Source organism: Pseudogemmobacter sp. W21_MBD1_M6, from assembly GCF_052119585.1.
Classification (GTDB): Bacteria; Pseudomonadota; Alphaproteobacteria; order Rhodobacterales; family Rhodobacteraceae; genus JBGQOJ01.
On the sequence record NZ_JBGQOJ010000002.1, the window covers coordinates 227,895 to 312,135 of the forward strand.

Below are 84,241 nucleotides of genomic sequence, written 5' to 3' on the forward strand. Positions count from 1 at the left end.
CCGACATCGGCCTTGTAGATCCCAGAATGATCGACGATCAGCGCGTTGGTGATCACCGTGTCCACGGCGCCGCCCGCACGGCTGACCTGCGATTGCCCCATGCCGTCGCGGATCACCTTGCCGCCGCCGAATTTCACCTCTTCGCCATAGGTGGTCAGATCCCGCTCCACCTCGATGACCAAATCGGTATCGGCCAACCTGACCCGGTCGCCGGTGGTGGGGCCGAACATATCGGCATAGGTGGCACGGGATATTCTGGCGGGCATGTCTGGCTCCTATTTGATCGTCATTCCGCGTTTCGAAAGGCGTTTCGCATTGGCGGTCGTTTTCTTGCGCAGCGGTTTCATCGCTGCCATCATCACCTGATCCGGGCGCTGGCCTTTGGATGCGGCCTCGATCGCGCTTGCGGCGGCTTCAGCGAAAGCCGGGCCTTTCTCGCTCACCATCCGGCTGTTCTCTGTCGGCAGAACCGACCAAAATCCGGCCATTCCCATCAGGCGATAGGCCACGACCTCTTGGGTTTCAGCGACAAGATGCCAAGCCTCCAGTCCGGTCTGCAACAAATCAAGTGGTTTTGGAAACTGCGACATAGTCCGATACTCCTCATACTCACAAACACTCCAACCTGTCCTTAAACGCTCCCCATGACAGCAGCATTAAAACCGTACACCTTTCGCGCCCCGCCAAACGGCACCAGTTGCACGTCGCGGGTCTGGCCGGGTTCGAACCGCACGGCGGTGCCTGCGGCAATATCCAGCCGCATACCGCGCGCGGCGATCCGGTCGAACGACAGCCCGGCGTTGGTCTCGGCAAAATGGTAGTGGGATCCGACCTGAATAGGCCGGTCTCCGGTATTCGCCACGCTCAGGGTCACGGCCCCGGCGCCCGCGTTCAGAACAATATCGCCCGCCATGGGCATGACTTCACCGGGTATCATGCGTTTAACCCCTTCTTTGTTCTACAAATATCCATTCCACCCTCTGTCGGCCCGCTCACCGGATCGGGTGATGCACTGTCACCAACTTTGTCCCGTCCGGAAACGTTGCCTCGACTTGCACATCCGGGATCATCGACGCGATTCCCGCCATACATTGCTCTGCCGTGATGACATGCGCGCCCGCCTCCATCAGATCGGCAACCGAGCGGCCGTCGCGTGCCCCCTCGACCACATAATCGGTGATCAGCGCGATCGCCTCCGGATGGTTCAACTTCACCCCGCGTGCCAGCCGTCCGCGGGCCACCATGGCCGCCAGGCTGATCAGCAGTTTGTCTTTTTCGCGGGGGGTCAGGTTCATTTCAATCCTCAGATTTGCCAGACACGGGGCAGGGGAGCACCGCGCAGGGCGGTCAGCACACGGACAAGCCCTTGTTTCAGCCGTTGCGCATCGGCGCTTGCAAACCGCGCGACGCATTTTCCGTCAAAGGCGGACGCCGCCGCCTCGATCCCCTCCATGGGGAAAATATCCCGCAGAAGGCTTTGCGCATCCTCGCATTTCGCATCCGCATCGACCAGGATCAACGTCGCAAAAGCCTGCGCGCGGTCCAGGCACGCCCGACGCCCCGCAAGCGCGTGCGCATTTATCCGCACAGGGTCGATCAGTACAGGCGCGCCGTCCCGCAGGATCCGCCGCGTGTCGTGAAAGGTGAAACCGCTCATCTGCTCGTCCATGGCGCTGCGGCCCAGAACCACGCTTTCCACCATCAAGAACCGGGCATCCCGCGCCAGTTCCACCGTGGTCGTGCGGCGCAGCGCCGATCCGTTGAACAGGATGGTTTCCTGCGGCAGCCAGTCCAGCGACGCGCCAGCTCCAAGGGTCAACGACACCGTCATCGACGCCACACCGTCCAGCACCGCATAGGCACGTTCGGCGGTCTGGGTCGTGCCGACCGCATGGCACCCGGCGTCAAGGGACAGGCGATGCGCCATCCGGTCACCGCCGGTCAAACCGCCGGACGTATTCAGAAAGACGACCTCCGGTGCCGGATCATAGACCTTGGGCAGGAACGCCTTGGCCGATCCTGTCTGGAACAACCGGCGCAACGCTGTGCGCGCGTTCTTCTGGCACAGTTCGACCTCGGCGCACCCATGGGTGCGTTCCAGAACCGGGCGAAGAGGCGCTGTATCCAACATCCGTGCAGATTATCCGTTCCACCGCTGCGGTCATCAGCGCGTCTGTGTTTCAGGCAGGGCACCAGTGCGAAGATGCAAGGATGCACATAAAATAGGCGCACATGATTAATGACAGGGCGGTTTGTAAATCGCGGATGTTCGGCGGGAAACGCTTTTTGTCGCGATTACGTCCTCATGCCATTTTGATAGGTTCCAAAACGGAGTTGAGGTGTTTGTTTCCGGTGATCGCCATCATGGATGGTTGGCCACTGTTCCGACATATAAGATTCGCATAATCAGTATTATGTAAATATTTTGCGTCACGCAGCGAAGGACATCGCGAGAACTAAGCCTAATAATGACCTGTTATCGCTAAACAATTGCAACTTCCAGAAACGGCTTGCCCGCTAAAATCCGCTCCACCCCGAGATCGGACAGATCCAGTGTCTGATACGCGCCTGTCAGGATGATCTCTGCCAGACCGCGCCCGACGGCTGGTGCCTGTTGCAACCCGTGACCGCTGAAGCCGTTCATCAGGAACAGATTTGGAAAATTCGGATGCGGCCCCAGAATCGCGTTCTGGTCCAATGTGTTATACGCATAGTGTCCGACCCACATGCTGCGCACGCGGGCTTCGTCAAATCCGGGCACGCGGTGATAGATCAGCGGCCAGATGATATCCTCAAAGGCGCTGTGATCCGGCTCGAAGTCGTCCGGTGCCACGGCTGCATCGTGGTCCGGCACGATGGCGCAGATCCAGCAACCATGTTCCGGCCGCATGTAAAACCCTGACGGGTCAACCATCAACGGCGCATCGGCATGTCGGGCGTTCGGCGCTTCGACCATGAAAACCGTTCTTTTTCTTGGCTCTACGGGCAGTTCCTCGCCTACCATCCGCAAGATATCGGCGGCATTGGGGCCTGCCGCATTCACCACCACACCCGCAGACACCGTGCCGCCATGCGCCAGCGTCACGCCCGTCACGCGGCCCGAATGTGTGGTTACTCCGGTGACCGTGTCGTCGATATTTTCGACGCCACCCGCGCGGGCGGCGGCACGAAAGCCCTGCATCAGGCCCATATTATCGAACCAGCCTTCGTCCCTTGTGCCGAATGACCCCAGAACCACATCTTCGACCGACAACCACGCAAATCGTTGCGCCAGTGCATCCGGGTCCATCAATACTGTGCCGGCCCCATGGGCGCACTGCATTTCCGCGGCATCACGCATCACCGATGCGCCTTGGGGGCTGCATGTCAGGAAAAGATAGCCGTTCTCGCGCAGGCCAAGTGAGTGAACATCGCGACCTAATCCTATGTTTTCTTTGAAATTTCTGATAAAGTCGACACCAAATCTGGAAATCTCGACATTGACCGGATTGGTGAATTGCTGCCGGATCGAGGCGACAGACAAGGCGGTCGAACTACGGGCATAGCTGCGGTCCTTTTCGACGACCAGAATGCGCAAAGGCCTGTCGGCCAGCCGCGTCAGCCAAAAGGCAACCGAGCTGCCCATCACCGCGCCGCCGATGACAATCACATCATATCCGGATTTCATTCCACCTGCCCCGCTCGTTCAGGACTTTTGTAGCATCCTGCCAAGCCACGGCAAGCCTCGACATCAGGGTCGGCATACCGCTAAAGTGGAGTTCTGTGGTGCAGTACTATCGGGCGTGGTCATGGTGATAATTTTTGCGTGCGTGGGGTTGGTTGATCCTGCGCCGATGAGACGTTATGGATTGACCGGCTTATTCATCTTTTCGTGGTCACGGATGAACTTTTGGATCGAGGAACGCAATGCTTCGCCATTTCGAGACCCTACTGGACAGTCGGACAATCGAAGATATCTGGACATGCCATACCGCCAAGATGGCTGAATACGGCTTTGACCGCCTGCTTTATGGTTACACCCGCGCAAGAACCAATAAATCTTTCGGTGACCCGCAGGACATGATGGTCCTGACCAATCACGACCCCACCTATGCCGATCGTTTTATGAACGACGGCCTATATAACCACGCGCCAATGGTGCAATGGGCCACGGAAAATACCGGCGCTTGCAGCTGGGGCTGGATCGAACAGCAGGCCCGCGCCGGCAATCTAAGCCCCAGCGAGTTGAAAGTGATCGAATACAACCGGTCGATGGACGTTACCGCCGGTTACTCCGTCAGCTTTCTTGACGTTTCCGTCCGCGCCAAAGGCGCTATTGCCCTGACTGCGGCAAAAGGCATTGCGCAAGCCGAAGTCGACGACATGTGGGCGTCTTGTGGTCGTGAAATTATCATTATGAATAAAATAGTCCACCTGAAACTGATCAACCTGCCCTATGCCTCTGCCCGTCGACCGTTGACGAAACGCCAACGCGAGGCGCTTGAATGGGTCGGTGATGGCAAGACGACGCAGGATATTGCCCAAATTATGGGCCTGACCCCCGCCACCGTCGAAAAACATCTGCGCCTCGCACGAGAATCGCTGGATGTAGAGACAACGGCCCAGGCGGTGCTTAAGGCCTCGTTTCATAATCAGATTTACGTACTCGAACTTTGATCTCAGGTCTTGACCAATTGGTCAGGTAAGGAATCCCTTACTTTCTTTACCTTAGGGAAACTGCGACCTTATATATGTTCCGTGAGTGGTGGCGTTAGCCTAGGAACACCGGATTGTGACGCCTTTGTATTATAAGGAAAAGCAGTTCGACCGGGCAACCGGACGCCGGGTCTGCGGGGTGTATAGGTCACCTTTGCGCTGGCACCTTAAGTGGTGTTCCAGTCCTCATCCCCAATCTGGTTTTGGGACTCCACAAAAGGGAACGGTGCAGACCTTGCGGGCTGCACCGTTTTTTTTCTATCATCGTGATTGTTTTGGCAATCTTAGCCTTGGGCGACTTTTGCAACTTCCGCTGCGAAATCTTCCACAACCTTGTCGATGCCTTCGCCCACTTCCAGACGCGCAAAGCCGATGATTTCGACACCTGCATCCGCGGCGGCCTGGCCGACGGTGATGTCAGGGTTGATCACGAACTTCTGCCCCAGAAGGGTTACTTCCTCGAAGAACTTCGCCATACGGCCAACGATCATCTTCTCGATCACGGCCTCGGGCTTGCCGCTTTCGCGCGCCTGCTCGGTCAGGATGTTCTTTTCACGCTCGACCAGCGCGGGGTCGATATCGGCTTCGGACAGCGACGCGGGGTTGGACGCCGCGATGTGCATTGCGATCTGCTTGCCGATGCCGTTGTCGGCACCTTTCATCGCGACCAGAACGCCGATCTTGCCCATGCCGTCAGCGGCAGCGTTGTGCACATAGGCGGCAACGCTGTCACCTTCCAGCGCGCTCATGCGGCGAACCGACATGTTCTCGCCAACGGTGGCAACTTTTGCGACAACGGTGTCGGCGACGGACATGCCGCCCATGTCGGCTGCGTTCAGCGCGTCAATGTCGGACACACCCAAAGCGGCCGCCGCAATCCCTGCAACCATCGACTGGAATTCAGCGTTTTTCGCGACAAAGTCGGTTTCGGAGTTCACTTCGACCGCAACGGCCTTGCCATCCTTGACGGCAACGGCAACAAGGCCCTCGGCTGCGGTGCGGCCGGACTTCTTGGCGGCTTTTGCCAGACCCTTGGTGCGCAACCAGTCAACTGCGGCTTCGATATCGCCATCAGTTTCGATCAGCGCTTTTTTAGCGTCCATCATGCCTGCGCCGGTGCTGTCGCGCAGGTCTTTTACCATAGCTGCGGTGATTGCCATCTTGGCTCTCCTCGAATGGAATTTAAACGTGTCGGGCGCAGCCGTAACTGCGCCCTGTATCATATCCGTGACAAAGGCTTATGCCTCTGCTTCGGCCTCGGCGATTGCCTCTTCTGCGGGGGCATCGACCATTGCGCCGATGTCAACGCCAGCGGCGCCCATCTGTGCGGTCATGCCGTCCAGTGCCGCACGGGACACCAGATCGCAATACAGGCCGATGGCGCGGGCTGCGTCGTCATTGCCGGGAATCAGGTAATCAATACCGTCTGGCGAAGAGTTGGAGTCAACGATTGCGATAACCGGAATGCCCAGCTTTTTCGCTTCGAGGATCGCAAGATCTTCCTTGTTCACGTCGATGATGAACAGCAGGTCGGGAACGCCGCCCATTTCGCGGATGCCGCCAAGGGATGCCTGCAGTTTTGTCTGCTCGCGCTCCATCGACAGACGCTCGCGCTTGGTCAGGCCGGATGCGCCTTCGCCAAGCTGCTCGTCCAGGTTTTTCAGGCGCGCGATCGACTGGGAAACAGTTTTCCAGTTGGTCAGCGTGCCACCCAGCCAGCGGTGGTTCATGTAGTATTGCGCACATTTTTCGGCGGCGTCGGCGACGGGGCGCTGTGCCTGACGCTTGGTGCCGACGAACAGAACCCGGCCGCCCTTGGCAACCGTGTCGCGCACAGCCTGCAACGCGCGGTCCAGCATAGGAACGGTCTGCGTCAGGTCGAGAATGTGAATACCGTTGCGGTCGCCGTAGATATACGGTGCCATACGGGGGTTCCAGCGCTGTGTCTGGTGACCAAAGTGTACGCCAGCTTCAAGCAGCTGACGCATGGAGAATTCTGGAAGCGCCATTTCGGTGTCCTTTCCGGTTTGCGCCACGACGGGGACAAGGGCAGTTGCCCAACCGGCGGACCTCATGGGATGTCTCCCCACATAGGCCCAAACCCCGTCTGCGGATTTAAAGTAGCCGGCACATAGCCCAAGTCCCTGCCCTGCGCAAGCCCCAAGCGGTTATCGCGTCAGGCTGCCTGTGCCGTATCGACCGCCTGACGCAGCAGCCCGCCAAGGGCCGTGATCCGCCGGCGCAGGCGCCAGGGACGGTCCGCGATCGCCAGACCTATGACATCAGACAGAGCCGACCGCTTTTTCAAATCTCTCGCAAGGTTATGGCCATGGTCAGGAAAGATATAGTGGTGGATATTCGGACCTTCGGGGAACTGGGTCGCATGGATCAGTTCATCTTCGGACCCGCCGTGCAGAATGACATAGGAGGTTCCCGCCTGCCGAAGGTTTTCCACACGGTTGAATCGCATCACCTCAATGCGTTTGCGATGATACATCCAGCGGGTTTCCTGCGGCACGATGCGTGGATCGACGGAAAACTGCGGCACAAAGGCAATCACACGGTCGAACTGCGTCAGCCTGGACAGGTGCAGGGCCATTGTGCCGCCCATACTATTGCCAAGCGCCGTGACAGTTTCCGCGCCGATCTGACGGGCTGTCGCTTCGATATAACGCACCAGAAGTTCGGCCAGCCCATCGCGGTTCAGCCAACTGCGCCTGATATCCGTTACAAAAAGAACGTGGTTTTCGCCATTGTTGCTGGCGGCCCCCGGAAATTCCGCAGGCTGAACCTCTTTTCGAGAGTTTCCCACCCCGGAAAAACTGACAACCATATGCCGTGATGTTCCGGGCATATATCGAAGCATAAGCGCCCCGTCTTCGTAAAGGGTGTGTATATCAGTCATGGAACCGGTTCGAATTGTTACTGTTTTTACTTAGATTGCGCCAGAACGTGGCAACAATAAGGCCCCGCTTTCTGAAAAGCATTGCGCAAATCACTTTCTACCCGGTCTTCTCGGTGCAAATACTCGCTTTTCCACCGTTCCGCCCAACGCACCGCTTGCAGTGGCGCGCGGGCTTCGCCACAACGCCTACATGATACCGAAACCAGACATCCTTTGCATCGGCTCTGTCCTGTGGGACGTGATCGGCCGGTCTTCGACCCCGATGCGTGTCGGGTCAGACGTGCCGGGCCGCATCACACGCCTGCCGGGCGGCGTGGCGATGAACATTGCCATGACCCTGCGCCGCTTCGGTCTGACGCCCGCGCTTCTGACCGCCATGGGCCGCGACGCCGAGGGGCTGGACCTGCTGGCAACCTGTCGGCGGATGGGGATGATCACCGACCATATTTATCTGTCCGACGATCTGCCTACTGACCGCTATATGGCAGTCGAAGGCGCCAACGGGTTGATCGCCGCGATTGCCGACGCCCATAGCCTCGAGGCGGCAGGCGCCAAAATTCTGCGTCCGCTGGCGGATGGCCGTCTGGGCACCGCCGCCCTGCCCTATGCCGGACAGGTCGCGCTGGATGGCAACCTGACCACCGCGCTGCTGGACGAGATCGCAAAAAGCCCGCTGTTCGCCGCCGCCGATCTGCGCGTGGCCCCTGCCTCGCCGGGCAAGGCGGAACGGCTGTTGCCGCTGATGGGCCATCCCCGCGCCACGCTTTATGTCAACCTCGAAGAGGCCGGCATCCTGTGCCAGACACAGTTCGACACGTCGATCAAGGCCGCCGCCGGTCTTCTGGCTCGTGGGGCCGCCCGCGTGCTTGTGACCGACGGCGGCAATCCCGCAACCGAAGGCACCGATGCCGACCTGATCACCGCCACCCCGCCCCCTGTGCTTGTGACCCGCGTTACCGGTGCAGGCGACACCTTCATGGCTGCCCATATCGTCGCCGAGGCACAGGGGGCCGACCGCGCCGCCGCCCTTGACCGTGCCTTGCAGGCCGCCGCCACCTATGTTTCCGGAGAACCCGATCAATGACCGCCCTGCCCGATTTTCCAATGATCTTTTCCCCCGAAGTGGCCCGCGCCCGCGCAGACGGCACGCCCATAGTGGCGCTTGAAAGCACGATCATCACCCACGGCATGCCCTATCCGCAAAACGTCGAGGCCGCCGCCCTCGTCGAGGCAGAGGTCCGCGCCCATGGGGCCACCCCCGCCACCATCGCCGTGCTCGACGGGACCCTGCACATCGGCCTGACGGATGCGCAACTGGCCCAGTTGGGGCAGGCAAGCCATGTCGCCAAACTGTCGCGCGCCGACCTGCCCGCCTGCATCGCCACGGGCGGCACCGGCGCCACAACGGTTGCCGCAACCATGATCGCGGCGCATCTGGCGGGCATCCACGTCTTTGCAACGGGCGGCATCGGCGGCGTTCACCGCGGCGCGGAACTGACCTTCGACATTTCCGCCGACCTGCGTGAACTGTCGGAAACTGCCGTCACCGTCGTGGCGGCAGGGGCCAAGGCAATCCTCGATCTGCCCAAAACACTCGAGGTTCTGGAAACTCTCGGCGTGCCGGTCATCACCTATGGCCAAAGCGATTTTCCCGCCTTCTGGAGCCGCGCCTCGGGCTTGCCTTCGCCCTTGCGGATGGATGACGCGGCCAGCATTGCCCGCGCCCACATAACACGCGTCCGCATGGGCCTTCCGGGTGGCCAACTCATCGCCAACCCGATCCCCGTGGCGGATGAAATCGACTATGCCATCCTGTCGCCGATGATCGAAATCGCCCTGGCCGAGGCCGAGGCGCAAAAGATCAGCGCAAAAGACGTGACGCCCTTTCTGCTTGACCGGATACTGGAGCTGACGATGGGCCGCTCGCTGACCTCGAACATCGCGCTTGTGCTGAACAATGCGCGCCTTGCCTGCGAAATCGCCCGTGAAATGGGCAGACAGATGTCGAAAAGCTGATCTGGCCCGCCACGCCGTGTTGTAGTGCCCTTCACCACCGCCTACATTCGCCCAAGATCAAGGAAGCGCGCATAGATGCAAGACCTATTCGAAAAACCCCACGTCGAGCGGCGCAAGGCGCGTCCCTTCGCGCGCCTCCGGTCGAACTTTCTGACCGGATTAGTCGTCGTGGCCCCGATCGGCCTGACCCTTTGGCTGATCTACAGCGTCACAGGATGGATCGACAGTTGGGTTCTGCCCTTTGTGCCAAATCGCTTCCGGCCCGAACTATACATCGGCATCAACCTGCGTGGCGTCGGCGTCATCATCTTCCTGATCTTCACCGTGCTTATCGGCTGGCTGGCCAAGGGCCTTCTGGGGCGCTCGCTGTTGCGCTGGGGCGAAAACCTTGTGGACCGGATGCCAGTCGTCCGCTCTGTCTACAACGGGTTGAAACAGATCGCGGAAACGGTTTTTGCCCAGAACGAGTCATCGTTCGAAAAGGCGTGTCTGGTGGAATACCCCCGCAAGGGCATCTGGGCCATCGGCTTTGTCTCGACCAACGCCAAGGGCGAGATCGCGCGCAAGACACCGGGCCAGGGCACGCTGGTCAGCATCTTCCTGCCCACAACCCCCAACCCGACTTCGGGGTTTCTGCTGTTCGTGCCGGAATCCGATGTCACCTATCTGGACATGAAGGTCGAGGATGCGGCAAAGCTGATCATCTCGGCAGGGCTTGTCTATCCCAATCCCAAAGATCCGGCGGTGCCTGCCGCCGGAACATCCGCCGCACAGTCCTGACCTGTTCAGATGATCACAGCGGCAGCCACCGGCTTTTTCACGGCATTCTCGCTGATCCTCGCGATCGGCGCGCAGAACGCCTTTGTGTTACGGCAAGGGGTGTTGCGAAAACACGTGGGCTGGCTGTGTCTGCTGTGCGCGGGGTCCGATGCGCTGCTGATCAGTGCGGGCATCCTGGGGTTCGGCGCGGTCACGGCCCTATACCCCGCCTTGCCCGCGATCATGGGCGTGTCGGGGGCCGCGTTCTTGTTCGTCTACGGCGCGATGCGCCTGAGGGCGGCCTGGCGCGGCGACTATGCGCTGGTGCTGGCGGGCCAGTCCGGCAGCCTGCGGGCGACGCTGGTCACCGCCTTCGCCTTCACCTGGCTGAACCCGCATGTCTACCTGGATACGCTTGGCCTGATCGGGGCCGTCTCGACGCGGTTCGAACCTGCGGCGGACAAGATCGCCTTCGGTATCGCCGCCGTTTCCGCCTCGTTCGTGTTCTTCTACAGCCTCGGCTTCGGCGCCCGCCTTCTGGCACCTGCCATGCAAAGCGCAAAGGCGTGGCGCGTCCTTGATCTGGGGATCGGGGCGGTGATGTGGGGGCTGGCAGCCGGATTGTTGCGCAACGCGGTCAGTTGAACGCCGCCGCCAGATCAACCGTGCCATTGCGCCCAAGATCGTCCCGATGATGCTGCAAGAACCTCTCTGCCGCCGCATAACCCGCCTCGCGCAGGCGGTGTAGCAGATAGGGGTTCGGCGTCATCTTCGTCGTTGCCGACAGCTCGTTCATCAGGGCATCATCCGCGATCATATGCACCAGAACGTCCTTCATTGTCCCCGCGCGCAATGCACCCGCCCCCAACAACCGCTTGACGAAATTGATCGCCCGCAACTCGCGTAACAAGGACGAGTTGAAGCTGATCTCGTTCACGCGGTTCTGGATCTCGGCCGGTGTTGTCGGAACCTCGTTGCGAACCAGAGGATTGATGTTCACAATCACCAGATCGTCGGAAAACTGCGGCTCGAACAGCGGAAACAGCGCCGGATTGCCGGAATAGCCGCCATCCCAGAACGCCTCGATCTTGCCTGTCGCGGGGTCCATGAACTCGACCGCCTGAAACACCGTCGGCAGGCAGGTCGTCGCCAACAGGACATCCGCCGAAATCTCTGCCCCCGAAAACACCCGGATCTTGCCGCTGCGCACGTTTGTGGCCGACACGAACAACGCAGGCCCACCGGCGGCGCAGACATGTTCGAATTCGAACCGCTCGGCGATCTTCGCCAAAGGGTTCCGGTAGGCGGGACCAAAGGAATAGGGGCTCATCACCGTGCTGACCGTGTCGGCAATAGAGAACGGCCCCGCGCGTTCCATCATCTGCGCTGCCATCGCCGGGCCGGGACCGAACAGTGCCATCCAGCCAGACATCCGCATATCGCTGACCGCCCCCATCTGGCCCCAAAGCCAGGCAAGGTTCTCTTTCGCGGCCACCCGTCCCCCCTTGACCATCCCCGCCTTCAGCGCGGCACCGTTCAGCGCCCCCGCCGACGTGCCGGAAATCGCGCCGATCTCGATGTCGTCGTCATCAAGCAACCGGTCCAGAACGCCCCAGGTGAACGCTCCGTGGGCACCACCGCCCTGAAGGGCAAGGTTGATCCGCTTTACCATCTACTTGGTCCAAATATCCTCGCCGAAGGCATTGAAATCACAAGGCGGTCCATCCGCCATCCACGCTGATCGTCGTGCCGGTGATCTGGGTTGCCGCGTCGGAACACAGGAAGACCGCCGTGCCGCCCAGTTGCTCGACCGTGGCAAATTCCTTTGACGGTTGGCGCGCCAGCATGACCTCGCGGATCACCGTCTCGCGGTCCATGTCGTATTCCTTCATCGTGTCGGGGATCTGCGCCTCGACCAAGGGGGTCAGCACATAGCCCGGACAGATGGCGTTGCAGGTGATCGGTGCCGTGGCGGTTTCCAGCGCCACGGTCTTGGTCAGGCCGACGATCCCGTGCTTGGCCGCGACATAGGCCGATTTGTAAGGCGAGGCGGTCAGCCCATGCGCCGAGGCGATGTTGATGATCCGCCCCCAATCCCGTGCCCGCATTCCGGGCAGCGCGGCTGCGGTGGTATGAAACGCCGAGGACAGGTTGATCGCGATGATCGCGTCCCATTTGGCGGCGGGGAATTCCTCGATCGGGGCGACAAACTGGATGCCGGCGTTGTTCACCAGAATATCGCAGGTGCCCGCCTTTTCGATCAGGGCGCGGCAGTCGTCGCCCTTCGACATATCCGCCTGAATATAGCGCACGGTCACGCCGTGTTCCCTGGCCATATCCGCCGCCAGCGCATGATCGGCCTCGGTATCGGTGAAAGAGTTCAGCACGATGTTCGCACCCGCCTTCGCCAGTTCGTGCGCGACCCCCAGGCCGATGCCAGAGTTCGACCCGGTGATAACGGCGGTTTTTCCTGCAAGCGACATAGCGACACTCCTGATCCAGACAATTGCGTTGTGGTCACTATAGATGCTGCAAGTGCAAAGGAAACATCAAAGCGGGCGACATACCCCGGATGTGAAGCGGCACCGCGGCGCAGTCTGTGGGCAATATGCAAGACAATCTGCGGGCAAAAAAAAAACGCCAGCACGAAGCTGGCGTTAAGTTATTGAGGCAGGTTTCATACAGGCAAGAAACCTATCGAGCAGTGCCCTCTTTATAAGCAATCTGCCGCCGCTGGCCAAGCTAAAAGTTTGAAAAGGCTGGAAAGGCCCGTTACTACTAAACGCCAACGTATAAAGGGGTCACAGGGATTGTCGCCGCAATGAGATCAAAATTATTACAGACCATCCGCATGGCAAGCGCCGCAATCCTGCTGGTTTTTGGGGGGGGATTCGCATCTGCCGAACCGTCGCATGGCATAGCTATGTATGGTGACCCCGCGCTGCCACCTGATTTTGTGTCATTGCCTTATGTCAATCCAGAGGCACCAAAGGGCGGGCGCATCGTTTTCGGCGAGGGCGGCGGGTTTGATTCACTCAATCCGCACATCCTGAAAGGCCGCGCGCCCTACGGTGTGCAGTCCTATGTTTTCGAAACTTTGATGGGCCGGAACTGGGACGAACCCTTTACGCTTTACGGTCTTTTGGCAGAATCGGTTGAAACCGGACCGAATCGGGACTGGGTGGAATTCACCCTGCGCCCCGAGGCAAAGTTCTCGGATGGCTCTGCCGTGACGGCCGAGGACGTGCTTTGGTCCTACGAGACATTGGGCACCAAGGGGCACCCGCGCTATCTGGGCACCTGGGCCAAGGTCGCGAAAGCCGAGATCACCGGCGCGCGCAAGATCCGCTTTACCTTCAACGTCGCCGACCGCGAGCTTGCGCTGTTGATGGGAATGCGCCCGATCCTGAAAAAGGCCCAATGGGAGGGCAAGGATTTCGCGGCATCGACGCTGGATGTGCCGATCGGGTCCGCGCCCTATGTGATTTCCGATTTCAAGGTCGACCGTTATGTCACGCTGAAACGCAACCCCGACTACTGGGGCAAGGATCTGCCCTTCATGCGCGGTCAGGCCAATCTCGACGAAATCCGATATGACTTCTACTCTGACGGCGGGGTGATTTTCGAGGCCTTCAAAGGCGGCGAGATCACGACCTACCGCGAAGGCAACGCGGGTAAATGGGACAGCGCCTATGACTTTCCCGCCATCGGGTCCGGCGATATCGTCAAGTCGATCATCCCGCACCAGCGCCCGTCCGGGATCAGCGGTCTGGTGATGAACACCCGCCGTGCCCTGTTCAAGGATTGGCGCGTGCGCGAGGCGATGATTCAGGCGTTCAACTTCGAATTCATCAACCAGACCCTGAACGGCGGAACCGAACCACGGATCACATCCTACTTCTCGAACTCGGTTCTGGGCATGGACCACGGCCCCGCCGAGGGCCGCGAGGCAGAGCTGCTGGCGCCGTTCTACGCCGATATCCCCCCCGGCGCGATCGAGGGCTATGCCCTGCCCGTCTCGGATGGCACCGAACGCAACCGCGCCAACATCGGCCGCGCGATGAACCTGATGGCAGAGGCAGGATGGACCGTGCAGGAGGGCGTGATGAGGGACGCGAACGGCACCGCGTTCAGCTTTGAAATCCTGCTGGCACAAGGCTCTAGCGAGCAACAGTCGATCGCCGACATCTATGCCTCGGCGCTGAAACGCCTTGGGATCACGGTCAACATCAATGTCATCGACCCCGCGCAGTTCAAAGAGCGCACCAATGCCTATGACTTCGACATGACGAACTACACCCGCTCGATGTCGCTTAGCCCCGGAAACGAGCAGATGCTGTATTGGGGCAAGGACGGCGTCACCGAACCCGGCACCCGCAACTGGATGGGCATGGACAATCCCGCAGTCGAGGCGATGGTGACTGCCATGTTGACCTCGGACACACGAGAGGACTTCATCGCCGCGACCAAGGCGCTGGACCGTGTGCTGACCTCGGGGCGGTATGTCATCCCCACATGGTATTCGGCATTTTCACGGATTGCCCACGCCAGACAGTTGAAATATCCGTCGCGTATTGCAATGTACGGCGACTGGATCGGTTTCCAGCCCGATGTCTGGTGGTACGAGGAATAAACGCAGATGCTACGTATTATGGTTATGACTTCGCTGTTGGCGCTTGGCGCCTGCAACACGATTGCCGGCGCCGGAGAGGATGTATCCGGCGGCGCGCGCCGCGTTCAAAGCTGGTTCTGACACCGCTGACCCTGACGGCATCGCCCTGATCCGCCCTTGCAAAAAGGGCGGGTCGGTCTTTGACCGGGCACAGGTCAGGCCAGCGACGTGACCCACATGATCATCGCGTCCTCTTCCGAGATCGAGATGACGTTATGCCCCATCGTGGCGTCATAATAGGCGCTGTCGCCGCGCTTCATCTCGACCGGCTCGTAGAATTCCGTGTAAAGTCTGATCGCGCCGGTCAGAACATACAGGAATTCCTCGCCGTCGTGCCGCACCCATCCGTCGAACTCTGCCACATCGCGGGCCCGGATGCGGGCGCGGTAGGGCAACATCTGCTTTTTGGTCAGACCGTTCGCCAATAACTCGTGCTCGTAGGTTACCGTGGCGTGGCGGCTGCCCTCACCCGATTTCGTCACCGACATCCGCCCGTTGACCTGCGCCCGGGACGGGGGCGTGAACAGCTGTGGCACAGAGATTTGCAGCCCTTCCGCCAGCTTTTTCAACGCCTCGTAGGTGGGCGACATCTGGCCGTTCTCGATCTTGGACAGCGTCGATCGCGCCAGCCCCGCCTGATTTGCCGCCTGTTCCAGCGTCCAGTCCCGCGCCTTGCGCAACTCGCGGACACGCGCCCCAAGGTTCAGGGGCTGGGCATGAACCTCTTCACCGCTTTCGCGGGCAAGGCGGATAAGGCTGGTTGGGTCAGGGTCGCTCATGGCGCATGATATAGTCGCAATACAGCCCCCCTTGCAACTGCCGTGCGCGCCGCGTAGCACCGCGTTTATGGTCTCCGAATTCAATACCGGCGCACCCGCGCCCTGCCCCGTGCCGTTCAACATGGCGCAATATGTGCTTGGCGCTGCCGCAGACAATCCCCACAAGATCGCCTTGTCGGTCATCGGCACCGACGGGGACGAACACTGGACCTACGCAGAGCTGGAACAGGCGGTTCGCAGCACCGCTGCGGGCTTTCTGGACCTTGGTCTGACCGCAGGCGAACGCGTGCTGATGCGCCTTGGCAATACCGTCGATTTTCCGATCGTGTTTCTGGCTGCTATCGCCGTCGATCTGGTGCCGGTTCCGACCTCGTCGCAACTGACGCGTTTCGAGGTGAACAAGATCGCGGCGGACCTGTCGCCGTCGCTGATCGTGGCGGGGCGCAGCGCGGCGTTGCCCGAAGCCCCCGATTGCCCCGTGCTCGACATCGCAGCCCTGCACGAATTGCGCGCGAATGTCCCCGCCGATTACGTCGCGGGCGACCCCGACAGGCTGGGTTATATCATCTACACCTCTGGCACCTCGGGCATTCCGCGCGCCGTTATGCATGCCCATCGCGCGGTTTGGGCGCGTCGGATGATGTGGGACGGCTGGTATGGCCTGACGCCCGATGACCGCATGCTGCACGCGGGTGCCTTCAACTGGACCTATACGCTGGGCACCGGCCTGATGGACCCGTGGACCATCGGCGCGACCGCCCTGATCCCCGCAGACGGTGTCACAGCAGCCGAACTTCCCCATCTTCTGCGCCGCGAGAATGCGACGATTTTCGCTGCTGCCCCAGGTGTTTACAGGCAGTTGCTAAAGTCACACCTCAAGGTGAACCTGCCGACCCTGCGGCACGGGCTTTCTGCTGGCGAAAAGCTGCCGGAGGCAACGCGCACCGCATGGGAAACCGCCACCGGAACCCTGGTGTTCGAGGCCTACGGCATGTCCGAATGCTCTACCTTCATCTCTGGCAGCCCGTCGCGCCCCGCTATTGGTGCGGCATCCGGCTATCCGCAGGCAGGGCGCCGGATCGCGGTCGTCGATGACGTCGGACACCCCGTTCCGCTGGATGCCGCAGGAACGCTGGCGATCCACGCCTCTGATCCGGGTTTGATGCTGGGCTATCTGGGTGCCTGCGCCGAAACCCGCGCGAAATTCAAAGGCGACTGGTTCCTGACCGGCGACACCGGATCAATGGCCGCAGACGGGGCAATCACCTATCTGGGGCGCGTCGACGATATGATGAACGCGGGCGGCTTCCGCGTCTCTCCGGTCGAGGTGGAGGCGGTGATGACAACCCACCCCCGCATCGCGGAATGCGCCGCAGTCGAGGTGAAGATAAAGACGGATGTCACTGTAATCGCACTATTTTATGTCTCTGAGATCGACATCCCGGATCCCGACCTACTCGGATTTTCCGAAACCCGTCTGGCGCGATATAAAACGCCGCGCCTGTTTATTCGCGTTAATGCCCTGCCCAAAGGGGCTAACAACAAACTTTTGCGCCGCGCGTTGCGGCAAACATACGAGGCACGGCATGGTCAAGCTTGACATCATTTCCGACCCGATCTGCCCTTGGTGCTATATCGGCAAGACCTATCTGGACCGCGCATTGGCGAACCACCCCGACCACCCGTTCGTCATCGAATGGCATCCGTTCCAGTTGAACCCGGAAATGCCCGCGGGTGGCATGGACCGGCGCGACTATCTGGAGCATAAGTTCGGGGGCCGCGATGGCGCGGTCAGGGTCTACGGCCAGATCGCAAAAACGGCCGAGGATGCGGGAATCGAGATCGACTTTGCCGCGATCAAGCGCACCCCGAACACCATCGACGCGCACCGCCTGATCCATTGGGCCGGCATCGAGGGGCGGCAGACGGCCGTCGTCTCGAAACTGTTCGACGCCTATTTCAAGCAGGGCCTCGACATCGGCGACAAGGACATCCTTGCCGATATCGCAGACAGCGCCGAAATGGACGCCGCCGTGTTCCGCAAACTGCTTGCCAGCGACGCGGACCTTGCGGATCTGCGCGCCCGCGATGCGCATTCGCGCCAGATGGGCGTCACCGGCGTGCCGACCTTTGTCGTGGCGCAGCAGCACGCGCTGAGCGGCGCGCAACCGCCAGAGCTTTGGGAAAAGGTCATCACCGAAATCATGGCGCAGGACGCCAGCGCGTGATCGCGCCGACCAAACGGCTGGGCCAATCAGAGTTCATCGCGCTGATCGCGATGCTGTTCGCGACCATCGCGTTTTCGATCGACGCCATGTTGCCCGCGCTGCCCCAGATCGGGCAGGAACTGACCCCACAGGACGTCAACCGCGCGCAGCTGATCGTGACCAGCTTTGTCTTCGGCATGGGCTTTGGCACGCTCTTCGCCGGGCCGATATCGGATGCTCTGGGGCGCAAGCGGGTGATCCTTGGCGGTGCGGCGCTTTATATTCTGGGGGCGGCGCTGGCATCTATGGCGCAGTCGCTTGAACTGCTGCTGCTGGCGCGCCTGCTTCAGGGGCTTGGGGCTGCGGGGCCGCGCGTGGCGGCGTTGGCCGTGGTGCGTGACCTTTACGAAGGGCGCGACATGGCGCGGATCATGTCGTTCGTGATGATGGTCTTCACGCTTGTCCCCGCCATTGCGCCCAGCCTTGGTGCGCTGATCATCGCGGGCTTCGGCTGGCGGTCGATCTTTGCCGCCTTCATCCTGTTCGCAACGCTTTCCGGGCTGTGGCTTGCCGTCCGCCAACCCGAAACCCTGCCCCCCAAAGATCGCAGGCCGATGGCCTTTGCAACGCTCTGGGCCGCAGCCAAAGAGGTGATGACAAACCGGCTGGTCGTTCTGACAACCCTTGTGCAGACGCTGTGCTACGGGGCGCTGTTCGCGGTGATCTCCTCGACGCAGCAGATCTTCGACATCACCTTCGACAAGGCTGACAGCTTTCCGGTCTGGTTCGCGGTGATCGCGATTCTTGCGGGGTCTGCCAGCCTCGTCAACGCGCGGGTCGTGGTGCGGCTGGGGATGCGGTATATGGTCAAGGTCGCCCTGCTCGGGCAGATTGTCATCGCCAGCCTTATGGTTATGGCAGAGACATCGGGCCTGCTGACCGGCGACGCGTTCTTCGCGGCCTATGTGTTCTGGACGGTATCGGTGTTCTTTATGACGGGCCTGACCCTGGGCAACCTGAATGCTTTGGCGATGGAGCCGATGGGCCATATCGCGGGCATGACCGCCAGTATCGTGGGCGCGGTTTCTACCATGCTTGCGGTCGGCATCGCGGCGCCGGTCGGCATGGCGTTCGACGGCACCCCCTTGCCGATCGTGACCGGTGTGCTGATCTGCGCGGTGGTGGGCTGGATCATCATGATCATCACCGGAGAGCGGCAAACCTGACACAGGCCCGTCAGGCGCTGTTCTGGCTTCTCTGAATATCCTCGGCGTAGCCACATCCGACGTTTGCGCCGGGGACAGATCAGAACCGGTCTTTGCGGGCTCTGATCTCGGCGAAAACCTCGGCGTCGGTCGCGTCCGTCAGTCCCAGCCGCGCCCTTATCAAGGGGGACGACGCCCGCAGGAACGGATTGGTCGCACGTTCGTGCCCGATGGTGCTTGGCACGGTCGGCAGGCCCTTTGCCCGCAGCGCCTTGACCTCGGCGATGCGGGCGACCAGATCGGGATTGTCCGGTTCGATCGTTTCTGCAAATGCCGCATTGACCAACGTATATTCATGGCTGCCGTAAACCGCCGTGTCGGGCGGCAGGATCGCCAGTTTGGACAGGCTGTGCCACATCATATCCGGCGTCCCCTCGAACACGCGGCCACAGCCCAGCGTGAACAGCGTATCGCCCGTGAACACCGCATTCTGCGCTGGAAAATAGTAGTTCACCATATCGGTCGTATGCCCCGGTGTGGCGATCACCCGCACGCCCTGCCCGGCAAAATCGAATGTATCGCCGTCCCAGACGCGGACGTCGATGCCTGCGATCGTCTTGGACATCTCGCGCGGGCCGATCACGGTGCAGCCTGTTTCGGCCTTGATGTCGGCCAGCCCCGCGGTGTGGTCGCCGTGGTGGTGGGTGATCAGGATATGGGTTAACGGCCAGCCGGTCGATGCCAGCGCGGCCCGCGCCGCCTCTGCATCGCCCGCGTCGATCATCGCGGTTTCACCGGTGTCGGGGGCATGGATCAGCATGCCGTAGTTGTCTGAGCCATACGGGAACAAATGGATCTGGAAACGGGTCATGGCGCGGCCTTTCGGGTCAGGTGTCGATTTTTTCGCTCGCACTCATGAAACCATGGGACAGGGCGGCGAAAAATGCAGAATGGCGTCTCAGGCGCAGAATGCGCTGTTCTTCATCGGCGGGCAAGGACTGCACGACGCGGCCCACCATTTCGGATGTGCGCATGGCGCGTTCGCTTATCACGCGCAGCATGTTGGCGTAGGGGTTATCCCCGATCTGGTAATAGTCCTGCCGGTCGCCGGGTTTTGCCACGCGGTCGACGATGCCCTTGTCCAGTAGCAGCCGCGCATTCGCGCTGATGCTGCCCCGGCTGACCTGCAATTGGGTGGCAAGATCGCTGAACGAATAGGGCGTTCCGTCAAACACCAGCAGGCCGATCATCCGGCCCCCGATGCGCGGAAAACCGTCGGCCTGCATCACCAGCCCCATCTGCTCGATGAAGTCCGTTCTGATGTCTGAAAGATCCTGTGTCATGTATTTCCTACCATGAATCGCTTGGTATTTATGCAGCATCCATTATGTTCAGTCAATACTGAACGAAGTGATTGACCTGCGTTTCAATCCGAGATAGGCCTCGCCCCATATTCTTGCGACGGCTCTGCCCCGGCCAGAATTCCCCTCCTCAGAGGATTGCAAAATGTTCACCCGTTCTTTCGTTCTTCCGGCCCTGCTGGCCGCTGCGGTTTTTGCCGGTCCGGTTTGCGCCCAAGAGGCCGCACTGGCCGCGACTCCGCGCATTCCGACCGTAACTGTCGCCCCCGTCGCCAAGGCAGAGGTGATTGGCCAGATCCCCGTTTCCGGCACTTTGGTTCCCCGGAACGAGGTTCTGGTCTACCCGCAGGTCAGCGGTTTTGACATCCAAAGCATCTATGTCGAGGTCGGTGACACAGTAAAACAGGGCGATCTGCTGATCGAATTGAACAGCAGCACCCTTGCCGCGCAGCTGGCGCAGGCCGATGCCTCGCTGAACAGCGCCGAGGCCGCCGTGCGCCAGGCACAAAGCCAGATTGAATCTGCGCAGGCCGCCCTGACCCAGGCAGAGGCCACACTGGAGCGCAGCCAGAGCCTGCGCGCCTCGGGCAACCTTAGCCAGGCCAGCCTTGACCAATCCGTTGCCTCGGCGTTGACCGCGCGTGCAGGCTTCGCCAGCGCCACCGACGGGCTTGCCGTGGCTTCGGCGCAGGTGGAACAGGCCAAGGCACAACGCAAGATCGCGGCACTTAATCTGGATCACGCAAAGATCACCGCTCAGGTCGCGGGCCTTGTGTCCGACCGTCAGGCCCAGATCGGCGCCATCGCGGCCTCGGGGGGCGATCCGATGCTGAAGCTGATCGCGAACGGAGAGATCGAGGTCGAGGCTGAGGTGATCGAAACCGCCCTTGTGCAGATCAGCGTGGGCGACCCTGTCGACCTGACGATTGCCGGACTGGGACAGGTCAGCGGCACCGTTCGCCTGATCGAGCCCACCGTTGATCCCGTCAACCGGTTGGGCCTGATCCGCATCACGACCCCGGCCTCGACCGCCCTGCGCGCGGGCATGTTCGCCAGCGGCAATATCATCACCGACCGGCGCCTCGCGCTGACCGTGCCCAGCACGGCCGTGCAGACAGATGCGGGCGGCACCTTCGTCATGGTCGTCAGGGACGGGGTGATTTCCAGACAGGCCGTGGCCGTCGGCCTTTTGTGGCAGGACAGCCGCGAGGTTCTGTCGGGCGTCACCGAGGGCGACACCGTGATCGCCAAGGCAGGCGCGTTCTTTCGTGACGGCGATCAGGTCATCGCGATTCCGGCAGGAGACGTGAAATGAACATGTCCACCTGGGCTATCCGAACGCCGGTCCCGACCCTTGCCCTGTTTCTGGTCCTGTGCATCATCGGCATGGTCAGCTTTTTCGGGCTGCCCGTCACCCAGTTCCCCAACATCGACGTGCCGATCATCAAGGTCAGCGTCAACCAGTCCGGCGCGGCCCCGTCCGAAATCGCCAGCCAGATCGTCAAACCGATCGAAAGCGCGGTGTTCGACATAACCGGGGTAAAGCACGTGACGGCTGTCGCGTCTGATTCATCGGCGGTCCTGACCATCGAATTCGCGCTGGAAACCAACACCGACCGCGCCCTGAACGATGTCAAGGATGCGGTGGCCGGTGTGCGCGGTGACCTGCCCGACTCCATTACAGAACCTGTTATCACCCGCGTCGATGTCACCGGCGCCGCGATCCTGACCTATGCGGTCACCGACCCGACCCGCAGCATCGAGGAATTGTCCTACTTCGTCGATGACGTGGTTGCCCGCGACCTGCAAACCGTCAAGGGGGTGGGCAGCGTTGTCCGCCTTGGCGGGGCCGACCGTGAAATCAAGGTCGAGCTTGAACCGGACCGCCTTCTGGCGCTCGGGCTGACCCCCGATGACGTGAACAGCCAGCTGCGGGCCAAGAACATCGACCTTGGCGGCGGGCGCGGCAATCTGGCGGGGCAGGAATTTTCGATCCGCGCCCTTGGCAGTGCCGACACGGTCGCGCAACTGGCGGCCACGCCGCTGACCCTGCCCTCTGGCCGCACCGTGCGTCTGGACCAGATCGGCGCCGTGCAGGACGGCCCCGCCGAGGCCCGCGCCTTCGCCATGGTCGACGGCCAGCCGGTGGTGTCCTTCGGTGTGTTCCGCGCCACCGGGGCCAGCGATCTGGACGCCGCCAACAACTCGAAGACGCGGCTGGCAAAGATCAACGCCGAATACCCCAATGCGGACTTCACGCTGGTCGATGACGCGACCGTCTATACCGAAGGCAATTATCGCAGCGCGATGGACACGCTCTACGAGGGTGCGATCCTTGCGATTATCGTGGTGTTCATCTTTCTAAAAAACTGGCGCGCCACGCTGATCACCGCTGTGGCGCTGCCCTTGTCGATCATCCCGACGTTCTTCGTCATGAACTACCTCGGGTTTTCCCTGAACACGATCAGCCTGTTGGGCATCACCCTTGTGACGGGTATTCTGGTGGACGACGCGATTGTCGAGATAGAAAATATAGTGCGCCATATCCAGATGGGGAAACCCGCCTTCGAGGCCTCGGAGGAGGCCGCGACAGAGATCGGCACGACCGTCATCGCGATCAGTGCCACCATCGTCGCGGTTTTCGCCCCTGTCAGCTTCATGAGCGGGATCGCCGGCCAGTACTTCAAGCAATTCGGCCTGACCGTCGCGGTGGCCGTCCTGTTCTCGCTGCTGGTCGCGCGCCTGATTACCCCGATGATGGCCGCCTATTTCCTGAAAAACAATGCCGGCCATGCCGAACCGACGGACGGCATCGTCATGCGCAGCTACATCCGCATCCTGCGCTGGACGCTGAAACACCGCGCGATCACCCTTTTGGGCGGGCTTGCGATATTCGGCATCTCGATCTTTTCCGCCACGCTTTTGCCAAGCGAATTCATTCCCGAAGCCGATACTGGCCGCGCGACTGTCTCGCTTGAACTGCCCCCCGGATCGACGCTGGACGACACCCGCGCCGTCTCGCGTGCGCTGTCCGACCGGCTGCATGGCATCCCCGAAGTCACGAATATTTTCGTCGACGGTGGCTCGGGCAGCATATCAAAGGCCAATCTTCTGGTGAATTTTGGGCAAAAGGCCGACCGCGACAGATCCTCATTTGCGATCAAGGACGATATAACCGCGCTTTTGCGCGATGTCCCTGACGTGCGGGTCTACCTGATAAAGGATAACGGCCAGCGCGACATCGAGATCAGCGTTCTGGGTGATACCGAACCCGCCGCCGCACTGGCCGCCGTCACCCTTGCCGACGAAATGAACGGGCTGGCCATGATCGTCAATGCCTCCTCCTCGGCGGCCCTGACCCGTCCCGAAATCCAGATCACGCCCAAACCGGAACTTGCGGCTGAAATGGGTGTCACCGCTGCGGTGCTCGCCTCGACGATCCGCATCGCGACCATTGGCGACACGGATGCCAATCTGGCCAAGTTCAACACCGGAGAGCGGCAGATCCCGATCACCGTGCGCGTCAAGGAAAGCATCCGCAACGACCTGTTCAAACTTCAGGGTCTGCGCCTGCCCAGCACCACAGGTAAGCCCGTCCCGCTTGGCGTGGTGACCGACATCGCGCTGTCCTCGGGCCCCAGCACGATCGAACGCTACGACCGTCAGTATCGCACCACGGTCGAGGCCGATCTGGCCTCGGGCGCCTTGCTGGGCCCGGCCACAAAACAAATAGAGGCGCTGCCCTCGGCCTCCGATATGCCGGAAGGCACCTCTATCCAGAACGCCGGCGACGCCGAGGTCATGGCCGAGGTGTTCACCAGCTTCGGCCTTGCGATGGGCGCGGGCATTCTGCTGGTCTATGTCGTGCTTGTGCTTCTGTTCTCCAGCTTTATCACGCCGGTGACGATCCTGATGTCCCTGCCTCTGGCCATCGGCGGCGCGATCTTTGCGCTTTACCTGATGAATTACGCGATCGGCCTGTCGGTTGTGATCGGGTTCCTGATGCTGATGGGCATCGTCACCAAGAACGCGATCATGCTGGTGGAATTCGCGATCACGTCGATGGCGACTGGCGTGCACAAGAACGACGCCATGCTGGACGCGGGCCACAAACGCGCAAGACCCATCGTGATGACCACCATCGCGATGACCGCCGGTATGGTGCCAAGCGCGCTTGCGATCGGCACAGGCGGCGAGTTCCGCTCGCCCATGGCGGTGGCGGTGATCGGCGGGCTGTTGCTGTCAACGCTGCTGTCGCTGTTGTTCGTGCCGTCGCTGTTCAGCGTCGTTCAAGGGCTGAAAACACGGATGCGCGATGCGATGGTCCGCGTGCTTGGGGCCAATCAGCCCGATCCAAAGGCAGGCTAGCGCAAGGATTGCGGGGCCGGGGCCACATTATCCGGTTCTTTTTGGCTTAAATATCCTCGCGCGAAGCGCAAAAAAAAAGCCCCCGCGCAAGCGGGGGCGGCATTGCGAAAAAATACGCAGACCGCGTCGGCCCTCGGATCAGCCCAATGCGTATCCGGCACCGCGCACCGTGCGCACCGGATCGTCGCCGCCATGCTGGCACAGGGCCTTGCGCAGGCGACCGATGTGCACATCCACGGTCCGCGTATCCACATAGATATCGCGGCCCCAAACCCGGTCCAGCAGCGCCTCGCGGCTCCATACCCTGCCGGGTTTCTCCATAAAGGTCGTCAGCAGACGGAACTCGGTCGGCCCAAGCTTCAGCGGCTTTTCCTGACGCGTTACCTTGTGGGTCTCGCTGTCCAGCAGGATATCGTCGAAGGTCAGAACCTGCCCAAGTGCGGCAGGTCGCGTGCGGCGCAACTGGGTGCGCACCCGCGCCATCAGTTCGGCCACGGAATAGGGTTTTACCACGTAGTCGTCCGCGCCGGTTTCCAGGCCACGCACGCGGTCTCCCTCTTCCGATCGGGCGGTCAGCATGATGATCGGCACATTGCGCGTCTCGGCGCGGGATTTGATCCGGCGGCACACCTCGATGCCCGAGACATTCGGCAACATCCAGTCCAGCACAACCAGATCCGGCACCAGCTCTTCGACCAGCAACAATGCCTCTTCGCCGTTCTCGGCCCGCGCCACCACAAAGCCTTCGGCCTCCAGGTTGTACGCCAGCACTTCGCGCTGCGCCGCTTCGTCTTCGACCAGCAGAACTGTCGGCTTATCCGCAGACATTACTTCGCCCCGTTGGTTTGATCAGAGCCCATCGAATAAGGGGTGCGGTCGCCTTTCGGGCGGCTGTCGTCCGGCATCTCTCCGGTGACCAGATAGATCACCTGCTCGGCCATGCTGGTGGCGTGGTCGCCCATCCGTTCGATATTCTTGGCAATGAAATGCAAGTGCATGCAGGGGGTGATGTTGCGGGGATCTTCCATCATATGGGTCAGGAATTCGCGGAACAGCGCGTTATACATCTGGTCCACATCCTGATCGCGCTGGCGTACATCCTCGGCCAGCACTTCGTCGCGCCGGATATAGGCGTTCAGCACGTCGGTCAGCATCAGCTCGACCTCGCGCGCCATCCGGCGGATCGCGCCGGACGATCCGGCGACGGGCGGCATCTGCACCAGAACAGAGGTCCGCTTTGCAAGGTTCTTCGCGTAATCGCCCATCCGCTCCAGATTGGCGCTGATCTTGATCACGGTCAGAACCGTGCGCAGGTCGCCCGCGGTGGGAGAGCGTAGCGCGATCACGCGGGCGGCTTCCTCGTTGATCCGCTCTTCCAGTTTGTCGATCAGCTTGTCATTGGCGCGCACCTGTTCGGCCAGTTCGGTATCGCGGGTTTCCAGCGATTTGGCCGCGTCCTGTATGGCCGCCTCGACCATGCCGCCCATTTTCATGATCAGGGCGGTAATTCCCTCCAGATCACGGTCGAATGCGGATGCGATATGTGCTTTGTCAGCCATGTGAATGCCCCCTAGCCGATCCGGCCAGTGATGTAGCTTTCCGTACGCGGATCGCTTGGATTGGTGAAAATCTGGCCGGTCTCGCCGAATTCGACAAGGTTGCCCAGATGGAAGAACGCGGTCTTCTGGCTGACCCGCGCGGCCTGCTGCATCGAGTGGGTAACGATCACCACCGAAAAGTTGGCGCGCAGCTCGTCTATCAGTTCCTCGACCTGCGCTGTCGCGATCGGATCAAGCGCCGAGCATGGCTCGTCCATCAACAAAACCTCGGGGGCGGTGGCCACCGCGCGTGCAATGCACAACCGCTGTTGCTGGCCACCGGACAGGCCTGTTCCGGGCGCGTTCAGGCGGTCCTTGACCTCGTTCCAGATCGCCGCACGGCGCAGCGAGCTTTCGACGATCTCGTCCAGTTCTGCCTTGTTGCGGGCCATGCCGTGGATGCGGGGGCCGTAGGCCACATTGTCATAGATCGACTTCGGGAAGGGGTTCGGCTTTTGGAACACCATGCCCACCTTGGCGCGCAACTGCACCGGATCGACCTTGGGGTCATAGATGTTCTCGTTGTCCAACAGGATCTGGCCCTCGACACGGCAGATGTCGATCGTGTCGTTCATCCGGTTCAGGCAGCGCAAAAAGGTGGATTTGCCGCAGCCCGATGGCCCGATAAAGGCGGTGACGGTCTTGTCAGCGATTTCGACGTTCACGTCCTTGATGGCGTGGTTGTCGCCATAATAGACCTGCACGTCTTTTGCCGAGATCTTTACCTCGTTCAATTCCACAGCCCTCTCCACAAATCTCATGTCATTCATTGTTCTATTCCTATTACCAGCGGCGTTCGAACCGGCGGCGCAGCATCACCGCGATCAGGTTCATTGCCACAAGAAAGGCCAACAGGACGATGATCGCACCCGAGGCCCGTTCTACAAAAGCGGGGTCAGCACGTTGCGTCCAGTTGTAAACCTGAACCGGCAGCGCCGAGGCAGGGTCGAAAAAGCCCTCTGGCGGCGCGCCGGGGAATTCCCGGACGAAGGCCACCATGCCAATCAGCAGCAAGGGAGCGGTTTCGCCAAGCGCCTGCGCCAGACCGATGATCGTGCCGGTCAGGATGCCCGGTGCGGCAAGCGGCAGCACATGATGGAACACCGACTGCATCTTCGATGCCCCGACCCCAAGTGCGGCATCGCGGATGCTGGGCGGGACCGCCTTCAGGCTGGCACGGGTCGAGATGATGATGGTCGGCAGCGTCATCAGCGTCAGCACCAGACCGCCCACAATTGGCGCCGACTGCGGCAGACCGGCAAAGTTGATAAAGATTGCCAGACCAAGGATGCCGAATACAATCGACGGCACCGCCGCAAGGTTAGAGATATTCACCTCGATCACATCGGTCAGCCGGTTCTTCGGCGCGAATTCCTCCAGATAGATCGAGGCCGCGACGCCGATCGGCAGGGCCAGGCACAACACCACGATCATCATGTAAAGCGACCCAAGAATAGCCACGCCCAGCCCCGCCGCCTCTGGCCGTTGGTCAGAGGCATCGCCGCCGGTGATGAAGGCCCAGTTGAACCGTTTCTCGATGATCCCGGCATCGCGCAACGTATCGACAAGCGCCAGTTGCGCCGGTGTGACATTGCTGTCCAGCGAGGCACTTTCCTGCGACACGCGCCCCTTCAGGTAGCCGTCGATGCGACCGTTCGCCAGAAATTCAAAGTCACGCGTGGTGCCGATGATATCGGGGTTGGCCAGCACAAAGTCACGCAGCTGCGCGGGCGCATCCTTGGAAATGATCGCGCCAAGGTCTTTCTTGCCCAAGTTACTGACATCGATCCCGCGCTCGCTCATGGCGGTGGCAAAGGCCCGATCTATGATCGGCGCATAGCCGAACGTGGTGACCTTTTTCATCACCTCGATGTCGCGGGTGCCGGACTTGTCCAGCTTCGCCTCGGTCAGGGTGACGGGCAGCTTCACAAAGGTCTGGCTGAACGCGCCGTGACCGTTGATGAAAATCGTGGTCAAAAGCACGATCAGCGATGCGATCCCAAGCATGACAGCAACCATGCCGTAATACTCGAACCGCTTTTCGGCGGCATTACGTTTCGCGGTGCGCGCGTCCTGCACCAAAAGCGAGGACTTCTTCGCCGGTGTGTAGCCGGCGTTTCCTGCGGTGGCGTCGGTCATTCGTACTGCTCCCGGTATTTCCGCACGATATAAAGTGCGAGGACATTGAGCCCCAAAGTAATAACAAACAGCGACAGCCCCAACGCAAAGGCAACCAGCGTTTCGGGTGCCGCGAAATCGGTATCGCCGGTCAGCTGGCTGACGATCTTGACGGTGACGGTTGTCATCGCCTCGAAGGGGTTCAGCGACAGCTTTGCTGCGGCCCCTGCCCCCAGAACCACAATCATCGTTTCGCCGATGGCGCGCGATGCGGCCAGCAGGATGGCCCCCACGATACCGGGCAAAGCCGCCGGAATGACGACCTGACGGATGGTTTCGGATTTCGTGGCGCCCAGCCCGAAAGAGCCATCGCGCATGGACTGCGGCACCGCGTTGATGATGTCGTCCGACAGCGAGGACACGAACGGGATCAACATGATGCCCATGACCAGACCGGCGGTCATCACAGAACTGGAGCTTTCGCCAAGCCCCATGGGCTGCGCAAAATAGTCGCGCAACATCGGGCCCACGGTGACCAGCGCGAACAGACCGTAGACGATGGTCGGAATGCCCGCCAGGATCTCGATCAGGGGTTTGGCGATGCTGCGGATACGCGGTGTCGCGTATTCCGACATGTAGATGGCCGCGAACAGGCCGATCGGCACCGCCACCACAAGGGCGATCAGGCTGATATACATCGTGCCCCACAACAGCGGCAGAATGGCCAGATCACTGTCGCCGCGAAAGTTGGGCGCCCAGGTGCTGCCGAAAAAGAATTCCATCGCGGGATATTGGCTGAAGAAATTGCGCGACTCGAACAGCATCGACAGGATGATGCCAAGCGTCGTCATGATCGCGATGCTGGAGGCAAAGATCAGCAGGTACAGAATGCCCCGCTCGACCACATTGCGGGCGCGGTAGTCGGCGTGGATACGCGACAGCGACAGGGCGAACCCGCCAAGCGCGGCAAGCAAAACCGCCACGGACATGGCAATAGATCCGGCACGCGACAGCGATCGGTAGCTTTGCGCCGCCCGCAGAACCTCTGGCCGAACGTCCGACCCAAGCGCCACGCCCACCGCACCAAGCCGCGCGCGGATGCCGCTTTCGCCGGCCACCAGATCAGTGGCCTCGGCGTTGGTCATCGCGCCAATGGCAACGGCCACGTCGATGCCATCGGCCAGACGACGCACGTCGCTCATGACCAGACCACGGGTGCTGTCGGCGGAAATGGCAGTGTCGGGGATCATCGAAACAACGCGGCTCTCGATCCACATCGGTTGCACAAGCAACCAAAGGGCCGCGATGGCAAAGGCCGGTGTCACGGTGAACATCGCGACGTCAGAGCCGTAATAAATCGGCAGGGAATGCAGTTTGCGTGCGTCCCCACCCGCAGAGCGAAGCGCGCGTTTGCGCCCCGTGACATATCCCAGACCGCCAAGGCCAAGAACGATCAGTGCAAGCCAGAAAAAGGGCATATCTGCTCCGGTTAAATGTGTCGTAGGGGCACGCGGTATTTTCGAAAGGTAAAGGGCAGCGCCTGGCGCTGCCCTTCGATTTTAGCCAGAGATTACATCGTGCCTTCGGATGCAACCAGTGCCTGTGTCTCTGCCAGCGCAGGATCGGACACCAGACCGTACTGGGCAAGAGGACCATCAGAGCCAGCCATGTCGTCGGACACGAAGAACACTGCATACTCTTTCAGGCCGGGGATCACGCCGATGTGGGCTTTCTTCACGTAGAAGTACAGCGGGCGGGACACGGGGTATTCGCCGGTCGAGATCGACTCTGTCGAGGGAACAATGCCGGACATCGTTGCAACTTGCAGCTTGTCTGTGTTGTTCTCGTAGAAGGCCAGACCGAAGACGCCGATGCCGTTCTTGTTGCTTTCGATACGGGCCAGCGTTTCGGTGTAGTCACCGTCGATGTCGACAGAACGACCATCGGTGCGCAGTGCGATACACGCCTTTGCAGCGGCTTTCTTGTCGCCCTTGGCAGCGGTCAGAACCTCAAGCGCGCCAGTCGCCTCACAGCCTTTTTCCAGAACGTTCACTTCGAACACTTCGCGTGTGCCGTGCTTGGTGCCGGGCACGAAAGCCTGGATTTCCTGAGCGGGCAGCGCGGGGTTCACTTCGTTCCACATGGTGTAGGGGTTCGCAACAACGGCGCCGTCGACAACAACCTCGGCCGCCAGTGCCTTGTACCAGTCTTCGGGGGTGAAGGCGAAAGAGTTGCCCGCGATGTCAGAGGCGAAAACGATGCCGTCATAACCGATGCGGACTTCCATGATGTCGGTCACGCCGTTTGCGGCGCAAGCTTCGATCTCGCTGTCCTTGATTTTGCGCGACGAGTTCGCAACGTCGACAAAGTTTTCGCCAACGCCTTCGCAGAATTTCTTGAGGCCGGCCGAAGAGCCGCCGGATTCGACAACAGGTGTCGGGAAGTCAAAGTTTTCGCCGAATGCCTCGGCCACGATGGTAGAGTAAGGCAGCACAGTGGAAGACCCTGCAACCTGCACCTGATCACGGGCGGTCGCGGCGGTTGCTGAAACGGCAGCGATCGCCAGGACAGAGGCGGTCAGTTTCATGAAGGACATTGGATAGCTCCTGTTAAGTGTCAACGACCATCCGGTCAGATGATCCTAGGCGCCGTCCTAAAGGCGCTGCACTATGGTTTTGTGACAGTTTCGTAACGTTTTTATGACAGATGCCAAAATCCTGCCAGAAAAACCTTATAGGGCGCCCAATATTTTCCCCTAAGCCATTGGCAGAACGATGGAAAAGCAGCTTCCCTGCCCGACCGTGCTTTCGATCCTGAAACGCCCCCTGTGACGGTTCACGCTGTGTTTGACGATGGCAAGACCCAGCCCGGTGCCCCCCATTTCCCGCGAACGGTGTCCGTCAACCCGGTAGAACCGCTCTGTGAGTCGCGGCAGATGCACCGGATCTATGCCCGGGCCGCGATCTATCACGTCAATTCTGACCCCCGGACCGCGCAACGACGGATCAGCCGGGTCTTTGGTGATCGACACGATGACATCGCCGCCGCAGCCACCGTATTTTATGGCGTTCTCGATCAGGTTGGAAAACACCTGCAACATCTGGTCGGAATCCGCCTGAAGCGTGACCGGTCCCGGCTCTCCAGCCAGCACCACCGCGATTCCCTGTTTGTCTGCCACCGGTTTCAGCGACAAAGCCGCAGACGCCGCCAAGGCCCGCACGTCGATGGTCGATGTCGGGCGCATCCGTTCTTCGCCCTCGACGCGGCTGAGTTGCAGCAGATCGCGGACCAGACGGTTCATCCGGTCGGCCTCGCGCGCCATGATGTCAAGAAACCGCTCTCGTGCCGCCGGATCATCCCGTGCGGCGCCGCGCAGGGTCTCGATAAAGCCGATCAGCGCAGTCAGGGGCGTCCGCAATTCATGGCTGACATTGGCCACGAAATCGCGGCGCATCTGCCCCGCCTCCTCCAGATGTGTCACATCTTCGAAGCACAGCAAAACGCCCATCCGCCCGGCCTCGGCCACTGGAGAGCAGGTGACATGAAACGTCGTTTCGCGCCGCGCCTCTGTCCCCAGATATTTCACCTGCCGCGGCGTGCCGTCGCGCAGAACCCCCTCGATCGCGTCCAGCGTGGTCGGCTGGCGCAACACCGTCACATAATGCCGCCCGACGCTATCACCGCCGAATTTGCGGGCCGCCAGACTGTTCGCGGCGCGGATACGCTCGTCCGGTCCGATCAGAATCATCGGCAACGGCACGCCTGCCATAACGCTCTCCAGGTTGTCGGGGGTCATCGGCGCCTCTGTGTGGGGTGTGGAATTTCGGGCATAATCGTTCATTTCTATTTTTTGTTTGTAACAGCCATTGCAGTGAATTGCCAAAAGCAGCAATGGCCCTATAGTTTACCTAACGTCAATCTTTTGCGACGGACAGCGCGGTCGGTAAAAAGGACGTATGCAGCGGTGGCGCGGTAAATTCTGGCCACCAGAAGGCGGTGCAGGCCTGGCAGGGATGACGAACGATGAACGAAAGACCGAATGGCAAACAGTCGCTGCTGGTTGTAGGAAACCTGTCAGACTGGATCGCCTCTGGCAAAGACCTGCCCCGCGACGGCGATATCGTGTTTTCTGATTTCGCCGATCTGTCCGAGGCGTTCTTGATAAAAATACGGCCCGAACTGGTGCTGTCACAGCTTCTTGCAACCGGATTCGATGCGGTGGATCTGGCACACCGGCTGTGTGATCTGGGGTATGTCGGTCGATATGTCGCCCTGACCGGGCCGCTGGTGCATGCCGACCTGATCAAGGCCGAGGTCGACAGATCCTGTCCCAATCTTGAGTTCGATATCATCGAAATCGGGGCGGCCAGCGACGTTCGCACACTTTAGACTGCGGCCTTGATCCGGCGGCACTAACGCCAAGACTGTTGATTTAAATCAATAGCTTGTCAGATGATCTTCAACCCGTTTGCGAACCGTTTCGCGTTCTTCTGGTAACCGACGGCGGATTGCACCAGTCTGGCCTGCGCCTCTGCATCCAGAAGGCGCACAACCTTACCCGGCGCACCCATCACAAGCGACCCGTCGGGGATCACCTTGTTCTCGGTAATCAACGCCCCCGCGCCGATCAGACAGCCCTTGCCGATGACAGCGCCGTTCAGCACAATCGCCCCCATCCCGATCAGTGTTCCGTCGCCGATGGTGCAGCCGTGCAGCATCACCTTATGCCCGATGGTGCAATTCTCGCCTATGATCAGCGGCGATCCCATGTCGGTGTGCAGCACGCAGTTTTCCTGAATATTGCTGCCGCGCCCCAAATGGATCACCTCGTTATCGCCGCGCAACGTGCTGCCGAACCAGACAGATGACTGATCCTCCAGCACAACCTTGCCGATCAGATTGGCGTCTGGCGCGACCCATGCGTCGCCAAGGGTCGGTGCAATTCCATCCAGTTCATAAATCATGTGCGGTCCTCGAATTCCTTGTTCAGCCGGCGTACCGTTTCCACCAGATCGGGCTGCTGCGATATTCGCATCCGTTCGGCGCTGACAATTGTTTTCAGTTTATTTTCAGTCTCTTCCAGGTCGTCGTTCACCAAAACAAAATCATATTCCGGCCAATGGCTGATCTCGTCCCGGCTTTTTTGCATCCGCTTCGCTATGACCTCGGCGCTGTCTTGCGCGCGCGAAATCAGGCGGCGTTCCAGTTCGGGAATCGACGGCGGCAGGATGAAAATCGACAGCACATGCTTGCCCAGAACAGAGTTCCGCACCTGTTGCCCGCCCTGCCAGTCTATGTCGAACAACACGTCACGCCCGGCAGTGATCGCCTCTTCCACGGGACCGCGCGGCGAGCCGTAGAAATTGCCGAACACCTCGGCATGTTCCAGCATGTCGCCGGCCTCGATCATTGTCTCGAAGGCCTCGCGCGTGCGGAAATAATAGTCGGTCCCGTCCAGCTCTCCGGGGCGGGGCGTGCGCGTGGTGGCAGAAACGGAAAACCGGATCGTCGGGTCCCAAAGCATCAGGCGCTTGGCCAATGTGGATTTGCCCGCACCCGAAGGCGAGGAAAGGATAATCAACAGGCCACGGCGTTTCTGCATTGATCTCACTCTATGTTTTGGACTTGTTCGCGCATCTGGTCGATCACCGCCTTAAGGTCAAGGCCGATGCGCGTCAGATCGGTCGACTGCGCCTTGGCGCACAGCGTATTGGCCTCGCGGTTGAATTCCTGTGTCAGAAAATCAAGCTTACGCCCGATCGGGCCTTTCGCCGACATCAAATCTCGCCCCGCCTTGATATGCGCGCCCAACCGGTCGATTTCCTCTGTCACATCGGCCTTGACCGCCAGCATCGCCAGTTCCTGTGCCACGCGGGCGGGATCGGCCCCGTCAGAATGCCCCAGAACCCGCGCCAGATTGGTCCGCAGGGCGTCGGCCACCTGCGGCTTGCGCGCCTCTGCGGCACGGGCGGCATCGGCGGTCAACTGCTCGATCAGCGCCATCTGGTCCAGCAGAACCTGATGCAATGCGGCCCCTTCGGCGGCGCGCATCGTGTTGAAGTCGGACAGCAAAACCGGCAGATCCACCAAAAGCGCGGCCAGCAACGGGCCTGTGTCCTCGTCCTCGGTGACGGTGGTGTCCAGCACGCCGCGAATGGAAAGCACCTCGGCGGCAGAGGTGCCGGACAACGAGACATGCGCGGTGTGCGCCGCCTGCTCGATCTCGGCCAGCGCCTCCATCACGCGGGCAAGCTGTGCGGCGTTCACACGCATAGGCACCTGCGCATCGTCGCGCTGGACGCGCAGGGCAAGGCTGATGTTTCCGCGGGCCGCAGCAGCGGTGACGGCGCTGCGCACGGCGGTCTCCAGCCCGTCGATCCACTCGGGGAGGCGCAGCCGCAGGTCCAGCCCCTTGCCATTCACGCTGCGCATATCCCAACCCCAGCTATAGGCCCCCGTCTGACCCTTGCGCGCGGCAAAGCCGGTCATCGAGTTCATGTTTTGCACATCCAGGTTAACCATCTGCTAATTTTCCCCGCTGAAATCGCGTCGATCCGTGTCATATTAACGGAAAGGTAATCTTTGTGGACATAGAGTTAACAGAGGGTTGTCCGCCCCACAACAAAGCCGGTGTTGTGCCATGACGAGTAAGGAGAGTTCCGTGAAGGACAATTCTAATCATTTGAAGAACGTAATTTCGCTGTCACGGGTCCAGTCCGACCAGCGTTTTCCGGTTATTTCAGCCGTAGAGGCCTATTGGACCGCGTTGCGCGGTGGGCGATCCGTTCCGTTCCGGTTCGACATCGACCCACGAGGCATCGAACACGCACTGGAATACACGTTCATGCTGGAACGCATCGCGCCCGGCATCGCGCGCCTTCGCTTTGCGGGGTCTCACCTGAATGACCTGATGGGGATGGAGGTGCGCGGAATGCCCCTGTCCGCGCTGTTCGCAGGTGGTGCCAGAGCCGCGATCACCGATACGCTGGAACAGGTCTTTTCGACCCCCGCAATTGCCGACCTGACGCTTCGCTATGCCGGACGGTTCGGTGTGTCGCCGCTGGATGCGCGGATGGTGATTCTGCCGTTGCAAAGTGCCGATGGCCAGATCGACCGCGCCATGGGGTGTCTGGTCAGCAACGGCACTATCCCCAGCGGGGCCTGCCGGTTTGACATCACCGACACACGGACAACGCAGCTGCCGCCGCACATTTCGGCAGCCCCGCGGCCCCGCATGGCCTTTGCCGAGGCACAGGCACCATTTGCCCCACAGCGTTCCGCACGGATAGCAAAAGGGCCGAACACAACGCGTCCGGCCCTTCGTTTGCTAACATTCGACGACTAAATCGAAGCCGCCTGTGCGGTCTCGCGGCGGCCCGACAGCTCGCCCGCCACCAGAAACGCCAGTTCCAACGCCTGACTTGCATTCAGACGCGGGTCACAGGCGGTGTGATAGCGATCCGACAGATCCTCGTCCGTGACCGCGCGAACACCGCCGGTGCATTCGGTCACATCCTTGCCGGTCATCTCGAAATGAACGCCGCCGGGGTATGTGCCCTCTGCCGCGTGAACCGCAAAGAATTCGCGGACTTCGCGCAGCACGCTTTCAAAGGGCCGCGTTTTATAGCCGGATGTGGATTTGATGGTGTTGCCGTGCATCGGGTCGCAGCACCAGACAACCTTCATCCCCTCCTCCTCGACGACGCGGATCAGCTTTGGCAGGTGGTCACCCACTTTGCCCGCGCCGAAACGTGCGATCAGGGTCAGGCGGCCCGCTTCGTTTTCGGGGTTCAGTGTGGCGATCAGCTGCTTCAGGTCGTCGGTGGAAATCGACGGGCCGCATTTCAGGCCGATCGGGTTCTGGACACCTTTGCAGAACTCGACATGCGCACCGCCGGGCTGACGGGTGCGGTCGCCGATCCACAGCATGTGACCAGAGCCGGCAACCGGCAGGCCAGAGGTGGAATCGATCCGGCACAGCGCCTCTTCATACTCCAGCAGCAAGGCCTCATGGCTGGTGTAGAAATCAACGGTGCCCAATTGATGGCTGCTGTCAGAATTGATGCCCGCAGCGGTCATAAAGTCCAGCGCATCCTGAATCCGGTTGGACAACTCGCGGTATTTCTCGGCCTTGTCGGCCTCGGCAAAGCCGGTTGTCCAGCTGTGCACGCGGTGGATATCGGCGAAACCGCCCTGCGAGAACGCCCGCAGCAGGTTCAACGAGGCCGCCGATTGTGTGTAGGCCTGCAACATCTTCTGCGGGTTCGGGATGCGGGATTCCGGTGTAAAGTCCAGCTCGTTGATGATGTCACCGCGGTAGCTGGGCAATTCAACGCCGCCGATGACTTCTGTCGGTGCCGAACGCGGCTTGGCGAACTGCCCCGCCATACGGCCCACCTTGACCACGGGCACTTTGGCCCCATAGGTCAGCACGACCGCCATCTGCAACATCACCTTGAATGTGTCGCGGATGTTGTCTGCGGTGAATTCCTCGAAGCTTTCGGCGCAATCGCCGCCCTGCAACAAAAAGCCCTGCCCGTTGGCAACCTGGCCCAGTTCGCGTTTCAGCTTGCGTGCTTCGCCGGCAAAGACAAGCGGCGGATACTTTGCAAGCTGTGCCTCGACCGCATTCAGCGCGGGCACATCCAGATAGTCAGGCATTTGCACACGCGGTTTCGCGCGCCAGTCCGACTTGCTCCAGGCCTTGGTCATTGTCTTTTCTCCAACAGGTTAGCGGTATCAGGCCCGTATATAGTCAAGCCAAACGGATATTGCCAACGCCCATTTTGACCACTTGCATGTCGCGAATAATCAATTCCGGGCCTTGTGGGGCGGTCATAAAACTGTTTCCGTTGGTTAGCTTGAAAAAAGGATGCTTGCGCAATGCAGGTGAGTCGGCAACAAAAAGACAGATCAACCAGCGAAACAAAGCCCAAGCGCTTTGTCTTTTTGCTGTTGAACAAGTTCACCATGCTGTCATTTGCCGGTGCGATCGAGCCGCTGCGCATTGCCAACCGGATTTACGGTCAAAAGATCTATGACTGGAAACTTGTGGCGGAAAACGCGGAAAGCGGCGTTTGCTCCAACGGGTCCAGGTTCGGAATTGATATGGGACTGGAAGAGATGTCGCGCGACGATATAATTCTGGTCTGTGGCGGCGTCGATGTGCAATCCGCCACCACAAAGCCGATCCTGAACTGGCTGCGCCGCGAAGCCCGGCGCGGGGCGACGATCGGCGGGCTGTGCACGGGGGCCTACACGCTGGCCAAGGCGGGTCTGCTGGAAGGCAAGCGCGCGACGATCCACTGGGAAAACCAGGACAGCTTTCTTGAGGAATTCCCCGAGGTGGAGCTGACAAAATCGGTGTTTGTCGTTGACGGGTCACGATATTCAACCGCAGGGGGCACCTCGTCGATCGACCTGATGCTGAAGATCATTGCCGATGACCACGGCGAGGATCTGGCCAATACGGTTGCCGACCAGTTGATCTATTCATCGATACGCACGGATCAGGATACCCAGCGCCTGTCGATTCCGACCCGCATCGGCGTGCGCCACCCAAAGCTGAGCCAGGTGATCCAGATGATGGAAAACAACATCGAGGAACCGATCAGCCCTGCGAAACTGGCCAAGGATGTCGGCATGTCCACCCGGCAGCTGGAGCGTCTGTTCCGCCGCTATCTGAACCGCAGCCCGAAGCGGTATTACATGGAACTGCGCCTGTCCAAGGCGCGCAACCTGCTGATGCAAACCGATATGAGCGTGATCAACGTGGCCCTTGCCTGCGGATTCGCCTCGCCCTCGCATTTCTCGAAATGCTACCGCTCGCATTACGATACGACCCCCTACCGTGAACGCGGTGCGCATGCCGGCCGGCTGTCGATCTAGGCAAGAATCGCGGATCGGCGCGGCCCGCCCTGCGGGTTGTGGCGGATTGGCACGGCTGGCTTGACGCAACGTTACACATTGACCGGCCTTAAATGCAGCCGGAATTTTGTTCCGGTGCCCGCCTTACGTGCCGCACAATCGCCCATTTTAAGACATTTATTCGGGGCAATTGACTACAATACCAAGAAAAACCATGTAAATACCCTGATTTCACGCCCTTGACCCCGCATTTGGCGTTAAAACCGGGCACAGATGTCGGCTTGCCCCCTATCGGCGCGCTTTTCTTTTGTAAAATCGGTATCTAATCTGCACTCTGGATTATCTGTCCAACTTGGGAGACGACAATGAAAAAACTACTCATGGCGACCGCTGCAACCGCATTGATGTGCGCTGGTGCGGCCTCGGCCGAGACGATTAAAATCGGTGTGATCCTCGGTTTCACCGGCCCGCTTGAATCCATCACCCCCGCAATGGGTGCCGGCGCAGAGCTGGCGATGAAAGAAGTCAACGATTCGGGCATGCTTCTCGACGGGTCCACCGTCGAATCGATCCGTGGCGATTCCACTTGCGTCGATGCTGCGGCGGCAACTGCGGCGGCAACGCGCCTTGTGACCTCTGACAAGATCAACGCGATCATGGGTGCCGACTGTTCCGGCGTGACCGGCGCGATCCTTGCCAATGTTGCGGTGCCTAATGGTATCGTGATGGTGTCGCCCTCCGCCACCTCGCCCGGTCTGTCCACCGCCGAGGATAACGGCCTGTTCTTCCGCACCGCGCCCTCCGATGCCCGCCAGGGTGTTGTGATGACCGACATCCTGACAGAGCGTGGCGTGAAAACCGTGGCCCTGACCTATACCAACAACGACTACGGCAAGGGACTTGCTGACGCGTTCCAGGCCGCATTCGAATCCGCAGGCGGCACCGTGACCATTTCCGCCGCGCACGAAGACGGCAAGGCAGACTATTCCGCAGAAGTTGGCGCGCTGGCCTCTGCCGGCGGTGATCTTCTGGTTGTGGCCGGTTACGTAGATCAGGGCGGGTCCGGCATTATCCGTTCGGCGCTGGACAGCGGTGCGTTTGACAAATTCTATGTGCCTGATGGCATGGTCGGCGAAAAGCTGAACGAAAAGTTCGGTGCCGAGATGAACGGATCCTTCGGCGCCCTCCCCGGCACCGACAGCCCCGGTGCCGGAACCTTTGGCGCGTTGGCAACAGCCGCCGGTTTTGACGGCACCAGCGCCTTCGCCCCGGAATCCTATGATGCGGCTGCGTTGATCATGCTGGCCATGCAGGCCGCAAAATCCTCGAAATCCGCTGATTTCGCGGGCAAGGTCATGGATGTTGCCAACGCCCCCGGCGAGAAGATCTTTCCGGGCGAACTGGCCAAAGGTCTGGAGTTGATCGCGGCGGGCACCGACATCGACTATGTCGGCGCATCGGCTGTCGAACTGATCGGACCGGGCGAATCCGCTGGCAACTACCGCGAGATCGAGTTCAAGGACGGCAAATACGAAACGGTAAAGTTCCGCTGAACCTTGCCAGAGTGACAATGAACGGCCCGGGGCATTTCCCGGGCCGTTCCCATAAAAACAAGACGTGACATTTGGGGGTCCGATGATAATCGTCGAAGACTTGCACAAACATTTCGGGGGGTTCCACGCTGTGGACGGGGCCTCGCTTAAGATCGACGAAGGGTCGATTACCGGCTTGATCGGCCCTAACGGCGCAGGAAAGACTACTCTTTTCAATGTGATCGCAGGCGTTCTTAAGCCAACGTCAGGACGCGTGACGATGCGGGGCGAGGACATCACGGGCCTGCCCCCGCACGAGCTGTTTCACAAGGGCCTGCTGCGCACCTTCCAGATCGCCCATGAATTCGGGTCGATGACTGTCCGCGAGAACCTGATGATGGTGCCCGCTGCCCAATCCGGCGAAACCCTGTGGAATGCCTGGTTCCACCGAAAACGGATCGAGCAGGAAGAGGCCACCTTGTTGAAGAAGGCCGACGAAGTCCTTGAATTTCTTACAATAGATCACCTCAAGACCGAGAAAGCGGGCAACCTGTCCGGCGGCCAGAAAAAGCTGTTGGAACTGGGGCGCACGATGATGGTCGATGCGAAAATCGTGTTTCTTGACGAGGTCGGCGCCGGTGTGAACCGGACGCTGTTGCACACGATCGGCGATGCGATCATCCGACTCAACAAGGAACGCGGCTATACCTTTGTCGTGATCGAACATGACATGGATTTTATTGAGCGTCTTTGTGATCCGGTGATTTGCATGGCCGAGGGCAAGGTTCTGGCCGAAGGATCATTGGCCGAGATCAAGGCGAACGAGCATGTGATCGAGGCCTATCTTGGTACCGGGCTGAAAAACAAAGCCAAGGCGGGGGCAAACGCATGAGCTTCCTGATCGGCGAGAATATGACCGGCGGTTACGGCACTGGCGCGGACATTCTGCACGACTGCACCGTTGCGGTGGACAAGGGCGAAATCGCGGTGATCGTCGGCCCCAATGGCGCAGGAAAATCCACCGCGATGAAGGCCGTGTTCGGCATGCTGAACCTGCGGTCGGGGCATGTCATTCTGGACGGCGAGGATATCACCGCCCTGTCGCCGCAAGACCGTGTCGCCAAGGGTATGGGGTTTGTGCCGCAGACGCACAATATATTCACCTCGATGACCGTCGAAGAAAACCTGGAGATGGGGGCCTTTATCCGGCGCGACGATTTCAGCGATACGATGGCGCAGGTCTATGACCTGTTTCCGATCCTGAAGGAAAAGCGTTATCAGGCCGCTGGCGAGCTGTCGGGCGGGCAGCGCCAGCAGGTTGCCGTGGGACGTGCGCTGATGACCAAACCAAAGGTTCTTATGCTGGACGAGCCCACAGCCGGCGTTTCCCCGATTGTGATGGACGAGCTGTTCGACCGCATTATCGAGGTCGCCCGCGCCGGTGTCACGATTCTGATGGTGGAACAGAACGCGCGGCAAGCACTTGAAATTGCTGATAAAGGCTATGTTCTGGTCCAAGGCGCCAACCGTTTCACGGACACCGGACAAGTGCTGTTGCACGACCCCGAAGTTCGCAAATCCTTTTTGGGAGGCTAGACCATGCGTTTCGCTTTTATCGCTATTCTTGTGTGGCTTCCGTTGCCTGCTGTGGCCGACATGCAATTCTCTTGCGACCTTGTCGGGCTGGAAAAATCCCTATCCCTGACGGCAAGCGACAGCGACCGTCAGGTCATCGCCGGAAAGCCCAACCTGTCGATCGACGGCGATGGATTTACCACGATGCTGGCCGTGCCCGAGGGGGACGGGTCAAGCGGCGCGGTCGCGTTGAACCTGATGGGCAAGCTGTCCGGTAATGGCCCAAAGGCCGCCCGCCTGCAAATTTCCGCCGACAATTCCGCCCGCCTGACCTATCCCGGCCCGAAAAAATCCGTGGTCGAATTCATCGGCACCTGCCCCGGCGCCGCCGATTGGGCACGCAAGGCAGCCGGATCATGACCGGACGATACCACCCCACTGAAAGGCCCTGTTCATGGATCTACTGAACGCTGTTGTCGCGCTATCGAATTACGTGCTGATCCCCGGTATCGCCTACGGCAGCCAGCTTGCCATCGGGGCACTGGGCGTCACGCTGATTTACGGCATTCTGCGCTTTTCCAACTTTGCCCATGGCGACACGATGGCCTTTGGCACCATGGTCACAATCTTTGTGACATGGGGGCTACAGGCGGCGGGCGTCTCGCTCGGGCCGCTTCCGACGGCCTTGCTGGCGCTGCCATTCGGCATCGCGGCCACGGGCCTGATGCTGCTTGCGACCGACCGGATGGTCTATCGGTTCTATCGCAAGAAAAAGGCCGCACCGGTGATATTGGTGATCGTGTCGATGGGCGTGATGTTCATCATGAACGGCCTTGTCCGGTTCTTTATCGGCCCCGGTGAACAGCAGTTCGCCGACGGCGAGCGCTTCATCATCTCGGCCCGCACCTTTCGCGAGATGACCGGCCTGGCAGAGCCTTTGGTGATCCGCACCACGCAGGGCATTACCGTGGTCACTGCGATTATCGTCGTGGCCGCGCTGTTCTGGTTCCTGAACCGGACGCGCACCGGAAAATCCATGCGCGCCTTTTCCGACAACGAGGATCTGGCGCTGCTGTCGGGCATCAATCCCGAACGCGTCGTGACCGTGGTCTGGCTGTTGGCTGCTGCATTGGCGACCATTGCGGGCGTGTTATACGGGCTGGACAAGTCGTTCAAACCGTTCACTTATTTCCAACTCCTTCTGCCCATATTCGCCTCTGCCATCGTCGGTGGTCTTGGCAATCCATTGGGCGCGATCGCGGGCGGGTTCGTCATCGCATTTTCCGAGGTGACCGTCACCTACGCCTTTAAAAAGGTGCTGGGATACCTCGCACCCGCCGGATGGGAGCCGGACGCATTGGTGCAGTTGATGTCCACCGACTATAAGTTCGCGGTCTCTTTCGCGATCCTGATTATCGTTTTGCTGTTCAAACCGACCGGCCTGTTCAAGGGGCAATCCGTATGACCCATACCGTGAAAAACCTTGGCCTGTTCGCCGCACTTGCGGTGCTTCTGGCGATCACCGGGGTCGTGCAAAGCTGGGATCTGTCGTTGCAGATCCTGAACATGGGGCTGATCTCGGCGATCATGGCCTTGGGGGTGAACCTGCAATGGGGCTTTGCGGGCCTGTTCAACATCGGGATCATGGGCTTTGTCGCCCTGGGCGGTCTGGCGACGGTGATCGTGTCGATGCCTCCCACTACCGAAGCATGGCGCGCGGGGGGGGCTGGCGTTGTTCTGTCACTGATCCTCGGGGCGATGACGATTGTCGCGGCGGCGCTGGTCTGGCAACGGATGCACGCGGGCATGGCGCGCACGATTGCCCTGCTGGTCATCCTGATTGGCGGCTTCTTCCTGTTCCGCTATTTCTTTGACGGATCGGTCAACGCGGTTGAGGCGGTCAACCCCGCCAGCACCGGATACCTTGGCGGGCTTGGCTTGCCGGTCCTGCTGGCATGGCCCGTCGGCGGGGTTCTGGCGGCGGGAGCGGCCTGGGTGATCGGGAAAACCGCGCTTGGCCTGCGGTCTGATTACCTTGCAATTGCAACGCTGGGCATCGCCGAGATCATCCTTGCCGTGCTGAAGAACGAGGACTGGCTGGCGCGCGGCGTGAAGAACGTCATCGGCCTGCCCCGCCCTGTGGCCTATGAAATCGAATTGCAAAACAGTTCCGCCTTTGTGCAGGGTGCCGCCAATCTGGGGATTGATCCGGTCACCGCCTCGACCCTGTTCGTCAAACTGCAATATGCGGGGCTTTTCACTGTGGTGCTTCTGGGGCTGCTGTGGATGGCGCAAATGGCGCTGAAATCGCCTTGGGGCCGGATGATGCGCGCGATCCGCGATAACGAGGTCGCCGCCGAGGCGATGGGCAAGGATGTGACCCGCCGACATTTGCAGATCTTCATCCTTGGCTCTGCCGTTTGCGGGATCGCGGGCGCGATGATGACAACGCTTGACGGCCAATTGACGCCGGGCACCTATCAGCCGCTGCGGTTCACCTTTCTGATCTGGGTGATGGTGATTGTCGGCGGGTCCGGCAACAACTGGGGCGCGGTTCTGGGGGGCATGTTGATCTGGTTCCTCTGGGTGCAGGTCGAACCGATCGCCGGTTTGCTGATGGGGCTGATCACCGATCCGATGGCAGACGGCTGGTTGAAAACCCACCTGATCGAAAGCGTGGCGCATATGCGGCTGCTGACCATGGGGGTCATCTTGTTGCTGGTTTTGCGGTTCAGTCCCAAGGGTCTGATCCCCGAAGACTAGGTAACACGCCTTTCGCGACATATAATGTCGCCAATCGGCTGGCCACTGGCCAGCCGTTTTTTATGGTGAGGAGATGAAACCCACAGGTGGACCCCTATGAAAACCCATACAAAGGTCGCCGTCATCGGCGGCGGCGTCGTCGGATGTAGCGTTCTTTATCACCTGACCAAGCTGGGCTGGTCCGATGTCATGCTGATCGAGCGGTCGGAACTGACCTCGGGGTCGACATGGCACGCGGCGGGCGGGTTTCACACGCTGAACGGCGACACAAACATGGCCGCCCTTCAGGGCTATACAATCCGGCTCTACCGCGAACTGGAAGAAATCACAGGCATGTCCTGCGGGCTGCACCATGTCGGTGGTGTGACCCTGGCAGACACGCCCGAACGCTGGGACATGCTGAAGGCGGAGCGCGCAAAGCACCGGTTCATGGGGCTGGACACCGAATTGCTGTCGCCGGCGGAAATCAAGAAAATCGCGCCGATCACCAATGTTTCAGGCGTATTGGGCGGGCTTTACGATCCGCTTGACGGGCATCTTGACCCCTCTGGCACCACGCATGCCTATGCCAAGGCGGCCAGGATGGGCGGCGCCGAAATCGTGCTGCGCACCCCCGTTCTGGAAACAAACCCCCTGCCCGACGGCAGCTGGCAAATCGTGACCGAACAGGGCACGATCATCGCCGAGCATATCGTGAACGCGGCCGGGCTTTGGGCCCGCGAGGTCGGGATGATGGCGGGCGTCTATCTGCCGCTGCACCCGATGGAGCACCAGTATCTGGTCACCGACGACATCCCCGAAATATTCGAGCGCGGCACGGAACACCCCCACGTCATGGACCCCGGCGGCGAAAGCTATTTGCGGCAGGAGGGGCGCGGGTTGTGCATCGGGTTCTACGAGCAAGCCTGCGAGCCTTGGGCCGTCGACGGCACGCCCTGGACCTTTGGCCATGAACTCTTGGCGGACAAGCTGGAAAAAGTCGCGGAGTCCGTTGAGTTCGCCTATAAACGCTTCCCCGTTCTGGAAACCGCAGGCGTCAAGACCGTCATCAACGGTCCCTTCACCTTTGCGCCCGACGGCAACCCGCTGGTCGGCCCTGTGCCGGGCTTGCGCAACTATTGGTCGGCGTGCGGTGTCATGGCGGGGTTCAGTCAGGGCGGCGGCGTCGGTCTGACGCTGGCGCAATGGATGATCCACGGCGAACCCGAACGCGATGTTTTCGCAATGGATGTGGCCCGTTTCGGGCGCTGGATCACGCCGGGCTATACCCTGCCCAAGGTGATCGAGAACTATCAGAACCGCTTTTCCGTCAGCTATCCCAATCAGGAGTTGCCCGCCGCGCGGCCGTTCCGCACGACCCCGATGTATGACATCTGGGCGCAGCACCGCGCCGTGTTCGGCCAGCAATACGGGCTGGAGGTGCCTAATTATTTCGCGCTGAAAGACGAACCTTTGTATGAAACGCCGTCTTTCCGCCGGTCCAACGCCTGGGAGGCAACGCGGCAGGAAGTGATGGCGGTGCGCAGTGGCGTCGGCATCAACGAAGTGCAGAATTTCGGCAAATACCTTGTGCGCGGGGCCGGTGCACGCGATTGGCTGGACATCATCATGGCTGGCGCGATCCCGAAACAGGGCCGCCTGTCACTGACCCCTATGCTGGCACCGTCCGGTCGGTTGATCGGCGACTTCACCGTGTCCTGTCTGGCAGAGGATCTGTTCCAGTTGACCGCCAGCTACGGCGCGCAGGACTATCATCTGCGCTGGTTCGAGCAACACAAGGCCGCGGGCGTTACGGTTGAAAACGTCTCTGACAGCCGCACGGGCTTCCAGATCGCGGGGCCAAATGCGCGGGATCTGCTGGCAAAAGTCACCCGCGCCGATGTCTCGAACGAGGCGTTCAGGTTCATGGACGTGCGTCAGATCACCATCGGCATGTGCCGCGCATGGGTGCAACGGGTCAGCTATACCGGCGATCTGGGCTACGAGATCTACGTGGGCGCGATGGAACAGCGCAGCCTTTGGAACACTCTGTCAGAGGCGGGGCAGGAATTCGGGCTGCGCCCCTTCGGGATGCGCGCGATGATGAGCCTGCGGCTGGACAAGTTCTTTGGCAGCTGGCTGAACGAATTCTCGCCCGATTACACCGCAGCAGAGACCGGACTCGATCGTTTCATCCGCTTTAACAAACCTGCGCAATTCATTGGAAAGGCGGCAGTTCTTGCCGAGAAATCGAATGGCGCCAAGCGGAAGCTCTGTGCCTTTGTCGTCGATGCGCTGGACGCCGATGTTCACAGCTATGAACCGATCTGGATCGACGGCACCGTGCAGGGCTTTTGCACCTCTGGCGGTTATTCCCATTACGCTGAAAAATCTGTGGCCCTTGGGCTGATCCCGACAGATCAGGCGGTCGAGGGGCTGAAGGTGCAGATCGAGATATTAGGAGAGATGCGCGACGCCGTTCTTGTCACCACACCGCTTTTTGATGCGGACGGCGCCCGAATGCGCGGCTAGACTGCCGGCATGGACACTATCGCGATCCTGATTTTAGCCGCAGGGGCGTCTCGCCGTATGCGAGGGGCCGACAAACTGTTGCAAGAGGTGCGTGGCCTGCCGCTGTTGCGCGACCGTGCGGTTACCGCTTTGGCCACAGGATGCAAGGTCTGGTTAACGCTTCCGGTGCGCGCGTTGAAACGGCGCGCGGTTCTGGCGGACCTACCCGTGGACCTTGTCGAGGTGGCCGATGCGGGCGACGGCATGGCAGCGTCCCTGCGCGCCGGCATGTCCGCCTTACCCGAGACGACAGAGGGTGTCGTAGTTCTTTTGTCGGATATGCCGGACATAACATCTGACGATATAGTAAATGTTATCAATGCATTACGGCGCGATACGAATGCGCATATATGGCGGGGAACCAGTGTGGACGGCATCGCGGGCCATCCGGTTCTTTTTCCGCGCTGGTGTTTTCCCGCGCTTCTGGCTGTCACCGGTGATCAAGGTGCGCGCGATGTGCTACGCGCAAACGCCGACCGCGTGGCCACCATCGCATTGCCCGACCAACACGCCCTGACCGATCTGGACACGCCAGAGGCCTGGGCAAAATGGCGTGCCGCCGCAGATTAGATCACCAACCGAACCTCGTGCGATTTCAACGATGTCCGTGCGGATTGATAGGCACTGCGCCCCTCCCGCGAGGCCAAGTTCGGGAAAATCGTCAACAACTCCCGGCGTTGGCCTGCATCCATTCCTTCCAGCGTTTTGTCGCCCGGTTGAAAGCTTTCTGTCCAGCACCCGTCGGCACTGATGATTTGGTGAGAATCGAACATCACATGGATATATGTAACCCCCAGCGTGGTCAGCGCATCGACGCCTGCGACATGGGTCAAATGTTTGGCGGCGGCCAACACCTCGTCTTCGCCCATCCAAAGCTGCGTCCGCTCGTTCGCAACCAGCATCCTGTGCTGTGGCGACACCCGCATTTCGCGCAGGGGCAACCCGTTGCCCAGGGCGCCCGCGCTGATCCGGATCGGGTTCAGCTCCGGGTGTCTGACCAGATCTGCCGCGCCCAGATCACGCTGGCCAACCCAGCGCACCGGTTGGAACCCATGGTCGCGGGTCAGCACGCGGTCCCCCGGCTGCAATGTCTCGACGGCAACCTCTCCCTTGAAGGTCTTGATGATCGTGCCGGGCGTAAAACAGGGAACGGCAGTGACCGTTTCAATGTTGGTATAGGTCAGCACGTCGCCATTTTTAAAGGTGATGGTGCCGTTTTCGGAATTCTCCGGGTCCTGAACATGCGAGGCCACGTCGTAGGCGAACAGACTGTCATTATCGGTGCCACCTTCGCCACCATCAACCGTGTCATTGCCAAGGCCGTAGATCGTATCGTCGTCGTCGCCGCCAAACAGCGTATCAGCACCGATCCCCCCCGTCAGAGTGTCATTACCGGCACCAGCAAAAACGATATCATCGCCCGCGCCCGACAAGACGGTATCGTTGCCGTCACCAGCATAAATGATGTCTTCGTCAGGGTCGGATCCCGCAACGATATTATCACCCGCATCAACCATGTCGCCGTCGGTATCGCCGGTATAGGTGGCGTCGATGGCGTCATCGGCAGCGGTGCCAAAGACAATTCCGTCAGAAAATGGAATGCCCATTGCGTTCAGAACAAAGGGATTATCGACAAAGCCCGCATCAACGTCGACCAGCGTTATGCTGACGCCGTTCGGAAATGTCAGCAAGGTATCGCCGCCAACGCCCGTCACCGTCACATCGTGGACATTGACCGGGCGGCTGTTGTCCGCACTTAGAATTCCCGCAACATTCAGGGTGTCGATGCCCGCAAAGGTGCCGTTGCCATTGTCTGTCGGGACATCAAAGTTGTAGACGGTATCGTTGCCGTCACCGTTTTGCAGCACCATGACGTCGGCTGCGCCATCTGTCCCGCCGGCACCGTTGTCGCCCAGATTGATGACATCGTCACCGCCCCCCGCGTCGATTGTGTCGGCACCTGCACCAGCCCAAAGAGTGTCTGCGCCGCTGCCAAGAGTAACGATGTCGTCGCCGCCGCCAGCGTCGATGACAACGGACGATGTCAGGACAGAGGCGTCGAGAACATCCGTGTTGCCGGTTGCATACAGACCTTCGATCTCTGTAAAGGTGCCTGTCGCGCCTGCGTTGTCATAAGCGTAACTGCCCGCTTCATTTCCGTTAAAGGTAACCGTAATGCCATCTGTGGTTTGCCAGTTGGAAAAATTGAGCACGTCGAAGTCAACGCCGCCCTCGCCACCTTGAATAGTGTCAGTCTGATGATCTTCGGTAAGCAGGAAGATATCCTGTCCGTCCCCACCGTAAAGGTAATCGTCACCGACCCCGCCCGAGATGGTATCATTGTCCGCGCCGCCGTAAAGCTGGTCGTCGCCGCCCATACCGTCAAGGTAGTCGTTCCCTGCCCCGCCGTAAAAAATGTTGGTATAATCAGCACCTTGCCCGTCATACCCGATCAGCGTGTCATCAAAGTCAGAGCCGATCAGGCCGTCGATCCCGGCTTGCGTGTCATTCGCCGCATCGCCACCGGTCAAAGTGTTGGTCGACAGGTTCACCTGCACCGCAGAGCTGGACGCGCTGTAATCAATGGTGTCCTGTCCGGCGCCCCCGTACATCGCGTCGGCCCCGACACTGCCCACAAGGACGTCATTGCCATCGCCGCCGATCAGGGTGTCATTGCCCGTGCCGCCCTTCAGCGTGTCATTTCCTGCGCCGGTGTTGATCGTCACATCTGCGGTGCTGGACGTGGCATCTGCCAGATCGCCCTGCGCCGTGTAGATGATGTCTTCAATCTGGCTGAAGGTCACCGTGTCCGACGATGTCGTTCCGGTCAGCGTCCCGCTTTCAGGGTTTGTGCCATAGACGACCGAAATTCCTTCGGTCAGAGTCGACGCATTGATCACGTCGAAATCTGAATTGTCTACGTTTTCGCCACCTTGAATGACGTCGTTTCCGAACGCGCCTGTCAGGTTGATCGTGTCGCTGCCGGTGCCGCCAAAAATGTTGTCTGCGCTGGTGCCGCCATCTATCGTATCTCTGCCGGCCCCGCCATAGATCGCGTCTGTGCCAGTTGCCCCGCCATAGATGATGTCGTTGCCGGCATCGCCGAACAGCGTGTCGTTCCCGGTGCCGCCGTCGATCGTGTCGTCGCCGCCGGGCGCATCGAAATAGATGTCAGTTACGCTGACCAGACCGTCGTCGCCCGTTGTGCCCCGGTCTTCGTATCGGATGACGATCTTGCCGACCGGCCCCGCAATATTGACCAACATAGAGGCCTGGGCATCCGCATCCGTATAAGCCACACCTGTGGCCTGCCCGGTTTCATTGCCCGCCACGCCATCGGTGTTCGACTGCGCCAGCGCACTGCCGAATGTGATGCTGACCGGAATTGGGTTCCCGTTGATATCATAGGCAAAGACCGACACCGTATCCGAGAACAGCGTGCCGTTCGCGTCGATGTCGTTGACCCGGAAGGCGACGTTACTGACTGCGGTCGAGAAATCCAGCTGAATCTGGCTGGCCGCATCGTCACCGCCGAAAAGCATGCCGCTGTAAGGATTTACGGCATCCGATCCGGTGTCGATATTGGCAACGTAGTTCTGCGCCGCGTTGTAGATCGGTGCGGTATCGGTGCCGCCAAACCCATTTGGATGGCCTGCGGGGTTGGCATTGTATGAATAGGTAACATTGACGCCGCCGACGGCTTGAACCTGTGTGGCCGACAGCGGATCACCCGCATCAATACCCGCACCGCCGCCGCCGTTCGGATCGCTGATCGTCTGCCATTTGAAGGCCACGCGCGGGTCCTGATCGCCGTGAATCGTGTCGTCGCCCGCATCGCCATTCAGAATGTCATTGCCCGCGCCGCCATCTATGGTGTCGTTGCCGTCCCCTCCGTTGATGGTGTCATTACCCGCGCCACCATAAACGGTGTCATTGCCGCCCTGCGACATGACCGTATCATTCCCGTCGCCGGCCTTGATGATATTGGCGTTGTTGTTGATGGTGTCGCCGTCATGGTCGCCGGTGTAACCCGTCGTCATCACCTCTCCCGATGATGTGCCGGTAACGGTGCCATCGGCTGCGGGAACAGCGCTGGCTTTGGTCGAGGTGAACCCGGACGCGGGCGGATTGTTGGGAACAAAGTAAACATTGTTCGCGGCATCAAGGTAATATGAACCGGGCTCTGTCGCGGTTTGCGTCAAGATCACAAGATAGGGATAATTGTAGGTCCAACTGCCTGAACCAAGCAGCTTTGTCGGAGAGAATTCGCTCGAACCGGTCGAAATCGGATCATTTGAATTCAGAACGTTATTACCAAGAAAAACTAAATAACCAGTAGCCATTGTCCGACCTTCATACTCAAAACGACCTGGGGCCGCACCACTGCGACGCAAGCGACCACCGCCCCGTTTGCAGTGCTTCACAAGCCCAGGCTGAGGAAATCATCGTTGACTTTAGAGCAGACAAAATTGATCAAATCATGAAAATACCAAGGACAAATGCGTCTATTTCTCGGTTAAATTATGGCGATTTTTTCTGCCGGATAGGCACCGGAAGCCGGGCCGCCATACTTGGTCCCGGTCAAAACGCTTGTGGCGTCAGCGCCGGCAGGTTTTTCAGACGGTAAGATATCATGCAAAAAGGGGACAGTGTCCTGCCCCCTTTTCATTCGTGCCGCGCAGCCGGATGTGCCCACGCGGCACAGCTGCATATTATTTTACAAGAAGCTGCGCCTCGTGCTTTTTCAATGTCTTCCGGGCCGAAGTATAGGCGTCGATCCCTGCTTCGGTTTTCAGTTCCGGGAACAGTTCCAGAATTTCGGACCGCTGCGCGTTTCCGATGCCCTTCAGCGTGTAGTCGCCGGGCTGGAAACTTTCCGTCCACGCCCCGTTCGACAGCACAACCTCGTGCTGCTCGAACATGAAGTGCAGATAGGTCGTGCCCATCGTGTCGACCTCGTGGATTCCACGATTGTTGACCAGATGCTTGGCTGCCGCCAGAACCTCGCGTTCTTCGAAATAAAGCGCGGTCTTATCGTTGGCCATCAGCACACGGTGGTTCGGAGACACCAGCATATCGCGTTCTGGCAGACCGTTACCAAGTGCCCCCTTCTGGATCAGGATCGGCTTAAGATGGGGGTTCGAGGCTAGTGCCTTCCAGTCCATCTTTTTCGCACCCAGCCAGCGGATTTCCTGAATGCCGTTATCGCGGGTGATGATCTTGTCGCCAACCTGCAACTCCTCGACCAAACGCTCGCCACGCGGGGTTGCGATTGCGGTGCCGGGGGTGAAACAGGGAATGACATTCTCAATGTTTTCGAAGGTCATCGAGCCGGTCACGCCACCAGCCCCATCGCGGAACTCGACGATGCCGTTCTCGGGGTTGACGCTGTCGTAGATGATGTGCAGCGGCCCGGATCCGGTTAGATCAAGCGTGTCATAGTCGTCACCGCCCTCGCCACCGTCCACTGTATCGCCAGCATTGCCACCCAGGAACGTGTCGCGACCATCGCCACCGGACAGGGCATCGATACCGGCGCCACCGGTCAGCGTATCGTTGCCACGATCCCCGTTGATCACGTCGTCGCCCTCGTCGCCGCTCAGGCTATCGTCGCCGTCGCCGCCATATATCGTGTCATTGTCGATGCCACCAAAAACAGTGTCGTCATCATTCCCGCCATAGATCAGGTCGTCATCATCCTTGCCGTAGATGGTGTCGTTGCCGTCGCCGCCGTTGATCACATCCTTGCCGTTGGTTGGCACAAGATCGGTCGCATCGGGAATGTTCAGCGCATCAGGAAAGCTCGGGTCGAGACCGCCATAGATGGTGTCATCGCCCAGGCCGCCCTCGATCGCATCCGATCCTTCGCCGCCGATGATATAATCGTCGCCGTCTCCACCCTCGATCGTATCGGCGTCAACGCCCGCGTCAATCCGGTCGCCGCCGTTGCCGCCATAGATGATATCGGCATCGTCGCCGGTGGTGATGGTGTCGTTGCCATCACCGCCATAGACCGTATCCTTGTCATCATTGACGTCGGTATCTGCGGGGTAAAGACCGGGATACCCAAGATCGGGACGCTGAAGACCCGAGGACGTGTCGATCACATCATCCCCGACCCCGCCATAGGCCGTATCCGCGCCTTCACCGCCAAGGATGATGTCGTTGCCATTGTCACCATTAAGGATGTCGTCGCCTTCGGCGCCATCCAGGGTGTCCGCCCCTCCGCCGCCACTAAGCGTATCGTTGTCGTTGCCGCCGTTCAGGATGTCGGCGTCGGATCCGCCCAGCAAGGTATCCTCGCCCTCGTCGCCGTTCAGCGTGTCGCCGTCCTGACCCGCGTCCAGATAGTCATTGCCCAGACCGCCGTTCAGCAAATCGCTTCCGTTGCCGCCCGACAGATAGTCATCGCCGTCGCCACCACTCAAAACATCGTTGCCGTCTTCGCCATAGACTGTGTCATCCCCATCGCCTGCGAGAACCGTGTCATTTCCATCGCCTGCTTCAACAATATCGTCGTTCCCGATCTCTCCGGGAAGAAGCGCGTCGTTCGCGTCAATGCGGTCGCCCTCTGGGTCGCCGAGATAGTCGATATCGATCAGGTCGTCGCCAACGCTGCCCTCGACGATACCGTCCAGAAGCGGCGCGGAAACCGTGACCAGCACCTCGCCAGTGTCATTGCCGCCGTTGCCGTCCGTGATATCGTAGGAGATGCTATCAACCCCTGCGAACCCGGCGTCCGGCGTGTATTTCAACGTGCCATCGGCATTGAGCATGACCGTGCCATGCAGCGCGGTCGGCGTGCCGGTGATGGATATTGTATCGCCATCAACATCGGTGTCGTTGCCCAAGACATCAATGACAACAGGTGTCGCATTGGGTGTCGTCGCGGTGTCGTCCACCGCAACCGGATCATCGTTGACGGCGCCCACTGTGACCGTGACAGCCCCTGTGTCGCTGCCGCCCATGCCGTCATCGACGGTATAGGAGATCGTGTCGGTGCCGTTAAAGTCGGCATCCGGCGTGTATTCCAGCGTGCCATCGGCATTGACCATGACCGTGCCATGCAGCGCGGTCGGCGTGCCGGTGACCGTCAGCGTATCGCCGTCGATGTCGGTGTCGTTGCCAAGCACGTCGATCGTGACGGGCGTATCCTCGTCCGTTGTCGCGGTGTCGTCCACTGCGACGGGGGCGGTGTTTTCTGGCAGGATGATATTCTCGATCTCGGCGAAGGACATCGTGCCCGTCACATTCCCCGAGCCATTCAGAAACTCGACTGTCCCCGAGGTGGAATCGCCATCGGCGTCGGTCGTCTGGTTGACGATGCGCAGTGGGCCCTGCCCCGTAAGGTCCAGTATGTCATAATCGTTTCCACCGGTGCCGCCGTCCACAGTATCGCCCGCGTTGCCGCCGAAAAATGTGTCGGCGTCGTCGTTGCCGGACAATGTGTCCGCGCCTTCGCCGCCGGTGATCTGGTCGTCGCCGACGTTGCCGAAGATTATATCATCACCGTCACCGCCAAGCAGAACGTCGTTTCCGCCCTCCGCCTCGATCAGGTCACTTGGAATTGTGGTGAAGGCGACGTCACTGACCCAGACCTGCTGGTCGGTGACAGAGCCGTTGGCATAATCGATGACGATGCGCGCGACTGGACCGTCGATGTGGACCAGAACGGACCCCGCCGCCTGCGACACATCTGTTCCGGTGGTGCCGGTGGCGGTGTTGCCGTTCAGCGCGACTGTGCCGGAACTGGTCAGCGTCACGTCGACCTCGTTGCCATCGGCATCGAAGGCGTGAACCGACACGATATCGGTGTGCTGGTCGCCCGCAGTACCCACGTCGATGTCGTTGATGCGGAATGTCACATCGCGCACAAGGTCGCTGAACTGCGGATCGGTGGCGTCAAAGGTCAGCGTGGTGGACGAGGTGCTGTCAATGCCGCCCTCGCCGCCCAGACCGTAAAGCGCGATGCCCGAGGTGCCGTCGATGCCATCGCCTGCGGCCACATACTGGGTGTCGAGCGTCTTGGTGATCGTCGCGCCGCTGTCCTGCGCGGTGAAACCGACCGTTACAGAGATGCCGCCGGCATCCACAACAGTGCTGTTGCCGACAGAGCCCGCATTGGCCCAGTCCAGCACCTTGGTCTCGCCCACAGGCGCGGCCTGGTCGCCATAGATGGTGTCATTGCCCGTGCCGCCGTAGACGGTGTCGTTGCCGCCCTCGCCGTAGATCATGTCGTCGCCGTCGCCACCCAGCAGCGTGTCGTCACCCGGCAGGTTGCCTGCCACGTCGCCCAGCGGCGCGTCGAAATAGACGTCGGTGATGTTGATGCCCGAATTGTCATACCCGACTTGTTGGTGGATGATTTCCAGCCGCGCGACAGGGCCTGCGATATTCACAAGGATCGAGTGGTTCGGATCGGTATCCGGGCCGCTGCCATAGGTGCTGACAGCGGTTTCATTGCCGCCCACGCCGTCAAGGTTCGACAGGCCGATGTAGGCCCCGCCGGACAGGCTGACGGGAATAAGGTTGCCGGATGCGTCATACGCCTTGATCGAGACCTTCGAGTCAAAGTCGATGTCGTTCACGCGGAACGACACGTCCTCGACGGGCGCCGAGAAGTCCAGCTTGTAGGTCGCGGCCTCGTGGTTCGCGTTCAGTTCGGACGACAAAGAGCTGTAGGCGTTGACCGGCTGGCCGTCATCGGTGATCGAGTGAACCTTTTGCTGGCTGGTGGCAAAGGTGCTTTCGGGTGTGTTTGTCTTGCCGGTGACCGAGAACGTCACATTGACGTTGCCAGTGTCCTGCGTGAAGCCGCCGTTCAGCGTGTCATAGTTGTCGATTGCGCCGCTGCTGTTCGGGTCAGGGGCCTTGTCCCACTCGAAGCTTTCGCGCACGGTTCCCGTGGCAGCGTCCGCATTGCCCAGGGAACTGTCGCCAAAGATCACATCATTGCCTGCGCCGCCTTCGACGGTATCGTTGCCGCCGCCCGCAAAAACCGTGTCATTGCCGGCCCCTGCCAGCACTGTGTCGGTCCCGGCCCCCGCATCGACGATATCGTCATTGCCTGTTTCGCCGGGCAGGATCGCGTCATTATGGTCGATCCGGTCGCCATCCGGGTCGCCTGTGTAATCAAAGTCGATCAGGTCGTCACCGGCGGTGCCTTCAACGATACCGTCCAGCGTCTGCACCGGATCACAGGTGACCGGACCGATCTTGATGCACGCGCTGCCGAACAGCTGGAACGGTGGGTCGTAGGATATATTGATGCTGGAAACCGGGCCGGACACCGACGCCACAACGCACCCGCTTTCGGCGCTGAACGTGCAGGGCACTTCGTTGCCGGACGCATCCAGGGCGGTGATTTTCAGGTATTTGCCCGCGCCGCAGTCGTTCAGGCCGATATCATACAGCTTGAACGACAGGTCCTTGACCGCTTCGTCATAGTCGAGTTGGCAATACGTCGCGTTGCCCGAGCTGGACAGGTTCAGGTACCCGTTCGTATCCACATGCGAGGACGTGCCACTGCCGGACCCCGTCACAATGTTGCAGCCCAAGTCGTTCCCGCCGCTGTAAAGCGTGTTGCTGGTGTTGAAAAGTGCTTGCGCCCAATCAAGAATAAATCCGGTCATTACAAGACACTCCGGTAAAATGTGGTTATTGCACGCGGCGATGCGGGTGCTAAAAATTCAGTTGAAAGAGAACTTGGGGGGGGCGGCAGCGTTACAAGGCCAAAAGCCAGTGTGCCAAGTGTACCGGGCTGTCCTGCACATTGGGCCACCGCAACGGTCGAAATAGCAAAAAACGCCAATTCCAAACAGATCATCAGAACAGCTTCCCCCTCAGGTCGCTCGTTTCACACAGGGCCCATGCGAAAAGCGATACTCTGACCAGAGCGGACTCGCACAAAATCACACAGTCATAAGGGGATTGATCGACAGGACGAACGGGTCCTGCGGCAAAGATCCTGTGGGCACCAAAGCAGCCCAAAGGTTCCGTTGCGCATATGTATCCACACTGCGCAAAACGCAGTTAAAGGTCGGACACACACGCATCAGTCCCGCATTGGCAGAATGCGGATTACGTGCGGCCGCCCCCGTGGCCAGATATATCGCCCCCCAGATGGGCTTGGATTTGTTTTATCAGAGGAACAAATATCAGGAAGCGAAAAGTGTCTAAATTATGCCGTATTCTGACCCGTTATCATCACCAATGCGTCAAACGCCCCTGCCGCAACGCAACCCTGAATTGCAGACTGTTTCCATAATGGCGCGACGGGGAATTCAACGTAATCTTTCCCTCTTGTTGTGTATTCGCTGCGGAATTTCAGCATATTCCACGTCGCGCGGCGCAATTTAACATGCCTGGCTGGACAAAAAACATGCAATGTCAGGCGGTATCGTCGCGAATTCGGCACCAATCATTTTTGTGAAATTGTCGAAAATAGGGCAGGATTTTCAGAAGATGTATTAAGCCCCAACTGTCTCGAATTTCTGCACAATCATTGATTAACAGTCCGATTGTTGATCATTCCCGCAGCGATAATCCATAAAAGTCATAGAATCATTTCCATACACCCTTCTGTTAAGGTGCCTGTTGATTCGGATAATCCGGTTTGGGACGGCCCGCAGCGCACCTGACTGCGGCTGTTTCGCGCTGGCTGCCGACCTTGCCCGCCGTCTGCACGCCAGGAGCTTTGGCGTGGAGTTGCCGCTCAAGCCCTGTTGGAGAGGTTTGGTACCCGAGGCCGGACTCGAACCGGCACGCCTTGCGGCGGGGGATTTTGAATCCCCTGCGTCTACCATTCCGCCACTCGGGCATCCATTGTCTTACGCGCCGAACGGTACCTTCCCCGCCAAACCCCGTAAAAACCGGAAGCGCCGAAATCACTGGTAGAAAATATGCGTGATTCCGAACTTGAGCGATCTCGTAACGAAGTCTCTGCGAAAGGTAAAGCGGGATACGCGCAACACCGATGACTTTGACCAGCGCCCCCGCAGTGCCGCCAATGCCCCCCTACAGACGCTTCGTGCCGAAGGTGTCGCAGGCCGTCATCTGACCGCTATTGTAGCCCGTCGCAAACCAGCGCTGGCGCTGTTCCGATGTGCCATGGGTGAAGGTGTGCGGGCTGACGCGCTGACCTGCGTTGCGCTGCAATGTATCGTCGCCGATCTGCTTGGCTGCGTTCATCGCCTCGGCCAGATCGCCCTGTTCTATCGTGCCGAACTTCGTTTCTGCGTGGCGGGCCCATATCCCGGAATAGCAATCCGCCTGAAGTTCTATCCTGACTGAAATCGCGTTGCTGTCAGCCTCGGTTGACTGTTGACGCACGCGGTTCGCCTGCCCCAGAATACCCAGTTCGTCCTGCACGCCGTGCGCGACCTCATGCGCCACGACATAGGCGGCGGCAAAATCGCCCTTGGCCCCCAACTGCCGCGACAGCGTGGCGAAAAAATCGGTGTCGAGGTAGACCTTCTTGTCGCCGGGGCAATAAAACGGGCCTGTGGCGGCACTTGCCCCACCACAGGCCGATTGCGTAGCACCCTTGAACAGCACCAGAACCGGCGCGTCATAGGGTTGCCCCACCTGAATGCGGAACAGCTCCGCCCAGATTTCCTCGGTGTCGGCCAGCGTGACAGACACGAATTCGCCCGCCTGACGGTCGGCCTCTGTCAGTTCACCGCCACCGGATCGCCCGCCGGTCAAGGCCGGATCGTTCAACAAGGGGGTCACATCAATCCCCAGGAAATAGCCGATCACCAGAACCGCAACCAGTCCGACGCCGCCAATGCCGCCAGCCTTGCCCGCGCCCATGCTGCGCCGGTCCTCTATGTTCCTGCTTCCGCGCCGCCCCTGCCACTTCATCCCAGTCCCCCCTTTACAACACAAACATTCTAACGCGGCACATCTGGATATTTCCAGCAGAACCTGCTTAACCAGCGGTCCAGACCGTCATGTATGGTCCGAACCACGGGAACAGATGGATGATACGGCGGCTTTACAACTGGACACTTCTTATGGCGCTCAGCCGGAACGCCCTTTGGGTGCTGGCGCTGGTGTCTTTCGCGGAAAGCTCGTTCTTTCCCATTCCGCCCGACATTCTGATGATTCCAATGATCCTTGCCCGCCCGTTCAGGGCCTGGCTGATCGCGGGCGTGGCGCTTGTTGCCTCTGTTCTGGGGGGTGCATTCGGCTATCTGATCGGCGCGACCCTGTTCGACACCGTTGGGCAACCCCTGCTGGAATTCTACGGCAAGGCGGACGCGGCGCAGGTGTTCAACCAGACATTCAACGATTGGGGCGCATGGGCGGTCCTGATCGCGGGCGTTACCCCGTTTCCCTACAAGGTCATCACGATCATGTCGGGCTGGACCGGCCTTTCGTTTCCTGTGTTCATGGGCGCCAGCCTGATCGCCCGCGGCTTGCGGTTCTTTATCGTCGCGGCGCTGCTGTGGAAATACGGCGCGCCGATCCGTGACTTTGTAGAACGACGGCTGGCGCTGCTGTTCACCCTGTTCATTGCCATCCTTTTGGGCGGGTTTATTGCGGTGAAATACCTATGACAAAACGACAGTATATCCTTCTGGCGACATTCGGTTCTGTCGCGCTTCTGGCGGGGGCCTTTGCGTTCCAGTATCTGGGCGGCCTTGCCCCCTGCAAGCTGTGCCTCTGGCAGCGGTATCCCCATGCGGTCGCTATTCTGGCAGGTGCCCTGGCTTTGTCCCTGCGCTGGCCCGGTTTCATCGTCCTCGGGGCGCTGTCGGCCTTGGCGACTGCGGGTCTGGGGCTGTATCACACCGGGGTCGAGAATGGCTGGTGGGAAGGCCCGACCACCTGCTCATCCGGCCCGGTCAGCGATCTGACCCCGGCAGAGCTGATGGACCAGATCCTTGCCGCGCCGCTGGTGCGTTGCGACGACATCGCCTGGCAATTCCTGAACCTGTCGATGGCATCCTGGAACGCGATCCTGTCGCTCGGCCTTGTGGCGCTTTGGGTGGTTGCGTTGCGCGCCCGCTAGCGCAGCTTGGCCTTGCGGGTGGACAACAACAGGTTCGTCTCGCTGCGCGTCACCCCCTCGATCCGCCGGATCGCGAATAACGCGCGGTCCAGCGCCTCCAGCGTGTCGGTGCTGATTTCCAGAACCAGATCCCACGCGCCATTGGTGGAATGCACCGCCTGAACTTCGGGCAGTCCCGTCAGACGGTGCACAACCTTGTCGGTGCCGCGCCCCTCGATTTCCAGCATCATCAAGCCGCGCACAGGGGCCTGCGCGACATCCTCTTTCAACAGAACCGTAAAACCCACAATGTCGCCCCGTGCGGTCATCCGCTCGATCCGCGTGCGCGCCGTGGCCCGGCTCAGCCCGAGGCTCAGCGCCAGATCGGACATCGACGCCCGCGCATCGCGCCGCAGGGCCGCCACAAGTTTCAGATCGGTATCGTCCATTTTGCGCACCCCGACTGCCGAATTGATCAATATGCACCCGTTTTGCACAAAATGCACACTTAACGCCACCCCGATTTGCGCGATATCAAGCGGGAACTGTAAAGGATCCCCCTTATGAACAAGCGGAACTGTATTCTTGTCGGCGCACCTGTGGACAGCGGCAAACGCCGCCGTGGCTGTCAGATGGGGCCGGATGCCTATCGCACCGCCGGACTGGCCGAGGCGCTGACCGGACTGGGCCACAGCGCCAGCGACATCGGTAATGTCGTCCCTGCCGCGCCGCGCCCCGTCACGCCGCGCAATCCGCAGGTTCATGCGCTGGCGGAAACCATCGCCTGGACAGAGGCCCTGTCAAACGCCGCGCAATCCGCCGCCAAAGACGGCTTTCCGATTTTCATGGGCGGGGACCATTCCCTGTCGCTTGGCACCGTTTCGGGCATGGCCGCCCATGCGGCGCAGCAAAACCGCCCGCTGTTCGTGCTGTGGCTGGACGCGCACAGCGATTACCACACGCCGGTGACCAGCGGGTCGGGCAATCTGCACGGCACCCCCGTCGCCTATGTCACAGGGCACGCGGGGTTCGAGGATTTCCCGCCGCTGTCGTCTGTCGTTCCCACCAAAAACGTCTGCATGATCGGCATCAGGTCCGTTGACCCCGAAGAGCATGCCGCCCTGCTGAAGGGCGAAGTGACCATTGTCGACATGCGCGCAATCGACGAGCATGGCATCGCGAAACCGCTGGCCGCCTTCCTTGACCAAGTCGCGGCGGCGAACGGTATGCTGCATGTCTCGCTGGATGTCGATTTCCTTGACCCCTCGGTCGCACCCGCGGTCGGCACCACCGTGCCGGGCGGTGCCACCGTGCGCGAGGGCCATCTGGTGATGGAACTGTTGCACGACAGCGGCCTTGTTACCTCGCTTGATCTGGTCGAGCTGAACCCGCATCTGGATGATCGCGGCCGCACCGCCAACGTCATGGTCGACCTGACCGCCTCGCTGATGGGGCGCAAGGTGTTCGACCGCCCGACAAGGAGCCTGACCACATGACCGCCCCCCTGTCCCACAAAGCCCGCGTTCCCTTTATCAGCGTCGACAACATGATGAAGCTGGTCCTGAAAACCGGCATAGAGCCAATGCTGCGTGACCTTGCGGGCTATATCGAGGATGATTTCCGGCGCTGGCCCGAATTTGACAAGACCCCGCGCGTGGCCAGTCATTCCGACGTCGGCGTGATCGAACTGATGCCGACGGCGGACCGCGATCTGTATGGGTTCAAATATGTGAACGGCCACCCGAAGAACATGAAGGAAGGCTTGCAAACCGTTACCGCATTTGGACTTTTGGCCAATGTGCACAACGGCTATCCGGTGCTTTTGTCGGAAATGACCATCCTGACCGCCCTGCGCACGGCGGCCACGTCGGCGATGGCGGGCATATATCTGGCACCAAAGGGGTCAACCACGATGGCCATCATCGGCAACGGTGCCCAATCGGAATTCCAGGCGCTGGCGTTCAAGGCAATCTGCGGCATATCCAATATCCGGCTTTATGATATCGACCCGACCGCCACGGCAAAATGCGCAGCCAATTTAGAGGGTTACGGTCTGACCATCACCCCCTGCCACAGCGCCGAAGAGGCCCTGATCGGGGCGCAGATCATCACCACGGTGACCGCAGACAAGCAAAACGCAACGATCCTGACCGACAACATGGTCGGTAGCGGCGTGCACATCAATGGCGTCGGCGGCGATTGCCCCGGCAAGACGGAACTGCACCGCGACATCCTGCTGCGCGCCGGCATTTTCGTCGAATACCCGCCGCAAACACGGATCGAGGGCGAGATCCAGCAGCTTGCGGCGGATCACCCTGTGACGGAGCTGTGGGAGGTGATCACCGGCGCGGCGCAAGGGCGGCGAAATGACCGCCAGATCACCCTGTTCGATAGCGTCGGTTTCGCGATCGAGGACTTCTCCGCCTTGCGCTATGTCCGCGACAGGATCGAGGGAACGACGCTTTTTCAGGACCTCGACCTGCTGGCCGACCCGGATGATCCACGCGATTTGTTCGGGATGCTGCTGCGAGCGGATGCCGCCCTGTAACCGGTCAGTGCCGGGCAAAAACACCCCTGCCGACCGTTGCAATCCGTGGCAACCACCGGCAGGAGTATTTGGACCGAGAAGAATGGCCAGAAATCGCCTAATTCTTGTGATTTACTTGGCTTTAGTATCAACAACTTAGACCTGATCCCCAGAGCATGACCCTGTTTGCCGCACAGCGCCATTGCACCCTATATCCATGATCCGTTATAACTATGACAACAATATGTAGACGTGACAGAGAAGAACGGCGGACAACGTGAACGACACTCCGGAAACTCCTGAAAACGAAGAAGAAAAAGGCCCCCAGCGCATGGCGCATGACGGGCCCAGCATCTCGATCACCGACGAGATGAAATCTTCCTATCTTGATTACGCAATGAGCGTGATCGTCAGTCGTGCCATTCCCGACCTGCGCGACGGGTTGAAGCCGGTCCACCGGCGCATCCTTTATGCGATGCACGAGACCGGAAACACCCATGACAAGTCCTACCGCAAGTCGGCGCGCCCTGTTGGCGACGTGATGGGTAAGTATCACCCGCACGGCGACAGCGCGATCTACGACGCGCTGGTTCGGATGGCGCAAAGCTTTTCCATGTCGCTGCCGCTGCTGGACGGTCAGGGCAACTTCGGTTCGATGGATGGTGATAACGCCGCCGCTATGCGCTACACCGAAGTGCGGATGGACAAGCCCGCCGCCTTTTTGCTGGCCGATATCGAAAAGGATACGGTCAATTTTCAGGACAACTATGACGGCAAGGACCGCGAGCCTTCGGTTCTGCCCGCGCGGTTCCCCAACATGCTGGTCAATGGCGCGGGCGGTATCGCCGTTGGCATGGCCACCAATATTCCGCCGCACAATCTGGGCGAAGTGATCGACGCGACGCTGGCATTGATCGAACAGCCCGATCTGACGTCGGAGGACCTGATCGCCTACGTTCCCGCCCCGGATTTTCCGACCGGCGGCATCATCCTTGGCCGCAGTGGCGCGCGCAAAGCCTATCTTGAGGGGCGCGGCAGCGTGGTGATCCGTGCGAAAACCCGCATCGAGGAAATCCGCAAGGACCGCTGGGCGATCATCATGGAAGAGATCCCCTATCAGGTGAACAAAGCCACGATGATCGAAAAGATCGCAGAACTGGCCCGCGACAAAAAGATCGAGGGCATCGCCCATGTGCAGGACGAATCCGACCGGGTCGGCGTGCGCGTGGTGGTCGAGCTGAAGCGCGACGCGACCGCCGAGGTCGTGCTGAACCAGTTGTTCCGCTTTACCCCGATGCAAACCTCGTTCGGCTGCAACATGCTTGCGCTGAACGGCGGGCGGCCAGAGCAGCTGACGCTGCGCAAGTTCCTGACCGCGTTTCTGGATTTCCGCGAAGAGGTCGTGGCGCGGCGCACCGCATTCGATCTGCGAAAGGCGCGCGAGCGTAGCCATATCCTGTGTGGTCTGGCGGTCGCCGTGTCGAACGTCGACGAGGTTGTCAAAACGATCCGCTCCTCTGCCGACGCGGCAGAGGCCCGCACGCGGCTGATGACCCGTCGCTGGCCCGCAGGCGATATCATCGAGTACATCAAGCTGATCGACGATCCGACCCATCCGGTGAATGAGGACGGCACATATAACCTGTCCGAAACGCAGGCCCGCGCAATCCTTGACCTGCGTCTGCAGCGCCTGACCGCCATGGGTGTCAAGGAAATCACCGACGAGCTGCAAACCCTTGCCGCCGCGATCCGCGATTACCTGGAAATTCTGGGCAGCCGCGTGCGGATCATGGAAATCATCTCGAACGAGCTGAAAGAGGTCCGCGCGCAGTTTGCCGTGCCGCGCCGCACAGAGATCGTCGACTGGTCCGGCGACATGGACGACGAAGACCTGATCGAGAAAGAAGACATGGTCGTGACCGTCACGTCCGGCGGATATATCAAGCGCACGCCTTTGATCGACTTCCGCGCGCAACGGCGTGGCGGCAAGGGCCTGTCTTCGATGGCAACCAAAGAAGACGACGTGGTGACGACGCTGTTCGTGGCAAATACCCACACCCAGCTTTTGTTCTTCACGACCGACGGCATGGTGTACAAGCTGAAGACATGGCGCCTGCCGCAGGGCAGCCGCACGACACGCGGCAAGGCAATCGTCAACATCCTGCCGATTCCGCCGGGCGTTTCCATCGCGGCGATCATGCCCGTCGATGCGCCAGAGGATGACTGGGACAACCTGCAGATCATGTTTGCCACAAGTGCCGGCGACGTGCGTCGGAACCAGCTGTCGGACTTCACCAACGTCATGCGCAACGGCAAGATCGCAATGGATCTGCCCGAGGGCGTGCTTTTGGTGAATGCCCGGATCTGTGACGAAAACGACGACATCATGCTTGTCACCAATTCGGGACGCGCGATCCGCTTCCCCTCGACCGCCGTGCGCGTGTTCAAGGGCCGAAAATCGACCGGTGTCCGCGGGATTCGCCTTCTGGGCGAGGACACGGTGGTGTCGATGTCGGTGATCCGCCACTTCGACGCAACATCCGAAGAGCGCGCAGCATACCTGAAGATGCGGCGTGCGATGGCTGGTCTGGCCGACGATGCCGAGGGTGGAGATGACGACGAAGCTGTCGAGAACGCCACGATCAGCACAGAACGCTATGCCGAAATGTCCGCCTTCGAGGAGCTGATCCTGACAATCACCGCCAAAGGCGCGGGCAAGCTGTCGTCCAGCCACGACTACCCTGTGCGCGGGCGCGGCGGCATGGGTGTTGCAGCAATGGACAAGGCCATGCGTGGCGGCGACCTTGTGGCCTGTTTCCCCGTTGAAATGGAAGATCAGATCATGCTTGCAACATCGACCGGGCAATCAATCCGGTGCCCTGTTGCCGGCATCTCTTTCCGGTCACGCGGTGCGGGTGGTGTGAAAGTCTTTGATACCGCCAAGAAAGAGGAAGTCGTTTCTGTGGCCTGGATCGCGGATCAGGGCGACGAGGACACTGGCGAAGAGGGTGTCGTGGAATAACATTCCGGGACACCAAGTAAAAAGCCGCCAAAGCAGATGCTTATGGCGGCTTTTTAATGTGATGTCGCATCCCGTGACTGCGACCCGAAGCCTTCGGCGAGGATATTTTCGCCAAGAAGATATGCTAGAGTCTTCTTGGTTCAAATATCCCCGCGCGGAGCGCGAAACGGCACGAAGTGCCAAAAGGAATGCGCCCGGAACGGGCGCTCCGCCGGATCAACGGGCCTTGAACAAACTGCCCAAAATGCCACGGACAATGCGGCGGCCTGTCGTGCCTGTCAGCTCTTTCAGCACGGTCTTGCCCATTTGTTCGCCAAAGCTGGGGGTCGATGCGGTTCTGCTGCGCGTGGTGGTTTTTGTGCTGCCGCCGTCATAGCGGCGCGCGGATCTGAACTCGCGCTCGTCTTCCTTCAGCTTTGCTTCGGCCGCGTCCGCCTCTTCGGCGGCTTTTGCGGCCGCTTCGGACCGTTTCGACAGGATCTCGAACGCACTTTCGCGGTCCAGAAGGGTTTCGTATTTTCCGGCAACAGGGGATGCGGCGCGCACCGCGCGACGGACATCGTCCGAGATCGGGCCAAGCTGGCTGCCGGGTGGGCGGATCAATGTGCGCTCGACCATGCCCGGAACCCCTTTTTTCTCGAGCATCGACGTCACGGCCTCGCCCACCCCAACTTCGCGGATCGCGTCCTCGGTCGAAAACCGCGGATTGTCGCGGTAGGTTTGCGCGGCAAGGCGCAGTTGTTTCTGGTCTTTTGCGGTAAAGGCCCGTAGCGCGTGTTGCACGCGGTTTCCCAACTGCCCCAGAATATCCTCTGGCACGTCATCGGGGTTCTGGGTGACAAAGTAGATGCCAACGCCCTTTGACCGGATCAGGCGCGCGACCTGCTCGACCTTGTCGACCAGGGGTTTTGGCGCTCCGTCGAACAAAAGATGCGCCTCGTCGAAGAAGAACACCAGCTTGGGCTTGTCCAGATCGCCGACCTCTGGCAGCTCTTCGAACAGCTCTGACAGCATCCATAGCAGAAAGGTGGAATAAAGCTTGGGCGCCGACATCAGCTGGTCGGCGGCAAGGATATTGATCCGCCCGCGCCCGTCCGGGTCGACCTGCATCATATCCGCAAGGTCCAGCGCGGGTTCGCCGAACAGCTTTGCGCCGCCCTGATTTTCCAGCACAAGAAGCCGGCGCTGGATTGTGCCTATCGATGCGGATGACACATTGCCATACCGCAGGGTCAATGTGTCGGCGTTCTCGCCGACCCAGACCAGAAGCGCCTGAAGATCACGCAGGTCAAGCAGGGGAAGTCCCTCCTCGTCGGAAACGCGGAAGGCAATGTTCAGCACGCCCTCTTGCGCCTCGGACAATTCCAGAAGGCGGGCCAGCAGCAATGGCCCCATGTCCGAAACCGTTGTGCGCACCGGATGGCCGGACACGCCGAACAGATCCCAGAACGTCACTGGAAATGCGCTGTAGGTGTAATCGGAAAAGCCGATCTTTTCGGCGCGGAGTGCAAAAGCCTCGTGCAGCTTCTGGTCCGCCCGGCCAGAGGCGGCAAGGCCGGACAAATCGCCTTTGACGTCTGACAGAAACACCGGCACACCCGCAGCGGAAAATTCTTCTGCCATAATCTGCAATGTAACCGATTTGCCGGTGCCCGTCGCGCCTGCGATCAACCCGTGTCGGTTGGCATAGCCGAGCAACAGGCATTGAGGTTCGGCATAGGCCTCGCCGCCGCCACCAATGAAAATACGATCGGACACAGGCACACTCCTTCTCGGAAAACATTCAGCGTCAAAATACAGTCTTAACTTCTATGTGCCAGCATTGATCTGTCGAAAGCGGAAAACTTCCATCGCTTTCGCCTTCCTCCCTGTCTGACTTGCCGCGCCCCAGTGGCGCGGCCTTTTTATCAAAAGGACAACCATCCCGAGGAAAAGGCGCATATTTTTAGTGTTGACGGATGTGATCCTTCGTCATAGCTTTCGGTGCAATAAGTCGGCCAAGTCCGACAGGGAGACTAAATTGGAAAAAGGGTCCGGCGACGGATCCTTTTTTTATGTCTGGCGGAAATCCGCCTTTCGGCGTGGCAGATGACAGCGTTTCCCGCCTGACAGCGACCTGCACCCGTGCTAGACACCCAGTTGAAATCATCGGCAAATACAACGGAATACCAATGACACACCTGTTCAAAAGCCTTTCCATTCTTGCATTGATTGCCTGCGCGGCACCTGCATTCTCGCAGGAAACGACCCCTGCTGCCGGGGCGACCACCACAGAGCCCAGCACAGAGACCCCCACCGTTGAGGCGCCCGCTGTTGCGGACCCTCTGGCGCCAAACCTTGGTGAAGAGGTTGCCGCCGCGGATGCGCCGGGCACGACCTACACCAAAGCCGCCTTTGATGACTGGGATCTGCGCTGTATCCGCGTGGCCGAGGGCAAAGAACCCTGCCAGCTCTATCAGCTTCTGAAAGACCCGCAGGGCAATGCGGTTGCGGAAATCACCCTGTTCGGTCTGCCAGAAGGCAACGAGGCCGTTGCGGGTGCCACGATCATCACGCCGCTTGAAACCCTTCTGACCCAGCAGATCACGCTGTCCGTCGACGCCGGCGCGGGCAAGCGTTATCCGTTTTCATGGTGCAGCCAGATCGGATGTTTCGCCCGCATTGGCCTGACCAGCGGCGATATCGCGTCGTTCAAGAAGGGGGCTTCGGCCAAGCTGGTGATCGTTCCGGTTGCCGCTGCCGACCAGAAGGTCGAGCTGGGCGTGTCGCTGAAGGGGTTTACCGCCGGATATGACGCCGTGCTGGCCGAAGGCGCCAACTAAGTCAAACCAGATTACTTACGGTAATAACGCCACCCCTTCAGGGTGGCGTTATTTATTTTAAACCAGTAACTTACGCCAGTGTCTTCAGAACTTTTTCAAGGCCAGAACAGCGTTCAGTCCGCCAAAGGCGAAGGCGTTGGTCAACACCACATCCACCTTTGCATCCCGCGCCACATTCGGCACCACGTCCAGGGCGCATTCCGGGTCCGGTTCTTCGTAGCCGATGGTGGGCGCAATAACCCCGTCGCGCAGGGCCATGATGCACGCCAACAGCTCTACCGCGCCGGTGCCGCCGATCAGATGCCCGTGCATGGATTTTGTCGAGGATATCATCAGCCGGTCGGCGTGATGGCCGAACACATCGGCCACAGCGGCGCATTCGGTTTTGTCGTTGGCCGCCGTGCCGGTGCCGTGGGCGTTGATATACCCCACCTGATCGCGGTTGATCCCCGCATCCGACATCGCGCCGGCGATGGCGCGCGCAGCGCCCTGTTTGGACGGCATTACGATATCCGACGCATCGGATGTCATGGCAAAGCCGATCACCTCTGCCAGAATATCGGCGCCACGGGCGATGGCGTGGTCGTAGTCCTCGAACACGAAAATCGCCGCGCCCTCTCCCTGGACCATGCCGTTGCGGTTGGCCGAAAACGGGCGGCAGGCGTCCCTGGACATGACGCGCAACCCTTCCCATGCCTTGACTCCGCCAAAGCACAGCATGGATTCCGACCCGCCCGTCACCATCACGCGGGCCATGCCCATACGGACCATGTTGAACGCCTGCCCCATGGCGTGATTGGACGAGGCACAGGCCGTCGCCACGGTATAGCTGGGCCCCTTGAGATTGTATTCCATGCTGACGTGGCTGGCCGCCGCATTGTTCATCAATTTGGGCACAACAAAGGGATGAACCCGGTTCTTTCCCTCTTCGTAGACGGTGCGGTAGTTTTCATCCCATGTGTTCACGCCACCGCCCGCAGTGCCCAACACAACGCCGGATTTGATCGCAAGCTCGCCATTGAAGGTCAGGCCGGATTGCCCGATCGCCTCTTTCGCGGCCAGCAAAGTGAACTGGGTGAACCGGTCGTAAAGCGAGATTTGCTGACGGTTGAAATGGGTTTCCGCCTCGTATCCACGCACCTGCCCCGCGATGCGGATCGACAGGCGTTCGACATCGCGGATGTCCAGCGTGCCGATGCCGCAACGGCCTTCGCGCATCGCTTCCATTGTGGTGGCGACCGAATGGCCAAGCGCATTTATCGTGCCCGAACCGGTGATGACAACGCGCTTCATGCGCCGGAAACCAGCCCTTCGACCGCCTTTACGATCGAGGCGACAGATGAAATGTCGAACCCGCTTTCGGATGGATCATTGGCGTTGAATGGCACTGTGATATCAAAGGCTTCTTCGATGGCAAAGATGGATTCCACCAGCCCCAGACTGTCGATCCCGAGATCCTCCAATGTGGCGGCCATCGTGACGTCGCCGATGTCCAGAACGGCCTGCTCGGCAATAATCTCGATCACCTTGTCCTTGACGTTCATTGGTCCCTATTCCCTTGCGCAAAGCGTGGTCGCATTTAGTCACTATGATCCGATTTTGAAACTGTTTTTTGAAGTTCTGCGACACTTCGGAACAATCGTGGCAAACGCCGCAGATTTTTCATCGCTTCGACATGGGTTTCCATCTTCATCGCGGGGCTGCCCAGCAAAACCCGTCCCGCAGGGGCATTGCTGAAAATCTTGGTCGCACCGCCCGCAATCACATCGTCGCCGACAAAAATATTGTCGCTGACGCCGCATTGCCCGCCCAGAACAACGCGGTTTCCGATCCGGCTGGACCCTGCGATACCGACCTGACCGCACAGCAGGCAATCCTCGCCGACCTGCACATTGTGTCCGATGTGCACAAGGTTATCAAGCTTGGTGCCGCGCCCGATACGGGTTGCGCGGATGGTGCCGCGATCAATGGTGCCATTCGCGCCGATCTCGACATCGTCGCCGATTTCGACCCCACCCAGCGAATGAATGCGCGTCCAGCTTTGCGCCTGCACATCCCCCTGATGCCCAAGGCTTTCGCGCGCCTTTTCGACACCGGATTTTTCCGGTGTGACAAAGGAAAACCCGTCCGCGCCGACAACCGCCCCGGGTTGCGCGATAAAGCGATCGCCGATCAGAACCCGCGCGCCGATCCGCACGCCTTGCAGCAGCAGCGCATCGTCACCGATCCGCGCCTGTTCCGCGATGCTGACATGGCTTGCGATGCGGGCATTCGCGCCAATCTGCGCGTCGCGGCCAATCACCACAAAGGGGCCGATCGCCGCACCGATGCCGATTTTGGCGGTCGGATGAATAATCGCCATAGGGTGGATTCCGGCCTCCAGTTCGGGGCCGGGGTCCAGCAGTCTGGTCAGGCCGGACATGGCGTAGCGCGGGCGCGGCACGAAAATCGCCGCCTCCAGCCCAAGGGCCTGCCAATCGGCCCCGTCCCACAGGATGGCCGCACGGGCCTGACCCTGCGCCAGACCGCCCGCATATTTCGGGTCCATCGCCAGCGCCAGATCATCCGGCCCGGCGGTTGCGGGCTCTGCCGCGCGGCTGACTGTCACATCGACGGCGCCAAAGGCTGTCGCCCCAAGCGCCGCCGCAATATCCTTGATCGTGTGGCCCATGACCTACCCCTGTTCTATGGGGCTGGATTTAACCCTGAATAGCCCGCAGCGCTACCCCGGCCTTGGCCAGTGCCGCGAATATCGCAGCGTCACGCCCGTAAATGTCGCGGCGATAGTTCATCTGGCCTTTCGGGCTGGTCCAAGCCGTCCGGTAATCAATGTGAACCGGCAGCGGTGGGTCAAGTGCCACAACGGATTCTACGCCGGTTTTCAGATGCGACTTGAAAAGGCCCTGCGGATCACTGGTTTGTTGCGACAGCAGCGCATAGGCAAAATCAAAGGGATCGGCAAGCCGCACGCAGCCATGGCTGAACGCCCGCACTTCCCGCCCGAACAGATTCTTTGACGGGGTGTCATGCAGATAGATGTTGTATTTGTTCGGGAACATGAACTTCACCAGACCCAGCGCGTTGCCATCGCTTGGCGGCTGTTTCAGGTTAAAGGGAAATGTCTTTGCCGAATATTGCGCAAAATTCACCGCGCCACGGCTGACCACCCGACCCTGCCCGTCGACGACTTTCAGGTGGCTGACCGCATTCGGGTTTTTTTGCAGCAGTGGCAGGTATTCCTTAATGGTGATCGAGCGCGGAACATTCCAGCTTGGGTTGATCACCATGAATTCCATCACGTCCGAAAATTCGGGCGTGCGCGTGTCAGAGGCGTTCTTGCCCACCACGCTGCGGGTCTGGAACTCAACCTTGCCGTTGTTGACGATTTTGGCGGTGAAATCGGTGATGTTCACCAGAACATGGCGCTTGCCCAAGGGCTGGTTCATCCAGCGCTCGCGCTCCATCGCGACGATGACCGACTGAAGGCGGGCCTCGAGTGGCGTGTTGATTTCCACCATCGTCCCCTCGCCCGCGACGCCGTCGGGATTCAGGCCGTTGTCCAGTTGGAACTGCTGAACCGCCCCTTGTATCGCCGCATCGTAGGTCTGGGTGGCGCTGCGTCGCAGATAGCCCATGGCGCCCAAACGGTCACGCAAGGCCACGACGGGCTGGCCCGACTGGCCCGGTTTCAGCGCCTTCGCCCCGACAGAGGCCCCGAAGCCACCCTTTGTCAGCAGGCGCTCCATCGTCATTTTCTCTTTCATCAACCGCAGGTATTCGGGCGACGCCGGCGGCAGGGACCGGATGAAACCGGCAGGAGAGCTTTTGACCAAGGCCGCCAGTGTTTGCGCGCGGTCGCGCAGCGGCACGATGCGGACGATGCCGCTATCCACCTTGGACGGTGCCAGAACGCCGGTCTGCACGTCTGTCGCATATTGCAGGAACTGGCGGCTCAACTCGACCTCCAGAAGACCCATGTCGCGGTTCGATGTCGCGGATTTGACCCGCGCCATGATTTGGGCCGGATCGTAGCGTTTGGCCGGAAGACCGTGATCGTCCGCCTTCGCCGCTGCGGCAATGAATGCTTTGAGCCGAGAGCTGTTTTTGCCAGCGCCCGTCCATATGCCATTGTAATCGTTTGCTTTATAAAATGCGGCCAAGGCCGGATCTTTTGCAGCCGCTTCCGCCACGGCCTGTTTGAATGCGGTGACCTGGGCGCTGGCAGGCGCTGCGGTCAGGGTCAGCGCCATTATCACCGCAAGAACTGCGGAAAGGATCGGCACGGCCCGAAAAATCTTGGTCGAAAACGTCATTATTTCCCCCGAAAACAAGGTAAATTCACCACTGTGTTGCCGAAAGACAATCAGTGAAAGGTCATCACAAGTCCACCTGCATTTACCTTGATTTTCCGCCTGTTGCCCAATCGCTTCAATCTGTTCACGAAACATGTTCCGTTCCTCGCGTTCCATCACATTAAGCAGATTCTCGCCGATTTTCCTTGAGTTGGAACAGGACCGCCAATCTGGCCTTGGTTCGCGAATCAACATGTGCAATAAAGTTCCAACATTTGGGGATAAAGTCGGAAAAGCCGCAAAAGCGGCATCGGGCAGAATGACGGGACAGGCGCCTAGCAATGACAACTACGACATCAACTGGCTTTTCCAGACGAGCGCTTTTGGGCGCATTCGCAGCAACCGCCGTTATGGCAGCTCCAAGCTTTTCCAGGGCCGCTGGCTTTTTGCGCGGTGCAGGCGACATCCGGCGCATCAAGATGTATTCGGGCCGGACCGGTGAAAACCTTGATATGATCTACTGGGTTGACGGCGATTATGTTCGCGAGGCCCTGACCGAGATCAACCACTTCATGCGCGACTGGCGTCGGGACGAAGCGGTAAAAATGGACCCCCGCACGATTGACATCATGGCCGCCTCGCACAGCCTTCTTGGTATCAAAGAGCCCTACCTGCTCTTGTCCGGCTACCGGTCTCCGGCGACGAATGCGATGTTGCGCAGCAAGTCCAAGGGCGTTGCTCGGAATTCGTTGCACATGGTGGGCCAGGCTGCCGACCTGCGCCTCGCGTCGCGTTCTGTCAATCAAATGGCCAAGGCGGCGGCGTCCTGTTCCGCAGGTGGCGTTGGCCGCTATCCGCGCTCGAACTTCGTCCACATGGACTGCGGACCGATCCGCACCTGGGGCGGCTAACAGCCCGCACCCCGAAGTCGGCATTCGCCGTCATGCCAAAGGAATTGTAAAGCTGAACCGGCTTCCTTTTCCAACCTCACTTGTCACTTCGACGGTGCCCCCGTGAAGGGCCACGAGTTGCTTCACCACAGCAAGGCCCAATCCTGTTCCCCCCACTTTGCGGGTCGACGAGGCGTCGACCTGATGGAACTCGTTAAAAATCATATCCAGTTGATTTTCCGCAATTCCACAGCCGGTATCCTGCACAAAAAATTCAAGGACACTCCCGTCTTTCTGTGTCCAGATGCGAACACTTCCGCTTTCGGTAAATTTAAGAGCATTGCCAACAAGATTAAGCAGAATTTGCGTCAGACGGGTCGGGTCTGCCGCAACGATGTCGCAGCCAGCCTGATAGGTGAACTCTATCTGCCTTGCATTGGCGGTATCTTTGAACTGCTGATAGACCGATTTGACAATTGTCTCTGCCAAAACCGGCTGTGTCTCTAACTTCAGACTGCCGGATTCTGCTTTGGAAAAGTCCAGCATCTGGTTGATCAAATTCAAAAGGTGATCGCCGGATTGTTTCATTTTTCCACCCTGCCGCATGACAAGAGAAAGGACTTTCTCCAGCTCCCGGCTGAATTCATCGGCGGTCAGGGGCCTTGTTGCAAGCGCCGCGTTCAGCCCCTTCATTAGCGGTGACTTATCGGCATTTGCCAGCATCTGCGCATGCCCCAGGATAACAGTCAGCGGCGTCCGCAACTCGTGGCTGAGGACACTGATGAAGTCGGACTTTGCCCGGTTTGCAAGAACCGCCGCCTCTTTCGCGTTTCGCAGTTCGGTAATATCCACCCGAAAGCCTACCGTGCTTCCATCCGGCGTTTTCCGTTCTGAAACCCGGACCCAACGACCATCATCCAGTTGCTGTTCGGTGTCAGTATTCGCGGATTTATGTATCGCAAGCCGCTGGGAAATCCAGTCTTCCTCCTGCCCGGCGGCAACAGGATACTGCCCCCGCTTCACCCCTTCGCGAATAACCGTTTCAAAGGGCGTGCCCGGCCGGAACAGATCCTTGGTAAGGTGATAGAACTGGCGATATTTGGTATTGCTCAAGACATAGCGGTCATCCGGACCGTAGATGGCAAAGCCGTCATCGACCGCCTCGATCGCACTTGCCAGACGTTGCTCTGCCTGCCGTTTCTTTTTCAGAAGATGCACCGAGTACAGCGCCAGTGACAGCACCAATGCGGCGACAGAATAGTAGAGAACCAGGAATGCAACGTAGTTTTCGCCGTGAATGGGCCATCCCCCCTTGGGGATCGCCGCGATTTTCCATTTTACACTTGGCAGGGTAACATCGACCATCACGGCGTCGGATTCAAGAATTTCGGGCGTGCCAAAGAACACCTCTGCGATTTCGCCGTTCTGCGTGCGCAACAAGGCAACATCGAACGGCAAATTCGCGTCCAGCAGGCCAACATTGCGATAAAACCTCTCGGCACCGATAACGATCGACGCGATCCCCCAGAACTCGCCTTTTTCCACATGCAGTGCAGGCATGTGAATTGGCGTTCGACTGATGAACCCCTGACCGCCCTGAACCAGGGTTACGGGACCGGCAACAATTGTTTTATCAAGCATAAAAGCAAGGTTCACCCCATCCAGTTGCACAGCGGAGGTCGCGTAATCAAATCCTATGACCGATTTGTTTTCCTCGAAGGGATAGACATATTCGACGATATTGTTCCGTGCGACGGCCAGATTCAGAATTTCCGGATCACTGGCGGTCAGCCGTCTGGCAAGAGTGTTGTAGCGGTCCTGCGAAAGCTCCGGTTCCGCCTCGAAAGTCGCGACCAGTCCGCGGGCGACCAAAGACTTGCTGACCAGATTGCCTTCGATGCGGGCGCGCAGGGTGTTCAACTGTTCGACAATAGAGAGTCGGACGCCAAGCCTCGCATCCTCGGCATAGCGGCGCTCAAGCCCGATGCCCAGTGCGGTCAATACGATGAAGCCCGCGAGAATAACAATATAAGGCAGCCGTTTGAGCAGCTGATCGAGATACGACAGAATTTCCACCTTGCCCGGCAAACGACTTACCCTTCCCCATTCGGCCAACGCACTTTCGTTCAAGAGCGCCACCTATCATGTGCAATTATAATTAATCCACATGCGTTTCACAATCTAAGGTAGTGAGCCGTGCCGTGCAGGTGGGAATTTGGCATCAGTATGGATCGAATGCAGTTCATCCACACCATACAACGACGGGTCGGCGAATTCCGCCGTATTTACCACCAACGGAACCTGCGACCAATCGTTAGTCGTTACCGGCTGACAAAAGAAAGGTGATCGCCTTTGCTACGGCGGCTTAAACGGGCACCAATCGGATTTCAGCACGATGCACAGCGCAGACAAGCGTGTCGAATGATCCGCAATCATTTCTAACATAAAGAGAAAATGGTGCGCCTAACGCGAGAGGACTTGAACTCTCTCTTTGAAGCACTTGAGGCATGGGAACTCCATCTCACGCAACTAGACCTTTATGGTCGGGAGCGTCGATATGAAAAATCCCACGAATGATTTCAATACTTTAGCTAATCAGAAAATCATCAAGGCTCCCGCGCCGTTTTCGCTGCGACTGAGCTTTGATGAACGGGGCATCCTGGAACATGATGCTGCGGGGAAAGCGCTCGGCGCTTACATCCGTGATCGTCTCTTTGGCGATGACGTGACGCCTCGCACGACGCGGGGGAAGTTTCCGGTCAAGGATCAGGCCGCCCTCGGGCGCGTGCTCGGCGCGCTCGGGTATTCGCGTCTCTCGGCCAATCTCAACCGTAACCGCGCCATTGGCACCGCCTGCCTGAGGCTGGGGCGATGATCTAAGAGACGTCGCTAATGACGTCATTACTGACGTCTCTTATGCGGGGCCTGTGATGCGTGGCGAAATTCTTGGGGCGGAGCGGCGGCGCTTTTGGCGAGACGAGGACAAGCTCGAGATTGTCATGTCGGTTGGGATCGACGGGGCAACGGTGACACAGGTGGCGCAGCGCCACGAGATCACGCGGCAGCAGATTTATGCTTGGCGGCATGACCTCAAGAAGAAGGGTCTGTGGTCGCCCGACACCGGAGCGCTATTCTTTCCGTTGGACATGCCAGTCGCAGCGGGGGTTCCAGCAGTGCAGCCCCCGGTCGCTGAGGCACCGCCGCCGGTTGCTGTTGAATTACGCCTGCGCGGCGGGCGCAGCTTGCATTTTGAAAGCACGATCGATCCGACGGCGCTAACGTCCCTGATCCGTGCGGTGGAAGCAGCATGATCGGTCCTGGGACTGGTGTGCGTGTGTATCTGGCCTGCGGGGTGACCGATATGCGCAAGGGGATTGCGGGTCTGGCGGCGTTGGCCCAGGATGTGCTGCGGCAAAAGTCCGCCTGTGGGGCGGTGTTTGCGTTTCGGGGTCGTCGGGGTGACCGGCTGAAGTTGCTCTATTGGGATGGGCAAGGGTTTTGCCTCTACTACAAGGTGCTTGAGCGAGGCCGTTTCCCGTGGCCAAATGCCCAGGATGGGGCACTGCGTCTGACCTCGGCGCAACTGGCGATGCTGTGGGAAGGGATCGACTGGCGGCGTCCGGATTGGGGTGCTCCGCCCGCTCGGGTGGGGTGATTTGTTGCTGTTTTTTGCGTTATTTATATGGTTCTTCGACCTGATTTTTGGTAATCAGGCGCATGTTGAAACCCGCCGAAAACCTATCTGACGATCCCGCCGTTCTAAAGGCAATGATCGCGATATTGCAGGCAGAAAACGCCAAGATATCTGCCACGCTGCGGGTTCATGACCAACTGGTGCAGGCGCTTCGCCTGCGGATCGCCAAGTTGCAGAAACTGGCTTTTGGCAAATCCTCGGAAAAGATCGAACGCGAGATCGAGCAGCTGGAGCTGGCGCTCGAAGATCTGCTGGTGGCGGTGGCCGAAGACGATGAAGCGATCATCGACGAAGGGCCGGATGAGCCATCACCGGAAGCTGCCGATACGTCCGCTTTGCGTCGCCGGCCACGTGTCTCGGATGCGACCCCGCGCGAGCGCCGTGAACTTGATCCCGGCACTTGCTGCCCCGACTGTGGCGGTGATCTGCGCGCCGCGACCTTGGGCGCGCCTTCTGCACGACGGGTGAGGATGTCAGTGAACTTCTCTATATGATCGCCGCCCAGATGAAGGTGATCTGTCACCCGGCAGTCGATTGCTTGCAATCGATGAGAGGGCAGATCGCCCGCATCAAGAAATCCTGCCGCCGCTGCGAGCGGATGGTGCAGGAACCGGCCCCCAGCCGCCCGATCCCGGGCAGCATGGCTGGCCCGAACCTGCTGGCGCATGTGTTGGTCTCGAAGTTCGACGATCATTTGCCTCTCTATCGCCAGCACGAGATCTTCGCGCGCATGGGGGCTGATATCCCCGAAAGCACGCTTGTGGGCTGGTGTGGCCGCGCCATGAAGACTCTGTCGCCGTTGATCGAGCGCATCGAGTCGGACATCATGGGCAGCGACCAGCTGCATGCGGATGATACGCCGATCCGGGTGCTGGATCGCTCTTTGCGCGACAAGGGGCTGGGCAAAGGTGTCAAACAAGGCCGGATCTGGGCCTATGTGCGCGATCAACGCCCCTGGGCGGGGGCATCGCCACCGGGTGCTGTCTATCGCTTTGCGCCAGACTGGAAAGAAGAGCACGTTCTTGGCCACCTGGCCGATGCGCGCGGCATCCTGCAAGCGGACGGTTACAAAGGCTATGCCAAGCTTTACGCGCCTGGTTCCGATGGCACAGCCCGTCTGCGGAAGGCCGCCTGTTGGGCGCATCTGCGGCGCGACTTCCACGACTTCTGGACCTCGACCAAATCCGAGATCGCCCGCGAGGCGCTCGACCGGATCGGCGAGTTCTACGACATCGAGCGCGACATCACCGGTCAGCCCGCTGACGTGCGTCATGCGACGCGCCAAAAGCTTACCCAGCCCAAGGTGACGGCCTTCTTTGCCTGGTTTGGACAACAGCTCCTGCGTATCCCCGGCAAGAGCGATCTGGCCAAGGCCTTCCGCTATGGGCTCGCGCGGCAGGAGGCCTTCAACCTGTTCCTGACCGACGGACGCGTGGCCATCGACAACAACCCGGCAGAACGCGCCCTGCGCCCGATTGGCATAGGACGGAAAAACTGGCTCTTCGCGGGCGCCGATACCGGTGCGGAAACCTTGGCGCGGGCGATGACGGTCATTGAAACTGCCAAGCTGAACGGTCTCGATCCGCTGGCCTATCTGGCTGACATCCTCGATTGCATTCACGATCACAAGATCAACAGGCTGGATGAATTGCTGCCTTGGAATTGGGCGCCGAGGCAGGTGCAAGCTATGCCGGTGGGGCCTGTTCTTCCTGCGTGTTCGGGATGATCCACGGCATGATCTGAAGATAGATCAGCATGCCGAACAGTTCGATCAGTGACTGCAAAACGATTACGACTGTTGCCATCTGCCACTCGGCCGACAACGCCAAAGCCAGTGGCAGAACCACGAATGAGTTGCGGGTTCCCAGACTGAAGACGAGCGCGCGGCCCGCGCGCGGTTGCAACCGGAAAATCTTTGTAAGGATAATGCCAATGATCACGGCAGCGACAAGAAAGGCAATAAACACCCCGGCAACCTGACCGAATACGGGCAAAGCATTGAACACACTTTGCACCTGCGACGCTGCGATAAGGAAAACGACCAGCCCCAAAAGCGGCACGGGACACCAGCCAATCCGATCAAGAACCACGCTCCTGTCAGACTGCTTTGCGACCCAGCGTTCCAGCAGCGCTGCTGCAAGCAGGGGAAAGAGGATCAGCGTCACGAACACGGTCAAGATTGTTCCGGCCACGAATATCTCCGTGAAACTGCGCCCGATGAAAAGCCACAGATAGACCGGCAGTAAAGCAATCTGGACCAGTAGGTTGATGGGGGTAATCGCTATCGCGCGTCCGGTATCGCCGCCACTGAGGTGCGTGAAGGTAATATACCAGTCGGTGCAGGGAACCAGCAGCACAAGCAAAACGCCCAGTTTAATTGCAGGGTCGACAGGGACAAACGCCAGCAGGCCCCACACGACAAGTGGTATTGCAATGAAATTGCCTGCCAGCACGGCGCTGATGAATTGACGGTCTCGAAACGCCGCCGCCAGATGGATCAGTGGCACCTGCGTGAACGTGGCGAAGAGCAGAAGGCCCAACGTGGGCCACAAAAGCCACTCCAGAGCTGCCGCCTGGTTCGCGAAAAAGGTGCCAAACAGCAAACCGATGCAGACGGCCCCGAGGTAAATCCATACCTGATGTTGTTCGAGAGCAGCTTTGCCCAAAATGCACCTACCAATCCCATGCGGATATTCCACATATCGCACACAGAGGCAAAAGCCTCTGCCGGACGATCAACTGTCGAAATTATATCGACCGGCTAACTGGCTGGGCACCGTCCCGACATTCAAGCCGCAAAGGCGCGGTATCAATGGTGTGCTTACAATCTATGATGCTTTCAAGAGTGTCTTTTTGCAGCGCCACCGACATCAAACTCCGAAACTCGTTCATATTTTTTTGCGTGGTGTGTCGACCTTCAAACTCTGCCCCGGTGGCAAAAGCCTGAGCGCCTGAAAAACACACGGCAGCCAGCACTGCGTTATAGTCCTTGCTTGCTGAATCTCCCACCACAGCATTTTCGTTGTAGCTCTCCAGCAGCATTTCGATTTGCGTTTTGAGGTTGGAGTCCTGAATAACAAGGCTGGCACCATTCACCGCGTTTTGCCAAAGTGTATTTCTGTTGCTGTCCAGAGCTGTTTTTAACCCATTCTTCGCTAGAGATAGCAGACTGCCTAGCTTCTGAACGCTTGTGTGCTCTCCGCACTCACCAGCTTTCACCTCGACAAACCAGATTTCTCTTGTGGTCTCATGATGCAAAACCAGATCAAAACCCTTTTTGATAGAGTCTTCTTCCATGTTGAAGTATGGTGATGCTGCGCGAAATTTGCTTTCAAAGTGCAAGAAGAGCACATGCGTTAGAAGTTCGCCTATCATACCCTTTTGTGTGTCGGCGGATTTGGTATCGAATTTCTCAAAGAAAGCTGTGAGGGTCATTTTGTAGGAGTAGAGAACCGACTTTCTCGATGCCTTTGCTGCTCCGTGGCAAATCTCGGACAGGCGCATGCGGATGACTTGCTTCAACTCATCGGATATATCTTCAATTGTGAAACATAATGAGTCCGTTTCACTCTTTTCGAATTCAATGCCTTTCAACATAAAGCTTCTACATTTCCTCAAAACAGATTTGACATCAGGCGTGCATGTTTACTTAATCTGCTGATTTTTTTAGGTATTATCAGGTTCGCCCAAGACCTACTCCAATGCAACTAAAAAGATAATAAATGATCACTCATACACTTTATGACGCGCCTTACAGGTCGGGCTGTCGTAAACCGTGCCAGCCTGTGGCGGTCACGGCCATACGGCGTCCATCCCTTGCGCATAGTTGTTTGCCAGCCCTGAGGGGCTGAACCTTTTTTCATGAATGGGGTCTGCGACCCCGTCTTCCGTCAAGACCACGCTCTTCGCATGCGCTTCGGGCGCAGCCAGCGGTTTCCCCGTCCTTCAGCGCCCCTCCCTTCGGTCGGTTCTTGTGCAGGGCGGGTGATCCCCCTCCGCTGTCTGCGGTCTTGACGTTCTCCCCCCGCTCATTGGCGTGCGCCTAGCTCGGTTGCATGTGCAACCGACTATCCAATGAAGGGAAAAAGACAATGAAACAGGATATTTACCAGAAAGAAACAGACAAGATCATCGCCGATCTGGAGCAAGGCGAACTGACATGGCTGAAGCCGTGGAGTGCAGCAAACACCGAAGGGCGGATCATAAAGCCCCTACGTCACAACGGCATGCCCTACAGCGGAATCAACGTGCTGGTGCTTTGGGGCGCAGCGATGGAAGGCGGGTACATTTTCCCGTTCTGGATGACCTTCAAGCAAGCGAAGGAATTCGGGGCGCATGTCCGCAAGGGCGAGCGCGGCAATTTGGTCGTTTATGCCAACACCATCACCAAGACCGAAGAGCAGGACGACGGCAGCGCGGAAGAGCGGATCGAGCATGCAGAAGAATTCTTTGCGGCGACCCGTGCGGACATCCGCAGCGGCGGAAACAGGGCTTACTATAGCGGCGGCAGTGATCACGTGCAGATGCCGCACTTTGAGAGCTTCCGCAGCCCCGAAGCCTACTATGCAACGCTTGCGCACGAGCTGACTCACTGGACGAAGCACGAGAAGCGCCTTGATCGTGAATTTGGGCGCAAGTCTTGGGGCGATGAAGGCTATGCCCGCGAAGAGCTGGTTGCCGAGCTTGGCGCGGCGTTCCTTTGTGCTGATCTGGCTTTGACGCCTGAGCCTGGCACCGACCACGCCGCCTATATCCAGAGCTGGTTAAACGTTCTGAAGAACGACAAGCGCGCGATCTTCAGCGCCGCAGCCCATGCCCAGAAGGCAGCGGATTTTCTGCATGGTTTTCAACAGCAACCCCAACAGCAGGAAGGAGTCGCCGCGTAAGCGGCGGCTTTTCCTTTAGCCGATAGCAAAAAATTCGCGCCCGCATTAGCGGGCGCGGAAAAATTTGCGCATCAAATGCTACGCAAATTAAAGGAATATGAGTATCAGACGATATGCACGTTAAGCTGGTTCACCAATTCCCCGATTCTCTATTTTCACGCTTCGAACAACTCTTGATAAATCGCTTCGACTTGCCCAACCTCATCTTGCGAGAGCGGCGCGAACTCTTTGTCTCGTGCTCTCTTGGACAGCAAGCCACCATTTTTCTTGAGAAAGCTGAATAGTAAATCCACGGTTGACGCGGGCATCTCGATCATCGCCTCCACGCGCGATTTGAATCGGTCATATTTTTCAAGATATGCAGCCTCTTCCGGCAAGTCGTTCTCGATAGTCTTTTGCACGCATTCAAACAGGAATTCCGCGTGACGGGTGGCGTCAAAATATCGATAGAAGTCATCGGTATCATTGAGGACGCGCACATTCATTTTCTCGGTTGGCTCCCAATCGATCACGGGCAAAAGCCGCTGCGAGTAGCTTTCAAGGACGCGGCGATAATCGTCTATCCGCTCAAGAATGGCTGATGAAACCGGAAACACGATGCCTGTCGGATTGAAGCCGCGCGCGGTCAGGACATGGTGGATCAGATAGCGATGAATCCGCCCGTTGCCGTCCTCAAACGGGTGGATATAGACAAACCCGAACGCCAGTACCGCCGCAGCAATCACCGGATCAATGCCGTCAGCATAACTGCGATCAAAATCAATCATCCCCTGAATCAGGGCGGGCAACCCTTCATGGCGCGCGCTGATATGATCGGGCAGCGGCATGCGCGAGTCCTGCTCATGCTCGCCGACAAAGCCGCCTTCATCGCGAAAGCCAAGGCGGATAAACCGCTCCTCACCGATCACGATCCGCTGCAAGCGCAAAAATTCGTCGCGGTCGAGGGGCTGCTTGCCCGCTTCCCCGATGGCCTTGCCCCAACGCTGGATGCGATTGTGCGGCGGTGCTTCGCCTTCAATGGCGTAGCTGGACTTGGAGTCTTTCAGCAGCAAAAACGCGGCAGTGCGCGCCAGAATGCCCGCTGAAATCTTGCCGACAACGGCGCGTGCCTGTTCATCAAGCTTGGCGTTTACCATTTGCTCAAGTTTGTCGGTGCGCCGCACAAGCGGGCAGAACTCAGGTGTTCCTGGCAAGTTGTTGCGGACGCGGTGGCGGGTCGATGTTTCGCCCTTGACCGCCCATTGAAGCTTTGTGTCTACGATGTCGGCATAGGTGCCTGTTTTGGCGTCGGGAAGATCAAGCGCGCGATCCAGCAGCCATTCATACAAAAACCAAACGCGGCGCGTATAGGCGCTGGTCGGTTTGGCAGCAACAATGCCCGCAAGCTCGGCAGCATCCAACGCAAGGAACAGGCGTTTCAGGATGACAAGATCAAGACCTTCATATTTTAGAGCAAAAACAAGATGCCCTTCGAGCGTTGATTGCGGCTCATGCCGTGGCGTATAGATGCGCCAGCCGCCTTCCTCGTAAACCTTGTGGCGCTCACCAATCGCGCTGAGCGTGAGCGGCAGCGGCACCTTGAGATCGTAAGCGTCAATGAGGGCAGCGTACCCCACGGGCAAAGCACGTTCGGGGAGCCTGCTTTCCTGAAAAACGCTTACTGGCCCTGAAAAACGCTTACTTTCTGTAGTTTTTGATGACATCCGCTTCTTGGCCTCGAAGTATATTTACAAATCTCATCATCTCATGAAAAACGGTTACTTTCAATGAGAATCTGGTGAAATTTATGATATTTCCTGAAAATTGATTACTTCCTGCCGTCAGGATTCAAGCACGAGCTGACCCACTCCAAACGCCTTGACCGTGAATTCGGGCGCAAGTCATGGGGCGATGAAGGTTACGCCCGCGAAGAACTGGTTGCCGAGCTTCGCGAAGCGTTCCTTTGTGCCGATCTTGCTCATGCTGCCGCAAGACATCATGGGGCTGCCCGAAGACAGGCAACTCCTGTTCGTGAAATCCGCCCCGCCCGTGGTGGGCGAGAAGGTTCGCTACTGGGACATCGCACCATGGAGCGACTGGGCGGCGGCTAACCCGATGGAAGGCGATCATCCGCGCGGCGGCAAAGCCGCAGTGCGCCTGCG

General features: G+C 59.6%; 71 protein-coding genes, 1 tRNA gene and 2 pseudogenes (1 of these 74 running past the window's edge). 35 read left to right on the forward strand and 39 right to left on the reverse strand.

Annotation, left to right across the window (positions count from 1 at the left end; all coding sequences use genetic code 11):
- From ureC to ACEN2R_RS05145, 6 genes are all read right to left on the reverse strand, one after another.
- Positions 1-266: the start of an urease subunit alpha gene (ureC, locus tag ACEN2R_RS05120; protein ID WP_442039877.1), read on the reverse strand. The gene continues 1,444 nt to the left of window position 1, outside the view; only the first 266 of its 1,710 coding nucleotides appear in the window; its start codon is at positions 264-266; the stop codon falls past the left edge of the window.
- 9 nt (positions 267-275) lie between these two features.
- Entirely contained in the window at positions 276-590 is a 315-nt protein-coding gene (locus ACEN2R_RS05125) for an antifreeze protein (protein ID WP_442039879.1), read from the reverse strand.
- Between the two features lie 41 nt (positions 591-631).
- Positions 632-937, reverse strand: a complete 306-nt coding sequence (locus ACEN2R_RS05130) for an urease subunit beta (protein ID WP_442039880.1) — start codon at positions 935-937, stop codon at positions 632-634.
- A gap of 55 nt (positions 938-992) precedes the next feature.
- The gene (locus tag ACEN2R_RS05135; protein WP_442039882.1) at positions 993-1,295 is read right to left on the reverse strand and encodes an urease subunit gamma; all 303 of its coding nucleotides are present in this window, start codon (positions 1,293-1,295) and stop codon (positions 993-995) included.
- 8 nt (positions 1,296-1,303) lie between these two features.
- A complete protein-coding gene (locus ACEN2R_RS05140) occupies positions 1,304-2,131 on the reverse strand; it encodes an urease accessory protein UreD (protein ID WP_442039884.1) in 828 nt (275 codons plus the stop codon).
- Positions 2,132-2,482: 351 nt separating this feature from the next.
- Entirely contained in the window at positions 2,483-3,667 is a 1,185-nt protein-coding gene (locus ACEN2R_RS05145; protein WP_442039886.1) for an NAD(P)/FAD-dependent oxidoreductase, read from the reverse strand.
- 239 nt (positions 3,668-3,906) lie between these two features.
- Between ACEN2R_RS05145 and ACEN2R_RS05150 the strand changes: the two genes are divergently transcribed.
- Entirely contained in the window at positions 3,907-4,656 is a 750-nt protein-coding gene (locus ACEN2R_RS05150; protein WP_442039888.1) for a helix-turn-helix transcriptional regulator, read from the forward strand.
- A 323-nt stretch (positions 4,657-4,979) separates the two neighbouring features.
- Here the strand turns inward: ACEN2R_RS05150 and tsf are convergent, their stop codons facing one another.
- The 3 genes from tsf to ACEN2R_RS05165 all read right to left on the reverse strand — a co-directional run bounded on the left by tsf (position 4,980) and on the right by ACEN2R_RS05165 (position 7,600).
- Complete coding sequence (gene tsf, locus ACEN2R_RS05155; protein ID WP_442039890.1) at positions 4,980-5,855, reverse strand: translation elongation factor Ts; 876 nt, start codon at positions 5,853-5,855, stop codon at positions 4,980-4,982.
- A 78-nt stretch (positions 5,856-5,933) separates the two neighbouring features.
- Complete coding sequence (gene rpsB, locus ACEN2R_RS05160; RefSeq protein ID WP_442040031.1) at positions 5,934-6,704, reverse strand: 30S ribosomal protein S2; 771 nt, start codon at positions 6,702-6,704, stop codon at positions 5,934-5,936.
- Between the two features lie 167 nt (positions 6,705-6,871).
- On the reverse strand, positions 6,872-7,600 hold the full coding sequence (locus ACEN2R_RS05165; protein WP_442039892.1) for an alpha/beta fold hydrolase: 729 nt from the start codon (positions 7,598-7,600) through the stop codon (positions 6,872-6,874).
- Between the two features lie 190 nt (positions 7,601-7,790).
- Here ACEN2R_RS05165 and ACEN2R_RS05170 point away from each other — a divergent pair, with 190 nt between their 5' ends.
- The 4 genes from ACEN2R_RS05170 (at position 7,791) to ACEN2R_RS05185 (ending at position 11,020) form a co-directional block, all read left to right on the forward strand.
- The gene (locus tag ACEN2R_RS05170; protein ID WP_442039894.1) at positions 7,791-8,684 is read left to right on the forward strand and encodes a PfkB family carbohydrate kinase; all 894 of its coding nucleotides are present in this window, start codon (positions 7,791-7,793) and stop codon (positions 8,682-8,684) included.
- The gene (locus tag ACEN2R_RS05175; RefSeq protein ID WP_442039896.1) at positions 8,681-9,616 is read left to right on the forward strand and encodes a pseudouridine-5'-phosphate glycosidase; all 936 of its coding nucleotides are present in this window, start codon (positions 8,681-8,683) and stop codon (positions 9,614-9,616) included. The genes ACEN2R_RS05170 and ACEN2R_RS05175 overlap by 4 nt, the downstream gene beginning before the upstream one ends.
- A 75-nt stretch (positions 9,617-9,691) precedes the next feature.
- Positions 9,692-10,396, forward strand: a complete 705-nt coding sequence (locus ACEN2R_RS05180; protein ID WP_442039898.1) for a DUF502 domain-containing protein — start codon at positions 9,692-9,694, stop codon at positions 10,394-10,396.
- A 9-nt stretch (positions 10,397-10,405) separates the two neighbouring features.
- Positions 10,406-11,020: a LysE/ArgO family amino acid transporter gene (locus ACEN2R_RS05185; RefSeq protein WP_442039900.1), complete on the forward strand. Its 615-nt coding sequence runs from the start codon at positions 10,406-10,408 to the stop codon at positions 11,018-11,020.
- Here the strand turns inward: ACEN2R_RS05185 and ACEN2R_RS05190 are convergent.
- Positions 11,013-12,047 carry a patatin-like phospholipase family protein gene (locus tag ACEN2R_RS05190; RefSeq protein WP_442039902.1) on the reverse strand — a complete coding sequence of 345 codons (1,035 nt, stop codon included), beginning with the start codon at positions 12,045-12,047 and terminating at the stop codon, positions 11,013-11,015. The two genes, ACEN2R_RS05185 and ACEN2R_RS05190, sit on opposite strands and share 8 nt — an antisense overlap.
- 37 nt (positions 12,048-12,084) lie before the next feature.
- Positions 12,085-12,858 (reverse strand): 3-hydroxybutyrate dehydrogenase, encoded by a 774-nt coding sequence (locus ACEN2R_RS05195; protein WP_442039904.1) that lies wholly within the window; start codon positions 12,856-12,858, stop codon positions 12,085-12,087.
- 368 nt (positions 12,859-13,226) lie between these two features.
- On the opposite strand from ACEN2R_RS05195, the gene ACEN2R_RS05200 reads away from it, so the two are divergent.
- A complete protein-coding gene (locus ACEN2R_RS05200) occupies positions 13,227-15,008 on the forward strand; it encodes an extracellular solute-binding protein (protein ID WP_442039906.1) in 1,782 nt (593 codons plus the stop codon).
- Between the two features lie 194 nt (positions 15,009-15,202).
- Here ACEN2R_RS05200 and ACEN2R_RS05205 read toward each other — a convergent pair whose 3' ends face one another.
- On the reverse strand, positions 15,203-15,826 hold the full coding sequence (locus ACEN2R_RS05205; RefSeq protein ID WP_442039908.1) for a helix-turn-helix domain-containing protein: 624 nt from the start codon (positions 15,824-15,826) through the stop codon (positions 15,203-15,205).
- 67 nt (positions 15,827-15,893) lie between these two features.
- Between ACEN2R_RS05205 and ACEN2R_RS05210 the strand changes: the two genes are divergently transcribed.
- From ACEN2R_RS05210 to ACEN2R_RS05220, 3 genes are read left to right on the forward strand one after another with little or no spacing between them, the layout of a single operon-like run.
- Positions 15,894-17,426, forward strand: coding sequence for a class I adenylate-forming enzyme family protein (locus ACEN2R_RS05210; protein ID WP_442039910.1), 1,533 nt, complete (start codon positions 15,894-15,896; stop codon positions 17,424-17,426).
- A complete protein-coding gene (locus tag ACEN2R_RS05215; protein WP_442039912.1) occupies positions 17,413-18,054 on the forward strand; it encodes a DsbA family oxidoreductase in 642 nt (213 codons plus the stop codon). The genes ACEN2R_RS05210 and ACEN2R_RS05215 overlap by 14 nt, the downstream gene beginning before the upstream one ends.
- 50 nt (positions 18,055-18,104) lie before the next feature.
- Positions 18,105-19,259: an MFS transporter gene (locus ACEN2R_RS05220; RefSeq protein ID WP_442040033.1), complete on the forward strand. Its 1,155-nt coding sequence runs from the start codon at positions 18,105-18,107 to the stop codon at positions 19,257-19,259.
- Between the two features lie 79 nt (positions 19,260-19,338).
- Here the strand turns inward: ACEN2R_RS05220 and gloB are convergent, their stop codons facing one another.
- Entirely contained in the window at positions 19,339-20,109 is a 771-nt protein-coding gene (gene gloB, locus ACEN2R_RS05225; protein WP_442039914.1) for a hydroxyacylglutathione hydrolase, read from the reverse strand.
- A gap of 16 nt (positions 20,110-20,125) precedes the next feature.
- The gene (locus ACEN2R_RS05230) at positions 20,126-20,581 is read right to left on the reverse strand and encodes a GbsR/MarR family transcriptional regulator (RefSeq protein WP_442039916.1); all 456 of its coding nucleotides are present in this window, start codon (positions 20,579-20,581) and stop codon (positions 20,126-20,128) included.
- A gap of 163 nt (positions 20,582-20,744) precedes the next feature.
- Between ACEN2R_RS05230 and ACEN2R_RS05235 the strand changes: the two genes are divergently transcribed.
- A complete protein-coding gene (locus tag ACEN2R_RS05235; protein WP_442039918.1) occupies positions 20,745-21,914 on the forward strand; it encodes an efflux RND transporter periplasmic adaptor subunit in 1,170 nt (389 codons plus the stop codon).
- Positions 21,911-24,967, forward strand: coding sequence for an efflux RND transporter permease subunit (locus tag ACEN2R_RS05240; protein ID WP_442039920.1), 3,057 nt, complete (start codon positions 21,911-21,913; stop codon positions 24,965-24,967). The genes ACEN2R_RS05235 and ACEN2R_RS05240 overlap by 4 nt, the downstream gene beginning before the upstream one ends.
- Positions 24,968-25,105: 138 nt before the next feature.
- Here the strand turns inward: ACEN2R_RS05240 and phoB are convergent, their stop codons facing one another.
- The 7 genes from phoB to ACEN2R_RS05275 all read right to left on the reverse strand — a co-directional run bounded on the left by phoB (position 25,106) and on the right by ACEN2R_RS05275 (position 32,479).
- Positions 25,106-25,795 (reverse strand): phosphate regulon transcriptional regulator PhoB, encoded by a 690-nt coding sequence (gene phoB / locus ACEN2R_RS05245; RefSeq protein ID WP_442039922.1) that lies wholly within the window; start codon positions 25,793-25,795, stop codon positions 25,106-25,108.
- Positions 25,795-26,526, reverse strand: coding sequence for a phosphate signaling complex protein PhoU (gene phoU, locus ACEN2R_RS05250; protein WP_442039924.1), 732 nt, complete (start codon positions 26,524-26,526; stop codon positions 25,795-25,797). Before phoU ends, phoB begins: the two co-directional genes overlap by 1 nt.
- 11 nt (positions 26,527-26,537) lie before the next feature.
- Complete coding sequence (gene pstB / locus ACEN2R_RS05255) at positions 26,538-27,335, reverse strand: phosphate ABC transporter ATP-binding protein PstB (protein ID WP_442039926.1); 798 nt, start codon at positions 27,333-27,335, stop codon at positions 26,538-26,540.
- 13 nt (positions 27,336-27,348) lie between these two features.
- The gene (gene pstA / locus ACEN2R_RS05260; protein ID WP_442039928.1) at positions 27,349-28,704 is read right to left on the reverse strand and encodes a phosphate ABC transporter permease PstA; all 1,356 of its coding nucleotides are present in this window, start codon (positions 28,702-28,704) and stop codon (positions 27,349-27,351) included.
- A complete protein-coding gene (gene pstC, locus ACEN2R_RS05265; RefSeq protein ID WP_442039930.1) occupies positions 28,701-30,161 on the reverse strand; it encodes a phosphate ABC transporter permease subunit PstC in 1,461 nt (486 codons plus the stop codon). Before pstC ends, pstA begins: the two co-directional genes overlap by 4 nt.
- Before the next feature lie 92 nt (positions 30,162-30,253).
- Positions 30,254-31,279 (reverse strand): substrate-binding domain-containing protein, encoded by a 1,026-nt coding sequence (locus ACEN2R_RS05270; RefSeq protein ID WP_442039932.1) that lies wholly within the window; start codon positions 31,277-31,279, stop codon positions 30,254-30,256.
- A 159-nt stretch (positions 31,280-31,438) separates the two neighbouring features.
- On the reverse strand, positions 31,439-32,479 hold the full coding sequence (locus ACEN2R_RS05275; RefSeq protein ID WP_442039934.1) for an ATP-binding protein: 1,041 nt from the start codon (positions 32,477-32,479) through the stop codon (positions 31,439-31,441).
- Between the two features lie 227 nt (positions 32,480-32,706).
- Between ACEN2R_RS05275 and ACEN2R_RS05280 the strand changes: the two genes are divergently transcribed.
- Complete coding sequence (locus tag ACEN2R_RS05280; protein WP_442039936.1) at positions 32,707-33,072, forward strand: hypothetical protein; 366 nt, start codon at positions 32,707-32,709, stop codon at positions 33,070-33,072.
- A gap of 59 nt (positions 33,073-33,131) precedes the next feature.
- Here the strand turns inward: ACEN2R_RS05280 and ACEN2R_RS05285 are convergent, their stop codons facing one another.
- The 3 genes from ACEN2R_RS05285 to ACEN2R_RS05295 are packed head-to-tail and all read right to left on the reverse strand — an operon-like array spanning position 33,132 to position 35,205.
- Entirely contained in the window at positions 33,132-33,647 is a 516-nt protein-coding gene (locus ACEN2R_RS05285; protein ID WP_442039938.1) for a gamma carbonic anhydrase family protein, read from the reverse strand.
- Positions 33,644-34,285 (reverse strand): guanylate kinase, encoded by a 642-nt coding sequence (gene gmk, locus ACEN2R_RS05290; protein ID WP_442039940.1) that lies wholly within the window; start codon positions 34,283-34,285, stop codon positions 33,644-33,646. The genes ACEN2R_RS05285 and gmk overlap by 4 nt, the downstream gene beginning before the upstream one ends.
- A 5-nt stretch (positions 34,286-34,290) precedes the next feature.
- Complete coding sequence (locus ACEN2R_RS05295) at positions 34,291-35,205, reverse strand: YicC/YloC family endoribonuclease (RefSeq protein WP_442039942.1); 915 nt, start codon at positions 35,203-35,205, stop codon at positions 34,291-34,293.
- Positions 35,206-35,344: 139 nt separating this feature from the next.
- On the opposite strand from ACEN2R_RS05295, the gene ACEN2R_RS05300 reads away from it, so the two are divergent.
- Positions 35,345-36,028 (forward strand): PAS domain-containing protein, encoded by a 684-nt coding sequence (locus tag ACEN2R_RS05300; protein ID WP_442039944.1) that lies wholly within the window; start codon positions 35,345-35,347, stop codon positions 36,026-36,028.
- Here the strand turns inward: ACEN2R_RS05300 and ACEN2R_RS05305 are convergent.
- The gene (locus tag ACEN2R_RS05305) at positions 36,025-37,395 is read right to left on the reverse strand and encodes a class II 3-deoxy-7-phosphoheptulonate synthase (RefSeq protein WP_442039946.1); all 1,371 of its coding nucleotides are present in this window, start codon (positions 37,393-37,395) and stop codon (positions 36,025-36,027) included. The genes ACEN2R_RS05300 and ACEN2R_RS05305 overlap by 4 nt on opposite strands.
- Positions 37,396-37,566: 171 nt before the next feature.
- Between ACEN2R_RS05305 and ACEN2R_RS05310 the strand changes: the two genes are divergently transcribed.
- From ACEN2R_RS05310 to ACEN2R_RS05350, 9 genes are all read left to right on the forward strand, one after another.
- Complete coding sequence (locus ACEN2R_RS05310) at positions 37,567-38,571, forward strand: GlxA family transcriptional regulator (RefSeq protein WP_442039948.1); 1,005 nt, start codon at positions 37,567-37,569, stop codon at positions 38,569-38,571.
- 344 nt (positions 38,572-38,915) lie between these two features.
- The gene (locus tag ACEN2R_RS05315) at positions 38,916-40,103 is read left to right on the forward strand and encodes an ABC transporter substrate-binding protein (RefSeq protein WP_442039951.1); all 1,188 of its coding nucleotides are present in this window, start codon (positions 38,916-38,918) and stop codon (positions 40,101-40,103) included.
- Positions 40,104-40,185: 82 nt separating this feature from the next.
- On the forward strand, positions 40,186-40,974 hold the full coding sequence (locus ACEN2R_RS05320; RefSeq protein WP_442039953.1) for an ABC transporter ATP-binding protein: 789 nt from the start codon (positions 40,186-40,188) through the stop codon (positions 40,972-40,974).
- A complete protein-coding gene (locus tag ACEN2R_RS05325) occupies positions 40,971-41,678 on the forward strand; it encodes an ABC transporter ATP-binding protein (protein ID WP_442039955.1) in 708 nt (235 codons plus the stop codon). The genes ACEN2R_RS05320 and ACEN2R_RS05325 overlap by 4 nt, the downstream gene beginning before the upstream one ends.
- A 3-nt stretch (positions 41,679-41,681) precedes the next feature.
- Complete coding sequence (locus tag ACEN2R_RS05330; protein ID WP_442039957.1) at positions 41,682-42,077, forward strand: hypothetical protein; 396 nt, start codon at positions 41,682-41,684, stop codon at positions 42,075-42,077.
- Positions 42,078-42,111: 34 nt separating this feature from the next.
- Entirely contained in the window at positions 42,112-43,122 is a 1,011-nt protein-coding gene (locus ACEN2R_RS05335; RefSeq protein ID WP_442039959.1) for a branched-chain amino acid ABC transporter permease, read from the forward strand.
- A complete protein-coding gene (locus tag ACEN2R_RS05340; RefSeq protein WP_442039961.1) occupies positions 43,119-44,420 on the forward strand; it encodes a branched-chain amino acid ABC transporter permease in 1,302 nt (433 codons plus the stop codon). Before ACEN2R_RS05335 ends, ACEN2R_RS05340 begins: the two co-directional genes overlap by 4 nt.
- Before the next feature lie 96 nt (positions 44,421-44,516).
- Entirely contained in the window at positions 44,517-46,931 is a 2,415-nt protein-coding gene (locus tag ACEN2R_RS05345; RefSeq protein WP_442039963.1) for a GcvT family protein, read from the forward strand.
- 9 nt (positions 46,932-46,940) lie between these two features.
- The gene (locus ACEN2R_RS05350; protein ID WP_442039965.1) at positions 46,941-47,540 is read left to right on the forward strand and encodes a nucleotidyltransferase family protein; all 600 of its coding nucleotides are present in this window, start codon (positions 46,941-46,943) and stop codon (positions 47,538-47,540) included.
- Here ACEN2R_RS05350 and ACEN2R_RS05355 read toward each other — a convergent pair.
- The 4 genes from ACEN2R_RS05355 to ypfJ form a co-directional block, all read right to left on the reverse strand.
- Positions 47,537-51,313, reverse strand: a complete 3,777-nt coding sequence (locus ACEN2R_RS05355; RefSeq protein ID WP_442039967.1) for a Hint domain-containing protein — start codon at positions 51,311-51,313, stop codon at positions 47,537-47,539. The two genes, ACEN2R_RS05350 and ACEN2R_RS05355, sit on opposite strands and share 4 nt — an antisense overlap.
- 369 nt (positions 51,314-51,682) lie before the next feature.
- Positions 51,683-56,602, reverse strand: coding sequence for a Hint domain-containing protein (locus ACEN2R_RS05360; protein ID WP_442039969.1), 4,920 nt, complete (start codon positions 56,600-56,602; stop codon positions 51,683-51,685).
- 1,103 nt (positions 56,603-57,705) lie between these two features.
- Positions 57,706-57,789, reverse strand: a tRNA-Leu gene (locus tag ACEN2R_RS05365).
- A gap of 197 nt (positions 57,790-57,986) precedes the next feature.
- A complete protein-coding gene (gene ypfJ / locus ACEN2R_RS05370) occupies positions 57,987-58,835 on the reverse strand; it encodes a KPN_02809 family neutral zinc metallopeptidase (RefSeq protein ID WP_442039971.1) in 849 nt (282 codons plus the stop codon).
- A gap of 119 nt (positions 58,836-58,954) precedes the next feature.
- On the opposite strand from ypfJ, the gene ACEN2R_RS05375 reads away from it, so the two are divergent.
- Both ACEN2R_RS05375 and ACEN2R_RS05380 read left to right on the forward strand, forming a co-directional pair.
- On the forward strand, positions 58,955-59,533 hold the full coding sequence (locus ACEN2R_RS05375; RefSeq protein ID WP_442039973.1) for a YqaA family protein: 579 nt from the start codon (positions 58,955-58,957) through the stop codon (positions 59,531-59,533).
- Positions 59,530-59,988, forward strand: coding sequence for a disulfide bond formation protein B (locus ACEN2R_RS05380; protein ID WP_442039975.1), 459 nt, complete (start codon positions 59,530-59,532; stop codon positions 59,986-59,988). Before ACEN2R_RS05375 ends, ACEN2R_RS05380 begins: the two co-directional genes overlap by 4 nt.
- On the opposite strand, the gene ACEN2R_RS05385 is transcribed toward ACEN2R_RS05380, so the two are convergent.
- Positions 59,985-60,416 (reverse strand): Lrp/AsnC family transcriptional regulator, encoded by a 432-nt coding sequence (locus tag ACEN2R_RS05385; RefSeq protein ID WP_442039977.1) that lies wholly within the window; start codon positions 60,414-60,416, stop codon positions 59,985-59,987. The genes ACEN2R_RS05380 and ACEN2R_RS05385 overlap by 4 nt on opposite strands.
- A gap of 114 nt (positions 60,417-60,530) precedes the next feature.
- Here ACEN2R_RS05385 and rocF point away from each other — a divergent pair, with 114 nt between their 5' ends.
- From rocF to gyrA, 3 genes are all read left to right on the forward strand, one after another.
- Positions 60,531-61,463: an arginase gene (gene rocF / locus ACEN2R_RS05390; RefSeq protein ID WP_442039979.1), complete on the forward strand. Its 933-nt coding sequence runs from the start codon at positions 60,531-60,533 to the stop codon at positions 61,461-61,463.
- The gene (locus ACEN2R_RS05395; RefSeq protein ID WP_442039981.1) at positions 61,460-62,515 is read left to right on the forward strand and encodes an ornithine cyclodeaminase; all 1,056 of its coding nucleotides are present in this window, start codon (positions 61,460-61,462) and stop codon (positions 62,513-62,515) included. The genes rocF and ACEN2R_RS05395 overlap by 4 nt, the downstream gene beginning before the upstream one ends.
- 256 nt (positions 62,516-62,771) lie before the next feature.
- Complete coding sequence (gene gyrA, locus ACEN2R_RS05400; RefSeq protein ID WP_442039983.1) at positions 62,772-65,516, forward strand: DNA gyrase subunit A; 2,745 nt, start codon at positions 62,772-62,774, stop codon at positions 65,514-65,516.
- Between the two features lie 216 nt (positions 65,517-65,732).
- On the opposite strand, the gene ACEN2R_RS05405 is transcribed toward gyrA, so the two are convergent.
- Positions 65,733-67,274 (reverse strand): helicase HerA-like domain-containing protein, encoded by a 1,542-nt coding sequence (locus tag ACEN2R_RS05405; protein WP_442039985.1) that lies wholly within the window; start codon positions 67,272-67,274, stop codon positions 65,733-65,735.
- A 413-nt stretch (positions 67,275-67,687) separates the two neighbouring features.
- Between ACEN2R_RS05405 and ACEN2R_RS05410 the strand changes: the two genes are divergently transcribed.
- A complete protein-coding gene (locus ACEN2R_RS05410) occupies positions 67,688-68,338 on the forward strand; it encodes an invasion associated locus B family protein (protein WP_442039987.1) in 651 nt (216 codons plus the stop codon).
- An 84-nt stretch (positions 68,339-68,422) separates the two neighbouring features.
- Here the strand turns inward: ACEN2R_RS05410 and ACEN2R_RS05415 are convergent, their stop codons facing one another.
- The 4 genes from ACEN2R_RS05415 to ACEN2R_RS05430 are packed head-to-tail and all read right to left on the reverse strand — an operon-like array spanning position 68,423 to position 72,651.
- A complete protein-coding gene (locus tag ACEN2R_RS05415; protein WP_442039989.1) occupies positions 68,423-69,631 on the reverse strand; it encodes a beta-ketoacyl-[acyl-carrier-protein] synthase family protein in 1,209 nt (402 codons plus the stop codon).
- Positions 69,628-69,882, reverse strand: coding sequence for an acyl carrier protein (locus tag ACEN2R_RS05420; protein ID WP_442039991.1), 255 nt, complete (start codon positions 69,880-69,882; stop codon positions 69,628-69,630). The genes ACEN2R_RS05415 and ACEN2R_RS05420 overlap by 4 nt, the downstream gene beginning before the upstream one ends.
- Before the next feature lie 35 nt (positions 69,883-69,917).
- Positions 69,918-71,009 carry a UDP-3-O-(3-hydroxymyristoyl)glucosamine N-acyltransferase gene (gene lpxD / locus ACEN2R_RS05425; protein ID WP_442039992.1) on the reverse strand — a complete coding sequence of 364 codons (1,092 nt, stop codon included), beginning with the start codon at positions 71,007-71,009 and terminating at the stop codon, positions 69,918-69,920.
- 28 nt (positions 71,010-71,037) lie between these two features.
- A complete protein-coding gene (locus ACEN2R_RS05430; RefSeq protein WP_442039993.1) occupies positions 71,038-72,651 on the reverse strand; it encodes a L,D-transpeptidase family protein in 1,614 nt (537 codons plus the stop codon).
- Positions 72,652-72,971: 320 nt separating this feature from the next.
- Here ACEN2R_RS05430 and ACEN2R_RS05435 point away from each other — a divergent pair, with 320 nt between their 5' ends.
- Positions 72,972-73,541, forward strand: a complete 570-nt coding sequence (locus tag ACEN2R_RS05435; RefSeq protein WP_442039995.1) for a YcbK family protein — start codon at positions 72,972-72,974, stop codon at positions 73,539-73,541.
- Between the two features lie 30 nt (positions 73,542-73,571).
- Here ACEN2R_RS05435 and ACEN2R_RS05440 read toward each other — a convergent pair whose 3' ends face one another.
- Positions 73,572-75,608, reverse strand: a complete 2,037-nt coding sequence (locus ACEN2R_RS05440) for an ATP-binding protein (protein WP_442039997.1) — start codon at positions 75,606-75,608, stop codon at positions 73,572-73,574.
- 469 nt (positions 75,609-76,077) lie between these two features.
- Between ACEN2R_RS05440 and ACEN2R_RS05445 the strand changes: the two genes are divergently transcribed.
- From ACEN2R_RS05445 to tnpC, 4 genes and pseudogenes are all read left to right on the forward strand, one after another.
- Positions 76,078-76,395, forward strand: coding sequence for a hypothetical protein (locus tag ACEN2R_RS05445; RefSeq protein WP_442039999.1), 318 nt, complete (start codon positions 76,078-76,080; stop codon positions 76,393-76,395).
- Positions 76,396-76,450: 55 nt separating this feature from the next.
- Positions 76,451-76,831: an IS66-like element accessory protein TnpA gene (gene tnpA / locus ACEN2R_RS05450; RefSeq protein WP_442040001.1), complete on the forward strand. Its 381-nt coding sequence runs from the start codon at positions 76,451-76,453 to the stop codon at positions 76,829-76,831.
- Positions 76,828-77,175, forward strand: a complete 348-nt coding sequence (gene tnpB / locus ACEN2R_RS05455; RefSeq protein ID WP_442040003.1) for an IS66 family insertion sequence element accessory protein TnpB — start codon at positions 76,828-76,830, stop codon at positions 77,173-77,175. The genes tnpA and tnpB overlap by 4 nt, the downstream gene beginning before the upstream one ends.
- A 62-nt stretch (positions 77,176-77,237) precedes the next feature.
- Positions 77,238-78,940, forward strand: a pseudogene (gene tnpC, locus ACEN2R_RS05460) (IS66 family transposase).
- Here tnpC and ACEN2R_RS05465 read toward each other — a convergent pair.
- Both ACEN2R_RS05465 and ACEN2R_RS05470 read right to left on the reverse strand, forming a co-directional pair.
- Positions 78,900-79,880 carry an arsenic resistance protein gene (locus ACEN2R_RS05465; protein WP_442040005.1) on the reverse strand — a complete coding sequence of 327 codons (981 nt, stop codon included), beginning with the start codon at positions 79,878-79,880 and terminating at the stop codon, positions 78,900-78,902. The pseudogene tnpC and the gene ACEN2R_RS05465 overlap by 41 nt on opposite strands.
- An 82-nt stretch (positions 79,881-79,962) precedes the next feature.
- Positions 79,963-80,811, reverse strand: coding sequence for a hypothetical protein (locus ACEN2R_RS05470; RefSeq protein ID WP_442040007.1), 849 nt, complete (start codon positions 80,809-80,811; stop codon positions 79,963-79,965).
- Between the two features lie 494 nt (positions 80,812-81,305).
- Here ACEN2R_RS05470 and ACEN2R_RS05475 point away from each other — a divergent pair, with 494 nt between their 5' ends.
- Positions 81,306-82,100 carry an ArdC family protein gene (locus ACEN2R_RS05475; RefSeq protein WP_442040009.1) on the forward strand — a complete coding sequence of 265 codons (795 nt, stop codon included), beginning with the start codon at positions 81,306-81,308 and terminating at the stop codon, positions 82,098-82,100.
- A 155-nt stretch (positions 82,101-82,255) separates the two neighbouring features.
- Here ACEN2R_RS05475 and ACEN2R_RS05480 read toward each other — a convergent pair whose 3' ends face one another.
- On the reverse strand, positions 82,256-83,803 hold the full coding sequence (locus ACEN2R_RS05480) for a Fic family protein (RefSeq protein WP_442040011.1): 1,548 nt from the start codon (positions 83,801-83,803) through the stop codon (positions 82,256-82,258).
- A gap of 129 nt (positions 83,804-83,932) precedes the next feature.
- Here ACEN2R_RS05480 and ACEN2R_RS05485 point away from each other — a divergent pair.
- A pseudogene (locus ACEN2R_RS05485) lies at positions 83,933-84,055 on the forward strand (zincin-like metallopeptidase domain-containing protein); the annotation flags it as partial.
- Between the last annotated feature and the right edge of the window lie 186 nt (positions 84,056-84,241).

Excerpts from the sequence above, each read along its gene's own strand:
- ACEN2R_RS05285 (WP_442039938.1), bottom strand. The coding sequence starts at position 33,647 with ATGATTTATGAACTGGATGGAATTGCACCGACCCTTGGCGACGCATGG.
- lpxD (WP_442039992.1), bottom strand. The coding sequence starts at position 71,009 with ATGGGCCACACGATCAAGGATATTGCGGCGGCGCTTGGGGCGACAGCC.
- ACEN2R_RS05130 (WP_442039880.1), bottom strand. The coding sequence starts at position 937 with ATGATACCCGGTGAAGTCATGCCCATGGCGGGCGATATTGTTCTGAAC.
- ACEN2R_RS05295 (WP_442039942.1), bottom strand. The coding sequence starts at position 35,205 with ATGGTTAACCTGGATGTGCAAAACATGAACTCGATGACCGGCTTTGCC.
- phoU (WP_442039924.1), bottom strand. The coding sequence starts at position 26,526 with ATGGCTGACAAAGCACATATCGCATCCGCATTCGACCGTGATCTGGAG.
- ACEN2R_RS05125 (WP_442039879.1), bottom strand. The coding sequence starts at position 590 with ATGTCGCAGTTTCCAAAACCACTTGATTTGTTGCAGACCGGACTGGAG.
- ACEN2R_RS05140 (WP_442039884.1), bottom strand. The coding sequence starts at position 2,131 with ATGTTGGATACAGCGCCTCTTCGCCCGGTTCTGGAACGCACCCATGGG.
- ACEN2R_RS05220 (WP_442040033.1), top strand. The coding sequence starts at position 18,105 with ATGCTGTTCGCGACCATCGCGTTTTCGATCGACGCCATGTTGCCCGCG.
- ACEN2R_RS05135 (WP_442039882.1), bottom strand. The coding sequence starts at position 1,295 with ATGAACCTGACCCCCCGCGAAAAAGACAAACTGCTGATCAGCCTGGCG.
- gmk (WP_442039940.1), bottom strand. The coding sequence starts at position 34,285 with ATGCAGAAACGCCGTGGCCTGTTGATTATCCTTTCCTCGCCTTCGGGT.
- ACEN2R_RS05350 (WP_442039965.1), top strand. The coding sequence starts at position 46,941 with ATGGACACTATCGCGATCCTGATTTTAGCCGCAGGGGCGTCTCGCCGT.
- ACEN2R_RS05355 (WP_442039967.1), bottom strand. The coding sequence starts at position 51,313 with ATGGCTACTGGTTATTTAGTTTTTCTTGGTAATAACGTTCTGAATTCA.
- rocF (WP_442039979.1), top strand. The coding sequence starts at position 60,531 with ATGAACAAGCGGAACTGTATTCTTGTCGGCGCACCTGTGGACAGCGGC.
- ACEN2R_RS05385 (WP_442039977.1), bottom strand. The coding sequence starts at position 60,416 with ATGGACGATACCGATCTGAAACTTGTGGCGGCCCTGCGGCGCGATGCG.
- ACEN2R_RS05275 (WP_442039934.1), bottom strand. The coding sequence starts at position 32,479 with ATGACCCCCGACAACCTGGAGAGCGTTATGGCAGGCGTGCCGTTGCCG.
- ACEN2R_RS05190 (WP_442039902.1), bottom strand. The coding sequence starts at position 12,047 with ATGGTAAAGCGGATCAACCTTGCCCTTCAGGGCGGTGGTGCCCACGGA.
- ACEN2R_RS05420 (WP_442039991.1), bottom strand. The coding sequence starts at position 69,882 with ATGAACGTCAAGGACAAGGTGATCGAGATTATTGCCGAGCAGGCCGTT.
- phoB (WP_442039922.1), bottom strand. The coding sequence starts at position 25,795 with ATGTCTGCGGATAAGCCGACAGTTCTGCTGGTCGAAGACGAAGCGGCG.
- ACEN2R_RS05475 (WP_442040009.1), top strand. The coding sequence starts at position 81,306 with ATGAAACAGGATATTTACCAGAAAGAAACAGACAAGATCATCGCCGAT.
- tsf (WP_442039890.1), bottom strand. The coding sequence starts at position 5,855 with ATGGCAATCACCGCAGCTATGGTAAAAGACCTGCGCGACAGCACCGGC.
- ACEN2R_RS05480 (WP_442040011.1), bottom strand. The coding sequence starts at position 83,803 with ATGTCATCAAAAACTACAGAAAGTAAGCGTTTTTCAGGGCCAGTAAGC.
- ACEN2R_RS05195 (WP_442039904.1), bottom strand. The coding sequence starts at position 12,858 with ATGTCGCTTGCAGGAAAAACCGCCGTTATCACCGGGTCGAACTCTGGC.
- ACEN2R_RS05175 (WP_442039896.1), top strand. The coding sequence starts at position 8,681 with ATGACCGCCCTGCCCGATTTTCCAATGATCTTTTCCCCCGAAGTGGCC.
- ACEN2R_RS05470 (WP_442040007.1), bottom strand. The coding sequence starts at position 80,811 with ATGTTGAAAGGCATTGAATTCGAAAAGAGTGAAACGGACTCATTATGT.
- ACEN2R_RS05375 (WP_442039973.1), top strand. The coding sequence starts at position 58,955 with ATGATACGGCGGCTTTACAACTGGACACTTCTTATGGCGCTCAGCCGG.
- tnpA (WP_442040001.1), top strand. The coding sequence starts at position 76,451 with ATGCGTGGCGAAATTCTTGGGGCGGAGCGGCGGCGCTTTTGGCGAGAC.
- ACEN2R_RS05335 (WP_442039959.1), top strand. The coding sequence starts at position 42,112 with ATGGATCTACTGAACGCTGTTGTCGCGCTATCGAATTACGTGCTGATC.
- ACEN2R_RS05185 (WP_442039900.1), top strand. The coding sequence starts at position 10,406 with ATGATCACAGCGGCAGCCACCGGCTTTTTCACGGCATTCTCGCTGATC.
- ACEN2R_RS05200 (WP_442039906.1), top strand. The coding sequence starts at position 13,227 with ATGGCAAGCGCCGCAATCCTGCTGGTTTTTGGGGGGGGATTCGCATCT.
- ACEN2R_RS05305 (WP_442039946.1), bottom strand. The coding sequence starts at position 37,395 with ATGACCAAGGCCTGGAGCAAGTCGGACTGGCGCGCGAAACCGCGTGTG.
- ACEN2R_RS05235 (WP_442039918.1), top strand. The coding sequence starts at position 20,745 with ATGTTCACCCGTTCTTTCGTTCTTCCGGCCCTGCTGGCCGCTGCGGTT.
- ACEN2R_RS05310 (WP_442039948.1), top strand. The coding sequence starts at position 37,567 with ATGCAGGTGAGTCGGCAACAAAAAGACAGATCAACCAGCGAAACAAAG.
- gloB (WP_442039914.1), bottom strand. The coding sequence starts at position 20,109 with ATGACCCGTTTCCAGATCCATTTGTTCCCGTATGGCTCAGACAACTAC.
- ACEN2R_RS05435 (WP_442039995.1), top strand. The coding sequence starts at position 72,972 with ATGACAACTACGACATCAACTGGCTTTTCCAGACGAGCGCTTTTGGGC.
- ypfJ (WP_442039971.1), bottom strand. The coding sequence starts at position 58,835 with ATGAAGTGGCAGGGGCGGCGCGGAAGCAGGAACATAGAGGACCGGCGC.
- ACEN2R_RS05360 (WP_442039969.1), bottom strand. The coding sequence starts at position 56,602 with ATGACCGGATTTATTCTTGATTGGGCGCAAGCACTTTTCAACACCAGC.
- pstB (WP_442039926.1), bottom strand. The coding sequence starts at position 27,335 with ATGAATGACATGAGATTTGTGGAGAGGGCTGTGGAATTGAACGAGGTA.
- ACEN2R_RS05330 (WP_442039957.1), top strand. The coding sequence starts at position 41,682 with ATGCGTTTCGCTTTTATCGCTATTCTTGTGTGGCTTCCGTTGCCTGCT.
- ACEN2R_RS05445 (WP_442039999.1), top strand. The coding sequence starts at position 76,078 with ATGAAAAATCCCACGAATGATTTCAATACTTTAGCTAATCAGAAAATC.
- ACEN2R_RS05230 (WP_442039916.1), bottom strand. The coding sequence starts at position 20,581 with ATGACACAGGATCTTTCAGACATCAGAACGGACTTCATCGAGCAGATG.
- pstA (WP_442039928.1), bottom strand. The coding sequence starts at position 28,704 with ATGACCGACGCCACCGCAGGAAACGCCGGCTACACACCGGCGAAGAAG.
- ACEN2R_RS05210 (WP_442039910.1), top strand. The coding sequence starts at position 15,894 with ATGGTCTCCGAATTCAATACCGGCGCACCCGCGCCCTGCCCCGTGCCG.
- ACEN2R_RS05180 (WP_442039898.1), top strand. The coding sequence starts at position 9,692 with ATGCAAGACCTATTCGAAAAACCCCACGTCGAGCGGCGCAAGGCGCGT.
- ACEN2R_RS05415 (WP_442039989.1), bottom strand. The coding sequence starts at position 69,631 with ATGAAGCGCGTTGTCATCACCGGTTCGGGCACGATAAATGCGCTTGGC.
- ACEN2R_RS05340 (WP_442039961.1), top strand. The coding sequence starts at position 43,119 with ATGACCCATACCGTGAAAAACCTTGGCCTGTTCGCCGCACTTGCGGTG.
- ACEN2R_RS05205 (WP_442039908.1), bottom strand. The coding sequence starts at position 15,826 with ATGAGCGACCCTGACCCAACCAGCCTTATCCGCCTTGCCCGCGAAAGC.
- ACEN2R_RS05170 (WP_442039894.1), top strand. The coding sequence starts at position 7,791 with ATGATACCGAAACCAGACATCCTTTGCATCGGCTCTGTCCTGTGGGAC.
- ACEN2R_RS05240 (WP_442039920.1), top strand. The coding sequence starts at position 21,911 with ATGAACATGTCCACCTGGGCTATCCGAACGCCGGTCCCGACCCTTGCC.
- ACEN2R_RS05280 (WP_442039936.1), top strand. The coding sequence starts at position 32,707 with ATGAACGAAAGACCGAATGGCAAACAGTCGCTGCTGGTTGTAGGAAAC.
- rpsB (WP_442040031.1), bottom strand. The coding sequence starts at position 6,704 with ATGGCGCTTCCAGAATTCTCCATGCGTCAGCTGCTTGAAGCTGGCGTA.
- pstC (WP_442039930.1), bottom strand. The coding sequence starts at position 30,161 with ATGCCCTTTTTCTGGCTTGCACTGATCGTTCTTGGCCTTGGCGGTCTG.
- ACEN2R_RS05430 (WP_442039993.1), bottom strand. The coding sequence starts at position 72,651 with ATGACGTTTTCGACCAAGATTTTTCGGGCCGTGCCGATCCTTTCCGCA.
- ACEN2R_RS05325 (WP_442039955.1), top strand. The coding sequence starts at position 40,971 with ATGAGCTTCCTGATCGGCGAGAATATGACCGGCGGTTACGGCACTGGC.
- ACEN2R_RS05320 (WP_442039953.1), top strand. The coding sequence starts at position 40,186 with ATGATAATCGTCGAAGACTTGCACAAACATTTCGGGGGGTTCCACGCT.
- ACEN2R_RS05315 (WP_442039951.1), top strand. The coding sequence starts at position 38,916 with ATGAAAAAACTACTCATGGCGACCGCTGCAACCGCATTGATGTGCGCT.
- ACEN2R_RS05380 (WP_442039975.1), top strand. The coding sequence starts at position 59,530 with ATGACAAAACGACAGTATATCCTTCTGGCGACATTCGGTTCTGTCGCG.
- ACEN2R_RS05345 (WP_442039963.1), top strand. The coding sequence starts at position 44,517 with ATGAAAACCCATACAAAGGTCGCCGTCATCGGCGGCGGCGTCGTCGGA.
- ACEN2R_RS05150 (WP_442039888.1), top strand. The coding sequence starts at position 3,907 with ATGCTTCGCCATTTCGAGACCCTACTGGACAGTCGGACAATCGAAGAT.
- tnpB (WP_442040003.1), top strand. The coding sequence starts at position 76,828 with ATGATCGGTCCTGGGACTGGTGTGCGTGTGTATCTGGCCTGCGGGGTG.
- ACEN2R_RS05410 (WP_442039987.1), top strand. The coding sequence starts at position 67,688 with ATGACACACCTGTTCAAAAGCCTTTCCATTCTTGCATTGATTGCCTGC.
- ACEN2R_RS05215 (WP_442039912.1), top strand. The coding sequence starts at position 17,413 with ATGGTCAAGCTTGACATCATTTCCGACCCGATCTGCCCTTGGTGCTAT.
- ACEN2R_RS05165 (WP_442039892.1), bottom strand. The coding sequence starts at position 7,600 with ATGACTGATATACACACCCTTTACGAAGACGGGGCGCTTATGCTTCGA.
- ACEN2R_RS05145 (WP_442039886.1), bottom strand. The coding sequence starts at position 3,667 with ATGAAATCCGGATATGATGTGATTGTCATCGGCGGCGCGGTGATGGGC.
- ACEN2R_RS05395 (WP_442039981.1), top strand. The coding sequence starts at position 61,460 with ATGACCGCCCCCCTGTCCCACAAAGCCCGCGTTCCCTTTATCAGCGTC.
- ACEN2R_RS05270 (WP_442039932.1), bottom strand. The coding sequence starts at position 31,279 with ATGTCCTTCATGAAACTGACCGCCTCTGTCCTGGCGATCGCTGCCGTT.